The sequence below is a fragment of the Janthinobacterium sp. OK676 genome (assembly GCF_900103595.1).
Taxonomy (GTDB): domain Bacteria; phylum Pseudomonadota; class Gammaproteobacteria; order Burkholderiales; family Burkholderiaceae_D; genus Janthinobacterium.
Map to the genome: position 1 here is coordinate 56,300 of NZ_FNHA01000008.1, position 111,702 is coordinate 168,001.

The following is a 111,702-nucleotide window of genomic DNA, read 5'->3' on the forward strand; positions in this document are numbered from 1 at the left end:
GCGAGCAGCAGCCGTGGCTGGCGACGGTATGGCGCAAAGCGGGCTGATTTCGCGTAATTAGCTGATTTTTGGCATGTGTTAGGGACCGTACATAGTTTTTGCAACCTCAAGCGTAGTATGGACACATCGACACGCAGCAAGCAGTTTGCAACGGCGTGTGAGCCGCAGTACCGGCCCTTCGGGGCAGGACAACAGATGTACCAACTACAGTGAGGATTTATCATGAACAAAGATCAAGTCGAAGGTAAACTGAAGGAAGTCGGCGGTAAAATCCAGGAAGCCGCTGGCAAAGTCGTCGGCAGCGAAGAACAGCAAGCCAAGGGCCTGGCAAACCAGGTCGAAGGCAAAGTGCAAAAGAAAGTGGGCGATGTGAAAGACGCGGTGGAAACCGTCACGCGCAAGCCGTAATCTGACGCACGCATAAAAAAAACCGCCGCCTGTCGCAAGACAGGCGGCGGTTTTCATTTGCGGGCGCGCTTTACTTCGCGACGCCCAGGTTCTGCTTGAAGAACATTTCGATTTTCCTGTACACGTGGCGCTGGCCTGCGCGCGACGAGATGCCGTGCTTGGCGCCCGGGTACGTCATCAGGTCGAATTGCACGCCGCGGTTCACCAGCGCGTCGATCAAGCGCGTGCTGTTGCTGAACAAGACGTTATCGTCTGCCATGCCGTGCACCAGCAGCAGCGGCGACTTCAAGCCGTCCAGGTGGGCGAACACGGTGCTGGCCTTGTAGCCGTCCACGTTTTCCTTCGGCATGCCGAGGAATTGTTCCGTGTAGTGGGTGTCGTACAGCGACCAGTCGGTGACGGGTGCGACCGAGACGCCCATGGCGATCTTGTCGGAGGCTGCCGACAGCAAGCGCAGGGTCATGAAGCCGCCGTAGCTCCAGCCGAACACGCCGATGCGCTTGGCATCGACGAAGCTTTGCTGGCCCAGCCAGGCTATGCCGACCAGCTGGTCGGCCACTTCGGCCGCGCCCAGGTTGTGGTAGATGGCGTCCGTGAACGCGCGCTCGCGGCGCGACGAACCGCGGTTATCGAGGCGGAAGACGACGAAGCCCTGCTGCGCCATGTACTGGTCGAAATTGTTGCCCCAGCGGCGCGCCACGTGCTGCGAGTGCGGGCCGCCATACGTCGACAGGTAGACGGGGTAGCGTTTGCCCGCGTCGAAGTTCGACGGTTTCACCAGCGAGTAGTGCAAGGTCTGGCCATCGTTGGCCTTCAGGGTGCCGTACTCGGTCGGCAGGTGGTCCGCCTTGTACTTGAAATACGGGTGGCTCGCGTTCAGCGCGTTTTCTTCCAGCCAGCCCACCATGGCGCCGTCCGGGCGGCGGATGCTCACTTGCGGCGGCGTGGCCGGGTCGGAATAGGTGTCGACGAAGACTTCGCCATTGCGCGAGAACGTCGTGTCGTGCCAGCCATCGGCTTTCGTCACGCGCTGCGGCTTGTCGGCCGTGCTGCCATCGAGCGCCAGTGCGTAGGTCTGCTTGTCGATGACGGCGTCGCGGTTCGACGCGACGAACACTTTGCCGGTTTTCTGGTTCACGGCCAGCACGCCGTCGATGCCCCACTCGCCGGAAGTGACCGGGTGCAGCAGCTTGCCGCCCATGTCGTACAAATACAGGTGATTGCGGCCCGTGCGCTCGGACGACCACAGGAAGGTGCCGTTGGACAGGAAGCGCAGGTCGTCATGGATGCTGACCCAGGTCTTTGACGTTTCCGTCAGCAAGGTGCGTTGCGCCAGCGTGCTTGCGTCGACGGCGACCAGGTCGAGGGTCTTCTGGTCGCGCGACTGGCGCTGGTACACGAGCGACTTGCTGTCCGCGCTCCAGTCGGCGCGCACCAGGTAGATGTCCGGGTTCGTGCCCAGGTCCACCTGGCGCTGCGCGCCCGTTTCCGGCGAGACGATCAGCAGCTGCACCAGCACGTTCGGGTCGCCGGCGGCAGGGTAGCGCTGCTCGACGACGTCCGTGCGGTCGGCAAAGATTTCGAAGCGGCGCACGACGGGCACGGGCGCTTCGTCATAGCGCTTGTAGGCGATGGCGGAATCGTCCGGGGCCCAGTAGTAGCCGGTGCGCTGGCCCATTTCTTCCTGCGCCACGAATTCGGCTTCGCCATTGTGGATGGCACCTTTGCCATCGGTCGTCAGCTGGCGTTCCTGGCCCGACTTCAAGTCGATCACATAGATGTTCTGATCGCGCACGAAGGACATGTAGCGGCCTTTCGGCGAGATTTTCGGGTCGAGCACATTGCCCTTGGCGACCAGGCGCGCCTTGTCCGGACGGGCCGCGTCGACCAGGTACAGATTGCCGGCCAGCGGTACCAGCAGCTGCTTGCCATCGGGCGACCAGCTGTAGCTGAGAATGCCGTTCAGGCTGGCCGTGCGCTCGCGTTCGCGGCGCGCCTGCTCTTCGGGCGAAATCGTTTCATTCGGCACCAGCGCCTTCGAGTCGACCAGGCGGTGCGTGCTCTTGTCCTTCAGCTTGAATTCCCACAGGTCGAGCTGGAACTGGTTGTCGGCGCGGCCGCGCAGGAACGTGACTCTCTCGCCATCGGGCGAGACCTTCAGGTTGCGCACGCCGGGGCCGGCCAGCGCCGGATCGGCGTGGATGCGTTCCAGGGTCAGCTTTTCAGCCGATGCGGGAACGCTGGCCATCGCGGCCAGAAAACAAAGAATAAAACGCATGGATGTCTCGGTGATTGTAAAAGAATGGCCAAGCTGATGCTTGACGGCAAACGATACCAGAGCACGGCGTTTAATGCGATAGGGCAGGCCACGGAATAAGCCGTCGATTACCTGCTTTACTTCGGTGTAATGGTGAAGACAGCAATGTTTTATATGGTGATGTGGGCAGTCGGCGCGCATTCATTGCGCGCCGACTGCTCCTTCAACGGGCCTCGCGCAGGCGCTGCAGCGACAGTCGGTTCAAATACCAGGTCAGCAGCACGGCGGCCACCGTCAAACCCGTCACCAGGCCGATCCAGAAACCGGCGGCGGCCATCGGCTCGGCCGGCGACCAGATGAAGCCTTGCGGCGCGAGGCCCAGCACATAGCCGATCGGCAGCGAGAAGCCCCAGAAGGCCAGCAGCTGGATCAGCATCGGCTGGCGCGTCACCTTGTAGCCGCGGATGGCGCAGGACGTCGCCACCTGCGTCGCGTCGGACAGCTGGAACAGGGCGGCGAACAGCAGCAGCTGCGCGCACAGCGCCTGCACCTGCGGGTCGGACGTGTAGGCTTGCGCGATCTGGTGGCGGAAGATGGTGATGACGGCGGCCGAGACGATGGCCGCCGTCAGCGACATGGCCACGCCCACCCACGAAATGAAGCGGGCGCGGCGCAAATTGGCTTCGCCCACGGCGTGGCCCACGCGCGTGACGAGCGCGATGCCGAACGTGAGCGGCACCATGAAGACGACGGACGAGAAATTCAGCGCGATCTGGTGCGCCGATACCTGGATCACGCCGAAGCGGGCGACCAGCAGGCTGATGACGCCAAAGGCGCTCACTTCGGCAAAATAGGTGACGCCGATGGGCAGGCCCAGGCGCAGCATGGGGCCGATGGACGACAGCTGCGGCCATTCCCAGTGCGTGAACGGATACGTGGCGTGGTAGGCGGGCGCGATCCTGATCCAGGCCAGCATGGCCAGCAGCATCATCCACACGCAGCAGGTGGTGGCCACGGCGCAGCCCACGCCGCCCAGTTTCGGCATGCCCCAGTGGCCGTAGATCAGCAGGTAATTGACGAAAATGTTCAGCGCCAGCGCGGCCAGCGCGATCACCATCACGGGCTTGGTCTGGTTGATGCTGGTGCTGTAGCCGTACAGCGCGCGGTAGGCGGCGAACGGCGGCAGCGCGCAGCTGATGATGTGCACGAACAGCTTGGCCTTGGCGGCCACCGCCGGTTCCAGCATCAGGTGATCGAACACGAGCGCCGCCATGTTCGTCAGCAGACAGGCCACGAGGCCCACGAGCAGCGCCTTCCACAGCGACTGGCGCACGATGTGCGGTACCTTGTCGTGGCGCGCGGCGCCGATTTCATGCGCCACCAGGGTATTGATCGCCATCATGATGCCGCTCACGGTGACGAGCACGATGGACCAGATGGCCGCGCCCAGCGACACGGCCGCCAGTTCCTCGGGGTTCGTATGGCCCGTCATGGCCACGTCGGCCGCGCCCATGCCGACGGTGGCCAGCTGGCCGATCAGGATGGGCCAGGCCAGCTTCCACAGCGACGCGACTTCAGTGCGGATGGCGGGCAGGGTGAACGAGGTAGTGTGTGGCATGGGCGGCAAGCTTGTCTAAACACAAGATTCTACCGGCATTCGCCGTGCTTGTCCGCCGTGGCGCCCAGGGCGTCCGGACACGGTAATCATTTGTTACAGCTAAGTGGGCCGGTCGCGGATAGACTGCGCGCTCTATTTGGCAAAATGACCAAATAGTCAACCGCAGTACCCTGACTATGGAGTAAGACCATGTTGAAGAAAGCCTTGAACTGCGCCCTGTTGCTGGGCGCCGCCATGACGGCCGAACTGGCCGGCGCCGGCGAACTGACCCTGTATTCGCGCGACGATTATCACGGCCGCTCGCACACCGTGCGCGATACGGTCGCCGACCTCGAAGACGTCAATTTCAACGACACGACGCAAAGCATCCGCGTGCGCTCGGGTCGCTGGGAGGCGTGCGAGGAAGCGGAGTTCCGCGGCGCCTGCTTCCTGCTCTCTGCGGGAGAATATCCGTCGCTCGATGGCCGCGCCAACAAAATCAGCTCGCTGCGCGAAGTGCGCGGCGGCTGGGATGGCAGGCATCCGGGACGCGACCGCGACTGGGAGCGTGACCGCGAACATGAGCATGAGCATGAGCGCGGGCATCTGCCTGGCCGCGCCATGGGCGGCGAGCTGACCCTGTACACGCGCGACGACTTCGCCGGCCGCAGCCTGACCGTGCGCAATGGCGCGGCCGACTTGCGCGAGCGCGATTTCAACGACACGGCGCAAAGCGTGCGCGTGCGCACCGGCTACTGGGAAGTGTGCGAGGACGTGGGCTTTCGCGGTCGCTGCCGCACCCTGCAACCGGGCGAGTACGCAAGCCTCGAGCGCATGAGCAACCGCATCTCGTCGGTGCGCGAAGTGCGCTGATACGGGTCAGCGAGTACCTCAAATGCCAATAACCGGCTCCCGCAGGGCCGGTTATTGCTTTTGGTAACAATTTATTGTGCCTTTCCCATACTTTGTTACACCGTTTTTTCTGTGGATGGCTACACTGACATCCGTTGTCATGTAGATCATGCATACGCTTTGACGAAAGAGTCGACGATCTTCCGCGCGGGCTGGCACTTGTTACAATGGCATCCTGGCGTTTTGGCCAGGCAAATCATCACCAAAGAATGAAGAATGGAGTTAATCATGACGGGCCCTTTCAAACACACGCTGGCATGCGCGGCCACCTTGCTGCTCTCGCTGGGGGCCCATGCGGGCGATATCACCTTGTTCGAAGACGTAGATCTGCGTGGCCGCGCGGTGAACCTGCGCGAGACGACGGATGACCTGTCGCGCTTTGGCTTCAACGACAAGGTGTCGAGCATCCTGGTGCGTTCGGGCACGTGGGACGTGTGTACCGATGCCGGTTTCCGCGGCAATTGCCGCACCCTGGGGCCGGGCGAATACCGCTCGATGCCGGGCATGAACGACGCCATCAGTTCGGTGCGCGAGTCGGGCCGCGGCGATGGCAACAATCCGGGACGTCCCGGACGCGATCCCGACCGGGGCCATGGCGGCGGCTATGGCCGTGGCGGCACCCTGGAAGTGTATTCGGGCGCGGGCCAGAATGGCGGCTCGGCGCGCCTGAACCGCGACACGGACGATTTCGTCAATATCGGTTTCAACGACCGCACCACCAGCATCGTCGTCTATAACGGCTACTGGCAGCTGTGCAGCGATTCGAACTACAACGGCGTGTGCCGCATCTTCGGCCCTGGCCGCCACGACGACCTGGGACGCGGCCTCGATGGACGCGTCTCGTCGGCGCGCATGGTCGACGAGCGCGAAGCGCGCCGCCAGCAGCAGTACGATAACCAGTACCAGCGGCCGCAATACGACCAGCCGCAATATCCGCAATACCAGCAGCCGCAGTACCAGCAGCGCGGCGCCGTGCTGCTGTTCCCCGAGGCGGGCATGCGCGGCGAACCGCTGGCGCTGGACCACAATGCGGAAGACCTGGTGCGCTACAACTTCAACGACCGCGCCTCGTCCATCGTCGTCAACGAGGGCCAGTGGGAAGTGTGCAGCGATTCGAACTTCCACGGCCGCTGCGAAGTGATCGGGCCGGGCGAGTACGGCCGCCTGAACGCGATGGAAAACCAGATTTCCTCGCTGCGCCGCGTGCGCTGATTTTCTCCTGCCGCCATGCGGACAGGCCGCCTGCCGGGTTGATCCCGCCAGGCGGTTTTTACATGCGCTGCCGTGCGCTGACATTTGCTTGCCCTTTGTTACACTCGCCGCCTGCCGCCTGGTCTACACTGGCGAAAATGTCATCAGTATTGGAGTTGTCATGGTTCGATCTTTCCGGCCCGCGCTGTTATGCGCCGCCACCTTCCTCGCCCCCCTTGCCGCATCCGCGGGCGAAATCACCCTGTTCGAGGACGCCGGTTTCCGTGGCCGCCCTGTCACCCTGCGTTCCGACACGGGCGACCTGTCGCGCATGGGCTTTAACGACAAGACCTCGAGCATCATCGTGCGCTCGGGTAGGTGGGAAGTGTGCAAGGACGCCAATTACCGTGGCAACTGCCGTACTTTCGGACCTGGCCGCTACGACAGCATGCCGGGCATGAACGACGCCGTGTCTTCCGTGCGCGAAGTGGGCCGCCCTGGCCATGGCGGCGGCGACCACCGTCCGTATCCGCCGCGCCCGCCGCGTCCGGAGCCGGACCGTCCTCATCCAGGCTATCCCGGTTATCCCGGCCACGGTGGCGGTCACCGTCCCGATGCGAATGGCGCCGTGCTGCTGTTCCCCGATGGCGGCATGCGCGGCCGCCCCGTGCGCCTGGACCGCGAAGTGCGCGACTTGAGCCGCTATGGCTTCAATGACCGCGCCGAATCGATCGTCGTCAATTACGGCCGCTGGGAATTCTGCGTCGACGCCAACTTCCGCGGCCGCTGCGTGGTGATGGGGCCAGGCAGCTACGGCCGCCTGCACGGTGGCCTCGACCGCCGTATTTCCTCGCTGCGCCGCGTGCGCTGATCGCGGCGCGGGGCGGGCGCCGTATTGTGCGCACGCTGTCCTTTGACCAATTCGTGTACTCTTCCCATAGGCACTTCAACCATGGGGAGCAGGTACGGTGGAATACAAGGACTACTACAAGGAACTCGGCGTCGAGAAGACGGCGTCCGAGGCCGATATCAAGAAGGCGTACCGCAAGCTGGTGCGCAAATACCATCCCGACGTGAGCAAGGAGCCGGACGCCGACAAGCGCACCAAGGCCCTCAACGAGGCCTATGGCGTGCTGGGCGACGCGGAAAAGCGCGCGGCCTACGATGAACTGGGCCGCAACCAGGGCGCCCAGGGCCAGCCATTCCGTCCGCCGCCGGACTGGGGCTCGGGCTACGAATCGTCGGGCGTCGACGACAGCGACTTCTTTGCCGACCTGTTCGCCCACGTGGGCGGGCGCCGCCGCGCCGGCGGCAGTTTCCAGATGCAGGGCGAGGACAGCCACGCCGCCATCACCATCGATTTGCAGGACAGCTACCAGGGCGCCAGGCGCCACATCGTCATGCGCGTGCCCGAGGCGGATGCGCAAGGCCGTGTCGTCACGCGCGAGCGCACCCTGGAAGTGACGATCCCGAAAGGCGTCACGGAAGGGCAGCAGCTGCGCATGAAGGGGCAGGGCAATCCCGGCAGCGGCGGCGCGCCCGCCGGCGACCTGTACCTGGAAATCCGCTTCCGGCCCGATGCACGCTACAAGGTGGAAGGGCGCGACGTGTTCGAGACGGTGCCCGTCACGCCATGGGAGGCGGCACTGGGCGGCGACATCGACGTGCCCACGCCATCGGGCACGGTCACCGTCACCGTGCCGCCCAATTCGCAGACGGGCCGCAAGCTGCGTCTGAAAGGACGCGGTATTCCCGCCGCCCAGCCGGGCGATCTGTATCTGCTGCTGGAAGTGGTGCTGCCGCCGGCGAACGACGACAAGGCGCGCGAACTGTATGCAACCATGGCGCGCGAGATGGCTTTCAATCCACGCCAGAAGCTGGGAGGCTAAATCATGACGAACAAGGTAATTGGCGAATTGCTGGAAGACCGTGCCCTGAGCCTGGAAGAGCTGGCGCGCGCCTGCGCCGTGGAACCGGACTGGGTGGTGCAGCACGTGCAGACGGGCGTGCTGCTGCAAAATGGCCCGCCGGCGGGCCAGCTGACGGCTTGGCGCTTCACCAGCCTGGACCTGGTGCGCGCGCGCCGCCTGCATGAAATCGAATCCGTGTTCGACGCGAACGCCGAACTGGCCGCGCTGGTGGTCGATTTGTCGGAAGAAGTGGCGCGCCTGCGCCGCCGCCTGCACGTGCTGGGCGTCGAGTAGCGCTTACTCAGACTCGCCGTGGCGCGCCACGGTGAGCCTGGCAATGTAAAACTGCCCGTTGACGACGACCCGGTGCGGTATGCCGGCCACGTCGAAGCCGGGACCGCCGTCTTCCATCCACTCCTGCGCCAGCGAGTCGAATTGCTGCGGCGTCATGCGCAGCATCTGCGCCGTGATGACGAAACGCGCGCCAGGTTTCTGTTTGTTGACGAAGTCGTCGATGCCGGCCATGTGAATCCTTGTAATTGAAAGTTGACCCAAGTAAGGCCGGGGTCGGACCCTCAGGGTCCGACCCCAGTGTCTGCCGTTGGGGGCTAATCATACCTGTGGCCCACTTTTTCTAAAACCCCTGCACCAGCAACGGCAACTGCTCCGCAAAACGTTCAGTGAGCCATTTGCCCGCCTGGCCCGGCGGCGTGTCGGCGCGCTGGATCAAATAAATCGGGTAATTCTCGCCATTGTCGACGGCCAGCGGCAGGTGCACCAGACGGCCTGCCTCCAGGTCGTCGCGCACCATCGCTTCGGGCATGTTGCCCCAACCCAGGCCCGCGCGCAGCAGCGCGTGCTTGGAGCCGAGGTCGCCCAGGCGCCAGTTGCGCAATCCCAGCACGCCGAAATCCTGGCCCTGCGTCAGCACGCTGCGGTCGCTGAGCACCAGCTGCACGTGTTCGCGCGCCACGTTGGAGGCAATCGGCCCGGCCAGCTGCGCCAGCGCGTGGCTGGGGGCGGCCACGGGAATCAGGCGCACGTGGCCGACGGCCAGGCGCTCGAAGACGCTGGCCGTGGCCGTCATCCAGCCACCGAGGCCGATGTGGCAGCTGCCATCCATCACCAGTTGCGCCACGGCGCCCATGGCTTCGATGCGCAGGCGCAGGGCGACGGTGGGGAACTGCGCCTGGAACGCTTCGAGCACGCGCACCAGCACGCAGGTGGGAAACATCACGTCGACCACCACCGATACTTCCGCTTCCAGCCCGCCGGCCAGCGCCTTGGCCCGCGCGCGCATGCCGTCGACCTTCAGGGCCACGGCGCGCGCGTCGGCCAGCAGGGCCTTGCCCGCGTCCGTCAGGGTGGGCTTGCGCTTGCCGCGGTCGAGCAGCACGACGTTCAGTTGTTCTTCCAGGTTGGCGATGGTGTAGCTGATCACCGATTGCGTGCGGTGCAGCTGGCGCGCCGCGTGGGCGAAGCCGCCCGCGTCGATGACGGCGACGAAGACGCGCAACTGGTCGAGCGAAGGCTGGCCCGGTTCTCTCATGCTGGCTCCATATCTAAAAATTCGATGCTAATCATTTATATTTAAACGGTTTCATCGATAGTAGACCCGAACTATGATGTGTGCAAGTGCAGCAAACGCCGCACCCCATCTATCGATCTTGAAGGAGTGCATCATGGCAAACGTACTACACATCAATAGCAGCGTGCGCAACAGCGGTTCCCTGTCGCGTCAACTGTCGGGCGAATTCGTCGCCAAGCTGGCCGCGCAAGGCGACACCATCGTCGTGCGCGACCTGGCCGCGCAACCGGTGCCGCATCTGACGGAAGAAGTCATGGGCGCGTTCTTCACGCCGGCCGAACAGCGCAGCGCGCAGGCGGCAGCGGCCGTGCAATTGTCCGATACCCTGGTCGATGAATTGCTGGCCGCCGACGTGCTGGTGCTGGCAGCGCCCATGTATAATTTTTCCGTGCCTTCGACCCTGAAGGCGTGGATCGACCACGTGGCGCGCGCTGGCCGCACCTTCCAGTACACGGCCAATGGCCCCGTCGGCCTGGCCACGGGCAAGAAAGCCGTGATTTTCACGGCCAGCGGCGGCGTCTACAGCGAAGGCCCGGGCGCCGCGTATGACTACCTGAGCACCTATCTGCGCACGGCGCTGGGCTTCATCGGCATCACCGACATCGAGTTCGTGCAAGCCGAAGGCGTGGCCATGGGCGAGGATGCCGTCACCAGCGCGATCGCCAAGGGGCGTGCGTCGATCGAGGCGCTGGCTGCCTGATATACGCCTTTCGAGGGATTGCCAAGCTGGCATGCTTGGCATAAGCTTGCCGGCGGCACGCCCCGTGCCAGTCGGCGAGCCGTTCGCCATGAAAGTCCCTCATGCACAAGTTGGCCAGCGCAGTATTGTTCGGATGTTCCTTGTTTTCAGCAGGTATTGCGCCGGCGCAGACTGTGCCCCCGGCGCCGTCCCACGTGGGACGTCATGCCTCCACGCCCGAGGATATCCGCGCCATCGAGAAAGTCGTCGCCGACTTCCAGGCGGCGCTGATCGCCAAGGATGTCAAGCTGCTGTCGTCGCTGCTGCTGCACACGAACATCCTGTTCGCCTCGCCGGCCGATGACGCTTTCATCCAGAAAATGCGCGACACGACGGACGTCCACTTCGACGGCGTCCCGGCGGCCGGCTACGTCGGTTTCGCCAACTACATCAAGCGCGAACCCCTGCGCACGGAAGAAAAATTCTACAACGTCAAGATCACCCAGGACCGCCATGTGGCGTGGGTCAACTTCGACTACGAATTCCTCGTCGGCGACAAACTGTCGAACTATGGCGTCGAAGCGTGGCAGATGGTCAAGCGCGACGGCCTATGGAAAATCCTCAGCGTCGTCTGGTCCATGCATGCCGCAGCCGAGGCGGCGAAATAGGGCAGGCGCCAGGGGCGTTCAGTACAGAGTTGCCTTCTCATAATTTTTTCGCATCGTCTATACTTTCAATGGGCGTGCCGCCATGCCTGGAAATCAGGCAGGCGTTCAAGTTTTTCCCTGTGCCGCGTAATAAAAAGCAGATAAGTGAGTCAGTATCCTGAGCAAGCGCGATTGCATGTATTCCAACCCTACGCCGGGCAGGGCCGTTGAGACAGGCTGCCCGGGGATGTCATTTTTGGAGCAAACATCGTGCCGATAAAGTACGTTGATACGTATGAGATAAATTACACGGCGGAACCCTTGCGCGGTTGCAAACTGTGGGGCGCCTATGTGTCTCTGTACACCCCATCGAGCAATCCCATGCATCGAAACAATATCGTCAAAAAGCACCGCGTGCTGGCCGACCATCCGTTCGCGACGGAAGCCGAAGCCGTCAGCGAGGCGGCCGAGGTGGCGTTGAAGCTGGTCGAGCGGCGCCAGCGCCGTTACGTCTTCCACCCCTGATGCCATTGCGCCGCATCTTCCAGCGCGCGCCAGGGCAGGATCTGCACGCGGCCCGAATGCACGGCTTCCAGTTTCACATGCGTAACCGGCTCACCCGGCGTGGCCGCCGCGCACACCTTGATGACGAGGAAATGCTTTTCCTTGTTGACCGGTGTCACGGCAGTCCATTTGCTGTTGAGTAATTTGTTTGGACGCAAGTTATTGCGATGTGGAAGGTGCATGGCGGGCCCCGGATTGGCGTGATGGCGATCTTGCCATTATCATGCAAGTTCCCGCCACGCACGAGGACCGCCATGAAACGCCAGTTGCACCTGCTCGTCATCGACCCGCAAAACGATTTTTGCGACCTGCCCGCCGAATGGCTGCCTGCCGGCGCCGCGCCTGCCCTGGCCGTGCCCGGCGCCCACGCCGACATGCTGCGCGTGGCCCAGCTGATACGTGAAGGGGGCAACGGCTTGACGCAGATCAGCGTGACCCTTGACGCCCACCACCGCTACGACATCGCCCACCCCGCTTTCTGGCGCACGGGCGACGGCGCCCCGGTCGCGCCATTTACGCAGATCTGCGCCCGGCAAGTGCGCGACCGCTTGTTCCTGCCCGCCGCCAGCGGCGCCTTGCCGCGCGCGCTGGCCTACCTCGATGCGCTGGAGCAAGCGGGGCGCTATCAATTGATGGTGTGGCCCGTGCATTGCGAGATTGGCAGCTGGGGCCAGAATATCCACGCCGCCGTGCGCGCCGCCTACAACGCCTGGGAAGTGGATCATTTGCAAGTGGTGGCCAAGCTGAGCAAGGGTTCCAATCCGTGGACCGAACATTACTCGGCCGTCATGGCGGAAGTGCCCGATGCGCAGGATGCGGCCACCCAGCTCAACCTGGATTTCCTCGCCACCCTGCTGCCGGCGCAGCAGATTTACGTCACCGGCGAAGCGGGCAGCCATTGCGTGAAAGCCAGCACCGAGCACATCGCCGATTACCTGGAAGGGCAGCAAGGCAAGCAGGCCCTGTCGCGCCTGGTCCTGCTGACGGATTGCATGAGCCCCGTCACGGGCTTTGCAACGCAGCAGCGCGACTTCCTTGCCGCCATGCACGAGCGCGGCGCGCGGCTGGCCACGTCGGCCGACGTCTTGCCCGAGTTGCTGGCCAACGCAGGCGATTGAGGCTGTCCTGCAAGCGGACCCTGCCGAAATGCCTGCGGTGGCGTACTATTCTGGCTTCAGGAAGTTGGAGAAAACACACATGACCCCGATAGTGCGCAGTTTGCTGGAAACCGATCTGTATAAATTTACAATGTGGCAAGCCTTGCTGCACGGTCATCCGAATACCCATACCGAATACGAATTTGTCTGCCGCAACGCCACCGCCTTTCCCCTGGCCGAACTGAAGGGCGAGCTGGAAGAACAGCTCGACCACCTGTGCTCGATGTCGTTTGCGGACGATGAGCTGGCTTATCTGCGCACCCTGCGCTTCATGAAGAGCGACTTCGTCGACTTTTTGACGGTGTTCCGCTTCCAGCGCAAGTTCATCGACGTCAGCACGAATGGCGACACCTTGCTCGTGCACGCGGCCGGGCCGCAGGTGCACGTGATGGGTTTCGAGATTTTCGTGCTGTACATCATCAATGAACTGTATTTCCGCCGTTTTGACCTGGACGCGGCCATGCGCGAAGGGCGCCACCGCCTGGGCTTGAAAGTGGAAGCCGTCAAGGAATTCGGCAAGTTGCCGCGGCGCAAGCATCCATTTGAATTTTCCGACTTCGGCGTGCGCCGGCGTTTTTCCGGCGCCTGGCACGACGAAGTAGTGCAGCGCCTGGCGCGCGAAGTGCCCGAGTATTTCAAGGGTACGTCGAATGTCTACCTGGCGAAAAAGCTCGGCATCGTGCCGATCGGCACCATGGCGCATGAATACATGCAGTCGTTCCAGTCGTTCGGCGTGCGTCTGCGCGATTTTCAAAAGGCGGCACTGGAAGACTGGGTGCAGGAATACCGGGGCGACCTGGGCATCGCCCTGACGGACGTGGTCGGCATGGATGCTTTCCTGGCCGACTTCGACCTGTATTTCGCCAAGCTGTTCGACGGCTTGCGCCACGATTCGGGCGACCCCGTCGAGTGGGGCGAGAAGGCGCTGGCCCACTACGCGGCCCTGCGTATCGACGCCAATACCAAGCGCCTCGTGTTTTCCGACGGCCTGGACCTGGACAAGGCCTTCGCCCTGTACCAGCACTTCGCCGACCGCATCATGACGGGCTTTGGCATCGGCACCAATCTCACCAACGATGTCGGCTTGACGCCGCTCAACATCGTCATGAAACTGGTGCGCTGCAATGGCCAGTCCGTGGCGAAGCTGTCCGATTCGCCGGGCAAGACCCTGTGCAAGGATGAGACCTTCCTCGCCTATTTGCGGCAAGTGTTTCACCACCCCGCCGTCCAGGCGCCTGTCTAGTGGGGTAGGTCGGATTAGCGGGGCCGCCGAGGCGGGGCAAAGCCGCGCGTAATCCGACAAAGCTGACAAGCCCGGCGGGCAGCCGGTGCGCCTGGGTGTTTGAAACCTCGCCTTAAAACCCCGTCACCACCGTATTCATATGCTCGACCTGCGGCGGTGCGGCAAAAAATTCACCGACCAGGCCGCGCCATGCCTGGAAGTCCTCGCTGCCGCGGAAATGCACGGTATGGTCTTCCAGGGTTGTCCAGCCCACGACCAGGCGGTAGGCGTCGCCGTTTTCGATCGAGCGCTCCAGGCGCATCGATTCGCAGCCGCGCGCGCGCTGGAACAGGGGGACGGCTTTCGTCACGGCCGCTTCGAAGGCTGCGTGCGTGGCCGATTTGATCTGGATGTGGGCAATTTCAAAAATCATGGCAAGTTCCGGTTTTGAAAGAAAGAATGCAGATCTTGCCACAGATTGTGCCCGCTTGCGGGCGGTAATGGGGCTGTTGCCGTTCAGCTGGCGCCGCTGTCCCTGTCCAGTGCTTGCTGCAAATAGGCTTCCAGCTGGGGCACGTTCATGCTGGCGACCTCCCTGGCCAGGGCATGGCTGAGCCGTTTTTCCACCTGGGCGTCCAGGCTTAGACGCAGCTGTCCCAGGAACTTGGGCGCGGCGACGAGGCACAGCTTGCTGTAGCGCCGTTGCTGCAAGCCCTGCTGCAACACTTGCGCGATCTGCCGGGCAAACTGTTCGTTCGCATGCTCGACTGGCGCCACCCTGGGCTCGGCCGTGTGCGCCTGCGTGCCCGCCTGCGTCCCGGCCCGCATGCCGCTGCCGAAGCGTCCGCTGGCATCGCTGTTCAGGGCGTTCTCCGTTTCGCGGCCCGCCGGATTGACAAAATCCTGCAGCTCGCCCAGCTGGTTTTGCTGTCCCAGCGCAAACAGCCGCGCCCGGCTGCTGTCGGCCACTACCACCCACGTGACGTCCATGCTCATTCTCCTTGCTGTGCGCCCGGCTAGCGCGACAGGGCCGCCACGCCGCCGTGCCTGTTCTGGCCGCAACGGGCCGTACGCTGTTCGATATCGCTGCCGCCGCACGCCTGCACGATGGCGTGTGCGCGCTCGTGTTCATCGGCATGGCGCGTGGCCACCACCAGGCGGACCATGCCGCGAAACGCCGCCTTGCCGTAGTTGCGCCGGTACAGATCGTTGTCGCCGCCGAACAGGGCATGGACGGCCCGTTCCAGCCAGCTGCTGAGGGTGTCGTAATTGCCGACCGTAAAATTGCCCTGCACGGGGCCAGCCTCGTCGTCGCCCGCGTCCAGCTGCACGGCGTGAGGAGGAAAGCCTTCGGCCAGCAGCCGGTTGCGGGCGCGCTCGGCATCGGGCAAGTGGTCGAAGATACGGATGAGGGTAATGTTGCCGCTGCTGCTGTCCATGGTCCGGCCTTTCAAGGAGGTGTACTTGATTTGACCGGCGAGGCTGTAAATAATTCTGTCTCAGCCTGTAAAATCCTCGATCAAGAGGCAAAAGTTTGATAAATATCCAGTATGGCTGCCAAGTCGCGCTAAGATACGCCTTGGGGAATCAATCTTTCATAGGAGAACCAAATGGCAGCGAAAAAAATTCTGTTTTTGACCGGCGATTTTGCAGAAGATTATGAAACGATGGTGCCGTTCCAGGCCCTGCTGATGCTCGGCCATACCGTGCATGCCGTCTGCCCCGGCAAGAAGAGCGGCGAGACGATCAAGACGGCCATCCACGATTTCGAGGGCGACCAGACCTACACGGAAAAGCCGGGCCATCTGTTCACCCTGAACGCCAGCTTCGACGACATCGATCCGGCCCACTATGACGCCGTGATGATCGCCGGCGGACGCGCCCCTGAATACCTGCGCCTGAACGAGAAAGTCATCGCCGCCGTGCGCCATTTCGCCGAAGCGGGCAAGCCCGTCGCGGCCGTCTGCCACGGCGCGCAGTTGCTGGCCGCCGCCGACGTCATCCGCGGCAAACGCATTTCCGCCTATCCCGCTTGCGCGCCGGAAGTGAAACTGGCGGGCGGCACGTATGCCGACATCGCCGTCACGGACGCCGTCACGGATGGCCAGTTCGTCACGGCACCCGCCTGGCCCGCGCATCCGGCCTGGCTGGCGCAATTCGTCAAGCTGCTCGGTACCGAAATTCATTTGTAACCTTCACCAGCCCGGCAGGCCGCAGCGCTTGCCGGGCGCATCACTTTTCAGATTCGAGTTCTTCATGCATGCGCCGCGCAGTCAACCTTCCCGCAAACAACTTCCAGCGTCGCGCTGGCGCCAGCGCCGCCTGGCGCAAGCCGCATCGGGCCTGAGCGCCGCGCAGGAACGCCAGCTGGCCACCCTGCACGAGATTTCCACCTTGCTGGCGGGACAGCACGCCATCGATGCATTGTGCCGCGGCTTCCTGCGCCACGTGATGGAGTTCGCGCAGGCCGAGGGCGGCACCGTGCGCATCCTCGATCCGCAGCAGGACACCGTGCACATCATCGTGCACGAGGGTATTTCCGACGCCATGGTGGAAGAGGAGCACTGCATCCGCAACAACGATTGCCTGTGCGGCGCGGCCGTCGCGCAAGGCGTGATCCAGATCCGCGATTTCCGCCAGGTCGATGCGCTGCAGCGTTATCGTTGCCAGGAAGAAGGGTTCATCGCCATCGCCGTCTTTCCCATCCTCGCGCGCGAGCAGGTGGTCGGCAGTTTTTCGCTGCACTTTGCGCGTCCGCAAGCCGCCCATGCGCAGCAGCAGGGCTGGCTGGAAACCCTGGGCCAGAGCCTGGGCATCGCCATTGAAAACCAGCGCCTGATCGCGCGCGAAAAGGAATTCGCCGTCGCGCGCGAACGCAGCCTGCTGGCCGAAGGCTTGCATGACAGCATCGCGCAAAGCCTGAACTTCATCAGCCTGCAAGTGCAGATGCTCGACGACTCCGTGCGCCGTGGCCAGCTCGACGAAGCGGCCGAAGTGCTGCCGCTGATGCGCATGGGCGTCGAGCAAAGCTACCAGGACGTGCGCGAACTGCTCGTCAATTTCCGTACGCGCTGGCATGGCAGCGACCTGGAAAGCAAGCTGTCGGAAGTGCTGGCCAAGTTCGAGCTGCAGACGGGCGTCGTCGGCTCGCTGGAAATGAGCGGCAACGGCGCGCCACTGGCGCCCGAGCAGCAGCTGCAGATCCTGTTCATCGTGCAGGAAGCGCTGTCGAATATCCGCAAGCACGCGCAGGCGAGCAACGTGGCGCTGCGCGTGGACAACGGGCGCGACTTTGCGCTGCAGGTGCGCGACGATGGCGAAGGCTTCGCCGCCAACCTGCGCGACAAGAAAACGGAATTGCAGATCGGCTTGCGTATCATGCAGGAAAGAGCCGAGCGGCTCGGTGCGCAATTTGCCATCGACAGCACGCCCGGCGGCGGCACGACGATCTCGCTGGCCTTGCCGGCGGCCCGGCGCCAGGCCGCGTAACAAATGAATCATCTTTATCAGGCAACAAACACGTGAACGTACCAATCAAAATCCTGCTGGTCGACGACCACACCTTGCTGCGCAGCGGCGTCAAGCTGCTGTTGCAGCGCAATCCTCAATTCCAGGTGGTGGGCGAGGCATCGAACGGGCTGGACGGCGTGCGCCTGGCGGCCGAGCTGCAGCCCGACGTGGTGCTGATGGACTTGAACATGCCCGGCGTGTCCGGCGTCGAGGCGCTGCAGCTGATCTTGCAGGACCTGCCGCAGATGGTGGTGCTGATGCTGACCGTGTCGGAAAACGCGGCCGACCTCGGTGCCGCCCTGCGCGCGGGCGCGCGCGGCTATTTGCTGAAAAATATCGAGGCCGAACAGCTGGGTCAGGCCATTTGCCGCGCGGCCGCCGGCGAATCCGTGATCGCCGACGCCATGACGGCCAAGCTCGTGTCGCAGTTCCGCGCGGGGCAGAACGCGCCCCAGGAAGACTACGACAAACTGACGCCGCGCGAACGCGAAGCGATGGCCTGCCTGGCGCAAGGACTGAGCAACAAGGAAATCGCGCGCCAGCTGGACGTGGCCGAAAGCACGGTGAAAATCCACGTGCAAAACATCCTGAAAAAGCTTAAGCTCAGCAGCCGCGTGCAGATCGCCGTCTACGCGGTCGAGCGCGAGTTGAGCAAATAAAGATCAAGCAAAGCGCAAATACACAACAAGGAATCCGCGATTGTTTGACCTGCATGGCGTTCCGGCCTAGACAACCCTAGTTCCTTTGACGTATGGCCTTGACCGTGCCGGCCCATTACACTCTTAGTCATTCGCTAATCTAATAAGAGAGTGTCATGCATAAGGTCAACGTCGATGGCTTGCTGTCGAGCCAGGCTCTGTTCCGCCATATTTCCCCTTCGCAATTAGAGCAATTGCGCCAGGATGTCGTGCGCGTCGAAGTGGAAAAAGGCAAAGTGCTGTTCCGCAAGGGCGAAGTGGCGGAAGGCGCCTACGTGGTGGTTTTCGGCCTCGTCAAGCTCAGCGTGTTTTCCATGGAAGGGACCGACAAGGTTCTGGAACTGATCCGCCCGGGCCAGAGCTTCGGCGAAGCCATGATTTTCCTCGATGAACCCTATCCATTCTGCGCCGAAGCGCTCGAACACTGTTTGTTGCTGCGCATCCCGCCACACGCGCTGCTGCGCCTGCTTGACCAGTCGCCCCGCATCGCGCGCCAGATGATGAACAGCCTGTCGCACCACCTGATGGGTTTCATCCGCAATGTGGAGCGCTGCTCCGTGCAGAACGCCACCCAGCGCGTGGTCGAGTATTTGCTGCAGGCGTCGGACCAGCAGCGCTCGAACGAAGTCAAGCTGGACCTGAAGAAAAGTTTATTGGCATCGTTCCTGAACCTGGCGCCCGCCACCCTGTCGCGCGTGCTGCACCAGCTGACGGACTTGCACCTGATTAAAGTCAGCGGTTCGCTGATCCAGATCCAGCCCGATGCCTTGAAAACGTATCGTCACGGTTCCGCCACCGCGGCCATGCTGAATTAAGCTTTTTCAGCAGGCAAGGTCAGCCGCCAGAACAGCAGGGCGAGCAAGCTGACCGCCGCGCCCAGCGCGCACACCCCATGCCAGCCCGCCAGCGCATACACGCTGGTGGCGGCAATCGCTCCGAGTCCGCTTCCCACCGCATAAAACAGCATGTAGCACGCCACCAGGCGGCTGTGTGCGTCGCTGTCATCCTTGAAGATCAGGCTCTGGTTCGTCACGTGGATGGCCTGGCCCGCCAGGTCCAGCGCGATGATGCCGACGATTAACGGCCACAGGGCCGCGCCCGCAAAGCCGAGCGGCAGCCACGCGGCCAGCAGCAGCAGCAGGGCCGCGCCCGTCGTCCATTGCGCGCGTCCCTGGTCCGCCATGGCGCCCGCGCGTGCCGCGCCCAGCGCGCCGATCACGCCCACGAGGCCAAACGCGCCGATGGCCGCATGGCTATAGCCTTGCGCCGTCAGGGGCAGCACGAGGGCGCTCCAGAAAATATTGAAGACGGCAAACATCAGCAGGGCCAGCATGCCCCGCACGCGCAAGACCTTGTTGTGCAGCAGCATGTCCAGCATCGAGGCGAGCAGGGCGCCATACGCGAGCTTTTTGCTGGACAGCGCCGGCGGCGGCAGCATGCGCCACAGCAGCAGCAACAGGGCGCCAGCGATGGCCGCCGAAACAAAATACACGGCGCGCCAGTCGGCCACATCGGCTACCACGCCGGACAGGGTGCGCGCCAGCAGCAAGCCGATCACCACGCCGCCCTGCGCGATGCCGACGACTCTTCCCCGCTCATGGCTGGCCGCCGCGCTGGCCGCGTAAGCGATCAAGCCCTGCGTCATGGCCGTGCCCAGCAAGCCGACCATCAGCATGCCGCCCAGCAAGGCGGCCGTGGAACGGGCGCAGCCCAAGGCCACCAGGGTAATGGCCAGCATGGCCAGCTGGAACAGGGTCAGCCGGCGCCGGTTCAGCATGTCGCCCAAGGGCACGAGCAGCAGCAGGGCCAGCGCGCAGCCGATCTGCGTGGCCGTGATGACCATGCCGCTGGCGGCCTCCGTCATGCCGAACTCGTGCGCCAGGGTGGCGAGCAAGGGCTGGGCGTAATACACATTGGCCACGCTGAGGCCGGCCGCCGTGGCAAACAGCCAGACGAGGGTGGCGGGAAGTGCTGTCGTGATGGGAGTCGTTGTATCGCGCATGGGAGGTCAATTAAGTAGTTTCAAATTAAAACCAGTTGGAGTCTACGCCGAGAAGTTTTAAAATGCAACCACTCAATCCTGGAGAATGCCCGTGGCCAAGCGCAAGAGCCTGAAAACCGACCCCTGTCCCGTGGCGCGCGCGCTCGACGTGATTGGCGAGCGCTGGTCGCTGCTGATCGTGCGCGACGCCTTCGACGGCATGCGCCGGTTCGGCGAATTCCAGAAAAGCCTGGGCGTGGCGAAGAACATCCTGGCCGACCGCCTGCACACCCTGGTGGAAGAGGGCATCTTCACGGTTGCGCCCGCCTCGGACGGCACGGCTTACCAGGAATACGTGCTGACGCCCAAGGGGCTGGCGCTGTTTCCCGTCGTCGTCGGCTTGCGCCAGTGGAGCGAGGCGCAATTGTTCGAAGCGGGCGAGGCGCATTCGACCTTGCTGCAGCGTGGCTCAGGCTTGCCCGTGCGCCGCATGGACGTGCTGGCGCCCGATGGGCGCGTGTTGCAGGCTGGCGACACGGTCGTGCACAAGGTGTCGGCACAATGAAGCGCGTGGCCGTGCTGGGCGGTGGCATCACGGGCGTGACGACGGCGTATGCGCTGGCCAAGCGGGGCGTAAACGTGACCCTGATCGAGCGCCACCGCTACGCCGCCATGGAAACGTCGTATGCGAATGGCGGACAATTGTCGGCCTCGCACGCGGAAGTGTGGAATCACAAGGCAACGATTTTGAACGCCCTGAAATGGATGGCGCGGCGCGATGCGCCCTTGCTGCTTCATCCCTGGCCCAGCTGGCACAAGCTGAGCTGGTTTGCGGAATTCCTCGCCGCCATGCCTGGTTATGAGCGCAACACCATCGCCACGGCGCGCATGGCGATCGCCGCGCGCGCGCATCTGTTTGCGTGGGCCGAAGCGGAAAACATCGACTTCGATCACCGCCGCGCCGGCATCCTGCACGTCTACCGGGAGCGTGCAGGCTTCGAGCGGGCGGCCGGCGTGTCGCGTCTGCTGGCGCAGGGCGGCTTGCAGCGGCGCGCCGTCACGCCGCAGGAAATGCGCGCCATCGAACCGGCCCTGGCAGGCGACTTTTACGGCGGCTACTACACGGACAGCGATTCCACGGGCGACATCCACAAATTCACGAACGGCCTGGCCGACGCCTGCGCCCGCCTGGGCGTGGCCTGCCGCTATGGCGAGGAAGTCACGGCGCTGGCGCGCGAACACGGCAAGGTGCGCGTCGCCATGAGGGAGGACAGCAGCCTGTTCGACGCCGTCGTCATCTGCGCGGGCACGGCCAGCCGCGCCATGGCGGCCAGCCTGGGCGACCATGTGAACGTGTATCCCGTGAAAGGCTATTCGATTACCGTGCAGCTCGATGATGCCGCCAGCCGCGCGGCCGCGCCACAGGTCAGCCTGCTCGACGACGCGACCAAGCTGGTCAGCAGCCGCCTGGGCGAAGACCGGCTCCGGGTGGCGGGCACGGCGGAATTCAACGGCGTCAATTACGACATCCGCGCCGACCGCATCCGCCCGCTGTTGCAGTGGGTGCAGCAGTGCTTTCCCGGCGTGAACACGCGCAAGGTGATCCCGTGGGCGGGCTTGCGCCCCATGCTGCCCGACATGCTGCCCAAAGTGGGGCCGGGCAAGGCGCCGGGCGTGTACTACAACACGGGCCACGGCCACTTGGGCTGGACCCTGGCGGCCGCCACGGCGGAGATGGTGGCGACGATGATTGGTGCTGGCTAGTTCTTCGGCAGCAAATCGCTGAGCGCGGCACGGCCCTTGACGGTGAGGAAGGGGCCGACCTTGTTGTAGGGCAGTAAAAAGTCGTTTTCGCAGCCGCTGCCGTTCGGATCTTCCCAGAACGATACGCCTTCCGGTTTCAATGACAGGTGGAAGCGGCCGCGGCCGTCGTAATCCGTGCCCTTGCATTCGGCGTCGATTTTCACGCCCTTGAACAGGGCCTGGCGCAGGCGGTCCGGCAATGCGGCCTTGTCGTCGCCATCGCTGGCGCTGGCGCCAAACCAGTTCCATACGTCCGTTTCCTGGCCCGTTTTCACGTCCCAGGTGCGGAACTTGATGGAGATGCCGCTGGCGCCATAGCCGGCCGCCCAGCGGTAGAACTTGACCGTCACCCAGCGCGGCGACCAGTAGGTGGGATCCGCATACACTTCGTCTTCCGTCGTGAAACCGTTGCGGCCCAGGTATTCGCGGCGCGTGGCATAGAAGTCTTCCAGGTCCTTCTTGTTTTTCGCCAGCACGGTGCGTAGCTGCGCATTGATTTTCGCCACGCCGTCGCCGGGCGCCATCAGTTCCACGGTGATGGTGTCGCCCACTTGCAGATTGCGGTATTGCTTGCCTTCGAAGGTGACGGGTTTGCTTACCTTGGTGGCGGGAAAATCTTCCAGCGCCAGGTTGTAGGCGTCGCTGGCGCACGATGGATGTTCGCGGTCGCCCGCCGCTTCCAGCAGGGTCAAGGCCAGGGGCAGGGTCTTGCCGCTTTTCGGGGCCGTCCAGGTGCCGACGAGTTTTCCGCCTTGCTGCGCGTTCAGCGACCACGTCCCCGTCGTATTGCCCTTGGCGTCGAGTTCCTGCCACAGGGCCTTGCCGTTCGGCTTGGCCAGCATGATCGGCGTCTTGTAGCGCGCGTAGTAATAGCTGCCGCTGCGGTCAGACCCTTGCGTGGTGCTGGGCTGGTTGAAGCAGGCCACGATATTGGCCTTGCCCACGGTGCCCTGCCACACACCTTGCACGGGCGGCTCGGCGGCCATGGCGGCATTCAGGGCGGGCAGGGTCAGGCAAGCAAACAGAAAGCGGCGCATCGGTTAATCCTCTCGTGGGCGAAGGCCGATTCTACATGGCCGCGCCCACGAGATGCCACACCTGAAGCTATGCGCCGGGACGCTCCTGCGCCACGACAGCCATCGCCGCGCCCAGGTATTGCAGCATGGCCGCGTCGACGAAGCTGCCTTCCATCAGACGCGGTTCCTGCTGGTGCGCCTGGCGGAATTTCAGCTGCGTGGCCGGGTCCGTGCCCGCGTAGGAGCGGAACAGTTCCAGCCACTGCCGCGCCAGTTGCAGCACGGCCGGATCGGTGGGCGGCGTGCGCGCATCGATGGCGGCGCGCACGGCGGCGATCAGGGCCGGCCACTCGCCCGAACGCTTGCCGTAGTTGGCCACCAGATGCGCGTATTCCTGCTCATCGAGGAAAGGTTTGTACAGCGCCATGCGCGAGGCGTTGAAGGCGGCGAGGATGAACTGCATCAGGTCCGCATCGATGCTGGTCGTCGCCTGCATCGATGGTTCCTGCGCATGCATGTCGTTCAGGCGCGCGAACAGGCCAGGGTGGGCCCCCGTGTCGCGCACCAGCTTGACCATCCATTCCGTGGCCAGCGCCTGCGCTGGCGCATCGCCGGGGCCCGCGCCCGCGTCCTTGGCGGCGCGCACTCTCATTACCAGCGCTTTCCATTCCTGTTCCACGGCCGCATCGGACAGCAGCGGCAGTTGTTGCAGTTCTTCGTGACTAAAGTATTTGTCGTACATGGTCATCAACTCCATAGTGGTGAGCCACTCGGCCAGTTCCGGCGCCTGCCCCTGCGTCAGCTGCGTTTGCAGGGTGCGCAGGCGTTCGCGCAAGGTGGACGCCTGCGCGATCTGGCGCTCCAGCATGGCGATCTGCCGCGCCACGATGGAGGAGAGCGGCAGGTCCGGGCCGGCGAGGGCGTTGGCGATATCGGCCAGCGACAGTCCGAACTTGCGCAGCGCCATGATCCGGTGCAGCCGGTCCATGTCGCCGTGCTGGTACAGGCGGTAGCCAGCTTGCGTGCGCGCCGAAGGCGAGAGCAGGCCGATGCTGTCGTAGTGGTGCAGGGTGCGGATGGTCAGGCCCGTAAGCCTGGCCAGTTCCCCGATTTTCAACAGCATCGTCTTCTCCTTGTCTTCAGTGCGTGTCGCCACGATCGCGCCTGACGTAAGGTCAGGGTCAAGCAGGAATGTAGCAGAGGAGCCGAAAAAACCGTAAAAAGAATCCGTTGACCTTCATTTTTTTGTACGGTATATTTATAAAACCGAACGACGACTGCAGCATGAGCGGCGCGTTCGAGCCACATGGAATAACGAAAAAAACGTTGTGCGGCGCAGCAAGACGCGCCGTAGGCAGGGCTGGAAAGATAATCCGCGCAGACGGATTTTTTTCACAGTTGGTTTGTACGTTAAATATAATATGCCACCGGCAAGACCCGGGCGGCGAGAGAGACGACCATGATGAAAAGTATCGTTTGCGATACGCCCGGCAGTTTGCGCATGGAGCAGCGCGCCGTGCCCGTGCCCGCCGAGGGCGAAGTGCTGCTGCGCATACGCCGCGTCGGCATCTGCGGCACCGACATGCATATCTTCCGCGGCACCCAGCCTTTCCTCAGCTATCCGCGCGTGATGGGCCATGAACTGTCCGGCCATATCCACAGCGCGCCAGCCGGCTCGCGCCTGGCCGCGGGCGACCAGGTTTACGTGATGCCCTACCTGTCGTGCGGTACTTGCGTGGCCTGCCGCCAGGGCAAGACCAATTGCTGCACCCGCATCGAAGTGCTGGGCGTGCACCGCGACGGCGGCATGACGGAATACCTGGCGCTGCCCGAGCGCTTCGTCTTCAAGACGGAAGGCATTTCGCTCGACGACGCGGCCATGATTGAATTCCTGGCCATCGGCGCGCATGCCGTCAAGCGCGGCGCGGTCGATGCCGGCAAGCGCGTGCTGGTGGTGGGCGCCGGCCCGATCGGCATGGCCGTGATGCTGTTCGCGTCCTTGAAAGGCGCCGACGTGACGGTGCTCGACGGCCGCGCCGACCGTTTGCAGTTCTGCCGCGACGCGCTCGGTATCACCCGCACGGTGCAGCTGGGCGACGGCGACAAGGAGCAGCTGTCGGACGCCACCGGCGGCGAATTCTTCGACGTGGTGTTTGACGCCACCGGCAATATCGCCGCCATGGAGCGGGGCCTGGACTTTGTCGCCCACGGCGGCTCCTATGTACTGGTGTCCATCGTGCGCGACCGCCTGTCCTTTTCCGACCCTGAATTCCACAAGCGCGAAACGACCCTGCTGGGCAGCCGCAACGCCACCGTCGACGATTTCGAGGAAGTGGTGGCGGCCATGAAGGCGGGCAAAGTCCCCACCGCGCTGCTCAATACCCACCGCACCACGCTCGACGAATTTACGGGCGTGCTCGATCGCTGGATGCAGCCAGAAGCTGGCGTCATCAAGGCCATCGTCGAGGTCTGAGATGAGCGATCTCAACCCCATCCTGCAGTTTGGCACCAGCCGCTTCCTGCAGGCGCACGCCGACCTGTTCGTCAGCGAAGCGGCCAAGACAGGCGAGGCGCTGGGCCATATCACCATCGTGCAGACGACCGGCAGCGCGCAGGGCGCGGCGCGGGTGGCGGCGTTTCGCCAGGCCGGCGGCTACCCCGTGCGCATCCGCGGCTGGCACGACGGCGCCCAAGTCGACGAGGTGCGCCGCGCCGACGCCGTCACGCAGGCGTGGCAGGCCGGCAGCGACTGGCGGCAGGTGCGCGATGCGGCCGTGGCCGCGCGCGTGATCGTCTCGAACACGGGCGACACGGGCTACCAGCTCGATGACGCCGACCACGCCGGCATGCTCGATGGCGCGACCGTTCCCGCCAGCTTTCCCGCCAAGCTGCTGGTGCTGCTGCACGGCCGCTTCCTGGCCGGCGCCGCGCCCATCTCGATTTTTCCGTGCGAACTGGTGGCCGACAACGGTCATGTACTGCGCCAGGTGGCCGTGACCCTGGCGCGGCAGTGGCGCTGCGATGCCGTGTTCATCGCCTACCTGCAAACGGGCTGCCTGTGGATCAATTCCCTCGTCGACCGCATCGTTTCCGAAGCGATCGAACCGATAGGCGCGGTGGCCGAACCCTATGCGCTGTGGGCCATCGAGGCGCAGGAAGGCATGCTGCTGCCGTGCCGCCATCCGCAACTGGTGGTGACGGGCAATCTGCGCGAGTATGAACAGCGCAAGCTGTTCCTGCTTAACCTGGGTCACACCTATCTGGCGCAGCTGTGGATGGAACGGGGCAGCCCGGCCGGCATGACGGTGCGCGAGGCGATGGACGATGGCGCCATGCGCGCCGCGCTGGAAGCCCTGTGGCACGAGGAAGTGCTGCCCGTGTTTGCGGCCATGGGCACGCGGCACGGCGACGCGGCGCTGGCCTATGTGGCGCAGGTCAGGGAACGCTTCGGCAATCCCTTCCTCGCGCACCGCCTGGCCGACATCGCGCAGCACCACGCTGGCAAGATTGAGCGGCGCATGGCGCCCGTGGCGGCGCTGGCGCGGCAGCTGTGTCCCGCCCTGGCGCAGCCTCGCCTGCGCGCCATGCTGGCGCCGGGAGCGCAGCCATGAACGCCCCCGTCACCGCTGTTGTTTCTTTTCTGGCATGCCGATCCAATCCGATATCGACTAAAATGGCCCACTCATCCACTTTCCCTTTCGCTGGCATAGCGCGTTCATTCATCCATGTCCAAACCCGCCACCGTCTTCAAGCGCAGTACCAACCTGCTGTTGCAATTTCTCGCCGAGAATGTCGCAGTGGGCGAGATGCTGCCGACGGAGCAGTTCCTGACCACGATCTGCCAGGGCAGCCGCACGGCCATCCGCAGCGCGATCGCGTATCTGTCGACGCGGCGTCTGATCGCCAGCCCGGCGGACCGGCGTTTGCTGCGCAAACCCATACCGGGCGACTACTTCGATATCTCCGAATTGCAGTCGGGGGCGGAGCGCATCCAGCAGGTGCTGATGGAGCGCGTGTACCAGCGCGACATGCCACCGGGCGCGGAGTTTTCGGAGGCGGAGCTGGCGCGCGAGGCGGGCGCCAGTACCGTCAGCGTGCGCGAATTCCTGATCGGTTTTTCGCGCTTCGGCCTGATCGAAAAGAAGCCGCGCGGCGGCTGGCGCCTGTGCGCGTTCGACCGCTCGTTTGCCACCGAACTGGCGGACATGCGGCGCATGTTCGAGATGGCGGCCGTGGAGCAGTTTGCGCACCTGCCGCATGGCGATCCGGCGTATGCGGAACTGGCGCGGCTGATCAAGCAGCACGAGAAGCTGGCGGCCAGGATAGACACACGCCACAATGCGTTTCCGGCGCTGGACCGCGAGTTCCACACCTTCCTGATCGGCCTCTTGAACAACCGCTTCGCGCAGGGCTTCTACGATATCGTCTCGTTCGTGTTTCACTATCACTACCAGTGGGACAAGGGCGAGGAAAAGGGCCGCAACCAGTACGCGGTGCAGGAGCATCTGGCGATCCTGCGCGCGCTGGCCGAGCACGACGTGCCGAAGGCGCTCGAGGCCATGCGCTCGCACCTCGATTCATCGCGCAGCACCATGCTGTCGTCGATCGGCACGCGGGAAAAACTGAGCCAGCCGGGCGCCTAGCCGTTTTTGCCGGGGAGGGTGCGCCATGAGCCTCGCTTCCCGGCCTAGCAGCCTGCTCCTGATGTCGCCCGAGGATAACTGCCTGATCGCCAGGACAGCCCTGGCCTGCGGCGAGGTCGTCGCCATCGACGGCCTGCCCGTCACCCTGGTGCAAAACATCCACATCGGCCACAAGGTGGCGCGCCGCGCGCTGGCCGTGGGCGACAAGGTGCTGCGCTACGGCGCCCTGATCGGCAGCATCACGGCCCCCGTCGCCATCGGCGAACATATCCATACGCACAACCTGGCAAGCGATTACATCCCCACGTTTACCCTGGGCCAGGACGGCCACCATTTCCTGGACAAGGACGACCAAGCATGAACGCTCCAACGACGACACCCGCCCTGTCGGGCTACCTGCGCGCCGATGGCCGCAAGGGCATCCGCAATATCGTGGTGGTGGCCTATATGGTCGAATGCGCGCACCACGTGGCGCGCCTGATGGTCAACGCCTTTCCCGGCCAGCCCGTGCACCTGATCGGCTTTACGGGCTGCTTCCCCAACGAATACGCGGACCAGGTGATGCGCCGTTTGCTCACGCACCCGAACGTGGGGGCCGTACTGCTGGTGTCCCTGGGCTGCGAAGGCTTCAACAAGTACGGCCTCTCCAGCGCCGTGACCGACAGCGACCGCCCCGTGCACACGATCACGATCCAGGAAAACAGCGGCACGCGCCCCAGCGTGAGCAGCGGCGTCGAGTGGATCGGCTGGGCGCTGGAACACCTGGCGCGGCAGGAGCGCGTGCCGATGGGCATCGATGAGCTGGTCGTCGCCACCATCTGCGGCGGCTCCGACAGCACCAGCGGCATCAGCGCCAACCCGGCCGTCGGCGTGGCGTTCGACACCCTGATCGCGGCCGGCAGCCCCTGCATCTTCGAAGAGACGGGCGAGCTGGTGGGCTGCGAATACCACATGCAGCGGCGCGCCATCAGTCCGGACCTGGGCAATGCCATCGTCGAAACCGTGGCCAAGGCCGCCCGCTACTACACCATCATGGGCCATGGCAGCTTCTCGCCGGGGAACGCCGATGGCGGCCTGACCACGCAGGAAGAAAAGTCGCTGGGCGCCTACGCCAAGAGCGGTTCCTCGCCCATCGTCGGCATTCTGAAACCGGGCGACCAGCCGGCCGGCGGCGGCCTGTACCTGCTCGACGTGGTGCCGGACGGCGAGCCGCGCTTCGGTTTCCCGAACGTGTCGGACAACGCGGAAATCGTCGAACTCATTTCCTGCGGCGCCCACATCACCTTGTTTACCACGGGCCGCGGATCGGTGGTCGGTTCGGCGATCTCGCCCGTCATCAAGGTGTGCGCCAATCCGCAAACCTTCGAGCGCCTGGCCGACGACATGGATATCAACGCGGGCAAGATCCTCACGGGCGAAGCCAGCCTGGAAGAAGTGGGCGCGGAGATCGTCGCCGCCGTGCTGAACGTCGCCAATGGAGAACTGAGCCGCTCGGAAGACCTGGGCCACCAGGAATTCGTGCTCACCTATAAACAATTCGACGCGGTGGGGCCAGGCTGCTTCCCATTGCGCGCCGCGTGAGGGCCGCATTCATGGACGTCACACAATTGCGTACCCTGCCACGCGGCGGCCTGTCGCTGCCCTGCATCGGCATGGGCTGCGCGCCGGTAGGCGGCTTGTACCAGCCCGTCAGCGACGCGCAGGCGCGCGCCACCTTGGATGGCGCCTGGGACGCGGGCGTGCGCTTCTTCGACACGGCGCCATTCTACGGCTATACCCAGTCCGAACGCCGTCTCGGTGCGGCGCTGCGCGAGCGGCCCCGCCATGAATTTGTGATCAGCACCAAGGTGGGACGGCTGATGCGGCCCGACGCCTCCGTGCGTCCCGGCGACGACGGCTTTGCCGCGCCGCTGCCGTTCCGTCCCCATTACGACTACACGTATGACGGCGTGCTGCGGTCGCACGAGGACAGCCTGCAGCGCTTGGGGCTCGACCGCATCGACATTCTGTTCGTGCACGATATCGGCAAGGCCACGCATGGCGAACACGATCAGCACTACTGGCGCCAGCTGACGGCCGGTGGCGGTTTTCGCGCCCTCGATGAACTGCGCGCCAGCGGCCAGGTGAAGGCCGTGGGCCTCGGTGTCAACGAATGCGAGATCGTGCTGCGCGCGATGGTGGAATTCGACCTCGATTGCACCTTGCTGGCCGGCCGCTACACCTTGCTGGAACAGGCCTCGCTGTCGCCATTGCTGGACGCCTGCGTCGAACGCGGCAACGCCATCGTGATCGGCGGCCCGTTCAACTCGGGCGTGCTGGCCGGGAACGGCAAATTCAATTACGCCGATGCGCCGGCCGCCATACTCAAGCGCGTGGCGCGCCTGGACGCCGTCTGCCGTGAATTCGGCGTGCCGCTGCAGGCGGCGGCACTGCAGTTTCCGCTCGCCCATCCGGCCGTCGCTTCCTGCATCCCGGGCGGCCAGGACCTGGCGCAGCTGCGGCAAAACCTGGATTGGTTCGCCACGCCGCTGCCCGACGCCCTGTGGCTGGCGCTGCGGGACGCGGACTTGCTCGATGCGCGCGCGCCGCTGCCTGCGGGAGTGGCCGCATGATGCGCATCGACGCCCACCAGCATTTCTGGCAACTGGCCGCGCGTGCCGGCAGCTGGCCGCCGCCATCCTTGGCCGCCATCCACCGCGATTTTGCGCCCGCCGACCTGGCGCCCTTGCTGGCCGCGCACGGCATCGACGGTACGGTGCTGGTGCAGTCGCTGCCGTCGTCTGCCGATACCGATTACCTGCTGGCGCTCTCCGAACAAAGCAGCTTTATCCGCGCCGTCGTGGGCTGGACGGAGCTGCTGGCTTTCGATGCGCCGGCCACCATCGCCCGTCTGGCGTCGCAGCCCAAGCTCAAGGGCTTGCGGCCCATGCTGCAGGATATCGATGACGATCAGTGGATCGCCAATCCCGCGCTGGCGCCGGCCCTGGCTGCCATGGTGGAACACGGCTTGCGGCTGGACGCACTGGTGCTGCCGCGCCACTTGCCCGCGCTGCTGCATTGCGCGCGCGCTTATCCGCAACTGGCCATCGTGATCGACCATGCGGCCAAGCCGCCGATCGCCGATGCCGGCTTCGGCGCGTGGCGCGAAGACATGGCGCTGCTGGCCGCGCTCCCGAACGTGCACTGCAAGCTGTCCGGGCTGGTGACGGAGGCGCGGCCCGGCTGGACCGTGGACGACCTGCGCCCTTATGCCGCGCATGTGCTGGACGTGTTTGGCCCCCGGCGCGTGATATGGGGCAGCGACTGGCCTGTGGTCGACCTGGCCGGCGGCTATGCGGCGTGGCTGGCCGCCAGCGAGGCGCTGCTGGCGCACCTGGGACAAGAGGACAGGGACGATATTTTCGGACGCAATGCGTGCCGGTTTTATGGTTTTGAATGAGGTGGCGGGCGTGTCGGCTTACGCCGTTCCGGCTAAGCCGACCTACGGTCATCGTCAACGGTATTGGCAGGTTGGCGTTAGCCAGCAAAAAGGAGTCGCAATGCAAAGAATGGGCATGGTCATCGGCATCGCGCCGGAGCGCATCGCTGAATACAAAACCCTGCACGCCGCCGTCTGGCCGCAGGTGCTGGCCAGACTGGCTGCCGCGCACGTCCGCAATTATTCGATCTTCCTGCGCGAGCCGGAAAACCTGCTGTTCGGCTACTGGGAATACCACGGCGAGGATTTTGCAGCCGACATGGCGGCCGTTGCCGCCGATCCGGAAACGCAGCGCTGGTGGACCTTTTGCGCGCCGTGCCAGGAGCCGCTGGCCTCGCGCGCCGAGGGCGAGCACTGGGCGATGATGGAGCAGGTTTTTCATATGACGTAGACCCCAAAAAAGGCCGGGGTCGGACCCTCAGGGTCCGACCCCAGAATTGCCAGGTGTTGGGTTAACAAATAAAAGGAGACAACATGACCGCCAGACTACAAGGCAAAATCGCCCTGCTCACCGCCGCCGGCCAGGGCATCGGCCGGGCCACGGCCGAAGCGTTCGTGCGCGAAGGCGCCACCGTGATCGCCACCGATATCAACCAGGCCCAGCTCGACGCGCTGAAGGAAGCGACGGGCTGCGCCATCCGCCGGCTCGACGTGACCGATGGCGCGGCCATCACCGCGCTGGCCGACGAGATCGGCCCCGTCGATATCCTGTTCAATTGCGCCGGCTTCGTCGACGGCGGCACCATCCTCGACTGCGACGATGCGGCCTGGGACCGTTCCTTCGACATCAACGCGCGCTCCATGTACCGCTTGATGCGCGCCGTGCTGCCCGGCATGCTGGCCAGGGGCGGCGGCTCCATCGTCAACATGTCGTCCGTGGCGTCGAGCGTGAAGGGCGCGCCGAACCGCTTTATCTACGGCACCTCGAAGGCGGCCGTGGTAGGCATGACCAAGTCGGTAGCGGCGGACTTCGTCACGCGCGGCATCCGCTGCAATGCGATCTGTCCCGGCACCATCGAGTCGCCTTCGCTGAAGGAACGCATTGCCGCACAGGCGGCAGCGACGGGTGTGAGCATCGATGAAGTGCAAGCCGCCTTCGTGGCGCGCCAGCCGATGGGCAGAGTGGGCAGGGCAGAGGAAATCGCCGCGCTGGCCGTCTACCTGGCCTCCGATGAATCCGCTTTCACGACCGGCATGACTCACGTCATCGACGGTGGCTGGTCTAACTAAGGACACCCGACCAAACCTACTGCGCGTCGCGATATGCGGCTTGCGATGCTCACTGTGCATTCGTACAGCTGCGCTTCTCGGCCACATCTCCCTTCCGCTCGCTACGGTTTTGTCGGGTGTCGTGAAAGTGCGGGCCTGATTGCTACCGAACTTTTTATGTTGTTTGATATTTACTTGAAAGTTTAATCATGAAACTGATGCGTTATGGCGCCAAGGGCGCTGAAAAACCTGCACTGATCGATGCCGACGGCGCCGTGCGCGACCTGTCCGGCGTGCTGACCGATATCACGGGCGCGACCCTGGGCAAGGATGGTTTGGCGACCCTGGCCGCCCTCGATATCGCCAGCCTGCCGGTGGTGGCCAACCCTGGCCGCATCGCGCCGCCGTGGAAGGGCGTGGGCAAGTTTTTGTGCGTGGGCCTGAACTATGCCGACCATGCGGCCGAATCGGGCATGGCCGTGCCGGCAGAACCGGTGCTGTTCATGAAAGCGACCAGCGCCATCATCGGCGCCAACGATGCCGTGGTGATGCCGCGGGATTCGAAGAAAAGCGACTGGGAAGTGGAACTGGGCGTGGTGATCGGCACCACCGCGCGCTATGTGAGCGAAGCCGATGCGCTGTCGCACGTGGCCGGCTACTGCGTGGTGAACGATTTGTCCGAACGCGAATACCAGCTTGAACGCGGCGGCCAGTGGGACAAGGGCAAGGGCTGCGATACCTTCGGCCCGATCGGCCCCTGGCTGGTCACAAGCGACGAAGTGGCGGACCCGCAAAACCTGGGCCTGTGGCTGGAAGTGAATGGCAAGCGCGTCCAGGATGGCAATACCAGAACCATGGTCTTCGGCGTGGCCAATCTGGTCAGCTACATCAGCCGCTTCATGACCTTGTACCCGGGCGACATCATCAGCACCGGCACGCCGCCGGGCGTGGGCATGGGACAGAAGCCGGCGGCCGTGTACCTGAAGCCGGGCGACACCATGCGCCTGGGGATCAGCGGACTTGGTGAACAGAGCCAGACCGTACATGCGTGGAATCCGGAACTGATCGACGGTTAATACAGTAGCAGACCGGCGCGCCGCCAAGATGCTCAGACATCGGCACGCCGGCCTATGGCAGTGGAGTGGAGGAGACACACCATGAATCAATCCGAAGAGATACTGGCGCTGAACAAGGTCAGCAAGCGCTTTCCCGGCGTGCTGGCGCTGGACAACGTCAGTTTCAGCCTGCGCAAGGGCGAGGCGCATGCGCTGTGCGGCGAAAACGGCGCCGGCAAGTCCACCCTGATGAAGGTGATGAGCGGCGTGTACCAGGCCGATGAGGGAGAACTGGTCTACAAGGGCAAGGTGTGCAGTTTTTCCTGCAGCGTGGATGCGGAGGCGGCCGGCATCGCCATCATCCATCAGGAACTGAACCTGATCCCGCACCTGAGCGTGGCGGAGAATATTTTTCTCGCGCGCGAACCGGTGCGCGGCATTTTCATCGACCGCAAGAAAATGCGCGCCGACGCGCAGGCGCTGCTGGACCGGTTAAAACTGCGCATCGACCCGCGCCAGCTGGTGAAAAACCTGTCCTGCGCGCAGCAGCAGATGGTGGAAATCGCCAAGGCGCTGTCGCTCAATACGGAAGTGCTGATCATGGACGAACCCACGTCGTCGCTGACGGAAAGCGAGACGGGCCAGCTGTTCGACATCATCAATGAACTCAAGCGCAACGGCGTGAGCGTGGTTTACATCTCGCACCGGCTCGAGGAGATGCAGCACATTATTGACAGGGTGACGGTGCTGCGCGACGGTAAATTCGTCTGCACCGACGATTTTGCCGCCACCACCCTGGACGCCATCGTGGCGAAGATGGTGGGCCGCACCCTCGATGAAAAATTTCCCGACCGCGTCTCGATGCCGACGGCTGAAGTGCTGCTGCGCGTGACCGATTTGCACCGCAAGGATGTCTTCGGCCCGCTGAGTTTTGATTTGCGGCGTGGCGAAATCCTCGGCTTTTCCGGCCTGATGGGTGCGGGGCGCACGGAAGTGGCGCGCGCCATCTTCGGCGCCGATCCGCTCACGAGCGGCGCCATCCACCTGGGCGACGTGGCGGTCACTATCGACAGTCCCATCGACGCCATCGGCCACGGCATCGCCTACCTGTCGGAAGACCGCAAGAGCCATGGCCTGGCGATCCGCATGTCGGTGGCGGCCAACCTGACCTTGACGAATGTGTCGGGGCTGGCCAACCGCTTCGGCTTCATCGACTTTGCGAAAGAAGAGGCGGTGGCCAAGCAGTACATCGCGGCGCTGGGCATCAAGACGCCGACCTCGAAACAGATCGCGCGCAATCTCTCGGGCGGCAACCAGCAAAAGATCGTCATCAGCAAATGGCTGTACCGCGAATCGAAAATCATATTCTTCGACGAACCCACGCGCGGCATCGACGTGGGCGCCAAGTTCGCCATCTATCAGCTGCTCGACAAGCTCGCGTCGGAAGGCATCGGCGTGGTGCTGATCACGTCCGAGCTGCCCGAGATCATGGGCATGACGGACCGGGTGGCCGTGTTCCACGAAGGGCGCATCAGCGGCATCGTCAATACGCGCGAGTCGTCGCAGGAAGAGATCATGCATCTCGCATCAGGCCGCCAGGCAGCAATGCATTAACATCAGAAAGCCACAAGAAAATGAATAAAGAACTGATCCAAAAATTCGCCGCGCTGGGCAGCCTGTCGCTGTTGCTGCTCGTGTTTTCCCTGACCAGCAACGCCTTTTTCTCCGTCAGCAACGGCATGAGCGTGGCCTTGCAAGTGACGTCGATCGCCTACCTGGGCATTGCCGCCACCTGCGTCATCATCACGGGCGGCATCGACTTGAGTTCCGGCTCCGTGCTGGCGCTGGCCGGCGTGGCCGCCGCGCTGCTGGTGAAAAGCGGCGTACCCGTGCCGGCCGCCATGCTGGGCGGTGTCGTGGTGGGCGCCATGTGCGGCGCCGTCAACGGTTTCTGCATCACGCAACTGAAGCTGCCCCCGTTCATCGCCACCCTGGGCATGATGCTGATCGCGCGCGGCCTGGCGCTGCAGGTGACGGGCGCGCGCGCCATTTCCGGCCTGGGCGAATCGTTCGGCGAACTCGGTAACGGCGTGCTGTGGCGCATCGAGCGCGACACGGGCGGCACCTTTCCCGAAGTCGTCTTCCCTGGCATTCCGTATCCGGTGGTGCTGATGGTGGTGATCGCCGTGGCCGTCTCCATCATGCTCAGCCGTACCACCTTTGGCCGGCATATCTACGCCGTCGGCTCGAATGCGGAAGCGGCGCGCCTGTCCGGCGTGAAGGTGGGCCGCGTGACCCTGCTCGTGTACACCCTGTCCGGCGCCTTGTCGGGCCTGACTGGCTGCGTGCTGATGTCGCGCCTGGTGACGGCGCAGCCGAACGAGGGCGTGATGTACGAACTCGATGCGATCGCCAGCGCCGTGATCGGCGGCGCCTCGCTGATCGGCGGCATCGGCACCATTTCCGGCACCGTCATCGGTTCCTTCGTCATCGGCATCCTGCGCAATGGCTTGAACATGAACGGGGTATCGAGCTTTATCCAGCAAATCATTATCGGACTGGTCATCTTGCTGACCGTCTGGATCGATCAGAAGCGCAACCGCGCCTGAAGCAGCAGCTGAAAGTAGTCACATCCATAAATCTATAATTAAATGAGGACGACAATGAAAACCATCAAAGCCATGTCTCTCGGTCTGTTGACCGCAGCATTTGCCCTGAGCGCCAGCGCCGCCTTCGCCGCCCCGGGCGAGATCGCCGTGATCGTCAAGACGACCAATTCCAACTACTGGCAAAACGTCAAGAAGGGCGCCACGGCCAGCGCGGCCGATGCCAAGGGCTACAGCCTGACCTTCCAGGGACCGGCTTCGGAATCGGCCATCGCCGACCAGGTCAGCATGGTGGAAAACGCCGTCACGCGCAAGGTGGCCGGCATCGTGCTGGCCGCGTCGGACCCGGACGCGCTGGTGCCGGCCCTGAAGAAGGCGTGGGAAGCGAAGATTCCCGTCGTGCTGATCGATTCGCTGGTGGCCGACAGCGGCAAGCGCTATTACCAGTCCTTCCTGTCGACCGACAATGAAGCGGCCGGCGAGCAAAGCGCCAAGGCCCTTATTTCGCAAGTCGGCAAGACGGGCAAGATCGCCGTGATGTCGTACGTGGCGGGCGCCGGTTCCGAAACGGGCAGGGTGGGCGGCTTCAAGCGCTATATCGAAAAGAACTCGCAGCTGCAGATCGTCGGCACGTATTACTCGCAGTCGCAGATGGCCACGGCGCTGAACCAGACGACCGACGTGCTGGCCTCGAATCCTGACTTGAAGGGCATCTTCGGCGCCAATGAGCCGACGGCCGTGGGCATGGGCCGCGCCATCGCGCAGGCGGGCAAGGCCGGCAAGGTAATCGCCGTGGGCTTCGACGGCAATGAAGACCTGAAAAACTTCGTCAAGGACGGCACCCTGTACGCGACCGCCGTGCAGGGTTCGTACTCGATGGGCGCGCTGGGCGTGAAAACCCTCGTCAGCCTGATCGAAGGCAAGAAGGTCGCACCGTTCGTCAACACGGGCGTGGTGATCGTCACCAAGGCCAATGTCGACCTGCCGGAAGCGAAGAACGTCTTGTATTGAGTTCCATATTGCGTATCAGCTGATCGTCAGGCGCCGCTTCAATTCATTGAGCAGCGTGCCGGTCTTGGTGGTCAGCTGGCGCGCCAGCGGCCACGCGAGGGACAGCGGCAAGCCTGGCGTGGCGCAGGCCGGCAGTACTTCGACGATGGCGCCGCTGGCCAGGTGCTCGTGCACGAGCCAGGTCGCCTGCTGCGCGATGCCCAGGCCCGCCAGCACGGCGGCCGTTTGCGCCTCGGCGTCCCCCACCGTCAGGCGCGGACTGACCGTCCGCCGTTCCGCCCCATCCTCGCCAGCAAACAGCCATGGCGCCGCCGTGCCGTCGCCGCGGCCGTAGGCGATGCAATCGTGGCCATCGAGATCCGCGATGGCGAGCGGCGTGCCGCGTCGCGCCAGATAGGTGGGCGCCGCGCAAAAGATCAAGCGCTCTTCGCCCAAGGGCATCTGCCCCAGCGTTGGCGGCCAGCTGCCCGGTGCGCCGATGCGCACGGCGATATCGATGCGCTCCTCGAACAGGTCGGCAAAGCGGTCGCTGAAGCTGATGGATGGCTGCAACTGCGGATACTTTTCGCACAGATCAATCAGCGCCGGCATCACGCGCATGCGGCCATACGACGCGGGCACGCCGATGCGCACCTTGCCTGCCAGTTCCCCATCCTGCTCGGCCAGCACGTTTTCCGCCTCGACCAGTTCCTGCAGCACGCGCTTGCAGGTGGCGTAATAGGCATGCCCCGCGCTGCTCAACTGCAAACGCCGCGTACTGCGCTCGAACAGGATCACGCCCAGGCGTGCTTCCAGGCGCGCCACGCTCTTGCTCACGGCCGAGCTGCTCAGGTGCAGTCTCTCGGCCGCCCTGGTGAAACTGCCGGCATCGGCGGTGGCAAGAAAAGGGGCGATACCTTTCAAATGTTCGGACATGATTGCAGAATATTTTTCACGAATAAGGTGAAATACTATCGCGGATAAGAATTTCTGTCCGCTATATCATGGCTTTTTACACAGGCATGGGAGTACGCATGAACAAGCACGCATTGATTATCGGCGCCAGCGGCGTTATCGGCAGCAATCTGGCCACGCACTTGCTGGCGCAGGGCTGGCAGGTGACGGGCGTCTCGCGTGGCCGCACGCCGGTTCCCGCCGGTTGCGCATGCCTGCCGCTCGATGCCACGGATGGCGCGGCGGTCAGCGCCGCCCTGGCGGGCCTGGACGCCAGCCACGTCTTTTTCACGGCCTGGGCGCGCCAGGCCAACGAGCAGGAAAACATCCGCGTCAATGGCGCCATGGTCGCCAATGTGCTGGCCGCGCTGGGTCCCACCGGCTACTTGCGCCATGCGGCGCTGGTCACTGGCCTCAAGCACTACCTGGGACCGTTTGACGCCTATGGCAAGGGTAGCGTGCCCGTCACGCCGTTCCGCGAAGAGCAGGGTCGGCAAGCGGTCGAGAATTTTTACTATGAGCAGGAAGACCGGCTGTTCGACGCGGCCGCGCGGTATGGTTTTACGTGGAGCGTGCACCGCCCGCACACCATCATCGGCTACGCGCTGGGCAATGCTATGAACATGGGCCTGACCCTGGCCGTGTATGCGAATCTGTGCAAGGCCGGCGGCCAGCCCTTCGTCTTTCCCGGTTCGCTCGCGCAATGGCATGGCTTGTCCGACATGACGGACGCGGGGCAGATCGCGCGCCATCTGGCGTGGGCGGCCGACAGTCCCGCCGCGCGCAACGAAGACTTCAATATCGTCAATGGCGACGTGTTCCGCTGGAAGTGGCTGTGGCCGCGCCTGGCCGCCTACTTCGGCATCGAGGCGGCCGATCTGCCCGAGGCGATGACACCGCTGGCCGACCGCATGCAGGACGCGCCCGAGCAGTGGCGCGCCATCGCCGAGCAGCACGGCCTGGTGGAGGCGGATGTCAGCCGCCTAGCTTCCTGGTGGCATACGGATGCGGACCTGGGCCGACCGATGGAAGTGATGACCGACATGGGTAAGAGCCGCAAGGCGGGCTTCCTTGATTACCGGGATACGCAGGATGCCTTCGTCAATCTGTTCGACAGGCTGAAGGCGGAGCGCGTCATTCCGCGTTAAACCCAAAAGCAAGGACTGGGGTCGGACCCTGAGGGTCCGACCCCGGCACTTCGCCGTTGGGCTATTGAGGAGGCACCGCCAATCAATGCGCCTTGCGCTCTTGCGCCCGTTCCCATTCCAGGCCCGGGCGGTCGACGCGGAACTGCAGCAGCCGTCCCTGCACGACTTCCGTCACGTAGGCCGTGCGGCCATCGGGGCCGCCGAAGGTGATGTTGCTGGGCTTGGCGCCGGGTACGCTGATCTCGCGCAGGATGCGTCCTTGCGGCGACAATTTGACCACCGTGCCCTTGCCGTAGCGCGTTACGTACAGGTTGCCGTCCACGTCCACGCGCATGCCGTCCATGCCGAAATCGTCGAACTTGATCAGCAATCGCTTGCCGCTCAGGCTGCCGTCCGTGGCGATGTCGTACATCCAGATATTGCGCTGCACGCTTTCATTCACATACAAGATCTTGCCGTCGGGGCTGACCTCGATGCCGTTAGCCGTGCCCATGGTGTCGAGCGCCAGGGTCACCGTGCCGTCGGTCGCGATGCGCCACACGCGGCCCGTGTTTTCCTTCCAGTTCGGGTCGCTCGCATACAGCACGTCGTCGGCCGTGATGGCGATGTCGTTCGGCTGCGTCATGCGCGGCTCGCGCGCGTGGATGGTGAGCGCGCGCGTGGCCGGGTCGACCAGGTAGATCGTGTGTTCCATGTAGTCGGCCAGATACATCTGGCCGCGGCTGCCGAAGCGGATGCCGTTGGCGATGCTGGCGCCGGGCAGGGTCAGGTACACCTCGCCGGCGCCGCCGGGGCTGACCTTGCCGATGGTTTGCTGGCGCGCGAAGTTGACGGCATAGATATTGCCATCCGCATCCACGGCCGGGCCTTCGATGCCCTTGGTGAAGGAGTGCGCGGGCGTGAGCGTGGTGGCGAGGAACAGCGCCTCGTGCGCGGGCTGGCTGGCGCAGGCGGACAGGCTGGCCAGCGCGGTGGCCAGCACGGCCGTGCGCAGCGACGGCAGGGCATATCGGGATTGGTGCATCGGTGTTCTCTGGATGGCAAAGGTGGCGTATGTTACCCGACGCGCGCCAGCCGGTGCGCCTGGCTAGGCCGCCACGACGACGAGGTCGGGAAAGTCGTCCTGCCAGCCGTCCCATTCATCTTGCAGATGGGCGTGCATGCCGGCGCGCTCTTGCGCCTGATCGAAGGTGTCCGCGCTAGCCAGCAGAAAATGGGCGATGGCGCGCAGGGTGGCCGGGTCGGCGTGGATGGTCACGTCGGAGCAGCGTTTGGGACGTTCTGCGGCCTCGTCTTGCAGATAGCAGTGCAGCGATAAATGTGTACTCATGGGTGTCAGTTGTTGATATAGGCGCCCAGCATGGTGTGTGCGTTCAGTGCGGCGCGGGCCGCTTCCAATTCCCCTGGCTGCAGGTACCAGAAGATCCAGTCGGCATGCTCTTCGCAGCGGCCATACGCCTGCATTGCGTCGCGCAGGGCTTGTCGGCGCTCGGGCGGCAGCGCATCCAGTCGGGCTTGCGTAAAACCATTGATGGGATATACATCGCGCAGGTGCGAGTCTTGCAGTCCGCGCCGCTTGATGGCGGCCCAGTTATTTGCGGGGCAAGGAATGCCAAAGGTCATCGGATGGGCCTCGTCGAGCTGCCGGTAGCCGAGTGCGTAGCCGGTGCCATAGCCCTGCGTTTCAGCGTAGCAGTACATATACTCGCAATGCTCGAACAGACCGGGTATGGCCCGCGCAGCGTCGAACAACGGCGCCAGCGCAAGCTTGCTGGCGCGTATGGCCAGCACGAACAACGAGCCCGATGAATACACGACAAGCGCGTCGCAGTTGGTGGTCTCGTCGGCTTCGTCGGGCGGCACGATGCGCGGTGAAAACAGCTCGATGCTGTCGGTCTCTGGCGCAAACAGCATCTTCTCGTAATTTCGCTGTGAGAATTTGACGACCTTGCCGCGCTTGTTGCCATAGCGCTCGACGGGTTCGCCGATGTGTGCGAACCAGGCAAACAGCTGCGCGCTTGCCGCGGCGGCGATGAAGGGGCTATCTTTCTTGAATTCGCCTACCAGGAAGTGATATTGATCCATGTGTCGTCAGAGTAAATGGGCAACGCGCATGATGCCATGCGCGGCCCCCCTGTGCCTAGCGCGCACGCGAGGAATGGTGCTGGCCATGGATGCATGGTGGCGGTGCCGCGCGGGCGAGGTGGAAAAAGATGCGCGACAGGACAGCGCAATGGCCGGGTTGAGGCGTATGATGGAAATACGGATGTGGTTGCCGCAAGGCAGTGCGACCGGCGCCGGCCGTACCTCTTGCAGGTTTTTTTCGTGGTTTTGGCAGTAGTGACAACGAGGAGACATCATGGACAAACCCGAATTCATCCTGGCCGCCAAGGCCATGGAAACGCTGGAGATGTATCAAACGTTTTACGGCCACTCCAGCGAGTACCAGGCGCACCAGCAGGAAGTGCTGAAACTGCTGCGCCACAAGGGCGCCTCCCTGCTCGTGTCCGAGCATGGCCCGGCGAAATTTCTGCTGGCCTTTGCCGATGCGCTGGAAGCGGCCAGCTTGCCGGGGGAATATGTGCCGCTCAACCGCAGGTAGGGCGAGCCTGTCCCGGCAGGGGATCCAGATATCTGCCGGGATAGTCCCTAGCCGCCGTTCCCTCTGTCGTTCAGCGATACCCTGGGCAGGCGCACGGTAAATATCGTGCCGCTTTCCAGGCTGGACTCGGCGCCGATGGTGCCGCCGTGCGCGCTGGCGATCTCACGCGCGATAAACAGACCCAGGCCGATGCTGGTGGCATTGGGCGCCTTGTGATCGTCGGAAATGGCCAGCTGGACCAGCGGATCGAAAATGCTTTTCAGCGACGCTTCCGGGATCTGGCGGCCGAAATTCTTCACTTGCACCACGGTCGTATCGGCATCGCCGAAAGCCGTGATGGTCACCGGCTGGTCGTCGGTGCGGTATTGCGCAGCATTGTTGAGCAAATTGGAAAACAGCTGGGACAGGCGGGCCGCATCGAAGTCGCCAATCATCTCGCCCGTGGTGCTCAGTTCAAACTTGCATTGCGGGTGAGCGGCCGATGCATCCTCGACGGCCGTCTTGCAGATTTCCCCCAGGTCGCCCAAGGCGGGTGAAATGGGCATGTGTCCCCCCAGCTGCGTCCTGGCGAACTCCAGCAAATCGTTCACCATGGTTGTCATGGTGGCCGCGCTGCGGGCGACCCGCGCACCGATCTGCACCGTGGAAGCGGAGGTCGCGCTTGGCCTGCTCAGCAGAGCACCGGCCATCGTCATCGTGCTCAGCGGACTGCGCAGATCGTGGCTGAGGATGGCGAGAAAGGTATTGCGGGTGCGGTCGCTCTGCTGCGAGTAGCGTATGGCTGATTCCTGCAGCGCCTGGTCTATCGCTTCATTGAAGCGCAAGATGTCGTCCGTTGCCGTTTTCGACGTCACCGGCACCTGTGCCATCCACAGGCGCAGCACGCTGGCCCGCATGGCGCGAAATTCCGCCGTCAGCTGCGGTAGCGTGAAGCCGATCTGCTGGCGCAGCGAGCCATGCGTGGCGGCTGCCGTTTCCTTGCCCGTTATTTCCGATACGCCCGTGGTCGATTTCTTTTTTCGCTGCGCCGCGTTCTCGATGACGTCCATGTCGCGCACGATGGTTTGCAGCATCTGCTTGGCATGATCGCGCAATTCCACTTTCGAGATGGCGGCTCCCGGAATGGGCAGCGACCTGGCGAAGAGTTCCCACTCTTCCAGGATTGGCTCCAGATGGCCGGTAATAAAGCGCGATAGTTTCACGGAGGACCAATGCGTTGATGGAAGAGGAGCCAGTGTACGCTGTTGAGGTGGGGATGGGGGATTGCATCCCTGTGCCGGGTGTTATCTACGTGTGACCCGGCGCCATGGCGTCAAACATGTCCTTGCCAACGGCCCCTTGGCCATGAAAGAAATCTTGCGTTCATGCTGTGCAGGTGGCTGGAATTGCGGTATCGCAAACAGTGGCAAGCATGAATCGGATTCATCGATGCCATGGTAGTGACTTTTTTATATCGTGTTTGTGACGATGTGTGAGTATTTTGCCGCCTATTTGGTGCACACTTTGCCGGATATAAATCCGGGAGTGCCGCCATGACCAGGTCACGCAGCTTGCCGCCACGATTGCTGGGAGCACGCTTCCGTGGCTTTTCCCTGCTGCCGCTGGCCATTTCATTTGTCGTGCTGGTATGCCTGTCGCTGCTGGCGCTCCAGCTATGGATGACCTTGCGCGCCCGCGAAGTGCAACTCGATGAAGCGGGGCGCGAAAGCGCCAATCTGGCGCAATCTGTGGCGCAGCATGCCTATGACACCATCAAGGAAGCCGATACGGTGCTGGTTGGACTCGTGGAGCGGGTGCAAACAGACGGTGTTTCCGATCCTGAACTGGCCCGCATGCACAAGTTGCTGGTCACGCGTGTCGCCGAGCTGCGCCAGTTGCACGGCATCTTCATCTATGCCAGGGATGGCAGCTGGCTGGTGAACTCGCAGCAAACGCTGTTGAGCAATTTGAATAATTCCGATCGCGATTACTTCAACTACCATCGAACGCATGCAGATCGAGGCCCCTATGTCGGGCCTCCCGTGCGCAGCAAATCGACGGGACATTGGATCGTCACCGTGTCGCGGCGTATCAATATGCCTGACGGCAGTTTCGGCGGCGTGGCGCTGGCGACCATTGATATGAATTATTTCAGGGTGTTTTATGAACGCTTTTCGATAGGAAAAAAAGGCGCCATTTTCATTGCAAATGGAAACGGTATTCTGTTATTGAGACGGCCGTTCGACGAAAGTTTGCTGGGACGCGATCTTTCGCAGTTTCCCTTATTTCATGATTATTTGCCCAAAAGTCCCGTTGGGACGGCTGTGATCAAGTCGCGAGTCGATGGCGTGACGCGTATCAATAGCTATCGTAGAGTCGAGGAATACCCGCTGGTGGTCTCCGCCGCGTTGTCGCAGGATGAAGTGCTCGCTGCGTGGCGTGTCGATGCGGTGATGCAAAATGCGGTGGGGGGCGTGCTGGTATTGCTGATCGCGTTCATCGGATACCGCGTGGTGCGGCAGATCGATTTGCGGGGCAAGAGCGAGGCGGGACTGGTCGAGGCGCGCAATGAACTGGAAATGATCAATGAAACCCTGGCCCGCCTTGCCAACCAGGATGGGTTGACGGGGCTGGCGAACCGGCGCCACTTCGACCAGTCGCTGCTTGCCGAGTTCAGCCGTGCGCAGCGTGAGGAGAGCTCGCTTGGGTTGGTGTTGATCGATGTCGATTTCTTCAAGCAATACAACGATATCTATGGCCATGTGGCCGGCGACGAGTGCCTGAGAAAAATCGGCAAAGTGGTCGGCTACAGCATGCGCAGGCCGGGCGACCTTGCGGCGCGCTACGGCGGCGAGGAAATGGTCGTTTTATTGCCCGGTACGGATATGCAGGGCGCATTGGCGGTGGCGGAAGGCGTTCGCCAGGCCGTGCAATCGCTGGGAATCGAGCATAGTGGCAATCCTCTCGGCGTGGTGACGGCCAGCGTCGGCGTGGCGGCTTTTATGCCGATGCACCTGGAAAACCTGCCGGTCGAGTTGGTTGAGCTTGCTGACAAGGCACTGTACAAGGCCAAGGCATCGGGGAGAAATCAGGTTTGTTATGAGTCTTCTGGCAAAAGTGCCGAGCAGGCCGCCACTGCTCTTGCGTTTCGATAGCCGTTGTTGACGGTGCATGAGCCGGGGCGGCTTTGTGCTGCGTCCTCGGTGGCGCGTGCGCCAGCCCTGTCCATGTACAATCGGCAACATACGGATCGACGTATCCGCCCCTTCATTGCGGAGTACGTTCAAGCGTGACACAAACATTGCAAACCTGGCTGCTGGCCTGGCGGGAAGCCTTCACATGCGTCGGCCTGGGGCTGCGCGATGCGCGTCATGCGGGCCTGTGGTGGCGTTCCGCGCTGTGGTGCATGGCGGTCGTGGCGCTGTGGCTGGGACTGTATGGTTACTTCGGCCGTTTTTTTGTCGAGCTGAGCGCCATGCTGGCGCTGGTGTCCGTCACCGGCTTGCTGGGCCTGGGCGTGATGGATGGCGTCGGGACACTGGCCAGCGGGCCGGCCACCGTGTCGCAGATGGGCAATATCGCCGGCGGCCTGGGCAGCGCCGCCAAGGCCATGCTGTCGATCGGCCAGATTGCCCTGGCGTTGCTGGCGCTGGCTGCTTTTTTCTATGTGATGGTCTTTATCGTCGGCGCCATCGGCACGGCGCGCCTGCCGCTGCGCTGGCTGCTGCTGGAGCGCGCCAAGGCGGTGGCGGCGCGACGCTATGTAGCGTGGCAGCCTCCGGCCGGCCTGGATGCATCCTCCGCGCGCCCCGCCTGGCGGCGGCGTCTGTTGCTGCTGCTTTCCCTCTTGATTCCGGTGTGGGCCATGTGCGTGCTGATCTCGTACTTGCTGGCCTGGAACATCCAGATGGTCTACGGCGCGGCGGCCGAAGAGGTGCTCGGCGCGGAACAGCAAGCGGCGTTGCGCCGCGAACAGCGCCCGGCGATTTTTGCTCTGGGCCTGCTGCTGTGCTTGCTGATGCTCGTCCCGGTCCTCAATTTACTGTTGCCAGCCGTGCTGTGCACCAGCGTTTGCCATTTGCAGCGCCGCGGCTGGCGCGCAACGCATGCATTAATCAAAGTGGAGTGAACATGAGTGAACACGCAAGACGCGGTACCTTGGAGCGCGCGATTGAAATCGCCGCCGCCACCCATGCCGGCCAGACGGACAAGGGCGGCGCGCCATACATATTGCACCCTTTGCGCGTCATGCTGCGCGTCGCCCCCGGCGCCCAGCAGATTGTCGCCGTGCTGCATGACGTGGTGGAAGACAGCGATGGCAAAGTCACCTTCGACGACCTCGCGAGTGAAGGATTTTCCCAGGAAGTCATCGACGGCGTGCGCGCCGTGAGCAAGATAGAAGGCGAGTCGTATGAAGCGTTTATCGCCCGCGCGGCGTTGAACCCGGTGGGCAAGGCCGTCAAGCTGGCTGATCTGGCTGAGAATAGCGATTTGTCGAGGATAGAGATGCCGACGGAGAAGGATTTGGAGAGGGTGGGGAAGTATGGGCGGGCGATGGGGTATTTGGTGGTGAATTGAGTTGACTACATAATGGCTGGTAACTCTTGCAGGAAAAGGTAGATAGTGACGCGAGTTATTTTATTTATCTAACTCTATTGCAAATCAGTAACTGGAGTAGGATTACTCTCTCCAGTCTAAGAATTAAAGTAAAAAGGCATTAACGTCGACTGGGTGGTTGAGATGAAGGTGAGAAATTGATTTCTATCGAGAAAGACGATTGCTTTTTCAATGAAGCTGATATTGTCTTTGGATGCATCGATGAAAAATATATTGCTCCCCATACTGATAATTGCGATAAGAAATTTAAAAAATTAAATATTGATGAATTCTTTGACTTTATCAGGGTTGTTGTTTGAAACTGAACTATATCTTTTGATAAATTTTTTAAGAAATAAAACTTTTATGTAGTATTATGTTGGTAAATTTATTAATCCAAGGATTTTTATGAGCTTTCCCATACCGGAATTTTCAAGAAAACAAGTGCAACGTGCCGGATACACATTGGTAAATTTCGAGGAGAGTGAAGGTGATTTTGACATGGATGCTTGGCATGATGCATTTCTTGTCCTTACGAACTGGAGAGCTTGTCACGGTTATCCAATAAATACGTTTCAAGCAACTTTAAGGAACAAACTAAAAAAAATTGATCCTGATGCTCTTGTTGCTCAACGGCTTAAAAGAACGCCTTCGATTATAAATAAACTCCAGCGAATAAAAGGAATGAATTTGGCTCGGATGCAAGATATTGGCGGATTGAGGGCCGTTGTAAATTCATTGCCGCAGCTTCAGGTTCTTCATCAAGAATATAAAACTACGATTTTCACACACACATTGGTTTCCGAATATGATTATGTGAAAGAACCAAAAGAATCTGGATATCGCAGCGTTCATCTTATTTATAGGTACAAACTACGCTACGACTCGCCTTATGATGGCCTTCAACTTGAACTTCAAATGCGAACTAAGTTACAGCACGCATGGGCTACGGCAGTTGAAACAATGGGGACATTCCTTCGGCACTCTTTGAAGTCTAGCGAAGGGCCGGATGAATGGTTGAATTTTTTTGCACTTGTATCTTCGGCTTTCGCTCACTCCGAGAAAATGCCACTCGTGCCAGGGTATGAACACCTATCAAAGGCTGAAACGTACAGGAAGACGAAAGAAGACTCTGAGCGTCTAGGAGTGAGAGAAAAGCTTGAACGATTTAGTAGTGCGGTACGTGCAATCCCCACTACCGGAAAGAAAAGAGCGGCGTACTACTTAGTTGAACTTCAACTTACGGGAGATGACTCCAATGTGAAAATCACCTCGTTTGCAAGGGATAAGCTAGAAGAGGCAAATACGCAGTACAGCAGCGCTGAACGCGAGGCCAAATCGACCGGGACACAAGTAGTATTGGTTGCAGCAGGCTCTATTGAATCTCTAAAGCGTGCTTACCCGAACTATTTTCTTGATACCCACGAATTTTTGACACACCTTGAAAAAATTGCACGAAGCAAGTTTTCGATTGTTGAGTAATTTTCACTTCTCAGTAGTTGTGGGCGAGTGCGGGCGAGGGTCATGCGGGCGAGGCTCAGATCCGGCATTTGTACATAGCCTGAGCCGTTTGTGTTGTCGTTAGGAAAAACCGCCTGCGGCGCAAAAGCTAGTCAGAGGAATCGGAGAGGGTTGCGCTTGCAAGCGCAACCCGGTTTTGCGGCGCCGAGCTGCGCTCGCCGAATGCCCCGCAAAACCCCCGCGCCCGTACCGGACGCGGATTCGATGCCCGCGTTCTGCATACATGGAATAAATAAAAAGGGCCTCCCCGCCAAAACGGGGAAGCCCTTTTTATTTATTCGGTGGTGGAGACGGCGGGAATCGAACCCGCGTCCGCAAGCACTCCACAGACAGTTCTACATACTTAGCACTATCATTTAATTTAACTCAGCCAGCACGGATGTGCACGTTATGGGCAAGCGAGTTACCTATTATTTAGTCGGACGCTAAGTAACCCAGCATACGACGAGTCCCTGTAAATGACTCTAGAGCTTTTGACGGCCCACCCCAGGGACGAGGTGTTCTAGAGCTAACAGCGATTAAGCTGCCAGTGCGTACGAGTTATCGTTTGCAGTTAAGTTTTTTCAGGTTGTATTTACGAGGTAGCCCGCCCTCGGTATGCCCTGCGCTGCTTTGCAACCCACGTCGAAACCAGGTCGTCCCCACAGAACCTTCATTGTAGCGCAATCTGCCCACTCTTGCATGCTGCATTCGCGGTAAGGAACGAGGTATCCTCGAATCGCTTGAGCCAGACGAATTGGAGGGGCTTGTGCCGGCAGGCTGCAAGCCGCGCATCCGCAAGCACTCCACAGGCAGTTGTATCACCCTACAGGCAAGTGCTGGGGTCAGACCCGGCGGGTCTGACCCCGGATTTTTGTTGCTGGTCGAAACAGGTGTTTGTAGCGTGCGTGAGTTTTCAGAAGTAAGCCATCAAGCCGCCAACTGCCGCTCCTGCGCCGCCTTCACCACCCCGGTGACCAGCTCGAGCAAGGCCTGCGGCGTATCAAGCAAATGGTCCGCGTTCCAATGTTGCGGCTCGACGGGGCCGCAGTAGCCCCAGGCGCAGGCGACCGTGCGCATGCCGGCGGCGCGGCCGGCCTGGATGTCGCGCAGGTCGTCGCCTACGTACCAGCAGTCTTCCGGCGCCAGGTCCAGGCGGCGGGCCGCTTCCAGCAGGGGGGCGGGGTGCGGTTTCGGGTGGGGCATGGTGTCGCCCGAGATCACGCAGCCGGCGGCGCCCAGGCCAATCTGGCCGACCAGCGGGTCGGTGAAGCGGGCGGCCTTGTTCGTGACCACACCCCAGGCCAGGCCCAGGGCGGTCAAGCCTTCCAGCATGGCGGGGATGCCGTCGAACAAACGGCTTTCCACGGCCAGGGCCGCTTCGTAATTGTTCAGGAAGCCGTCTTTCAGGGCTTCGTAGCCGCTTTCGCCAGGAGCTATCCCATACGACGCGCCTATCATGCCGCGCGCGCCGGCCGAGGCCGTGGGGCGCAGGATGTCATACGGGGTCGGCGCCAGGCCGGCGCGCGCGCGCAGCAGGTTGATGGCCGCCGCCAGGTCGGGCGCGGTGTCGGCCAGGGTGCCGTCGAGGTCGAACAGGATGGCGCGCGGGGCTGGCAGATGGTCGGTGATCATGGCGGGCAAAGTGTGTCAAGTGAGAATGAAAAATGGCGGCCGCAGCCGCCTTGTATTGTGCGTGATGGTTACAGCGGCCGGGTGCAGGCCACCAGGTAATTGACGCTGGTATCGCTATTAAGTGAGTAAATCTTGGTCAGCGGATTGTAGCCCATGCCGCGCATGCTGTTGACGTCCAGGCCGGCGCTGCGCAGGTATTGCGACAGTTCGGCCGGGGTGATGAATTTGTCATAGTCGTGCGTGCCTTTCGGCAACAGACGCAGCAGGTATTCGGCGCCCAGGATGGCGAACAGGTACGCTTTCGGGTTGCGGTTCAGGGTCGACAGGAAGACGTGGCCGCCCGGCTTCACCAAGGTGGCGCAAGCCTTGACGATGGCGGCGGGGTCTGGCACGTGCTCGAGCATTTCCATGCACGTCACGACGTCGTACTGGCCCGGCTCTTCCTCGGCCATGGCTTCGGCGGCGATCAGCTTGTAGCGGACCTTGGCGCCCGATTCCAGGCTGTGCAGGTCGGCCACTTTCAAGGCCTTGTCGGACAGGTCGATGCCCGTCACGTCGGCGCCCTTGCGGGCCATCGATTCGGCCAGGATGCCGCCGCCGCAGCCGATGTCGATCACGCGCTTGCCGGCCAGCGGCACTTTCGCGTTGATCCATTCCAGGCGCAGGGGATTAATTTCGTGCAGGGGACGAAACTCGGAAGTGGGGTCCCACCAGCGGTGGGCCAGCTCACTGAATTTTTGGATTTCGAGAGGGTCGGCGTTCATAGGTCGAATAATAGCGGCAATTTTACAATCGGGCAGCCACGGACGAAAAAAAACCCCGCCGTAGCGGGGTTTTTCATGCTGTTCTTGACCTGCGCGATGACTTGCGCAAGTCGAGAGGGCTCAGCTATTACTTGTTGCGGGTACCAACAACTTCGATTTCCACGCGACGGTTTTTCGCACGGCCTTCGGCAGTTTTGTTGTCAGCAACAGGTTGTTTCTCGCCTTTGCCTTCGGTGTACACGCGGTTGCTTTCAACGCCTTTGTTGACCAGGTAGGCTTTGACAGCATCAGCACGACGTACCGACAGTTTTTGGTTGTAAGCATCGGTGCCGACGGAGTCGGTGTGACCCACAGCGATGATGACTTCCAGGTTGATGCCACCCAGTTGTGCGGCCAGCTCGTCCAGCTTGGCTTTGCCTTCTGGCTTCAGCGTAGCTTTGTCGAAATCGAAGAATGCATCAGCGGCGAAGCTGACTTTTTCCGAGGTAGGAGCAACGACGACTGGCACTGGTACGACAGGTGCTGGTGCTGGAGCAGGTACGACTGGTGCTGGAGGAGCCACGCATTTGCCGTCTTGCAGGGTTTCTGGCTCTACGCACAGTGGCACGTCGCAACCTGGCACCGCGTCAGCAGGTGTCCAGTAGCCGGTACGCCAGCACAGACCGAATGGGTCACGCACGATGACGCCGCGAGCATCTTGCACATAAGCGCTTTTTGGGCTTGGTGCTTTGATGTCAGTGGTAACTGGCGCGAATGGTGGGGAGGTTGGGGTTTGGGCCGAAGCCGAGCCAGCAATCACTGCGGATGCAGCGAAAAACAGCGTTACAAATTTATTCATTCTTTTTTCCTTTCGGGGGGTGATATCCGCAGAACAACACTGCGCTACTGGTGCTACGTGCCAAGATTTTATCATGTAGACCATATGCGCTCGTTTCAGATTGCGAAACTAGCAATTAACTTCTCAGTCATTTTGCCACACGCATCAGGGGCACACGACCGTGGTTAAATCAAAGCTTGCCCGATTTTAGACCGTGCGTTGTTTTTGCGCAACGAAAATGCCCATTTGTAACGCGTCTGTAACATTTGATCGCTTTTTTTGCCTCTTTTAAGGGCAGGTGTCTTGAACTGGTATTGCCATTGTGCATTATCGACAGGTCAACATGCGCGGCCCCGGTGCAAACTGCCAATCTTGTTGGTATGGCCAATTTGTACAGGTAGCTGAGCGCGCATGCTAAAATCGTGCGCTTGACTGTCAAGAGCGTCGAGCAAATGCCCACGGCGGCACTGCATGGCCAGGACGTACCCCCGCGGTACCCGTACTGGCCGTGCCGCCAGCCCGCCGATTTGTTTTGCGCTCTGCGACATGGAAGCCGGGCCCCGCCAGCAGCGCGCGGCGCGGCGTCCACGACGACAGCCACCCAGGATATGCAGTATTGCGTCATACATTGCGTAACAGATAAGTTAACCACAGCCTGAGATCAGTCGAACCGCCAATGGATCAATTCGCAAAAGAAACAATTCCTATTTCCCTCGAAGAAGAGATGCGCAAGAGCTACCTCGATTACGCCATGAGCGTGATCGTCGGTCGCGCCTTGCCCGATGCGCGTGACGGCTTGAAGCCTGTGCACCGCCGCGTCTTGTTCGCGATGCATGAAATGAATAACGTGTGGAACCGCCCTTACGTCAAGTGCGCCCGCGTGGTCGGCGAAACCATGGGTAAGTACCATCCCCACGGCGATGCCTCGATCTATGACACCCTGGTGCGCATGGCGCAGGATTTTTCGTTGCGCTACATGCTCGTCGATGGTCAGGGCAACTTCGGTTCCGTCGACGGCGATGGCGCCGCGGCGATGCGTTACACCGAGTGCCGCCTGGACAAGATCGCCAGCGAGCTGCTGGCCGACATCGACAAGGACACCGTCGACTTCCAGCCCAACTACGATGGCAAGGAAAAGGAACCGACGGTCTTGCCGACGCGTATTCCCAACCTGCTGATCAATGGCTCGTCCGGTATTGCCGTCGGCATGGCGACGAACATTCCGCCACACAACATCACCGAAGTCATCGACGGCGCGCTGCACGTGCTGCGCAACCCCGATTGCACGATCGACGAATTGATCGAGCTGATCCCGGCGCCGGACTTCCCGACGGCCGGCATCATCTATGGCGTATCCGGCGTGCGCGACGGCTACCGCACGGGCCGTGGCCGCGTCGTCATGCGCGCCAAGACCCACTTCGAAGAATACGGCAAGGATGGCGGCCGCATCGCCATCATCGTCGACGAGCTGCCATTCCAGGTCAACAAGAAATCCTTGCTGGAACGCATCGCTGAAAACGTGCGCGACAAGAAGCTCGACGGCATTTCCGACATCCGCGACGAGTCCGACAAGTCGGGCATGCGCGTGGTGATCGAGCTGAAACGGGGCGAAGTGCCGGAAGTGGTGCTGAACAATCTGTACAAGCAGACCCAGTTGCAAGACACTTTCGGCATGAACATGGTGGCCCTGGTCGATGGCCAGCCCAAGCTGCTGAACCTCAAGCAGATGCTGCAATGCTTCCTGTCGCACCGCCGCGAAGTGGTCACGCGCCGCACCGTGTTCGAACTGCGCAAGGCGCGCGAACGCGGCCACGTGCTCGAAGGCCTGGCTGTCGCGCTGGCCAACATCGATGACTTCATCGCCATCATCAAGGCCGCGCCGACGCCGCCGATCGCCAAGGTCGAGCTGATGGCCAAGGCCTGGGATTCGTCCGTCGTGCGCGAAATGCTGGCCCGTACGGGCGACGGCACGACGCCGGGCGGCGTGGACGCCTACCGTCCGGAAAACCTGCCGAAGCACTACGGCATGCAGACCGATGGCCTGTACAAGCTGTCGGACGACCAGGCACAGGAAATTCTGCAGATGCGCCTGCAGCGCCTGACCGGCCTGGAGCAGGACAAGATCGTCAACGAATACAAGGAAGTCATGGCGCACATCGCCGACTTGCTCGACATCCTGGCCAAGCCGGAACGCGTCACCATCATCATCACCGATGAAATGACGGCGGCGAAGAACGAATACGGCGTCGGCAACAAGGACGTGCGCCGCTCGCAGATCGAACTGAACGCGACCGACCTGGAAACGGAAGACCTGATCACGCCGCAGGACATGGTCGTGACCCTGTCGCACACCGGCTACATGAAGGCGCAGCCGATCACCGAATACCGCGCGCAGAAGCGCGGCGGCCGCGGCAAGCAGGCGATGGCGACGAAAGAGGAAGACTGGATCGACCAGCTGTTCATCGCCAACACGCACGACTACATCCTGTGCTTCTCGGACCGTGGCCGCATGTACTGGCTGAAGGTGTGGGAAGTGCCGCAAGGCTCGCGCAATTCGCGCGGCAAGCCGATCGTCAACATGTTCCCGCTGCAGGACAACGAAAAGATCACCGTGATCCTGCCGCTGTCGGGCGAGAACCGCACGTTCCCGGAAGACCATTATGTCTTCATGTCGACCAGCCTGGGCACCGTGAAAAAGACGCCGCTGAAGGACTTCAGCAATCCACGCAAGGCCGGCATCATCGCGGTCGACCTGGACGACGGCGACTTCCTGATCGGCGCGGCGCTGACCGATGGCCAGCACGACGTGATGCTGTTCTCCGATTCGGGCAAGGCAGTGCGCTTCGACGAAAACGACGTGCGTCCTATGGGCCGTACGGCGCGCGGCGTGCGCGGCATGAACCTGGAAGAAGGCCAGCACGTGATCGCCCTGCTGGTGGCCGAGAACGAGCAGCAGTCGGTGCTGACGGCCACGGAAAACGGCTACGGCAAGCGTACGCCGATCACCGAGTACACGCGCCATGGCCGTGGCACGAAAGGCATGATCGCCATCCAGACCAGCGAGCGCAACGGTAAAGTGGTTGCCGCGACCCTGGTCGATACCAGCGATGAAATCATGCTGATCACCACCGGCGGCGTCCTGATCCGCACCCGCGTGTCGGAAATCCGCGAGATGGGCCGCGCGACGCAGGGCGTGACCCTGATCGCCGTGGAAGACGGCACCAAGCTGTCCGGCCTGCAGCGCGTCGTGGAAACGGATATCGACGAAGTCGAGCTGACGACGGAGGCGGGTGCGGAAGCCGCCGCTGCGCCGGCAGCGGCTGAACCGGCCGATCCGGCAGATCCGGCCCAGCCGGAGTAAGATGATTGGGGCTCTTTCGGGAGCCCCAATTGCTATTGGCGTGCCATGTGCGCCGCCAGCAGCGTTTCGTAGGTCGGCTTAGCCCGTCGGGCGTAAGCCGACATGCATCGCCGGCAATGTCTATTTACAAGTCACTCAACATCCCGCATGCCATGAGAAAAATCGTCGCCACCTTCTTCGCCGCGTTTTCGCTGGCCTTTCTTGCGACCTTGCCGGCCCTGGCCCAGAGCACGCAAGCCACGCCCGCCCGCCAGGCGGCGCCCAGCCCCGCCATGAAGGTCGCCGTGCGGCGCATGCTCGATGCGATGCAGTTCCCTCAGCTCACGCGCAATATCTTCGACCAGATGCTGCAATCGGTGCCCGCCATGATCCGCCAGTCGGCGCAGCAGCAAATCAGCGGCAACCCGAACCTGGACGAGCAGCGCAAGGCACGCGCGCTGGCCAGCGCCGAGGAAGAAATCCCCCTGGCCATCGGCACCCTGACGCAGGTACTGGCCGACCCGACCCTGATCGACGAGCTGGCCGCCGAAATGGTGCCCCTGTATGCGCGCTTTTACACGGTGCAGGAAGTCGAGCAGCTGACGGCCTTCTACAAGACGCCGCTGGGCCGCAAGATGCTGTCCACCATGCCGCAGCTGTCCGCCGAATCGCTGGCCATCAGCCAGCGCGTGCTGATACCCCGCGTGAATGCCGTGCTTGACCAGGTCATGCGGGCGGCCACGCAGTCGCCCCAATAACTCCACTTTTCCAAGGACCGTATCGTGACTCACATCTATAATTTTTCCGCCGGCCCGGCCGTCCTGCCCAAGGAAGTGCTGGCGCAAGCGGCTGCCGAGATGCAGGACTGGCATGGCAGCGGCATGTCGGTGATGGAAATGAGCCACCGTGGTCCCGAATTCATCTCCATCTACAAGCAGGCCGTGACCGACCTGCGCGAGCTGCTGGCCGTGCCCGAGAATTACAAGATCCTGTTCCTGCAGGGCGGCGGCCTGGGCGAGAACGCCATCATCCCCATGAACCTGGCGGGCCTGGCGGCGCAGCAGCCGGCCACCGTCGACTTCGTGCACACGGGTTCGTGGTCCGGCAAGTCGATCCAGGAAGCGGCCAAGTATGCCAACGTCAACGTGGCCGCCTCGTCCAAGGCCGCACGTTTCACTGGCGTGCCGCCCGTCTCCGAATGGAAGCTGACGCCGGGCGCCGCCTACCTGCACATCTGCACCAATGAAACCATCGACGGCGTGGAATTCCAGCAGGCGCCGAACGTGCCGGCAGGCACCACCATCGTGGCCGACATGTCCTCGCACATCCTGTCGCGCGTGATCGACGTGTCGCAATACGGCGTGATCTTCGGCGGCGCACAGAAAAATATCGGCCCGGCCGGCCTGACCCTCGTCATCGTGCGCGAAGACTTGCTGGGCAAGGCGCTGCCGATCTGCCCGTCGGCTTTCGACTGGACCATCGTGGCCGAACATGAGTCGATGTACAACACGCCGCCCACCTACGGCATCTATATCGCCGGCCTGGTTTTCCAGTGGCTCAAACGCCAGGGTGGCGTGGCAGCCATGGAACAGCGTAATATTGAGAAAGCGGCGCTGCTGTACGCGGCGCTCGATGCGGACGACTTCTACCAGAACCGGGTCGAGCCCGCATACCGCTCGCGCATGACCATCCCGTTCTACCTGCGCGATGAAAGTCTGAACGACGCATTCCTGGCCGGCGCCAAGCAGCGCGGCCTGCTGCAGCTGAAGGGCCACAAGTCCGTCGGCGGCATGCGTGCATCGATCTATAACGCGATGCCGATCGAGGGCGTGCAAGCCTTAGTGAATTATCTGAACGAGTTTGCCGGACGCTGAGTCGCCTAGACGACCGCGCCGGCCCGCCGCCGGCGCAGGCCGTGCGGCCATGATTGAAGTACAGCTGACGAAACAAACCACCATGACCGATAAATTGAAACCGCTGCGCGAACAGATCGATGCCATCGACGCGCAAATCCTCGAACTGCTGAACCGCCGCGCGCAAATCGCCCAGCAGGTGGGCCACGTGAAGGCCGAGACGCAGGCGCCCGTGTTCCGTCCCGAGCGCGAAGCGCAGGTGCTGCGCGGCGTGGCCGAGCGCAATCCCGGCCCCATGGGCGACCGCGAAGTGCAGACGATCTTCCGCGAAATCATGTCGTCCTGCCGCTCGCTGGAAAAAAGGGTGACCGTGGCGTATCTGGGCCCGGCCGGCACCTTCAGCGAGCAGGCCGTGTACCAGCAGTTCGGCAGCGCCGTCGAAGGCTTGCCGTGTGCGTCCATCGATGAAGTGTTCCGTGCCGCCGAAGCGGGCACGGCGGACTTCGGCGTCGTGCCGATCGAAAATTCCTCGGAAGGCGCCGTCAACCGCACTCTGGACATGATGCTGCAGACCAGCCTCATCATCAGCGGCGAGGTGGCCATTGCCGTGCACCACAGCCTGATGACGAAGAGCGGCAACATGGATGGCGTCACGTCCATCTGCGCCCATTCGCAGGCGCTGGCGCAGTGCCAGGTGTGGCTGAACCAGCATTATCCGAACGTCGCCCGCCACGCCGTGGCCTCGAACGCCGAGGCGGCCCGCATGGCCGGCGAAGATGGCACGGTGGCGGCGATTGCCAGCGAACTGGCCGGCGCGCAGTACAAGCTGGGCGTGGTCAAGGGCCATATCCAGGACGACCCGCACAACCGCACGCGCTTTGCCGTCGTGGGTACCTTGCAGACGGCGCCGTCGGGCAAGGACCAGACCTCGCTGGTGCTGGCCGTGCCGAACAAGGCGGGCGCCGTGTACCAGTTGCTGGCGCCCCTGGCCAAGCACGGCGTGTCGATGACGCGCTTCGAGTCGCGCCCGGCGCGCATGGGCAGCTGGGAGTATTATTTCTACGTCGACGTGGAGGGCCACGTGCACGACGCCGCCGTCGCCCAGGCGCTGGCCGAGCTGCAGAGCAATGCGGCGTTTTTCAAGGTGCTGGGGTCGTATCCGGTCAGTTTGTAACCCGGTAAAGGCCGGGGTCGGACCCTCAGGGTCCGACCCCAGTCATTGCTTTGGGGGTTCACCAATCATTCACCAACTTTTAAAGAACACCATGTCTAAAAATATCGGTCCAGAATACGTCCGCGCCATCGCCCCTTACCAGAGCGGCAAGCCGATCGCGGAAGTCGCGCGCGAATTCGGCCTCGACGAGGCAGCCATCGTCAAGCTGGCGTCGAATGAAAATCCGTACGGCATGCCGGAATCGGCGAAGCAGGCGATGATCGCCGCCATCGATGACCTGGGCCGCTATCCGGACGCCAATGGCTTCGACCTGAAAGCCGTGCTGTCGAAGCGCTACGACGTGCCGGCCGACTGGATCACCCTGGGCAACGGCAGCAACGACATCCTGGAAATCGCCGCGCACGCGTTCGTGCAGCATGGCCAATCCGTCGTCTACTCGCAGTATTCGTTCGCCGTGTACGCGCTGGCCACGCAAGGCCTGGGCGCGCGCCACATCGTCGTGCCGGCGCAAGCCTACGGCCATGACCTCGATGCCATGGCGGCGGCGATCGCCGACGACACGCGTCTGGTCTTCATCGCCAATCCGAACAACCCGACCGGCACCTTCCTGACGGCCGCGCAGCTGGAAGCGTTCCTGCAAAAAGTGCCGGCGCACGTCGTCGTCGTGCTGGACGAGGCCTACAACGAATTCCTGTCGGCCGACGACCAGTACGAGTCGACGGCGTGGGTGCGCCAGTATCCGAACCTGGTGGTGTCGCGCACCCTGTCGAAGGCCTACGGCCTGGCCGGCCTGCGCATCGGTTTCGCCATCGCCCAGCCGGCGCTGACGGACTTGATGAACCGCATCCGCCAGCCATTCAACGTCAACTCGCTGGCGCAGGCCGCCGCAATTGCCGCCTTGAACGACAAGGCCTTCCTCGAGCAAAGCGCGCGCAACAACGCGGCCGGCTACCAGCAGTTCACGCAAGCGTTTGCGCAGCTGGGCCTGGAATACGTGCCATCGCACGGCAATTTCGTGCTGGTCAAGGTGGGCGATGACGATGAAGCTGGCGCGCGCGTGAACCTGGCGCTGCTGAAACAGGGCGTCATCGTGCGTCCCGTGGGCAGCTATGGCTTGCCGCAATGGCTGCGCATTTCCATCGGCCTGCCGCAGGAAAACGCCATCTTCATCGCCGCGCTGACGAAAGCGCTGGCCTGACGCTATGACGACGCCTGCACTGAAAAAAATCGTCATCTTCGGCGTGGGCCTGATCGGGGGCTCGTTCGCGCGCGCCCTGAAACACGCGGGCGCGGTGACCAAGGTGGTCGGCATGGGCCGTTCGCCGGCGTCGATGGCGCGCGCGCTCGAACTGGGCATCATCGACGAGATCGGCGGCGACATGGCCGATGCCTTGCATGGCGCCGACCTGGTGCTGCTGGCCGCGCCCGTGGCGCAAACGGGCGCCATCCTGGCATCCATCGCGCCGCACCTGCAGCCTGCTACTGTCGTCACCGATGCGGGCAGCACGAAAAGCGACGTGGTGGCGGCCGCGCGCGCGGCGCTCGGCGGAAAAGTCGGACAATTCGTGCCGGGCCACCCGATCGCGGGGCGCGAGACGAACGGTCCCGACGCCGCCATCATCGACCTGTATCAGGGCAAGAAAGTGGTGCTCACGCCGCTGGCGGAAAACGCCGCGGCGGATGTGGAGCGGGTGGCGGCCGCCTGGCGCGCCTGCGGCGCCATCCTGCACACTTTGAGCCCCGAAGAGCATGACAAGGTGTTTGCCGCCGTCAGCCATCTGCCGCATCTGCTGGCCTTTGCGCTGGTCGACGACATCGCCAACAAAGCGCACGCGGGTCTGCTGTTCCAATACGCGGCCAGCGGCTTTCGCGACTTTACGCGCATCGCCGGCTCATCGCCGGAAATGTGGCGCGACATCAGCCTGGCCAACCAGCCGGCGCTGCTGCACGAACTGGACGCCTACCTGGCGCAGTTGACGACCTTGCGCGCCCACCTGGCCGCACACGACGGCGCCGCCATCGAGGGCGTGTATGCGAACGCCCAGCACGCGCGGCAGCAATGGATAGAGGCGATCGAAACGGCGGAAACGCCGGCCGCGCCCACACGATAAATACTCAAGGATTCCAGCATGACCCAGACCAAGCACTACCCCCACCACATCGATCTGAAGCCGGTGATGCACGCCCAGGGCACGGTGCGCCTGCCCGGCTCGAAAAGCATTTCCAACCGCGTGCTGCTGCTGGCCGCGCTGGCCAAGGGCACGACGAAGATCATCGACCTGCTCGCCTCCGACGACACCTTCGTCATGCTGACGGCCTTGACGTCGCTGGGCGTCAAGTGGACGCAGGATGAATTGACGGGCGATCCGGCCACGGCCCACCAGGTGCACCACGTGGAAGGCTGCGGCGGCGTGTTCCCGCACCACGAAGCGGACCTGTTCATGGGCAATGCCGGCACGGCCATCCGTCCGCTGACGGCGGCCCTGGCCGTGATCGGCGGCGACTACACCCTGCATGGCGTGTCGCGCATGCACGAGCGCCCCATCGGCGACCTGGTCGACGCGCTGAACGCCGTCGGCACGCAGATCGAATACACGGGCGAGCACGGCTTCCCGCCGCTGCGCATCCGCCGCGGCCACATCCACGCGCAGCGCATCGCCGTGCGCGGCAACGTGTCGAGCCAGTTCCTGACGGCCTTGCTGATGGTCGCGCCGCTGATGGCGCGCGACCATGCGGTCACCATCGACGTCACGGGCGAGCTGATTTCGAAGCCGTACATCGAGATCACCCTGAACCTGATGCGCCGTTTCGGCGTGACGGTCGAGCATGACGGCTGGCAGTCGTTCACCGTGCAGCCGGGCCAGCAATATCAAAGCCCGGGCACGATCCACGTGGAAGGCGATGCGTCGTCGGCTTCGTACTTCCTGGCGGCCGGCGCCATCGGCGGCGGTCCCGTGCGCGTGGAAGGCGTGGGACGCGACAGCATCCAGGGCGACGTGCGCTTCGTCGAAGCCTTGCAGCAGATGGGCGCGACCATCACCATGGGCGAGAACTGGATCGAGGCACGCTCGAACGGCGTCTTGACGGCCGTCGACATGGATTTCAACCACATTCCCGACGCGGCCATGACGATCGCCGTCGCCGCCCTGTACGCGGATGGCACCAGCACTTTGCGCAATATCGCCAGCTGGAGGGTGAAGGAAACGGACCGCCTGACGGCCATGGCGACGGAATTGCGCAAACTCGGTGCCGAAGTGGAAGAGGGCGCCGACTACCTGCGCGTGACGCCGCCGGCGGAAATCGCCGCCGCCACCATCGACACGTACGACGACCACCGCATGGCCATGTGCTTCTCGCTGGCCTCGCTGGACGGCGCCGCGCGCCGCGGCAACGAGATGCGCATCAACGATCCGAAATGCGTGGCCAAGACTTTCCCCGAGTATTTCGCCGCGTTCGCGGGGATTGCCAAAGACAGTCTTATTTAACCGAAGGCAAATTTGGGGTCAGACCCGCAGGGGGAATGCCTTCCAATGGAAGGCATTCCGATCCGCCAGGACTGACCCCAGCTCTTGTCTTGGGGTTTAGTTTTTTAAAAAGTGACAAAATAATGCCGACCTCCCACATCCCAGTCATCGCCATCGACGGCCCCACCGCTTCCGGCAAGGGCACGGTGGCGCACCGCGTGGCCGACAAGCTGGGCTTTCATTACCTGGACTCGGGCGCGCTGTACCGCCTGACGGCCTTGAGCGCGCTGCGCCGCGGCACGGATCTGCGCGACGAGCACGCGCTGGCCAAGCTGGCCGAACACTTGCCTTGCCACTTTGCCAATGGCGAGATCCTGCTGGCGCAGGAAAACGTCACCGAGCAGATCCGTGCCGAAGAGGTGGGCAATACGGCGTCGAAGATTGCCGTGTTGCCAACGGTACGCCAGGCGCTGATCAGCTTGCAGCTGGGCTTTCGCAAGACGCCGGGCCTGGTGGCCGACGGGCGCGACATGGGCACGGTGATCTTCCCGCACGCCCAGTTGAAGGTGTTCCTGACGGCCAGCGTCGAGGCGCGCGCGCAACGGCGCTACAAGCAATTGATAGACAAGGGTTTTTCTGCTAATATGGAAGACCTTCTGATGGATTTGCAGGCGCGGGACGAACGTGATACTCACCGTGCGATTGCGCCGCTGGTCCCCGCGGAAGGGGCGCATGTCCTCGATACGTCGGAAATGACGGCAGATGTTGCCGTTGAAACCGTGTTGAAATGGTATGCAGCTGCAGCAAAATAGCGTGTTGTTGTGCTATGTGGTGCCCGTTGACGGCTCCTGGCCTGTCCGGGTGTGTCAAAAACCTAACCCAGTTTAAGTCGCATCGTGCGATCTCTGCTGGATAACCTGTGTGAACCCTATGTCTACTGTTACAACTAACGAATCTACCGGTATGGAAAGTTTTGCTGCGCTCTTCGAGGAATCGTTGTCGCGTCAAGATATGCGCTCCGGCGAAGTTATTTCCGCTGAAGTCGTGCGCCTCGACCACAATTTCGTGATCGTGAACGCTGGCCTCAAATCCGAAGCATTCATCCCTGTCGAAGAATTCAAGAACGACCACGGCGAACTGGAAGTCAAAGTTGGTGACTTCGTTTCCGTGGCGATCGAATCGCTGGAAAACGGTTTCGGCGATACCATCCTGTCGCGCGATAAAGCCAAGCGTCTGGCTTCGTGGCTGGCTCTGGAAAAAGCGATGGAATCGGGCGAAATCGTCGTCGGTACCGTCAATGGTAAAGTCAAAGGCGGTCTGACCGTGTTGACCAACGGCATCCGCGCATTCCTGCCGGGCTCGCTGGTTGATACCCGTCCTGTCAAAGACACGACCCCATTCGAAGGCAAAACCCTCGAATTCAAAGTGATCAAGCTGGATCGCAAGCGTAACAACGTGGTTCTGTCCCGCCGCGCCGTCATCGAAGCTTCGATGGGCGAAGAGCGTCAGAAACTGATGGAAACGCTGAAAGAAGGCACGGTCGTGACCGGCGTCGTCAAAAATATCACCGACTACGGCGCGTTCGTGGATCTGGGCGGTATCGATGGCCTGCTGCACATCACCGACCTGGCATGGCGCCGTGTACGTCACCCGTCGGAAGTGTTGACGGTTGGCCAGGAAATCACCGCCAAAGTCCTGAAATACGATCAAGAGAAAAACCGTGTTTCGCTGGGCGTGAAACAACTGGGCGACGATCCTTGGACCGGTCTGTCCCGTCGTTACCCACAAAGCACCCGTCTGTTCGGTAAAGTAACGAACCTGACCGACTACGGCGCGTTCGTTGAAGTGGAACAGGGTATCGAAGGTCTGGTACACGTTTCCGAAATGGACTGGACGAACAAAAACGTTGCTCCTAACAAAGTTGTCCAACTGGGCGACGAAGTAGAAGTGATGGTTCTGGAAATCGACGAAGAGCGTCGTCGTATCTCGCTGGGTATGAAACAGTGCAAAGCCAACCCATGGGATGACTTTGGCGTGACCCACAAGAAGGGCGATAAAGTCCGCGGCGCGATCAAATCGATCACCGACTTCGGCGTGTTCATCGGCCTGGCCGGCAACATCGACGGTCTGGTGCACCTGTCCGACCTGTCCTGGACCGAAACCGGCGAAGAAGCCGTGCGTCGCTTCAAGAAAGGTGACGAACTGGAAGCCATCGTTCTGGCCATCGACGTTGAGCGCGAGCGCGTTTCCCTGGGCGTCAAGCAACTGGAAGGTGACCCATTCAACAACTTCGCAGCCATGAACGACAAAGGCTCGCTGGTAACCGGTACCGTTAAATCGGTTGAGCCTAAAGGCGCCGTGATCCAACTGTCCGAAGAAGTTGAAGGCTACCTGCGCGCTTCCGAAATCTCGCGCGACCGCGTTGAAGATGCTGGTACGCACCTGAAAGTCGGCGACACCGTTGAAGCAATGGTGCTGAACATCGACCGCAAAGCCCGTGGTATCCAACTGTCGATCAAAGCGAAAGACAACGTTGAAACCCAGGAAGCCATGCAGAAGATGGCAGCTACCGACAACAACGCAGCTTCGGGCACCACCAGCCTGGGCGCCTTGTTGAAAGCTAAGTTCGATAACAAGAACTAAGACTGCGGATACGGCAGATGACAAAGTCCGAGCTGATCAACCGCCTCGCTGAGCGTTATTCTCAGCTGGTGGCGAAAGATGCGGAGTATGCCGTCAAGACCATTCTCGATGCGATGACCAACGCCCTGGCGACCGGTCAGCGTATCGAGATCCGCGGTTTTGGCAGTTTTGCCCTGAACAGCAGGCCCCCGCGCATCGGCCGCAACCCGAAATCCGGCGACAAGGTGATGGTTCCCGAAAAACGGGTGCCCCACTTCAAACCGGGCAAACAGTTGCGCGAGCGCGTGGACGCGATGGTCGGGCAACCGATTATCGAGGATTAATCGTCTGCTGGAAGGCGGAAATAAAGAGCGGCGTCCTTGGATGCCGCTTTTTTTTGTTAATATGCCGTAGAGCACTAATCAAACCTGCTGCGCGTCGCGCTTTGCACTGCCGCTCGCTACGGTTTGATCAGCACTCTACGTTTGTGCCATGTGGCACGGGCATTTTTTTGTTCTTTCTGGACCTATCGATGAAAATCATCTCCACCATCGTTGGCTGTGTTCTTTTCGTCCTGTTCTTCAGTTTTGCGCTGAAGAATGCGCAGGTTGTCGACCTGCATGTTTTCCTCAATTATGAAATTCGCGGTCCCCTGGTCCTGATGCTGCTGGGCTTTTTTGTCGCCGGCGCCAGCCTGGGCGTACTGGCCCTGACGCCGACCGTGTTCCGTCACCGCCGCGAAGCGACCAAGCAAAAAACCACCATTGCCGCGCTGCAGACCGTTGGCGTGGCCAGCAATGTCCAGCCGCAACCGGACAGCGTGAGCGCGCAGTAAGCGGCGCCGTCGCTCCTATCTCTCTTACTCGAATAAAAACAATCGCATGGAATTTGAACTCTGGTGGCTCTTGGGTATCCCGGTGTTTTTCGCGCTGGGCTGGATCGCCGCGCGTGTGGACATTCATCAACTGGTGTCCGAATCGCGCAGCCTGCCGCGCAATTATTTCAAGGGCTTGAATTTCCTCCTCAACGAGCAGCACGACAAGGCCATCGACGCCTTCATCGAAGTCGTCAAGCTGGACCCGGAATCGGCCGATATGCACTTTGCGCTGGGCAACCTGTTCCGCCGCCGCGGCGAGACGGAGCGCGCCATCCGCGTGCACCAGAACTTGCTGGCGCGCCCGGACTTGCCGCTGGAACAGCAGGGCCATGCCGCCTACGAGCTGGGCATGGATTACCTGAAGGCGGGCTTGCTGGACCGCGCCGAAGAAACCTTCAACAGCCTGGTCGATACGCAATATGCGGCCCAGTCGCGTCGCGCGCTGCTGGAAATCTACCAGCGCGAAAAGGAGTGGCCACGCGCCATCGAAGCGGCAGTGGGCTTGCAGGAGTCGGGCGCCGGCGCGCGCCAGAAGGAAATCGCCCAGTTCTATTGCGAGCTGGCGCATGACGCCCTCGTGCACATGAAGCCGGACGACGCCATGCCGCTGCTGGAAAAAGCCCTGCAGACGGACCGCAAGAGCGTGCGCGCCACCATCCTGACGGGCGACGTGCTGCTGGCGCGTGGCGACGTGGAAGGCGCGCTGACCACCTGGCGCCGCGTGGAGCAGCAAAGCGTGCCGCACGTGGCCCTGGTGGCGCAGCGCCTGATGGATGGCTACACCAAGCTGGGCCGTCCACAGGAAGGCGTCAACCTCCTGCGCTCCTACCTGGAAGAAGCGTCGTCGATCGACCTGATCGAAGTCGTCTTCAAGGCCGTCATCGAACTCGACGGCGTGGAAGCGGCCAAGCAGCTGGTCAGCGCCGAGCTGCGCCGCACGCCGACCCTGCTGGGCCTCGACAAACTGCTGGAGGCGCGCATGATGGATGCGCCGGCCGCCATCTGGTCGGAGCTGTCGATGGTGAAAAACCTCGTGCACGGCTACACGCAGAAGCTGGCCCGCTACCAGTGCAGCCACTGCGGCTTCAAGGCGCGCCAGTTCTACTGGCACTGCCCTGGCTGCAACAAGTGGGAGACATATCCTCCACGTCGCACCGAAGAACTCAACGTCATGAATTAACCGTACACGCCACCTTGCCCCGCGCAACGTGGCGTGTACTTGTATGTACCATCCATATCTAAGAAACACGGCACAACCATGAAAATCACCATTATCGGCACGGGCTATGTCGGCCTCGTGACCGGCGCCTGCCTGGCGGAGCTGGGCAACGACGTTTTTTGCCTCGACCTGGACGCACAGAAGGTAGCACTGCTCAACAGCGGCGGCATTCCCATCCATGAGCCGGGCCTGGAAGAAGTCGTGGCGCGCAACCGCGCCGCCGGCCGCATGACCTTTTCCACCGACGTCGAGGCAGCCGCCGCGCACGGCGTGATGCAATTCATCGCCGTCGGCACGCCGCCCGACGAAGACGGTTCGGCCGACCTGCAATACGTGCTGGCCGCCGCGCGCGGCATCGGCAAGTACATGACGGACTTCAAGGTCATCGTCGACAAGTCGACCGTGCCCGTCGGCACGGCCGAAAAAGTGCGCGCCGCCATCCAGGGCGAACTGGACGCGCGCGGCGTGACCGCCACGTTCTCGGTGGCGTCGAACCCGGAATTCCTCAAGGAAGGCGCGGCCGTCGAAGACTTCATGCGCCCGGACCGCATCGTCATCGGCGTCGACGCCACGCCAGAAGGCGAACGCGCGCGCGAGTTGCTGAAAAGCCTGTACGCGCCGTTCAACCGCAATCACGAGCGCACTTACTGGATGGACGTGCGTTCGGCCGAATTCACGAAATATGCGGCCAACGCCATGCTGGCCACGCGCATCTCGTTCATGAATGAACTGGCGAACCTGGCCGACAAGGTGGGCGTCGACATCGAAGCCGTGCGCCACGGCATCGGTTCCGACCCGCGCATCGGCCACAGCTTCCTGTACGCCGGCTGCGGCTATGGCGGTTCCTGCTTCCCGAAAGACGTGCAGGCGCTCGAGCGCACGGCGCGCGGCTACGGCCAGGAATTGCTGATCCTGCGCGCCGTCGAAGCCGTCAACGACCAGCAGAAGCAGGTGCTGGGCCGCAAAGTGGTCACTCGCTTCGGCGAAGACCTGACGGGCCGGCATTTCGCCGTATGGGGCCTGGCCTTCAAGCCGAATACGGACGACATGCGCGAAGCGTCGGCCCGCGTGCTGCTGGCCGACTTGCTGGCGCGCGGCGCCACCGTGGCCGTGTACGACCCCGTCGCCATGACCGAAGCGCGCCGCGTGTTGCAACTGGACTTGACGCCGGAGCAATTGGCCAAGGTGCGCTTTGCCGACAGCTCGAAGGATGCGCTGCAGGACGCCGACGCACTCGTCATCGTGACCGAATGGAAAGCCTTCCGCAGTCCCGACTTCGAGCAGGTCAAGGCGCGCCTGAAGCAGGCCGTGATCTTTGACGGGCGCAACCTCTTCGAGCCGGCCGTCATGGCCGAGAACGGCATTGAATACCACGGGATCGGTCGCTCGATCCTGACGCGCGCATGAGCGCCCAGGAGGTGGTCGCCTTGACGGCGCCGGCCGCGTTGGCCCAGGTACGCCTGCTGGTGGTGGGCGATGTGATGCTGGACCGCTACTGGTTCGGCGACGTCAGCCGTATTTCGCCGGAGGCGCCCGTGCCCATCGTGCGCATCGAGAAGCGCGAAGAGCGCCTGGGCGGCGCGGCCAACGTGGCGCGTAATGCGGCCGCGCTGGGAGCGAAGACGAGCTTGCTGGGCGTGGTCGGCGACGACGAGGCCGGCAGCCAGGTCGAGCGGCTGCTCGAGGGCGGCGGCATCCACAGCTATCTGCAGCGCGATGCGGCCATTTCCACCATCATCAAGCTGCGCGTGATCGGTCGCCAGCAGCAGATGCTGCGCATCGACTTCGAAGATGCGCCCAGCGATACGGTCTTGCGCGACAAGCTGGCACAATTCAATGCGCTGCTGCCGCACTACGATGTGGTGATCCTGTCGGACTACGCCAAGGGCAGCCTGGTGAACGTGGCCGAGATGATCAAGGCGGCCCGCGCCGCCGGCAAGATCGTCATGGTCGACCCGAAAGGCGATGATTTCAGCCGCTATACGGGAGCGTCAGTGCTCACTCCGAATAAATCGGAACTGCGTCGCGTGATCGGCAACTGGAGCACGGAAGAGCAATTGACGGAACGCGCGCAGCAGATGCGCGCGCAACTGGGCCTGGACGCCTTGCTGCTGACGCGCTCGGAAGAGGGCATGAGCTTGTACACGGCCGATGAGGTGGTGCACATGCCGACCGATGCGCGCGAAGTGTTCGACGTCTCGGGCGCCGGCGACACGGTGATCGCCACCATGGCGGCCATGCTGGGCGCCGGCATGGGCCTGGGCGACGCCGTGCGCACGGCCAACCGCGCCGGTGGCATCGTCGTCGGCAAGCTGGGCACGGCCACCGTCACCCGCGACGAGCTGTTCCCGCAGTAACTACGCGCTACTACCTGCGCCGGTCCGTTTGATCTGGCGCAGGTCTTCCCCTCCTTCCGCTATCCCGTCTTGTCAACCGTATCACGCCACAGCCGTTAAAGCCGTTAAGGCGCTGCTCTTCCCTTGCGTTCGAGTCATCTTGAAACCACATCACGGAGAGATATCCATGTTCAAAAAAATACTGCTGGCCATCGCCACCCTGATCGCGACGATGGGCTTTGCCTTTGCCCAGGTCGACGTCAACAAGGCGGACCAGGCGGCACTCGACAGCGTCAAGGGCATCGGCCCCGTCACATCGAAAGCCATCATCGATGAACGCGCCAAGGGCGGCGCCTTCAAGGATTGGGCCGATTTCGAAACCCGCGTGAAGGGCATCGGTCCGAAAAGCTCCGTGAAACTGTCGGAAGCGGGCTTGCAAGTGAATGGCCAGGCCAAGTCCGGCGCGCCAGCGGCGCCCGCTCCGGCAGCGAAAGCCGCCCCGGCAAAAAAGGAAGCTGCTGTGAAGGAAGTTGCAGCGAAAGAAGCCGCACCGAAGCCAGCTGCTGCGACCGACACCGCTGCGGCGCCAGCCAAGACAGCCGCTGAAACGAAGAAAGAAGCTGCTGCTGCGAAGAAAGAAGCCAAGGCCGCTGCTGCTGCAGCCAAGAAAGAGGCCGCCGCCGCCAAGGCTGCCGCTCCTGCGGCTCCAGCCGCCGCCGATGGCGCCGCGCCTGTGAAGTCAGTCGCTGAAGCGAAGAAGGAAGCTGCCGCCGCCAAGAAAGAAGCGAAGGCTGCCGCCGCTGCTGCGAAGAAGGAAGCAAAACTGGCTGCCGCCGATGCGAAGAAGGCGGAAGCCGAGAAAAAATAAGCGTGTTGCTGTAAGGCGTGTTGCGTGGTGGTGCCGCGCAGCACGAAAAGAAAACCCCGCGTGGTACCGGCCGCGCGGGGTTTTTTTGGCTCTGTCATCGGCAAATAGGGGAAATGCCGGAATCTTCCTGTGGCCGTGCTGTCTGACTCTGCATACTCACTCTGCGGGAGCCAATCATGCGGCCAGCCGAATGGATCACCTTGATTGCGCAGTTTGCCCGGTTGAGTCGACGTCAGCGGCAAGCAGGCATTGCCCTGCTGCATGGCAACTCGCCACACGACGCGACCATCGCGCTGCTGGAAAGTGTGGCCCAGCCGCGATTGGCCTGTCCCGCCTGCCATTCAGACCACTTACACCGGCACGGCCATGCGCACGGACTGCAACGCTACCGCTGCGTGCCCTGCGGGCACACCTTCAATGCGCTCACCGGCACGCCGCTGGCCCGCTTGCGCCACAAGGCGCTGTGGCTCGACTACGCCGATTGCCTGCTGGCATCGGATTCCGTGCGCAAGGCGGCATTGCAGCTGGGCGTGCACCGCAACACCACCTTTCGCTGGCGCCACCGGTTTTTATCGCTGGCAAGGACGGACCGGCCGCACGGCCTGCACGGCATCGCCGAAGCGGACGAGCTGTATCTGCTGGAATCGGAAAAGGGCGCCAGAACAATGACGCGTCCGGCCCGTCGCCGGGGCGGCCATGCCCACAAGCGCGGCATTTCCAATGAACAGGTCTGCATCCTGGTGGCGCGCGACCGCACGGGGCAGACGCTCGATTTCGTCACGGGCAAAGGGGCGCTGACGCAGGCGCAGTTGCATCACTGTTTGTTGCCTGTCATCGACAAGGACGTGCTGCTGGTGACCGATGGCCATGCCGCCTACCGGGCTTTTGCGAGGGAAGCGGGCATCAGTCATCAGGCCGTCAACTTGCGCGCCGGCATCCGCGTGCAGGGCGCCGCCCACGTGCAGAACGTCAATGCGTATCACAGCCGATTACGACAATGGCTGGGGCCGTTTCACGGCGTGGCGACGCGCTATCTGCCGAACTATCTGGGATGGCGCTGGATCCTCGATGCCAGGCGCATCCGTTCGCCGGAAACGTTATTGAAGGCAACACTGGGGGCATTCCCACATCTGACGGTGACATAGCCTTTTTTTAGGCGCTTACAGCTGCGACTCGATCGGCAGCCAGCGCATCACCGATACCAGCGCGCGGCGCCAGAAGCCCGTTTCCGGGTCTTGCGTCCACACTTTGGCGGGCACTTCGGTGGCGTCGGACCAGCGCAAGGCGCCGTTGTCGAGAAATAGTCGGTAACTGGTGTCGCTCGAGACCGAGTGCTGGAACAGCGTGCGCATGTCCGCCGCCAGCGCCGCGTCGTCGAACAGCACGCCCATTTCCGTGTTCAGCTGGGCTGAGCGGGGATCGAGGTTGAAGGAGCCGACGAAGCCCCGTTCCCCGTCCACCACCACGGCCTTGGTATGCAGGCTGGCGCGGCTCGAGCCCATCAGGCTGATGCGTTTGCGGTGCTGGGTCTTCAATTCAAACAGCCCGACGCCGCCGCCCAGCAGCGCCTCGCGGTAGCGCGCATAGCCCGCGTGCACGAGGGCCACGTCGGTGGCGGCCAGCGAGTTGGTCAGCACCTGGACCTCGACGCCGGCGGCTACCTTGTCGGCCAGGGTGTGTGTCAGCGCCGTGCCGGGAACAAAATAGGGGGAGGTCAGCAGCGCTTCCTTGCGCGCTTCCGTCAGCAGGGGCAGCAAGCTGTGCATGAGCCAGTGTTCGCTGCGCTGCAAACTGGCCACGGGCGCGGCTTTTTCCGGCGGGTCTGACAGCACTTGCACTCGCTCGCTCCAGTGCAGGCGCAAGCGGCCATCGAGGTGGGCCTGCAACTGGCCCGCATCGGTCAGCTGCCGCAGGTAGGGCGAGGCACCCAGTTCGCCCGTGAGCGCGTCGAGGCGGGCGCGCACAGCCTGCAGTTCAGCCGCGCCCGCGTCCTTGCCCTCATGCAAGGCAACGATGGGGATGACGGCGCGGCTGTTCCAGAAGCGGTCGAAGATGTCGCTCGTCTGCCGCACGGCGGGCCCCACCAGCAGCAGGTCGGCATCCTGGAAATTGACCTGTTCGGCAGCATCAAAATATTCATCGCCGATATTGCGCCCGCCGACGAGGGCCACCCGGCCGTCGACGATCCAGGCCTTGTTGTGCATGCGCCGGTTCAGGCTGACGGCGCGCAAGGCCATTTCCACGGCGCGCATCCAGATGCCGTCGCGGTTGCGGCCCGGATTGAAGATGCGCACGTCGATCAGCGGGTGGCTGTCGAGGGCGAGGATGGCGGCGTCCTGGCCGCGCGCGTTGATATCGTCGAGCAGCACGCGCACGCGCACGCCGCGGTCGGCCGCGCGCAGCAGTTCGCGCACCAGCAGGCGTCCCGTCACGTCGTTGTGCCAGATGTAGTATTGCAGGTCGAGGCTGCGGCCCGCTTCGCGCGCGCTCAGGGCGCGCAGGGCGAACGCTTCCAGATTGTCGTCGATCAGGGCCGTGCCGCTGTGGCCGGGGCGCTGCGCCAGTTGCGGCGCCAGCACGCGGTCGAGCAGGGTGGCATTGATTGCCACGGGCAAGGCCGTGCCGGGCGCGCCCAGCGAACGTTCGGCGAAACGCCCGTAGCTGTACAGGGCGGCAATGCTGAGCACGGCAAACAAGGTGGCCAGCAGCAGCAATTTGACGAGCATGCGGCGCACCGTCAGCGAGCCGCGCGCGTGCTGCGGCGTGCGGAGAGGAGGGGAGGCTGGCGCATGCGGTGTCTTTCAGCTGGATGGCAACGGCCGATTGTAGCAGTTTCTATAGTGCACGATTTTCATCCGGGAACATCCTTGCCTGGGGTCAAAAAATGCGAGAATGGCCAGTTCAATCAGGCATAGGGAGACGCAGGCATGCGACGGATTTTGACGGCAATGACGGCAGCCATGCTGTCGGCGGGTGTGGTGGCTGCGCCGGGCGCCGACCCGGCGCAGCAGCAGATAAGGCAAGTGGTGGCCGACATCTCGCCGCAGCGCATCGAGGCGCATGTCCGCAAGCTCGTGGGCTTCCAGACGCGCCACACGATGTCCGATACCGTGTCCGACACGCGCGGCATCGGCGCGGCGCGGCGCTGGATCAAGGCCGAGCTGGAGCGCTGCGGCGCGCAGGCGGGCGGACGGTTGCAGGTGGCGTTCGACAGCCATGTCGCGCCCGTGTCGAAACGCATTGCGCGGCCGACGGACATCGTCAACGTGGTGGCGACCTTGCCGGGCAGCCAGCCGCAGTCGGCCGGGCGTATCTATGTCGTCAGCGGTCATTATGATTCGCGCGCCACCGACGTGATGGATGCGCAGGGCGACGCGCCCGGCGCCAATGACGACGCGTCCGGTACGGCGGCCGTGATCGAGATGGCTTGCGCGATGGCGCGCCACCGCTTCGACGCCACCATCGTCTTCATGGCCGTGGCGGCCGAGGAGCAGGGGCTATTGGGTTCCGGCCATTGGGCACAGCAGGCTAAGTTGAACAAGCTCAACATCGCCGGCATGCTCAACAACGACATCATCGGCAGTTCGCGCGCGGAAGATGGCACGGTCGATGGCGGCCAGGTGCGCCTGTTTGCGGAAGGCATCCCCGCCGTGAAGGAAATGAGCGACGGCGTGCGCGCCCTGGTGGCGACGGGCGGCGAAAACGATTCGATTTCACGCCAGCTGGCGCGCCACGTCAAGCAGGTGGGCGAGCGCTATGTGCCCGGCTTTACGGTCAACGTCATCCAGCGCGCCGACCGCTACCTGCGCGGCGGCGACCATATGCCTTTCCTTGCGCAAGGCTATGCGGCCCTGCGCTTTACGGAACCGCACGAGGATTTTGCCCATCAGCACCAGGACGTGCGCGTGGAAAACGGCGTGCAGTATGGAGATTTGCCGCAATTCGTCGATTATGACTACGTGGCGAAAGTGGCGCGCGTGAATGCGGCGGCGCTCGCGTCGCTGGCCCTGGCGCCGGCCGCGCCCGCCGGTGTGCAGGTGCGCACGGCCCAGCTGGAAAACGCCACCTCGCTGGTCTGGCAGCCGAATACGGAACCGGACCTGGCCGGCTACCGCATCGTCTGGCGCGCCACGACGGCGGACCAGTGGCAGGGCGCGCAAGACGTGGGCAATGTTACCGAAGCCAGGGTCAAGCTGTCGAAAGACAACTATTTCTTTGGCGTCCAGGCCATCGACCGCGACGGCAATGCCAGCGTGGCCACGTATCCCATGCCCTTGCGTTAGGCACTGTTGACGGGCTGGCGCGCAAGAAAGCCGTGAATCTGGGAAACGACGGCAGCCCCTTCGCCGACGGCGGCGGCCACGCGCTTGGTGGAGCCGGCCCGCACGTCGCCGATGGCGAATACGCCCGGCACGCTCGTTTCCAGCGCGGCACGGTCCGGCAAGTCCGGTGGATAGATTGTGTGGCCGTGGCCATGGGCGCGGCATTCGGCGCGCGTGACGTCGAAGCCCGTGCGGATGAAGCCCTGTTCGTCGACGGCCACGGCGCAGTCGTGCAGCCAGTCCGTGTTCGGATCGGCGCCAACAAACAGGAAGACGCGGCGCACTGCGCAATCGCACTCCTTGCCCGTCTGGTTGTTGCGCCAGCGCACCTCCGTCAAGCCATCGTCGTCGCCTTCGAGGGCGATGATTTCCGTGTGCGTGTGCAAGGTGATGTTGGGCGTGGCGGCGATGCGCTCGATCAGGTAGCTCGACATGCTGGCCGCCAGTCCCTCGCCACGTATCACCATGTGGACCTTGGCGGCGTGTCCGGATAGAAACACGGCCGCCTGGCCGGCCGAATTGCCGCCGCCAACGAGGATGATTTCTTCCTGCCGGCACAGCTTGGCTTCAATGGGCGAGGCCCAGTAATACACGCCGCGTCCCTCATACGTTTTCAGGTTGGCCAGCGAGGGCCGGCGGTAGCGTGCGCCGCACGATAGCACCACGGTGCGGGCGCGCACTTGCGTGCCGTCGCACAGATTGACGCGCAGGGGCCACGTGTCGCACAGCAAGTTGGCGGCGCTGGCCGGGGTGGCGATTTCCACGCCAAACTTTTGCGCCTGCACGTAGGCGCGTCCCGCCAGGGCGCGGCCGGAGATGCCTGTCGGAAAGCCCAGGTAATTCTCGATGCGCGCGCTGGCGCCCGCCTGGCCGCCGTACGCGCGCTGCTCGAGCGCCAGGACCGATAGCCCTTCGGAGGCCGCATACACGGCCGTGGCCAGGCCGGCAGGTCCGGCGCCCACCACCAGCACGTCGAAAATCTTGTCGCCGGACAAATCGGGCAGCATGCCCAGGCAGCGCCCCAGTTCCGCATTGCCGGGATTTTTCATGATCTTGCCGTCAGGGCAGACGACCAGCGGCCATTCCTGCGGCGTGGGCTGATAGCGTTCGGCCAGCGCGGCGGCGGCCGCATCGGTGGCCGGATCGAGCACCGTGTGCGGGTGGCCATTGCTCGATAAAAAACTTTGCAGGTGGAACAGGTTGCCATTGCCGCGCGGCCCTACCAGCACGGGGCCGCCCGAATTCGATTCGATCAGCGCCACGCGGCGCAGGATCAGGGCGCGCACGATGCGTTCACCCATTTCCGCCTCGGCCACGATCAGCGCGCGCAGGGATTCCGAACTGATGTCGAGCAATTCCACGTCACCGACGGCGCTGCCGTTGACGAGGGTGGGGCGGCCCGACAATTGCGCCACCTCGGCAATGAAGTGGCCGACGCCCACTTCGCGCAGCACGGACGCCTGTCCCATGACTTCGTGGCGCTTGATGCTGACCCGTCCGGACAGTATCACCAGCATGCCGAAGCTGCTGCTGCCCGCCTCGAACAGCGTTTCGCCATCGGCAAAGTGATGGCGCGTGCCATAGCGCTGCAAGCGCTGCAGTTCGAGCCCGTTGAAGACGGGCGAGATCTGGTGGCTGCGGCCGTGCAAGTCGAGCGTGGCGAACTGGACGGGATCGTCCTGCGTTGTTTCGGGAATGAATTCGGGTGTGCTGCTGGCCATGGCGAGTCCGTTCGGAGGCTGAATAAGCAAATAACAAAAATAACTAACAGTGACGAGTCTAGCGCATGCGGCGTGTGCCTGCCGCAATACCCCTTGTGCACGCCCGGAAATGGCGGCGCGGCAGGCGCCATGCGGCATGGGGCGGCGTAGCCGGACGCGCACGCAAGCCCGGATGCCGCCGCCGATCAGCGATACGCCGTCCAGCATCTCATATTAGAATGGGTCTTTGTTGAATCTACTCAAACAGACACGATGGCTTACAAGACACTTGAAGATACGATAGGCAATACCCCGCTGGTGCAGCTGACGCGCTTGCCGGGCGCCGATGCGCTTGCGCGCAACAACGTCATCCTGGGCAAGCTGGAAGGCAATAATCCGGCCGGCTCCGTGAAGGACCGCGCGGCCATGTCCATGCTCAAGCGCGCTGAAGAGCGCGGCGTCATCAAGCCGGGCGATACCCTGATCGAGGCGACCAGCGGCAATACGGGCATCGCGCTGGCCATGGCCGCCGCCTTGCGCGGCTACAAGATGCTGCTGCTGATGCCGGACAACCTCAGCGTGGAGCGCCGCCAGAGCATGGCCGCCTACGGCGCCGACATTTTATTGACGCCGAAGACGGGCGGCATGGAATATGCGCGCGACCTGGCCGAGCAGATGCAGAAGGATGGCCGCGGCGTGATCCTCGACCAGTTCGCCAACGAAGACAATTCGCGCGCCCACTATGAAAGCACGGGACCGGAAATCTGGCGCGACACGGAAGGGCGCGTTACGCATTTCGTCAGCGCCATGGGCACGACGGGCACCATCATGGGCGTGTCGCGTTATTTGAAGGAACAGAATCCCGCCATCCAGATCATCGGCGCCCAGCCCGAGGAAGGTTCGCAGATTCCCGGCATCCGCAAGTGGCCGGAAGCATACTTGCCGAAAATCTACGACAAGTCGCGCGTCGACCAGGTGGAATACGTGAGCCAGGGCGTGGCCGAGCGCATGGCGCGCAGCCTGGCGGCGGAAGAGGGCTTGTTCTGCGGCATCTCGGCAGCCGGCGCGTGCGAAATCGCGCTGCGCATTTCACAGACGGTGGAAAACGCAACGATCGTGTTCGTCGTGTGCGACCGCGGTGACCGCTATCTCTCGACCGGCGTGTTTCCTGCTTGATTGTTTTAATGTCGGCCAGAACGGCCTGAGAACTGCTGGAAATACCCCCTCCCCATGGCGGGGAGGGAAAACCTGCGAAACTGGCAGGATCAGCCTTGTGGCGTTTCGCCTTCTTTTGGCTTGAATTGCTTGTCGCTGATACGGAATTTGTTACGACGGTCACCCATCAGGTAACGCAGGTCGCGGATGCTCAGATCGCTGACTTCGTGCATGCGGATCAGCAGCGATGCGCCGACCGGCAGGCGGTGGTGGCGGATTTTGCTGATGACCGGTGGCGCTACTTCCAGCGCGCGGGACAAGGCTGCGTCGTTTTTCAGGCGCAGGTTTTCGATCAGGGTATCGAGCAGTCTGTTTGGGTTGTACTGGAGCAGATCGTCGGAGTCCGAATCGCTGTTCATATCAATGCCGACTTGGTTTGTCATGATGTTATTGTTCCTTCTGTAGTTGCACTGCAAAGTAAAAAACACTCGGAGCTCGCTCTTGCTGCGTTCATGTTCATTCTTTACTAAAAGGAACGAATTCACACACGGTACGATCCGGGATACAGTTTTTCATGATATATACACAATTGTACAACAGGATTCAGTTTCAGGCGGGAAAGCCCGATAATCTTGCTTTGTACAGAATCGGTGTTGTCTAGTTGCAACACCTATTTATTCTTTATTATGCTCTATGATAGAACAAAAATTGTACTTTGACAAAAGTTAAGTATAAAACCATTACTGCATTCCGTGCCGCACAAAGGCTGGCGAGCGAGGCTGGCACATGTTATCGGCTCTACCATAGACGTGTTTACTGGTAGCTTCAACATCCCTTACGCTTTCTTACAAGTAATATTATAACTTTACACCGACTTTCGGTTAGCGTGCGCGCACTTGACTAATCGCCTTGCCCAAGTCGATCACCGACATGGCATAAAAATAACTTCTGTTGTACTGAGTTATAGCAAAGAAGTTATTGGTTGCCAAGTGATACTCAGTTGCTTCTGAACCATTTTGCAAGTCGATCAGGCCGAACAACATGTTCTGGGGCGTCGACGGGCCGGCATTCACGCCGGCTTCCTGCAATTCCCCCAGCCGGTACCTGGCTTGCAAGCCCTGGCCGATGAATTTTTCCCACGTGCGGCTGGCCGAGACGGTGACGGGATAGGTGCTGATGGCCGGGTCATCGCGCCGCCAGCCGTGCTCGACGAGGAAATGCGCGACGCTGCCGATGGCGTCGGCCGTGGAATTGCGCAGGTCGATGTGGCTATCGCCATCGAAGTCCACCGCATATTTCATGATGCTGCTGGGCATGAACTGGGGCAGGCCGATGGCACCCGCATACGAGCCGAGCAGGGTCAATGGATCGATGCCATCCTTGCGTGCAAACAGCAGCGCATTTTCCAGTTCGCCCTTGAAAAATTCCATGCGCGCGGCACGGGTGGGGCTTTCCGGGTAGGAAAACGCCAGGGTCGTCAGCGCGTCGAGCACGCGGAAGCGGCCCGTGTTGCGTCCATACACGGTTTCCACGCCGATGATGCCGACGATGATCTCGGCCGGCACGCCATATTCGCGTTCGGCGCGCGCCAGCGCTTCCGCATTCTCTTCCCAGAATTTCACGCCTGCATTGATGCGCACCGGCTCGATGAAGCGGGCGCTGTACGCTTGCCAGTTCTTCGGCTTGCCGGGCGGCGCCGGCTTCATCAGTTGCACCGTCGTGTCCACATAGCGCACCTTGCCGATCAGGGTATCGAGTTCGGCGCGGTTAAAGCCATGCTTGGCGGACATCTCGTCGAGGAAGGCGCGTACTTCTTTCCAGTTGGCATAGTCGACAAACTCGCCTTCGAAGTCGAATTTCGCCGCTGCTTTCTTGATTGTTGCCTTGGTGGCCGGGGCCTTGGCCGCGCGTACGGCACGGGCGCGGTCGGCAGCGGAAATATTGCTGTTTTCGCCAGCGTGCGCGGTGGGCAGGCACAGGGGCAGGGAGAGGAGCAGGGACAGGGCGGAGGTTTTGATCGGTAACAAGGAGCGTCTCATCGGCATTGGGTTAACAGGCGGCGCAAGTGGCGCCGCGCGCGGAGTTGTTCGTCTGGGCTGGCATTACCATACTTCATCGCGGCATAGATTGCCAGAAACTGTGCGATGGCGGCATGCATCTCGGGCGTAGTCTTGCCCGATGCCAACCGGGCAGCATAACCGTGCGGGCCTTCGTGCGGCGCACGGCTGTAACCGCGCCGCGCCTGCTGCTGGCAAAACCGCGCGTACAGGGCGTCGAACGGATCGCCTTGCCGCGCCTGCCGCCACCAGACCAGTGCGCCCGCCATGGCGGACAGCAGGGCCAGCACGGCGCAAGCGACTGCCAGCTTTGTCGCCGGTACGTTTTTCAAGCCGTCGAGCATGGCGCGCTGGCGCTGCGGCGTGGTGTCGAGCACCCAGCTGCTCCAGGCGTGCTCGGCCTGTTGCCATTGCTGGCGCCACGCGGCAACCGCCCCGGGCGCGCCGCCGTCGAGGCCGGCCAGGGCGCGCCAGGCCGTCAGCGGCGACGTGGCCGGCGGCAGGGCGGCGTCGAGGTTGCGCTGCGTGCGCAGGGGCGCGACGGCGCCGGTGGGATCGACGCGCACCCAGCCCCGGCCCGCCAGCCACACTTCGCTCCAGGCATGGGCGTCGGACTGGCGCACGGCCAGGCTGTTGTCCATAGCGTTGCGCAGACCGCCCTGGTAGCCCGTGATGACGCGCGCGGGTATGCCCATGGCGCGCATCAGCACGACAAAGCTGCCCGCGTAATGTTCGCAAAAACCCGCCTGCGTGCCAAACAGGAAGTCGTCGACGCCATGCTTGCCCAGCAGCGGCGGCTGCAGGGTGTAGCGGAACGGCGCGCGGCGGAAGTGGCCAAGCACGGCGGCGATGGCGTCGGCGGGCGCCAGCGCCTGCGCGCCATGGCCGCGCAATGCGCGGGCCCAGGCCACGCTGCGCGGGTTGCTGCCAGCGGGCAAGGCCAGCCATGGCCGCTGCTGTGCTGGCGACAGGTTTGCCTGCAGCCGGTAGCGGGACTGGGAACTGACGCGGTAACGCACGGTCGAAGTAATGGGCTGTATGGTCAGCACTTCCAGCGCGGACGACACGACGTACGGGTTACCGGCCAAGCGTTCGATGCTGCGCGGCACGTCGAGCGCGAAGATGCGCCGCTGGCCGCTCGCTTGCAAGGTCACTTCGTAGTGACTGGGCTGGCCTTCCAGCGCGATGTCTATGCGGCTGTCGCCGGCAGGCGCGCGCCCGTTCGCGCCCCGGCGCGTCCAGGTGGCGCCGTCGAAGTCGCCCAGCACGACGCCGCGCCAGTACAGCTGGTCTTGCGGCGGGATCGCCGTGCTGAAACGGGCCGTGAAGACGGGGTCGCCTGACAGGGCCAGCGAGGCGATGGCGCCCGGCTGCATGCTGTCGGACAAGCCCGTGCGCGCCTGCGCGCCTTCCGGTGCCGTGCCCCACAGGGGGCCGTCGACGCGCGGCACGGCAAGAAACATCAGGGCCGACAGGGGGATGGCCAGCGCCAGCATGCGTCCCAGCAAACCCAGCCTTTGCGCCAGGCGGGGCTGGAAGGTGCCGTATTGGGCCGACAGCAGGCCGGCCAGCAGGACGATGACGGTGGCCAGCATCCAGGCGGCGCTGAGGATGCCTTGCGCATGGAAGAAATTTGCCAGCAGGAGGAAAAAACTGAGGAACACAACGACGAAGATGTCGCGCCGGCCATGCATTTCCAGCGATTTCAAGGCCAGCAGCAGGGCCAGCATGGCCACGCCGGGATCGCGTCCCAGCACGGTGCCGTAGCTGGCGCAGACGGCGGCGATGCCCAGCAAGGCCAGCGGCGCGAGCACGGCCAGCTGCGGCTGGCGCTTGCCCCGCACGGTGATGACGGCGCGCCACAGCAGGAGGGCGGCAGCGGCGGCCGACAGCCACGGGGGCAGGTGCAGCGCGTGCGGCGCCAGCACCATGGCGGCGGCCAGCAACAGCAGCAGAATGTCGGCCTTGTCGCGTGGCAAGTTGGCCAGCCATTGCCTCATGCCATGGCCTCATCCTGTGGCAAATCGTGCAGGGCCAGCGCGCGCAGGCAGGCGTCGCGGTGGCTGGCACCCAAGGCTGGCGCCACGGTCAGCGCGCCCAGGCGCAAGCCATATGGCAAGCCCGCGCGTTCCGCCTGCAGCACCCATGCGGCCAGGCGCGACAGACGCGCTTCCGGGGCCAGCGCGTGCAGGGCCGCATGCTCGAGCATGATGCTGCCACGGGCTGCGCCCTGCGGTGCCTCGGCGGCAGGCTGGAATTGCTTGCTGAATACATGCTCGCCATCATGGCGGGCGATCTGGCGCCAGGCCAGGCGGTGCAATGGGTCGCCTGGCTGGTAGGCGCGCACGCCGGCCAGTTCCAGGGCGCCGTCTTGCGTAGGTGGCTGCCGTACTTGGGACGCCCGCTGCACCGTGCCGACAGGCAAGGGCAGCGGCGGGGCCGTGTGTTCGGGTTGCGGATACACGAGTACGCGGGTGTCGGGCTGCCAGTGGCACCAGGCAAGGAACAGACCGAGCGGAAAACTGCCGGACAGGCGCACGGCCGGGGCAATCAGCCATCCCCGCTGCGGCGCCGCCACGACGATATCGATGGCCGTTTCCCCGTGGGCGGCGATGTCGGCCAGGCCGGGCGCTGCCGCCGAACCGCTGATGGCCACGTGGATCGCATGGCGCGGGCGCGCGCTGCGGTTGATCAGGCGCAAGGTGAACGTGGCGTGACTACCCGCGAACACGGGCTTGCCCGGCGTGGCGGCCAGCGCCAGGCCCGCCAGGTTGCGGCTGGCAAACAGCATGTCCGCGATGGCGCAGGCGGTCGCGAAATACGTGAGCGCATAGCCCAGGCCCAGGCGGTAATTGACGGCGGCGATCCACAGCGCCAGCAGCAGCGCGGCAAACGCCAGGCCCGCGCCCGAGGGACGGATGTGCACGCGCTGCGCGCCCAGCCAGGGGCGCGCCGGCAGCCATGGGATGTTGCGCCAGCGCATGCCGCTCAGACGGGGATACTCAACAGCATGTGCTGCAGCAGGCTGCGGCTATCCGTCGCCCCTTGCGCGGCATGCAGGCGGTGGGCGCAGACGGGCAACAGCACGGCTTGCACATCGTCGGGCGTGACGTGGTCGCGGCCTTCCAGGGCGGCCCAGGCGCGCGCCGCCTGCAGCAGGGCCAGCGCGGCGCGCGGGCTCAGGCCATCGGCAAACACGCCCGGCGCGCGGGTTGCATGCACGAGGGCCAGCACGTAGTCGACGACGGCGGCCGAGGCGTGGATGGCGCGCAGGTCCGCTTGTGCCTGCAGCAATTCTTCCCCATTCATGACGGCCGGCAAGGTGTGCAGCATGGCGCGGCGGTCGGCGCCCAGCAGCAGCGCCCGTTCGGCGGCCGCATCGGGGTAGCCCAAGGTCACGCACATGAGAAAACGGTCGAGCTGCGATTCGGGCAGGGGGAAGGTGCCCAGCTGGTGCGCGCAGTTCTGCGTGGCGATGACGAAAAACGGCTGCGGCAGCGCGTGCGTGACGCCGTCGAGCGTCACTTGCCGCTCTTCCATCGCTTCGAGCAAGCCCGATTGCGTCTTCGGCGTGGCCCGGTTGATCTCGTCGGCCAGCAGCACCTGCGTGAACAGGGGGCCGGGATGAAACACGAAGCTGGCGCTGCCCCGGTCATACACGCTCATGCCGGCCACGTCGGCGGGCAGCAGGTCGCTGGTGAATTGCTGGCGCTTCCATTGCAGGCCCAGCGAGATGGCCAGCGCATGGGCCAGGGTGGTCTTGCCCACGCCGGGCACGTCTTCGATCAGCAGGTGGCCGCCGGCCAGCACGCAGGCGAGGGTCTGGCGGATCTGCAAGTGTTTGCCGACGAGAACTTCGCCGATCTGCTGTGCGGCCTGGTGTATTTTCGAAAACATGCTATTTCTATCACAGTAAGTCGGATTATTTAATTTACAATCGCTTTGGCCAGGTCAAGCCGCGCCGCCCGCCCGTGCCGTGCACGTGGTAGATTAGCGTGGCAACGACGGCGGCACAGACCGGCCAGTGATTTTATGCGAGAACGCGCAGGGCGAACAGGAATGCCATGCAGTGTTCCCGGAGAATGGACAGAGACAGAGGTAACCAGTACAGCGCATGAGCACAGCCATTTATACCCATCCCGATTGCCAGCGCCATGAAATGGGCGACTGGCACCCAGAATCGCCGGCCCGCTTGCAGGCCATCAATGATCAACTGATCCTCGCGCACATCAGCGACCTGGTCGAGCACCGCGACGGCGCGCGCGCGCAATTATCCGATATCGAGCGCAACCACAGCGCCACGGCCATCGGCCTCGTGCGCGACAATGTGCCGCAGGAGGGCGACTACTATCCGCTCGACGGCGATACCCTGCTCAACGCGCACAGCTACGACGCGGCGCTGGCGGCCGCCGGCTCGGCCGTGGCGGCCACGGACGCCGTCATCGATGGCGAGATCAGCAACGCCTTTTGCGCGATCCGCCCGCCTGGCCACCATGCGCGGCCCAGCGAGCCCATGGGTTTTTGCCTGTTCAATAATGTCGCCATCGCCGCCAAGCATGCGCTCGACGTGCGCGGGCTCGAACGGGTCGCCATCGTCGACTTCGACGTGCACCATGGCAATGGAACGGCCGAGTCCGTTGCGCACGATCCGCGCATCCTGATGGTGAGTTTCTTCCAGCACCCGTTTTATCCGTACAGCGACGTGGAATCGTATACGGACACGCGCGTCAACGTGCCCGTGCCGGCCCGCTCGAAGGGCGACGCCGTGCGCCAGCTGGTGCTCGACCACTGGCTGCCCGCGCTGCACCGCCAGCAGCCGCAGATGATTTTTATTTCCGCCGGTTTCGACGCCCACCGCGAAGACGACGTGGGCGGCATGGGCCTGGTGGAGGCCGACTACACGTGGATGACGCAGCAGATGATGGCTGTGGCCAGGCAGTATGGCAAGGGCCGCATCGTCAGCTGCCTCGAAGGGGGCTATAACCTGTCGTCGCTGGGCCGCAGCGTGGCCGCGCACGTGAAGGCGCTGGCGGAACTCTGACTACAGCAAGGTGGGGCGGCTGCCGGAATGCGTGTGGCGGTGGGTCTGGTAGTCGAGCGCGTCGCCAGCCATGAAGCGGTGCCAGGCTTGCGTGTAGACGAGCGATGACTTATCCGCATCAAAACTGTCGAGTTGCAACATGTCGCGGTGGTGCTTGATTTCATTGACCAATTGGTCATACAGCATTTGCAAGCCATAGCTGTCGGCGCTCTGGCGTTTCAGGCGCTCTTCCAGCTGCGCCACTTGCCCCTGCCATTGCCGGCATTCCTTCTTCCAGTCATTGCGCGGCAAGCGCCTGGGCGCCTTGCCCGTGTGTTCCATCGTCATATCGTGCTATCCCCATCACCTATCTCCCTGCACCTGGCGGGAGCCAGCCTGGAAAATAATTGCTTTTCATTTAAGAGGCGATATTAGAGCATACTTTTTTATTACTCTCAGTAAATAAAAAAATCCTTGTGGAAATATTTGACCTGGCTTCCAGCGCGCGTATCACTGGCGCAGTGCCGCCGCCGGGGCGGCTTGCGCCATGTTGCCGTCGTCGTAGGTGATGGTCAGCAAGGTATTGTCGTCCCAGCTCGCGTCGTGCAGCGGCGGCACGTAGCGCTGGCGGTCTTCCGTGATGCGGATGTCCAGCGTGCGCTCGCCCGAGCGCGCCTGCACGGCAAGCAGCTTGCGGAACACGGGATACGGCACGTGGATCAGCGACGAGTGGCACGGCCCGCCCGCCAGGCGGAACAGGTTGCGCCGTACGAACGGCAAGTCATCCTGCTCGACGGCCCAGCGGATTTCGCATTCGAGGCGCAAGTCGCCCAGGCGGCGCACATTCGGGGGCAGGCCCGGCGTATGGATGTCGGCGCGCCAGCGCAGGGTGGCGCGCTTCTTGTTGCTGACCAGGTCGGCATTCGCATCATAGGCGGTCTTGTCGCGCGTCAAGATGAAGCCGCCGTCCGCCGCCAGCGGTATGGGAATCGACAGGTTGTCGGCCGACAGGTGCAAGGTCACGCCATCGAGCCTGGCCTTCGGCGTGGCGGGGATCAGCATGAAGCGCAGCGGCGCGTCCGGCGCCAGGTGCTGATGGTCGGCATACGCGTCGAGTCCCTTGAGCATGGTGCGGTAGGGGCGCAGGTCGGGATCGCGCGTGCCTTGCACGTCGACAATCTGCTGCATATCCTGGTTCGCCGCATCGCCTGGCGCCGCCGCTTGTTCCTGGGCCATGGCGGGCAAGAGGCAGGTGGAAAGGGCGGCGAGGAGACAAAGACGGGGAAGATGCATGGAGTGCGTGCCAGGTTGAGCGTGCAATAGGGAAACCGGTCCAGACTGGACGGCCTGCGAATATTATCATTCGAGTAACTGCCAAATTATCACCAATTGTCTCGTTCGCGTCGCACGGCTGGCGCTGGCGGCGGAAAATGGGACGTCGCGGCGGCAACCACGTAAAATAGCGGATTGACCGAACGATTTTGAAAGCAAGAGCATGGCGATACAATGGTACCCAGGACACATGAACGCGGCCCGCAAGAAAGCGGCCGAAACCATGGAGAACACCGATCTGGTGATTGAAGTGGTGGACGCGCGCCTGCCGGCAGCCAGCTGCAATCCCATGGTGGACGAGCTGCGCCTGTTCCGCCAGCGCCCTTGCCTGAAAATCCTCAACAAGACCGATCTGGCCGATCCTGCCGCCACGGCCGCCTGGGTGGCGTACTTCAATGCCCAGGAAGGCGTGACCGCGTATGCGATGACGACCAAGAAGCCGGGCGACGTGGCGCGCATCCCGGAGCTGGCCAAGTCGCTGGCGCCGCACCGCGGCGTGCCGACGAAGCCGCTGCGCATCATGATCATGGGCATCCCCAACGTGGGCAAGTCGACCCTGATGAACGCACTGCTGAAAAAGCGCGTGGCCAAGGTGGGCGACGAGCCGGCCGTGACGAAAATGCAGCAAAAGCTGTACCTGGACAAGAACACCATCCTCGTCGACACGCCCGGCATGCTGTGGCCGAAGATCGCCATCCCCAGCGACGGCCTGATGCTGGCCGCCAGCCACGCCATCGGCTCGAATGCGCTGATCGAAGAGGAAGTGGCCGTGTTCCTGGCCGAGGAATTGCTCAAGCGCTACCCTGACTTGCTGGCAACCCGCTACGGTACCAAGGTCGGCGAAGTCGATGCCATCGGCGTGGTCGAAGGCATCGCCGCCAAGCGCGGCTTCCGCATCAAGGGCGGCGACTACGATTTCGAGAAAGCGTCGCACACCCTGCTGCTCGACTACCGCAGCGGCATCCTCGGACGCATCTCGCTGGAAACGCCGGACACGCGCGCCGCCCTGCTGGCCCAGCACGCGGCCGAGATGGCGGAAAAAGCGGCCAAGGCGGCGGAGATCGCTGCCGAGAAGGCGAAGAACGCGGCGCGCGGCAAGCGCGGGACGTAATGAACTAAAAGCCGCTTGTTAGCGGCTTTTTAAAATTCTGGGGTCAGACCCCCGGTGACGTTGGCGCTGAACCAGCCGTTAGCGGTGTTGAGGGACTCGGCGTCCCCGTCTGACCCCGGCTCGTTGCTAATTTCCACCAGTCGCTCCAAACCTAAAACTCGTCACCGCCAGCGCTCCAAAAAAATCCTCCTCGTGATACGCCACGTGCGCCGCTTCCTGCTCGGCCGCACCGAGCGCCACCATCAGGGGCAGCAAATGGTCTTCCTGCGGATGGGCCTGGCGCGCGCCCGGTGCCCGGTCCCAGGCCAGCAGCTGCTCCAACCTTTGTTTCGGCGGCAAGGCCATCGTTGCGCGCAGCCAGGCGTCGAACTGGTGCGAGGCGACGGCGCCCGCCTGGCCGAACTGGCGCAGGTTATGGTAACTGAGGCCGCTGCCCAGTATCTGCACGCCTTGCCGGCGCAGGCCGGCCAGCGCGCGGCCCACCTCGACGTGGGTGAGCGGGTCGTAGCCGTGTTTCAGCGACAGCTGCACCAGCGGCATGTCCGCCTGCGGGTAAATGGGGAACAGGGCGCTGAAGGTGCCGTGGTCGAAACCGCGTTCGTGGTCGAGGCGCGCGGGATGGCCGGCAGCGTCGAGCAACTGTTTTACCTGTGCCGCCAGGTCCGGCGCGCCCGGTGCCGGGTACTGGATTTGATACGTGTGCGGCGGAAAGCCCGAGTAATCGTAGATCATGCCCGGCCGGGGGCTGGCCGAGACGAGAAATTGCGGCCCTTCCCAGTGCGCCGTGACGACCAGCACGGCTTTCGGACGCGCGCCGATCTGGCGCGGGATATCCTGCAGCGACGCTTCGAGCACGTCGTAGCGGCCGCCGAACTGGTCTTTCATGAACGGCCAAGGGCCGCCGCCGTGCGACAGGAAGTAAGTAGGGAAGGTGTGCTCTTGCATGGCGGCTCCTGGTGGGAATGGCTGATGATGACACCATGATAGTCATGCGCAATGAGTTGATCAAGATCGCTATTATTGATATATCATTTCCATTTTGTTGATGATTGGGCCGTCATGGATACCTTGCGCAGCATGCGCGTATTTCGCGCCGTGGTGGAACTGGACAGCTTCGTGCGCGCCAGCGAGCGCCTCGACCTGTCGCCGGCCATGGTCAGCAAGCATGTGATGCACCTCGAGCGCCATCTGGGCGCGCGCCTGCTGAACCGCAGCAGCCGCCACCTGAGCCTGACGGAAATCGGCAAGGTGTATTTCGAACAGTGCCGCGACATGCTCGACAACCTCGACGAGGTGGAAGCGACCGTGGGCCGCACGACGGTGGTGCCGCGCGGCATGCTGCGCCTGAGCGCCCCCGTCTGGTTCGCCAACGCCATTTTTACGCGCACCCTGGTCGCCTACCGCGAGCGCTTTCCGGAAGTGACGTTCGACATCGACTTGAGCGGCAGGGTCGTCAACCTGGTGGAAGAGGGCTTCGACCTGGCCCTGCGCGTGAGCCAGGCGCCGTCGCCGGCCCTGATCGCGCGGCCCATCGGCAACATCGCCTTTCACCTGGTGGCCGCGCCCGCCTACCTGGCGCGCGCGGGCCAGCCGCAGACGCCGCAAGACCTGGTCCGGCACGCCATGATCAGCTATTCCTTGCTGTCGAACGGCAACGAATTGACCTTCGACGGGCCGCAGGGACGCGAGACGGTGAAGTTCTCGCCCGTCCTGCAATGCAATAACGAAAGCCTGCTGCACGCGGCCGCGCTCGACGGCATGGGCATCGCCTTGCTGCCGTCGTGGCAAACGGATGCGGACCTGGCGGCGGGGCGGCTGGTGCGCCTGTTCGACGATTTCACGCTGGCGGGCGGCAGCGTCTACGCCGTCTACACGAGCCGCCGCTACCTGTCCTCGAAAGTGCGCACCTTCATCGACTTCCTGGCCGATGAAGGGCGCCTGGGAGCCTGACTAGGCGATTGAGCGCTTCACGTCGATCAGCGCGAACAGGCGCGCGCTGCGCATCCACGCCAGCACCAGCACCGCCAGCTGCGTGGCCAGGAAGCCGGCCACGATGGCCAGCGGGCCCGGGGCGGCCAGGTTCAGGCGCGCCACGCCCAGCAGCGCATACAGGGCCAGCCCCAGCAAGGTGATGGCCAGATAGATGGCCAGGCAGGCCAGCGGACGCCGGCGCAGCATGCCCAGGCCCCGCCACCACGCCTTGACGGCCGACGTGCGGCGACGGTCGACGGCCAGCGCCGCGCGGCCCGCGTCCAGCGTGGCGCAGGCCAGCAGGAACAGCAATCCCGTGAACAGCAGGGCCAGGTGGCGCGCCAGGTCGGCGTCGGCTTCCAGGACTGCTGCCGCCGCGTGCTTGTCGGCCAGTTTCAGCGCACCGGCGCCGATCGCCAGCGCCAGGCCCAGCGGGACGATGCTCCACAGCAGCATGCGCAACATGCGCCCGTATTCGCTGAAGGCGCCCGTCAGCAGGGCACCGAAGCGCGGTGGCGCAGGCGCGCGCGCGGCCGTCACCACCAGGCCGCTCAGCAGCGGCGACAGCAGCAGGGTCAGGACGATGCCGGCGATGGCGGCCTGGCTGATGGCGGCGCCATTGCGGCCGGCATTGGCGGCCAGGTCGGCCACGGTCATCAGGTCGAGCTGCTGCGCCAGCGCCGCCGCATGCACGGCGTGATCGAGGCTGGCGCTCAAGGTGTGCCAGACGGGAATGACGGCGACGATGGCGGGAATCAGCAGCAATCCGAGCCACAGCAGCAGCAGGCGCCATTGCAGGGCGGCGCGGCCGGCGCGCGTGAGGAAAGTCAGGCCGCTGGCCCGTGTCGTGGAAGTGGCGCTCATACGATGGCGATCAGGGAAAGGAGGTATTGGAAGACGGCGGCAATATCAAGGCTCCAGCGCCGCGCGGCGGACTTGTCGGCTTTCAGGGTGCGGCTGTCATCGAGCTTGTTGACGTCGAGGTAGTGCACGCGGTCGGGATCGAGTTCGGCCGAGACGGCCTTCACGGGCTTGCTCCAGGTGTAGCGCTGCCACAGCTGGTCGTTGTCCCACACCACGCGTTCGGAGGTGCCGTCGGCAAATTTCACGAGCAGCACCTGCGGCACGGGCGCGCCGCGGCGGCGCAGCACCACGCTGGTCAGATAGGGGTAGGGGCCCGTGCCGGGCTTGGCATCCGGGTGCGTCTTGTCCCATGCTTCGCGCACCTTGTCCTCTTCCTTTTTCAGCGCGTCGGGCGTGCGCTCCACGCGCTTGCCGTTCACCAGCGCCATGCCGGCCAGCGGCGTCTGCTCTTCGCTGGCGAAGCTGCCGATGCGGTCGTCGATATTCGCGCTGGCATGGACTTGCTGCGCGAAGACCTGTTCCACGATGCGCCGCTGGCCCGTCGCTTCAGCCAGCGTTTCGCGCAAGTCGGCCACGCTGGGGTGGCGGAATTTCCACTGTTCATAGTAGGCCTTGAAGCCCCGCTCCATGGCCTCGCTGCCGATGCGCGCTTCCAGGTCGCGCAGGGTGACGGCCGTGCGGCTGTAGACGGGGCTCACGCCCTGCAGGCGGTCCCACGCATTCTGGCCCAGCGGGTCGGCCGCATCCTGGCGCGGCGCGGCCATGCGCTCGGCCTCGAAGACCTTGAAGGCGGGAGCGAAGCCCAGGCGCTTGAGCAGGGGCGTCGTGGCGTGGATGTCCTGGCCGCGTGCGCGCAGCATGCGCTGGTCCCAGTACTCGTTCAAGCCTTCGTCGAGGATCGGTTCCTCGAACTCGTTCGAGGCCAGGATGCCATAGAAATAGCCATGGCCGAATTCGTGGATGGTGACGAAATCGAGGCCGAATTCGGCGGCGGTCTTCGGCTGCAGGCTGGCGAAGGCCGAGGCCGTGATGAAGGTCGGGTATTCCATGCCGCCCGCTTCGGCCGCATTAAATGGCGGAATCACCACCGTCAGGGTCTTGTACGGATACGGGCCCAGGGTGCGCGAAAAATACGTGAGCGCATCCTTGGCCGCCTGCAGCGCGGGCGCCGCGTTCGACGCGTACTCGGGCGGGTACAGCACCTTGATGGCCACGGGCGGGCTGCCAGGGCCGTTCCAGCTGCCGATCAATGGCTGCGCGCTGCGCTTGTCGGCCGTCCAGGCGAAATCATGCACGTCGCCCTGCACATAATGGTGCGTGAGCATGCCGTCCTTTTCCTGCGGCGCACCCTGCAGCTCGCCCGTGGCGCCTACCGTATATTCCTTGGGCACGGTCAGCTTCACGTCGTAGTGGCCGAAGTCGGCGTAGAACTCCGAATTGAGGTGGAATTCATGGGCGTTCCAGCGCGGCGCGGTGGCGCCCCGTTCGCCGGGCAGTTCGAGAACGGCGATCTTGGGGAACCACTGGCCCACCAGGTGGAAGCTGCCGAAATAGCCGGTGCGCGCGATGACGCGCGGCAGCTGGTCGAAGAAGCGGATGTCGAGCGTCGTCTCGGCGCCCGGCGCGACCGCTTGCGGCAAGTCGACGCGCACGACGGTGCGGTCGGTGGCCGGGCCGTTGTCGGGCTGGACGACATGCCAGGGCGCCGTGGCGCCGTTCTGCGTCATGCTGTGCAGTTCGATGTAGCCCCATTCGCCGTCGCGCGTGCCGACGCCCGAACGAAAGCTCGTATCGAGCTTGCGCTTCTCGGTAAAGAAAGTCGAATGCTCGCCCTCGAACGCATTCAGGTACAGGTGCAGGTACACGCTGCCGACGGCTTGCGCGCTGCGGTTGCGCCAGCGCAGTTTCTGCCGGCCGTCTATCGTGTGCCTGACGGGATCGAGCGTCGCTTCGATCTGGTAGTCGACCACGCGGTCCGACAGGGTCGCTTGCGCGCCCGTGCGTGCGCCGCCCCAGGCGTTGCTGGCGCTGGGCGTGGTGACGGCGGAGGCATGCGGCGACGCCAGGGCGATGCCGTCGGAGGACGGTGCCGGCGGCATCGCCGCGCCGGCAGGCTTGCCCTTGTCGGGCTGGGCGAACAGGTCGGCTTGCAGGGCGAGGCCGGCCAGCAGCAGGGCGGCGATGGAGAGGGCCTTGAGCTTGCCCGGGATGGAGGAAATACCGCGGCGCGGTGTGCTACGACTATCCATGCGTGACTCCCACTGTGACTTCTTATTGATGATTTTCAAATGCAGTCGGCCGCGTCCAGGATCGCCGGGCGCTCCGTTAATATACCTGTAAAAATTACAAATTAGCAATGAATTCCGCAAGCGGTCCCGCTGGCTGTTGCGGCGCCGTGCGCCGTGCGTATAATGATTCGCTTTTGCGATCCTCCCTACTACCGTGCGTGCGCGCCCCGGTAGCGCACCCAGCTTTCCGCCATGATGCCTGCCCCTTCCGCCCTGACCATTGCCACGCGCACCTTGCTGTTGTGCGCCCTGGCCATGCCGGCGTGTGCGCAGGAAGGCGCCGATGCCGGCGCGCCCGGCGTCACGCATGGCGCCTGGTCCGCCGAACTGGGACAGGGTGGCCAGCACAGCGTGCGCGGCGCCCTGTCGCGCGACCAGGGCGGCATGTCGCTCGACGCGGCCATCGACGGGCTGCGCAATGGCAATTACCGCGATGGCAGCGTGTTTCACCAGCATGGCTTCAATGGCGGCGCGGAATGGAAGGCGCGCGAGGGGCGCTTCGGTTTCAGCGCCGACCAGCTGAAGCAGGACACGCGCTACCCCGCGCCCGAGGCGCCGTTCCTGGCCTTGCTGGCGGCCCGTCCGGAAGACCTGTACCGCTATGAGGTGCGGCGCGGCAGCGCCTTCGTGCAGCGCTATGTGGGCAAGTTCGAGCTGGGCGTGGAACTGTCGCAGCGGGAAAAACGCGCCACGGCCCACTATGCGGGCGAGGACGGCAGCAGCGTATCGACGTACAGCAGCCGGCGCCGGCAACTCGCGCCCCGCCTGCGCCACTACGGCAAGGTGGGCGGCGTGGGCACGGATACGGAAGTGGGCCTGGACCTGATGCAGTGGCAGCGGCGCTCGGGCCGCGATGGCGATGCGCAGCGCCGCCAGTACTCGCGCGCGCTGCTGCTGCGCGAAGAGCTGGCCTTCGGCGGCCCGTACGCGCCGCGCGTGCTGCTGGGACTGCGGCATGAACAGTTCCAGCTCGATCCGGCCGACATGCCCGCCGGCGGCAGCGACTGGGAAAACCAGAATGCCTGGGACGTGCAGGGCAGCCTGCAGCTGCGCCCGCAGCTGAGCGTGTACGCCAAGGCCGCGCGCAGCTACCGCATCGACGACGACGGCTATACCCGCGCCGGCTACCGCCCCCTGGCGGGACAGCTGCGGCGCGAAATGGAAGTGGGCGCGACCTTTGGCGACGCGGCGCGCAGCGCTTCCGTGCGCGTGTTCAGCGAGCGCCTGAGCAACCAGATCGTCTTCGACCAGAGCCTGGGCCAGCTGGGCTTTGCGGGCAACCTCGATCCCTCGCGCCGCGACGGTATCGCCATCGAGGCCAGCATGGCGCTGGCGCGCGGCTGGCGCCTCGACGGACAATTGCGGCAAGTGCATGCGCGCTATGACGATTACGCCTACGACGGCCCGGACATCGCCCTCGTGCCCAAGACCCTGGCCAGCCTGCGCCTGTACTGGACGGGGCAGGGCGGCGCCAGTGCCGACGTCGGCGTGCAATGGCTGCGCGCCCTGCGCTATGGCCCCGATTTCGCCAGCAGCTGCCTGGCGCAAGTGCCTGCGTTTGCCACCGTGGACGGACGCTATGCGCGCAAGCTGGGCGCCTGGGAGCTGGAACTGGCTGGCAGCAACCTGACGGACCGCCGCCATTACGGCGATGCGCCGGGCTGCCGCTCCAGCATCTACCTCAACGATGCGCGCCAGCTGCGCGTGTCGGCGCGCTACCATTTCTGAGGCAGGGTCGCGCCAGGGCTTAAATGCGGCTTAAGCGGGCGCAAACGGAGCGGATAAAAGCGCTTTTTTTCCGGCCGGGCCTCATCGCCCGGCGCAAAAAGTGGTAATCTCGCCCCGTTCACGACCACTTATGATGAAGGATTTATATGCGTTTTCTGCGTTTCTTGCGTCCCCTGCTTGCCGCCGTCACCCTGGTGGCGGCCACCGGCGGCGCCATGGCGGCCGATACCGGCTTTACCACGCTCACGACGCCAGTGCGTACGGACACGGGCAAGAAGGTGGAAGTGGTCGAGTACTTCATGTATTCGTGCCCGCATTGCTACGCGCTCGATCCGCTGATGCACGACTGGGTCAAGAAGCAGGGCGACAAGATCGCCTTCCGCCGCGTCCACCTGGCTGCCACCGGCCCGAAAGACCCGCAGGCGCACGCCTATGCCACCCTGGAAGCGATGGGCCAGCTGGACCAGTTCCACGACAAGATCTTCCGCGCCATCCACGTCGAGCGCAACCGCCTGAACCGCGATGACGCCATCCTCGACCTGCTGGTCAAGAATGGCATCGACAAGGCCAAATACCTGGACATGTTCAATTCCTTCGGCGTGCAGACCAAGCTGAAACGCAACGAGCAGCTGATCGCCGCCAGCAAGATCGACAGCGCCCCGACCATCGTCATCGATGGCCGCTTCGTCACGTCGCCGGCGCAGTTGTCGCGTCCTGGCCAGTCCGAGCCGCAGACCCAGGCGGCGACCCTGCGCGTGATGGATGAACTGGTGGCGCGCGTGCTGAAAGAGCGCGCTCCCGCGCCGGCGAAGAAGTAACACTGGAGATCACCATGAAACAGCTGCCCTGGACTTTGTGCGTACTGGCCGTGGCCCTCGTGGCCTGGCTGGCGATTGCCATCGTCAACGTGGAAAATCAGCGCAATGCGCTGGTGACCAAGGCGTGCGTGGACCCCGCGTTCAAGAACGAGGTCGATGCGAAATGCCTGGCGTCCGTGCGGACGCGCGAACACTGGTGGCAGCACCTCACTTACGCCATGACGCATTTCCGAAATTGAATGTGTTAGTAGGAAAAACCCGCCGCGCGCGGGTTTTTTTTCGTCCGCGTATGATGAAGCCACCACTATTCAGGAGGGACAATGAAAGAAGTGATCTTGATTACGGGCAGCAGCCGCGGCATCGGCGCGGCGACGGCGCTGCTGGCGGCGCGCCAGGGCTATGCCGTGTGCATCAACTATGTGCGCGACGCGCAGGCGGCCGACGCGCTGTGCGCGCGCATCGTGGCCGACGGGGGCGAGGCCATCGCCGTGCAGGCCGACGCCAGCGATGAAGCGGACGTGGCGCGCCTGTTTGCGGAAGTCGACGCGCGCCTGGGAAACTTGACGGCGCTGGTCAACAATGTGGGCGTGCTGGAGCAGAAATGCCGGCTCGCCGACATGTCCGTGCAGCGCTTGGAGCGCGTGCTGCGCACCAACGTGATCAGTTATTTCCTGTGCTGCCAGCAAGCCGTGCGGCGCATGTCGACGGCCCATGGCGGGCAGGGCGGGCGCATCGTGAACGTGTCGTCGGCGGCGGCGCGCCTCGGCTCTCCGGACGAATACATCGATTACGCGGCTTCGAAAGGCGCCGTCGATACCCTGACCCTGGGCCTGGCGAAGGAAGTGGCGGCCGAGGGCATCCGCGTCAATGGCGTGCGGCCCGGCATCATCTATACGGAGATCCACGCGTCGGGCGGCGAACCGGGCAGGGTGACGCGTCTGGCGCCCGGCGTGCCGATGCAGCGGGGCGGCCAGCCCGAAGAAATCGCCGATGCGATTTTGTACCTGCTGGGACCGGGTGCCAGCTATGTCACGGGCGGCATCCTCGACGTGGCGGGCGGGCGCTGATCTTCAACTGCTACAAGTAATTGATTCAAGCGCGGGACCAATTATCAAGCAGGACAAGCGAGTCCAGAATGGCGGGGTGTCATGTGCACGCCGATCAACCAACCTGGATTCATCATGCCCGTATCTGCTTCCGCCTCCGTTGTTGCCCCCGCCATCCTGGCCCTGTCGCTGCTGGCCGCCGTGCCAGCCCATGCGGCCATGGATTTGCCCATGCCGGCCCAGCTGTCCGGCGCCACCGCCACGGATGAAACGGCGCTGGCCGCGCGCCGCTACGCCGCGTTCTGGCAAAGCGGCGACCCGGCCCTGGCGCGGCTGGCGCTGGCCGACGATTTCATCGACCGCAGTTTGCCCGCCGGCCGGCCGCAGGGACTGGCCGGCCCGCTGCAGGCGTCGCAAGTGTTCCATGCGGCCGTGCCGGATTTGAAGGTCGCCATCGAGCAGATGCTGGTGGCCGGCGACCGGGTCAGCCTGCGCCTGCATTTCACGGGCCGCTTCACTGGCGTCTTCCCCACGCCGCAGGGCGAGCTGCGCGGCCAGGGGCAAGCCATCGATTTCCATGCGTTCGACCTGTACCGCGTGAATGGGCAGGGGCGCATCAGCGACAACTGGCACCTGGAAGACAATCTGACCCTGCTGCGCCAGCTGGGCGTGCTGGCGCCGTGATGGCGTCCCGCTAGGGCTGCGCCGGCAGCGCGGCGAACTGTCGCAGCAGGAAGTCGGCCAGCAGCGTGACGCGCGGCGGCTGGAAGCGGCTGCGCCGGTACAGCAGGTTCAGGGGCACGCTGTCGGCAAAATATTCGTCGAGCACCGTCTGCAAGCGCCCCGCGCGCAGGTCGTCGCCGATGTCGAGCAGCGATTTGTAGGCATAGCCATGGCCGGCCACGGCCCAGCGGCGGATGATTTCGCCGTCGTTGCTGTGCCAGTCCCCCTGCGGGCGCAAGCCGTGGCGCTTGCCGTTTTCGCGGTAGCGCCATTCCTGCGGCGCGCCGTCGCCGGCCGTGAGCACGAGGGTGGGCAGCGACGCCAGGTCGCGCGGCGCGGCCGGCACGCCGAGCCTGGCGGCCAGCGCGGGCGCCACGCACACGACGCGCCGGCCCGGGTGCAGCAGGCGCGCCACCATGTCGCTGTCGGGCAGCTCGCCGTAGCGGATGGCCAGGTCGACGTCGTCCTGCACCAGGTTGGCCGTGGCGTCCGTCAGGGTCAGCGCATGGCGCACCTGCGGGTGCAGCGCGGCAAAGCGGTCGAGCATGGGCAGCAGCAGCTGGCGGCCGATGTCGGACGGCGCCGAGATGCGCACCATGCCGCGCACGGCGTCGCCGCCCGCGTGCAAGCCGTCTTCGGCCTGCGCCAGCAAGTCGAGCGCCTGTTCGCTGTAGCGGCGGTAGTGCAGGCCTTCTTGCGTCAGGCGCAGCTGGCGCGTGGTGCGTTCGAACAGGGTGGCGCCCAGCGCCGTTTCCAGGCGCGCGATGGCGGCGCTGGCGGCGGCCGGCGACAGGCCGTGCTTGCGGCCGGCCGCGGAAAAACTGCCCAGCGCCGCGGCGTCGAGGAACAGCGCGATTTCCGCCAGGCGCCCGGCGCCGCCGCGGCTCATGCCGGGTGCGCGGCCGCTGGTTTCGGCGCCGGCGCCGAATGCGGCGTGATCACCACGGTGCAGGTGGTGCCGGCCACCAGCAATTGTCCCTTCGGCTGCTCGTCGATGTGGATGCGCACGGGCACGCGCTGCGCCAGGCGCACCCAGTTGAAGGTGGGGTTGACGTCGGCCAGCAGTTCGCGGCCCGTGGCGGCGTCGCGGTCGGTGATGCCGCGCGCGATGCTTTCGATGTGGCCGTGCAGGGTGCCGCCGCTCATCAGATTCATTTCCGCCTTGTCGTCCTGCGCCAGCATGCCCAGCTTGGTCTCTTCGAAATAGCCGACGACGTAGTACGAGGCGCTGTCGATGACGGCCAGCTTGGCCGCGCCGACGGCCGCGAAGTCGCCCTTGTGCACGTTCAGGTTCGTCACGTAGCCGCTGACGGGCGCGCGCACGGTGGTGCGCTCCAGGTTCAATTGGGCCAGCGCGCGGGCGGCCACGGCGGCCTGCACTTGCGAGGTGGCCGAGGTGGCGGCAAACGCCGCGCTTTCGCGGCTTTCCGTCGAGATGATGCTGGCGTCCAGGCCTGCGCGGCGCTGGGCTTCCTTGCCGCGGCGGCCTTGCTCCGTCCTTTGCGCGGCCAGCACGGCGTCGGCCTGCGCCAGCGCGCTCGCGTAGCGTTCCTTGTCGACGACGAACAGCACGTCGCCCTTTTGCACGACCTGGTTGTCGCGTACCAGCACGTCCGTGACGGTGCCGGCCACGTCGGCGCTGATGTTGACGATGTCGGCCTTGATGCGGCCGTCGCGCGTCCACGGCGACTCCATGTAGCGGTCCCAGACGGTCTTGCCTATCCACAGGGCGGCTGCCAATAGCAGCACGGTGATTGCATAGCGGGTCAGTTTGCTTACCATGTCGGCAGCCTTTCCTTGATCGGGTTGAACGGTTTTTTTTATTTGTAAAGCGATAGCGCCAGCGCGCCGAAAATGGCGATGAAGATGCACAGCCGCGCCAGCGACGGATGCCACACCATGCGGTACACGCCCAGCCAGCCCAGCACGCGGTCGAGCAGGGTTTGCAGGGCTATGCTGAGGAGGAACAGGGGCAGCAGGGTAGGAATCAGAATTCCGAACAGGGCGAATTCACGCGGCATGGTGGTCTCCGGCGCCAGGCGCCATATGGTCGAGTAATGAGGTGTAGATCGAGTGCAGGTCGGCCAGCGCCGTGTGCAGGCGCATGCCCCGTTCCGGCGCCGTACCGGCTTCGGCCTGCGCCGCGCGCACGACGGCGCCCGCCTGCAGGGTGGCCGCCAGCGCCGCCTGCAGTTGCGCGTCGCCGCGCGTGCGCAGCCAGGCGGCGATGTGGTCCACGCACTGCTGCAGCGCGTGGCGCGTGGCGCCTGGCCTGGCGGTCGCGATCAGTTCGCGCAGTTCGATCACGGAATGGCCGATTTCCAGCAGGGTCAAGGCCTGGCGCACGACGGCGCGCGTCGCTTCGCCCGGCGCCGGGCCGGCCGCCGCGTTGAGCTGGCTGAGCAGGTCGCGCACGCGGTTGTCGAAGCGGTGTTTGACACGGCGCGCCGGGGCCGTGCACGCATGCAGCGCTTCGCGCCACAGGGCCCGGCCGATATGGTCCTTGTGGCCCATCGTGTGCTCGGGCAGCAGCACGGCAAACACGAGGGCGGCCAGCATCAGGCCCACGATCAGGGCCATGCCCGTGTTCAAAAAGGCTGCACCGTCGACGTGCATCACATTCGTCGGCGCCATCTGCGTGATGAAGGTCGACACGCCCAGGCCCACGCCCAGCTTGGCGGGATTCGTCATCAGGTACAGGCCGACGGCGAGGAACGGCGCAAAACTGAGCACCAGCATGGGGAAGCCGTCGCCGTGCACCAGCACGAAATACACGCAGACGAGCGACAGCGGCATGGCGATGAGGAAGCCCGCCAGCACCTGGCGGATCATCATGATGGGACGCGGCGAGGACGAGGCCAGCGCGCAGAACACGGCCGCCATCAGCATCGCCGTGCTGGCGTAGGGCCAGGCGAGGAAGTAGGCGCCCAGCGCCAGCAAGGCCAGGCTGATGCCGGCGCGCGCGCCGCTGGCGAGCACCAGCGCGGGCGGCGTCTTCGGCGCATACGCCTGCGGCGTGCTCACTTCCAGCGGCGTGTCGTGCACGAGGCTGAAATACACTTCGTGAAAGCGGCTCATGTCGCGCGCGAAGCGTTCGAGCAGTTCGCACACGGTGTCGAAATCGATGCGCTGCGCATGCGCGACGTGGGTGCTGTCGATGTCCGCGCGGGCCTGGCCCAGCGCCGTTTGCAAATGCCGCTGCATGGTGTCGAGCGAGTCTTGCGAGGGCGTCGTTTGCAGCGCTTCGGCGACGATGGCGTACAACGGCGCGCAGGCCTGCATGACCTGGGTTTCGCCATCGCGCTGCAGGCGGTCGAACAGGCGGTGGAAGGTATAGAAGGTGGTCAGGGCCGTCATGAAGGTGGCGTTGAAGGCGTGCAGCTTGCGGTTTTGCGCGCGCACGTGGCCCACTTTGCTCGTCACTTCGAACAGGGCGGCCGAGCGGCCCAGTTCCAGCGCCGCCACGTCGGCGGCAAACTGCAAATGCGTCAGTTCCACCTGGGCCGGCGTGAGCTTTTGCTGCAGCACGTCCTGGCAAAAAGTAAGGAATTTGCCGTAGCGGGCCTGCACTGTGCGCATCACCTGCGTGCCCTGGTGGCGCGGCAGCAGCACGCTGGAGACGGCCGCCGAGCAGATGATGCCCAGGCTCACTTCAGCCACGCGCGTGACGGCCAGCGAGAAGACCTGCATCGGCTGCTCGATGGCGGGCAGCACGATCATGCAAGCCGTGTAGCCGGCCAGCACGTACACATACGACTGGGCGTTGCGGTGCAGGGCCGAGCCGCTCGTGCACAAGCCCACCCACAGGGCCAGGCCGGCGAACAGCAGCACGGGCTGCTGCGGGAACAGGCCGATCAGGGTCAGTGCGGCCGTGCAGCCGAGCAGGGTGCCGCACAGGCGGTAAAAGCTTTTTTCCAGCACCATGCCGCTGCTGGGCAGGGCCAGGATGATGGTGGTGGTCATCGCCGTGCTGGGCGAATCGAGGCCCAGGCGGTAGGCCAGCCACAGGGCGCAGAATGCGGCGATGAGGGTCTTGCCGACGTAGATCCAGCGTTCGCCTTCCGTCGCGCGCCAGTCCTGCAGCGCCAGCGCCAGCCAGCGGGCCGCCCGGGTCAGGGGGCCGTCTATAGGTGTTGTTGCTGTGGCTGGCGTCATCGATAGGCTATCAGTTCTGGTTGTTGAGATTGTTCAGGTTGCGCAGCTGGCGCATGTACAGCTTGTCGAGCACTTGCAGCTCTTCTTCCGTGAACCCTTCGTACAGGGCCGACGTTTCCTGGTACACGTCGGGCAGCGCCGTCTCGATCAGCGCGCGGCCCTTGTCGGTCAGCGAGATCATCACGGAGCGGCGGTCGCCGGGACGCGTGCCCCGATGGATCAGGCCGCGCGTTTCCAGGTCGTTGCACACGCGCGTCAGGTTGGCCGGCTTTTCATGGCAGGCCATGCCCAGGGTGCAGGCGTTCGAGGTTTCATCTTCCGTGCCGTACAGCACGGCCAGCACCATGTAGCTGGCATCGACCAGATCGTGCTTTTTCAGCGCGGCATTGGTCAGGTCCTTCATGCCTTTTTGAATGTGGTACGTCATGCGCAGCAAACGCATCAGTTCCATGGGGAAGCCTGGCATGCGCGTGCGGATGTTTTGCAGCCGCTTGGAGGTGGCGTCAAAAGCGGTCATGTCATATTCCTTCATGTGTGAATAAAGTGCCGATTGTATCTTGTTGGGCTAGGGCAATGCCAGGATTGCAAGCTCAGATGCCGCCTCCTAGCGCATTCATCAAGGAAACGTACAGATCGAGCTCGCGCGCCCCATTTTGCGCCTGCTGCTGTTCTTCCGCCAGCAGCGCCACTTGCGTGTTGAGCATGGCGATGGCGTCGCTCATGCCCGCCTTGTAGGCCTTCTCCGCCAGGTCGCGCGCGCGCTGCGCCGTGGCCAGCGCCTGCGCGGTCAGCTGGTGCTGCTTGGCCAGCGATTGCGCGCGGGTGACGGCGTTGGCCACGTCCGACATGGCGTTGATGACGGTGGCGTTGTACTGCTCCACGGCGCCGTCGTACACGGCCGTCTGGCTGCCCAGCTGGGCGCGCAGACGGGCGCCGGCAAAGATGGGCAGGCTCAGCGCGGGCGAAGCGCCGCGGATTTGCGAGTTGGCGTCGAGGAAATGGCTGAAGCCGAAGGCCTGGAAGCCGGCGAACGCCGCCAGGTTCACGTTCGGATAGAACTCGGCCTTGGCCGCGTCGATGCGCTGCGCCGCCGCTTCCACTCGCCAGCGCTGGGCGGCGATGTCGGGACGGCGGCCGATCAGGTCGGCCGGCAGGGCGGCGGGAATGGCCAGCGGCTGGTCTAGGCGCAGCACGGGACGCGTGAACGCCGCGCCCGCTGCCGGCCCCTTGCCCGCCAGGGCCGCCAGCTGGTTGCGCAGCAGGGCCAGCGATTCGGCCGACTGTTCCAGCTGGCGGCGTCCGGCCGGCAAGGTGGTTTCGATCTGCGCCACGTCGACGTCCGTGCCGATGCCGGCCGCCTTGCGCTGGCGCGTGATGTCGAGGATGCGGGCGCGCTGCGCCAGGCTGCGTTCGATCACGTCCTGCAGCTGGAATTCGTAGGACAGCTGGATGTAGGTGCGCACCAGCGCCGTTTCCAGCGCCAGGCGGGCCATCTGCGACTCGGCCGACGCCATCTGCACGTCGCCCAGCGCGGCGGACAGGGCGGCGCGGTTGCGGCCCCACAGGTCCAGGTCGTACGAGGCCGTGACAGTGGCCTGGTTGCGCCACGCGTAATTGCCGGCCAGCGGCGCCGGCGTGCTGCCGTGCTGCGAATACAGTTCGCGGTTGATGGAAACGGCCGCGTCGGCCTGCGGACGGGTCTTGTCCTCGGCAGCGCCGGCCAGCGCCTCGGCCTGGCGCACGCGCGCCTGGGCGCCGCGCAGGGTGGGGCTGTCGGCCAGGGCCTGGTCCATCAAACGGTTCAATTGGGGGTCGTGCAAGTCTTGCCACCATTGCGTGCGCGGCCATTGGATGGCGGCGCTGGCGGCGGCATCCATGGCCTGGCTCGCCTGCAGCTTGTTGGCGTCGAGCATGGCCGATTGCGGCGCGATATGGCCCATGTCGGCGCACGCGCTCAAGGCAAGGATCAGGCTGGCGGCAAGCAAGCGGCGGTGCAGGGACATGCAGGACTCCGGAAGGTGGTGTTGGGGCGATGCTGACAGCTCGCCGCGGTGAGCGCCGGGAGTGGCCCGGGGTGCTGCGCCGCAACTGAGTTGTTACTGAGTGAAACCGGCTGACGGGTTTCTTATTGCACGACGTGTTTTGCCGTTTGCGCGACGTCAAAGTCCGCTTCCGTTTGCGGGATCAGACCAGCCTTGCGGGCAGCGTAGAACTCGGCCATGACTTGTTCGCGCGTCACCTGGCTGGCGGCGGTGGCCGGCGTTTTCGGGTAGTCGACTTCGCTGGTGGCGATTTCGCCGGCGTTGCGGGCACGGATGTATTCGGCCGTGACTTGCTCGCGCGACAATTGCTGGCCCGTGGTGGCGGGCGCGGCGCTTTGGGCGAAAGCCGAGGTGGCGGTGGTGATGGCAAACAATGCTGCGATGAGTGATTTGGCTTGCATGATAAGACTCCAAAATGTGCATGATGGCTGGGTGGATGGGCCGGATCGCCACGTACCGGTCGGTTCGGCGGCGCGGTGCTGGTGGGCGCCGCGCCGCCGATGAAGCAGTTTCTGGATGAGAAGATGCTTACTTGAATTAACTATAGCAATGAATAGTACATTTGTGAAGTAATTTATGAAAATAGTTGTGCGCCGCCGCATTTCTGCTTGGAAAATGCCGTGCAGGCGTGCGCCGCTGGCCAGGCCAGGGGAGTAAGCTGGTTTTTTTATCAACGGAGGCAGTCATGAGCGGCAGTTCACTCGATCCGGACAATTTGCCCGTCATCCCCGACCGCGTCCTGGGCAGCGGCCATGGCAAGGGCGCGCTGGGCCCCAGCGACAGTTCCGACAGCGGCAGCGACATGCAGGGCGTGCCGGGCCAGGACCCGGAAGAGCTCGATAACGACAGCGATGCGGCCGGCACGGGCGAGCGGGCCGGCGTGGAGCCGCGCAATACGGCGCCCGATGGCGGCGACATCGACGTCGACCACGTGGAAAGCATGACGCCCGTGCAGCCGGCGGAGGGGGGCGATGGCGAGCCCGGCGCTTCCGGGACGCCGGCGCCACGGCCCTGATGCCGGCGGCTGGCCGCAAATTGCCGCCGCTGTGGCGCCATCAGCGTAAAATGGCGGCAAGGCGGCGTGCGCGCCGCCATGGCCAGCCGGCCTGCACAGGATAGGATGTCAGAGGATGCAAACGCAGATGTCGGAAGAGAAAGAAAAAGACTTGATGTCGATGTACCGCGAGACGCGGCCGCGCGAGTTTTTTGGCGAAAAAAGTAACACCAATCACCTGGCCTGGAGTTTGCTGGTGATATTGCTGGCGCTGGCGTTCTGGCTGATCGTGGCCCTGGCGGCGGCGGAAAACCAGCGCCATGCCCTGGAAACGAAGGCGTGCCAGGATCACGTGTTTCCCACGGAAATCGACACGTCTTGTTTGAAACAGGTCAGGTCGCGCGATCACTGGTGGCAGCACGTGGGCCATGCGCTGGTGCGCATGGGCGCCTGACCGGGGCGCTAGCCGGCTGAACGATCTGGCGGAACCTGGCGGCCGCGAGGGCCGCCGCAGTGATGGAGTGCGGGAGGCGCCATGCCACGCGATCACTCGCGCGAGCAGCCGCAATGGCTGCTGGCGCGCCACAGTGCCTTGACGGCGCGCCAGCTGCTGCGCGCCTATGGCTTGCTATGCCTGTTTTCCCTCGTCATTGCCGCCGCCTTTGCGCTGCGCGGCCTCTGGTACATTCCCGTGTTTTCGCTTGCCGAACTGTGCCTGGTGGCCATCGCCCTGCTGCATTACCTGCGCCATGCGCGCGACTATGAGCACATCGCCTTGCGCGACGGCGAGCTGATCGTCGAACAGGTCAGCGCCGGGCGTTGCCGCCGCCACCGCTTTGCACCGTGGCGCATGCGTATCGTCGTGCCGCAAGGGCCAGGTCAATTGATACATATCAACGATACCGGCCATGGCGGCGCGCACGTGGACGTGGGCGTGTTTGCCACGCCGGAACGGCGACAGCAGGTGGCGCAGGAGCTATGCGCGCTGCTGCCGCCCTATTTGGGCCCGTAAAACTGGAAAGTCTGGACCACCAGCAAGGTGGTGGGGAAGCCCGTGATGGTCTTGAACTGCTTGACGCCGGTAATCTTGTAGGCGCCGGCCTGGAATTCTTCCCCTTCGGCCCAGCTGTGATCCTTCATGGCAAACTGCAGCAACTGCTTGTCGTTATAGCGGTAGCTGAAGATGGTGTAGGCGCCGACGCGGCTGGTGACGACGAAGTTTTCATCCTGCTGGTCGGCGATGAGCAGGATGCCCGGATAGCGCTCGATGCCCGCCTCTTCGTTCTGGATTCTCAGGATCACGTCGGTAAAGCTGCATTCGGCGTCGCGGATCTTGTCGCGCTTCGTGGCGATCTTCATCACCTCGTCGTAGCTCTTGTTGTGCACGATAGACCATTGCGGCGAATCGCAATAGTTGGCGGCATGGGCATGGGTCGCGCCGAGCAGCAGACATAGGGTAATGGCGGAGAAAGCTTTCATGGGACCTTGTGGCAAGTTGCAGTCTTGTGGAGGCGGCAGTGTAACGTCTGGCTGCCGGCCCCACAAGCGCAGGGCAAGGCGCAAGATCAGGTGGCCCGCGACGGACCTTCCCACAGATTGATATGGCCTTCGCGCGCCTGCACGTCGATGGCGGCCAGCTCGTCGGCCGTGAACGACAATTGCTGCAGCGCGGCCACGTTTTCGCGGATTTGCGCGCTGCTGCTCGCGCCGATCAGGGTCGAGGTGACGCGGGGATCGCGCAGCACCCAGGCCAGCGCCATCTGCGCCAGGGTTTGTCCCCGCTGCGCGGCGATCTGGTTCAGCGCGCGCACGCGGGCCAGGTTTTCCGCGCTCAAATGCTGTTGCAGCAGCGAGCCGCCGCCGGGACGGTTGACGCGCGCATCCTGCGGCACGCCGTCTAGGTACTTGTCGCTGAGCAGCCCCTGCGCCAGCGCCGTGAACGTGATGCAGCCCATGCCTTCCTGCTGCAGGGTGTCGAGCAAGCCGTCTTCCTCGATCCAGCGGTTGAGCATGTTGTAGGCCGGCTGGTGGATCAGACACGGCACTTTCCATTCCTTCAGCAGGGCGGCCGCCTCGGCCGTCTTTTGCGGCGAATACGACGACAGGCCCACGTACAGCGCCTTGCCCTGCTGCACGGCGGTGGCCAGCGCGCCCATGGTTTCTTCCAGCGGCGTGTCGGCGTCGTAGCGGTGCGAGTAAAAGATGTCGACATAGTCGAGGCCCAGGCGCTTCAGACTTTGGTCCAGGCTGGCCAGCACGTATTTGCGCGAACCGCCGCCCTGGCCGTACGGACCCGGCCACATGTCCCAGCCCGCCTTGGTGGAAATGATCAGCTCATCGCGATAGGGCAGAAAATCGTCGCGCAGCAGCTTGCCGAAATTGCTTTCCGCGCTGCCATACGGCGGGCCGTAGTTATTGGCCAGGTCGAAATGCGTGATGCCCAGGTCAAACGCCGTCCGCAGCATGTCGCGCTGCGATGCCAGATTATTGCTGTCGCCAAAGTTATGCCACAGTCCCAGCGACAGCAGCGGCAGTTTCAGCCCGCTGCGCCCGCAGGTGCGGTATTGCATGCTGTCGTAGCGGTTCTCGGCGGCGTGGTAAGTCATGACATCTCCTGGTTGAGTGAAGCGCTCATTTTCGCGCAAAATCAAGGTCCGTGTGCGTGCGCCGTGCGCGTGGCCGGACGCGCCTTACAATAAGCGTTGAGAAGTCTCGCAAGGAGCGGTCATGGAAATCGAATTGAAATTGTTGCTGGCGCCGCAAGACGCCCCCCGTCTGCGTGCGCATCCGCTGCTGGCGCAGTCCGTGCAAGGTGCGCCGCAACTGCTGCGGATGCACGATATCTATGTCGACACGCCCGATCTGCAGCTGTGCCGCCACCAGGCGGGCCTGCGCGTGCGCCAGGTGGACGGGCGCTGGGTGCAAACGCTGAAGGCCGGCGGCACGGTCAGCGGCGGCTTGCACAGCCGCCACGAATGGGAGGGCGAGGTGCCGGGGCCGCAACCGGACCTGGCCGCGCTCGATGCGGCCATCGGCCGCAAGCAGCCCATCCGCGCGCTGCTGCGCCAGGACGCCATCCGCGACGCCTTGCGGCCCGTGTTCAGTACGCGCATGGAGCGCACCGTATGGCAGTTGCGCACGCCGCAGGGCGACGAGATCGAATGCGTGCTGGACCAGGGTGTCATCGAAAGCGGCGCGGATGGAGCCGATGGTGGCGCGCGCAGCGTGCCCGTCAGCGAGATCGAACTGGAATTGAAGCAGGGGCAGGCATCCAGCCTGTTCGACGTGGCGCTGGCCCTGCTGCGGGAGGTGCCGCTGCAGCTGGGCCACATGAGCAAGGCGGAGCGCGGTTACCGCTTGGCTGCATCGCATCCCTTGCAAGCCGTCAAGGCGCAGCCTTTGCGGCTCGATGACGGCATGACGGTGCAGCAAGCCTTCGTCGCCATCTGCGGCAATTGCCTCGAGCAAGTGAGCGGCAACCAGGATGGCGTGGCGGCGGGCGAGGACGTGGAAAGCGTGCACCAGATGCGCGTGGGCCTGCGCCGCTTGCGCTCGGCGCTGGGCATGTTCAAGTCCCTGCTGGCGCTGCCCGATGCGTTGACGGGCGAACTGGCTTGGCTGGGCGGTGCGCTGGGCGAGGCGCGCGACTGGGATGTGTTGGCAGGCAATACCCTGGCGCAGCTCGACGGCGAGGCGGCCACGGATGCGGCGGCGCTGGCAGGGGCGGCGCACGCGCAGGCGCGCCTCAAGCACGTGCAAGCGGCGCAGGCCGTCACCTCGGCGCGCTACACGGCTTGCATGCTGGGCTTGCAGCGCTGGCTGCAGGCGCGCGCCTGGCGCGACAATTGTTCCGAGCGCCAGTTGCGGCGCCTGGACGCGCGCGTTTCGCCATTTGCCCGTGCCACCCTGCGCAAGGACCAGCGCCGGCTGATGCAGCGCGGCAAGCGGCTGCCGCATGCGACGCCGCAGCAGCGCCACCGGGTGCGCATCGCGGCCAAGAAGACGCGCTATGCGACGGAATTTTTCGCCTCGCTGTTTGCGGGCCGGGCCGTGAAACCATATGTGGGGCGGCTGTCGGCCTTGCAGGATGAACTGGGCTGGCTGAACGACGTGCAGGTGGCCGACCGGCTGCTGCGGCAATTGCCCGAAGTTCAGGCTGACCAGGCCGACCAGGCCGTCCAGGACGGGTTGCGCCTGCACGCGGCCTTCGTGCGCGGCTATCTGGCGGCGCGCGCGCAGGCGCAGGGCAGCGATGGCCGCATGCACAAGGCCTGGCGGCGCTTCAAGGCGGCCCGCTTGCCGGCCTGAACCCGGCTAGGCCAGCGGGCGTTGCAACTGGCGCTCGAGGATGGCCAGCGGCGACTTGTGCGGCGCGGCCATGGCGCGCACGGGCAGCAGCCAGGTTTGCTCCAGTGCATGCTGTCCCCGCAGGGCCGCGTGCGATACGACGTCACTGAAGACGATCCACGTCTGGCCCGGCGCGAACGCATGCGTGTGCTGTTCCACCTGAGCCTGGTAGCCGAGGTCGGCCTTCATGGCGTCGTGCAGCTGCAGCATGTAGTGGTCGTAGGCCGTGCGCCGCGACTTGGTGACGCGCAGCCATTGCAGCAGGGCCGCCAGCACCGGTTGCGGACGTTTCGCGGCGGGCAGGAAATGCTGCGCCACCTGCTCGAATGGCGCGCCCAGTTTCCACACGCGCGGTGCGTCGCGCGGATGGATGTTGGTGAAGACGCGCAGGATGCGCCGGCCCTGCGTGGGCGAGGAGGGAAAGCTGTCGACGTGCAGGCGCGTATCGTCCTTGCGCCACGAGGTCACCCTGCCGGCAATTTCCACGGGGCGAAAGCTGCCCTTGCCTTGCTGCAGGTGGGCCGAATAGCCAGGCAGCAAGCCGGCCAGCAAGCGCTGCGTGTGCCGCGCATAGCGCTGCATCAGCGCGGCCAGCAGCGTCGCATCGCAGGCGTCGCCATGGCCGCGCACGCCGCGCGCCGGCTCCCAGCTGATGTTCTTGGCGCTGCCGGCGCTATCCATGGCGCCGTTCAGCAGCGCTTGTTCTTCCTGTCGCAGGGGAAAGCCCAGCGCGGGCAACAGCAGCACCTGCCCATCTTCAAGCGCCTGCAGCGCCGCCGCCTGCTGCGCGGCGCTGCCGCTGGCGTCCCACCGGTCCAGGGAAATATCGATGAGTTTGCTCATGGCACAAACGGGGAAGACATCGGAGCGGCCAGTATGGGCGCTTGCCGCCCGCTCCCGTTTGCGCTGGCGCAGCTTCAGCGCACGGTGCGGATACATCGCGGTTCATTGAAAGCGCGGCGAGCGGCGCGGCTCAGTAGGCCAGGCGGCCCGGCACGCTCACTTCGATCTGCGTGCCGGCGCCGGACCGGCTGTCGATGCGCAGGCTGGCCTTGATGGCGGCGGCGCGCTCGCGCATGCCGACGAGACCCCAGTGGCCGGGCCGCTGGCCCGTTTGCGCGACGGCGTCATCGAGGCCGCAGCCGTCGTCGCGCACGCGCAGGGTGAAGGCATGGTCCGCATAGTCGAGTTCCAGCACGATGTTGGCCGCCTCGGCATAGCGCGAGGCGTTGAACAGCGCTTCGCGCGCGATCGCATAGATTTCGTCATGCACGCGCGGCTGCAGGCGCCGGCAGATGCCGCTCACATGCACGGCGAAGGCATGCGCGCGGTGTTCTGCCAGGCCCTTGCCGAATTGCTGCAGCGCCAGGCGCAGTTCGTCGGGTTCGGCCGAGGCGCGCAAGTCCATGATCTGGTCGCGTCCTTCGATCAGCAACTGGTCGGCCAGATTGAGGGTGCCGTCGAGGCGCGCCCGTTCGCGCGTGCCCTTGGGCAGCATGTCGGCATGCGCATGGAACGAGAGGATCAGGCCCTGCACGCTTTGCAGCAGGGTGTCGTGCAGCGAACGGGCGATGCGCGAGCGTTCGGCCAGGCGCTCCTGTAAGCGTTCCTGCAGCCGTTCCTGCATGTCGCGCGTCAGGTGGCGGATGCGCAGCACATAGCCGCCATACAGCAGCAGCGCGGCGCCCAGCGCCAGCAGCACGACGAACCACGGCGTTTGCACGAAGGTCGGTGCGATGACGATGCCTAGCCCTGTCCCCTGCGTGTTCCACACGCCGTCTTCGTTGGCGGCCGTGACCTCGAAGCGGTAGCTGCCAGGCGCAAGGTTGGTGTAGTAGGCTTCGCGGCGTCCCACGGCCTCCTGCCAGCCCGTGTCCACGCCCGTCAGCTTGTAGCGCAGGCGCACGCGCTCCGGCATCGACAGGCTCAGGGCCGTGAAGCCGATCTGCAGGGTCTTGCTGCCCTGCGGCAGGTGCAGCGGCTTGCTGTCGTCCAGCGCGTAGCGCGCGCCATCGGCCAGCAGGCTGTGGATCTGCACGGGCGGCGGCAGGGCGTTGCGGCGGATGTGCAGCGGGTCGAGCATGCCGATGGTGGCCGAGGTGGAAAACCACAGCTGGCCATCGGGCGCATGGATCAGCGACGGCACGGGGCGCAGCTGCGAGGCATGGCCCTGCAAGCCGTCGAGCGCGTCGAAGCGTTCCGAGGCAACAGCGCTGCCGTCGCGCATCCACGCGGCCAGGCTGGCGGCGCCGATATGGGCTATGCCGTCCGCGCCATGCAGCCACAGGTCGCCGTCCGGCAGGCGCACGATGCCCGACACGCCGCGAAACGCCGCGCCGCGCGCGCCGCGCAAGGTGTGGAAGCGGCCGGCGCGGTACAGGGCCACGCCATTTTCGCCGCCAGCCCACATCGCGTCGCCATCGCGGTACAGCTGCAGCACGGTGCCCACTTGCAGTCCCTCGGGCGCGCCGAGCCGCCTGACGGCGCCCGCGCGCTGGCCATCGGCCACCAGGCTGACGGTATTGTCGGCATGGCCCAGCCAGACGGTGCCTGCCCCATCCATCGCCATGGCCGTCGTCAGCACCGTCGGCAAGCCCGAGAGGCCACCGTTCGCGCTCCATTTTCCGTCGTTCAGGCGAAACAGGCCGCCGCCGGAAAACGAGGCCCACAGGGCGCCCGAGCGGTCTTGCTGCAGGGCCTGCGGATCGAGTCCCTGCACGGGCGCCACCACGCGCGTCATGGCGCCGTTGCGCGCGCGATGGTGCAGTTCCTGCTCGTTGCCCAGCCATAGCGTGCCGTCGGGCGCCCAGTGGCTGGCCGCCAAGGCCCCTTTCAAGATCACTTTTTTCATGCCGTCGGCCGTAAAGCTGCGCACGTCGCTGACATAGTCGCCGATCCATACGTCGCCGTCGGGCCCCGGCAGCATGCCAGGATGGTCGAAGGGTACGGCCACGGCCAGGGTCTTCAGGCGGTTCGGCCGCAGCCGGTCCAGGCCCGTCGAGGTGCCGAACCACAGATTGCCTTCGCGGTCCTGGAACGAGGTTTGCGGCAACGGGCCGCTGATGCCGTTCTGGCGCGTCAGGCGCTGGGCCGGCAGGCTGGGACCGGAAGGGTCGAACTTGCGTTCGATGCCGTCGGGCTGCATCAGCCACATGGTACCGGCGCGGTCGAAACGGATGCTGTTGCCCCTGGCGTCGGGCCGGATGGGCGCACCGCCGCGCGGCGCGCTGGTGCGCACGCGATAGTAATTGCTTTGCGCATCGACGGCCCAGATGGCGCCATCGGGCGCTTCATCCATGCCGGTGAGGATGGTGCGCGGCCAGGCATGGGAAAAATGCGGCTCGCCCGGCCTGCGGAAATAGGCGCCATGCATTGTGCCCATCCACTGCGTGCCATCGCGCGCGAACAGGATCTGGTAGACGCGCTTGTCGGGCAGGCCCACGTTGGCCGCTTGCGCAACGAAGCGGTCCGCGCCCGGCGCCAGGCGCGCCGCGCCATCGCGCGTGCCGACCCAGATGGCGCCGTCGGGCGCTACCTCGATATGGAACACGGCGCCCGGCGGCAAGCCGTCCGCCTCGCGGTAGGTGCGCACGCCATCCTTGCGAAAGACGCTGACGCCGCCGAGGCGGTAGCCGACCCACACGGCGCCGTCCGCCGGCGTGGCCAGGCCCAGCACATTGCTCGACGGCAGGCGGTGGCCGTACACGCTGTCGACCCTGTCGAAGCGCACGCCGTCGTAGCGGTACAAGCCGGTGGCCGTGGCGATCCACAGCCAGCCATCCTTGCCCTGGGCGAATTTCAGCACGTCGACGGGCGCGCCTTGCAGGGCGCCCCAGGCGTTGTGGGTGTAGTCGGACAGCAGGGGAGACGGGGCGGCAGCGCACGCGTGCAGGTGGCACGCCAGCAGGGGCAGGATCAACAGGCGGCGCAGCAGGCGAGCGGACATCGGGGCAGGGGAAGATAGCGGTGGCGGGGCAGTGATTGTAGCGCAGCGCCGTGCCTTTCAGCAGGCAAAAAAAAAGCCTGCGCGGGTGGCGCAGGCTTCTTTTCGCCCTACGTTGACAGGAACTGGCGCTTACGCGAAGTTCTTGGCAACGAAGTCCCAGTTGACCAGGCCCCAGAACGTTTCCACGTACTTGGCGCGCAGGTTGCGGTAGTCGATGTAGTAGGCGTGTTCCCAGACGTCGCAGGTCAGCAGCGGCTTGTCGCCGGTGGTCAGCGGGCAGCCGGCGTTCGAGGTGTTGACGATGTCGACGGAGCCGTCGGCTTTTTGCACCAGCCAGGTCCAGCCCGAACCGAAGTTGCCCACGCACGACTTGGTGAATTCTTCCTTGAACTTGTCGAACGACGACCATTTGGCGTTGATCGCGTCAGCCACGGCACCCGCAGGCGCGCCGCCGCCGGCCGGCTTCATGCCGTTCCAGTAGAAGGTGTGGTTCCATACCTGGGCTGCATTGTTGAAGATGCCGCCCGACGATTTCTTGATGATCTCTTCCAGCGACAGGTTCTCGAACTCGGTACCCTTGATCAGGTTGTTCAAGTTGGTGACATACGCCTGGTGATGCTTGGCATAGTGGTATTCCAGGGTTTCTTTCGAAATATGCGGCGCCAGAGCGTCCATTTCATACGGCAGTGGTGGCAGAGTATGTTCCATGTGATGTCCCTTTGTGGTGAGTATTCGGAGTCTACCGGCCTGTGGCCGGAGGGTTGAGCCAAGCTTGCTTGAAGCAGGCATTCTTGCTGAACGAGCCACTATTGTAAAGCGGATGCGCCATTGCTGCAGATTCCGGCACGCGTCGCGGATGCCTTTGGCGTAGTGATTCTCGTTCAGCCTGAATCGGGCGGAAAAGTTCCCAGCCGCAAGCCTCAACGGATGCGCCGGGTGGTTTCCCTGACGATCAGTTCCAGCGGTGGAATGGCCGCCTGCACGGCCTCGCCATTGATCAGGCCCAGCAGCGCTTCCGTGGCGATGCGGCCGATGTCGTACAGGGGCTGGTGGATGGTCGTCAGCGGCGGCGTCGTGTAGGACGAGCCGGGCAAGTCATCGAAACCGACGAGCGAGATATCGTCGGGCACGCGGATGCCCTTGCGGTACAGGCACAGGCGCACGCCGTAGGCGGACAGGTCATTGGCGGCGAAGACGGCGCTGAATTGCTGCTG

Annotated in this window: 111 protein-coding genes and 1 other RNA gene (2 of these 112 only partly in view); 67 read left to right on the forward strand and 45 right to left on the reverse strand. The window is 63.9% G+C overall.

Annotated features, from left to right (window positions below):
• Both BLU39_RS16605 and BLU39_RS16610 read left to right on the forward strand, forming a co-directional pair.
• Positions 1–47, forward strand: the final stretch of a protein-coding gene (locus BLU39_RS16605) for a class I SAM-dependent methyltransferase (RefSeq protein ID WP_092715286.1). It extends 598 nt beyond the left edge of the window; the window shows 47 of its 645 coding nt (coding positions 599–645); the start codon falls outside the window, past its left edge; its stop codon occupies positions 45–47.
• A 175-nt stretch (positions 48–222) separates the two neighbouring features.
• Positions 223–408, forward strand: a complete 186-nt coding sequence (locus BLU39_RS16610) for a CsbD family protein (RefSeq protein ID WP_034759763.1) — start codon at positions 223–225, stop codon at positions 406–408.
• Between the two features lie 70 nt (positions 409–478).
• Here BLU39_RS16610 and BLU39_RS16615 read toward each other — a convergent pair whose 3' ends face one another.
• Together BLU39_RS16615 and BLU39_RS16620 are read right to left on the reverse strand one after the other, a co-directional pair.
• On the reverse strand, positions 479–2,686 hold the full coding sequence (locus tag BLU39_RS16615; protein WP_092714851.1) for a S9 family peptidase: 2,208 nt from the start codon (positions 2,684–2,686) through the stop codon (positions 479–481).
• 202 nt (positions 2,687–2,888) lie between these two features.
• Positions 2,889–4,283: an MATE family efflux transporter gene (locus BLU39_RS16620; protein ID WP_092714853.1), complete on the reverse strand. Its 1,395-nt coding sequence runs from the start codon at positions 4,281–4,283 to the stop codon at positions 2,889–2,891.
• 189 nt (positions 4,284–4,472) lie between these two features.
• Between BLU39_RS16620 and BLU39_RS16625 the strand changes: the two genes are divergently transcribed.
• The 5 genes from BLU39_RS16625 to BLU39_RS16645 all read left to right on the forward strand — a co-directional run bounded on the left by BLU39_RS16625 (position 4,473) and on the right by BLU39_RS16645 (position 8,569).
• Positions 4,473–5,135: a beta/gamma crystallin-related protein gene (locus BLU39_RS16625; protein ID WP_092714855.1), complete on the forward strand. Its 663-nt coding sequence runs from the start codon at positions 4,473–4,475 to the stop codon at positions 5,133–5,135.
• A 267-nt stretch (positions 5,136–5,402) separates the two neighbouring features.
• The gene (locus tag BLU39_RS16630) at positions 5,403–6,386 is read left to right on the forward strand and encodes a beta/gamma crystallin-related protein (protein ID WP_175539341.1); all 984 of its coding nucleotides are present in this window, start codon (positions 5,403–5,405) and stop codon (positions 6,384–6,386) included.
• A gap of 160 nt (positions 6,387–6,546) precedes the next feature.
• A complete protein-coding gene (locus tag BLU39_RS16635) occupies positions 6,547–7,236 on the forward strand; it encodes a beta/gamma crystallin-related protein (RefSeq protein WP_092714859.1) in 690 nt (229 codons plus the stop codon).
• A 97-nt stretch (positions 7,237–7,333) separates the two neighbouring features.
• Positions 7,334–8,254 (forward strand): DnaJ C-terminal domain-containing protein, encoded by a 921-nt coding sequence (locus BLU39_RS16640; RefSeq protein WP_092714861.1) that lies wholly within the window; start codon positions 7,334–7,336, stop codon positions 8,252–8,254.
• Positions 8,255–8,257: 3 nt separating this feature from the next.
• On the forward strand, positions 8,258–8,569 hold the full coding sequence (locus BLU39_RS16645; protein ID WP_046685292.1) for a chaperone modulator CbpM: 312 nt from the start codon (positions 8,258–8,260) through the stop codon (positions 8,567–8,569).
• A gap of 3 nt (positions 8,570–8,572) precedes the next feature.
• Here BLU39_RS16645 and BLU39_RS16650 read toward each other — a convergent pair whose 3' ends face one another.
• A complete protein-coding gene (locus BLU39_RS16650; protein WP_092714863.1) occupies positions 8,573–8,800 on the reverse strand; it encodes a hypothetical protein in 228 nt (75 codons plus the stop codon).
• A gap of 109 nt (positions 8,801–8,909) precedes the next feature.
• Positions 8,910–9,824, reverse strand: coding sequence for a LysR family transcriptional regulator (locus BLU39_RS16655; RefSeq protein WP_092714865.1), 915 nt, complete (start codon positions 9,822–9,824; stop codon positions 8,910–8,912).
• 133 nt (positions 9,825–9,957) lie between these two features.
• Here BLU39_RS16655 and BLU39_RS16660 point away from each other — a divergent pair, with 133 nt between their 5' ends.
• The 3 genes from BLU39_RS16660 (at position 9,958) to BLU39_RS28985 (ending at position 11,714) form a co-directional block, all read left to right on the forward strand.
• Positions 9,958–10,563 carry an FMN-dependent NADH-azoreductase gene (locus tag BLU39_RS16660; RefSeq protein ID WP_058051372.1) on the forward strand — a complete coding sequence of 202 codons (606 nt, stop codon included), beginning with the start codon at positions 9,958–9,960 and terminating at the stop codon, positions 10,561–10,563.
• 194 nt (positions 10,564–10,757) lie between these two features.
• Positions 10,758–11,210, forward strand: coding sequence for a hypothetical protein (locus BLU39_RS16665; protein WP_139178317.1), 453 nt, complete (start codon positions 10,758–10,760; stop codon positions 11,208–11,210).
• A 360-nt stretch (positions 11,211–11,570) separates the two neighbouring features.
• Positions 11,571–11,714, forward strand: a complete 144-nt coding sequence (locus tag BLU39_RS28985) for a hypothetical protein (protein ID WP_232731324.1) — start codon at positions 11,571–11,573, stop codon at positions 11,712–11,714.
• On the opposite strand, the gene BLU39_RS16675 is transcribed toward BLU39_RS28985, so the two are convergent.
• Positions 11,696–11,935, reverse strand: a complete 240-nt coding sequence (locus tag BLU39_RS16675; RefSeq protein ID WP_092714869.1) for a TIGR02450 family Trp-rich protein — start codon at positions 11,933–11,935, stop codon at positions 11,696–11,698. The two genes, BLU39_RS28985 and BLU39_RS16675, sit on opposite strands and share 19 nt — an antisense overlap.
• Positions 11,936–12,007: 72 nt before the next feature.
• On the opposite strand from BLU39_RS16675, the gene BLU39_RS16680 reads away from it, so the two are divergent.
• A complete protein-coding gene (locus BLU39_RS16680) occupies positions 12,008–12,871 on the forward strand; it encodes a cysteine hydrolase family protein (protein WP_092714871.1) in 864 nt (287 codons plus the stop codon).
• Between the two features lie 79 nt (positions 12,872–12,950).
• Positions 12,951–14,153, forward strand: a complete 1,203-nt coding sequence (gene pncB / locus BLU39_RS16685) for a nicotinate phosphoribosyltransferase (protein ID WP_092714873.1) — start codon at positions 12,951–12,953, stop codon at positions 14,151–14,153.
• A gap of 112 nt (positions 14,154–14,265) precedes the next feature.
• Here pncB and BLU39_RS16690 read toward each other — a convergent pair whose 3' ends face one another.
• The 3 genes from BLU39_RS16690 to BLU39_RS16700 form a co-directional block, all read right to left on the reverse strand.
• Positions 14,266–14,565: an antibiotic biosynthesis monooxygenase family protein gene (locus BLU39_RS16690; RefSeq protein WP_092714875.1), complete on the reverse strand. Its 300-nt coding sequence runs from the start codon at positions 14,563–14,565 to the stop codon at positions 14,266–14,268.
• An 83-nt stretch (positions 14,566–14,648) separates the two neighbouring features.
• Positions 14,649–15,122 (reverse strand): host attachment protein, encoded by a 474-nt coding sequence (locus tag BLU39_RS16695; RefSeq protein WP_157808892.1) that lies wholly within the window; start codon positions 15,120–15,122, stop codon positions 14,649–14,651.
• 26 nt (positions 15,123–15,148) lie between these two features.
• A complete protein-coding gene (locus BLU39_RS16700; RefSeq protein WP_092714880.1) occupies positions 15,149–15,571 on the reverse strand; it encodes a hypothetical protein in 423 nt (140 codons plus the stop codon).
• Between the two features lie 171 nt (positions 15,572–15,742).
• Between BLU39_RS16700 and BLU39_RS16705 the strand changes: the two genes are divergently transcribed.
• The 4 genes from BLU39_RS16705 to BLU39_RS16720 all read left to right on the forward strand — a co-directional run bounded on the left by BLU39_RS16705 (position 15,743) and on the right by BLU39_RS16720 (position 19,155).
• Positions 15,743–16,324, forward strand: coding sequence for a DJ-1/PfpI family protein (locus BLU39_RS16705; protein ID WP_092714882.1), 582 nt, complete (start codon positions 15,743–15,745; stop codon positions 16,322–16,324).
• 64 nt (positions 16,325–16,388) lie between these two features.
• Entirely contained in the window at positions 16,389–17,621 is a 1,233-nt protein-coding gene (locus BLU39_RS16710) for a GAF domain-containing sensor histidine kinase (RefSeq protein ID WP_092714884.1), read from the forward strand.
• Between the two features lie 32 nt (positions 17,622–17,653).
• A complete protein-coding gene (locus BLU39_RS16715) occupies positions 17,654–18,301 on the forward strand; it encodes a response regulator (protein ID WP_092714886.1) in 648 nt (215 codons plus the stop codon).
• Between the two features lie 155 nt (positions 18,302–18,456).
• On the forward strand, positions 18,457–19,155 hold the full coding sequence (locus BLU39_RS16720; RefSeq protein ID WP_046685278.1) for a Crp/Fnr family transcriptional regulator: 699 nt from the start codon (positions 18,457–18,459) through the stop codon (positions 19,153–19,155).
• On the opposite strand, the gene BLU39_RS16725 is transcribed toward BLU39_RS16720, so the two are convergent.
• The gene (locus BLU39_RS16725; RefSeq protein WP_092714888.1) at positions 19,152–20,342 is read right to left on the reverse strand and encodes an MFS transporter; all 1,191 of its coding nucleotides are present in this window, start codon (positions 20,340–20,342) and stop codon (positions 19,152–19,154) included. The genes BLU39_RS16720 and BLU39_RS16725 overlap by 4 nt on opposite strands.
• A gap of 91 nt (positions 20,343–20,433) precedes the next feature.
• On the opposite strand from BLU39_RS16725, the gene BLU39_RS16730 reads away from it, so the two are divergent.
• Positions 20,434–20,886 carry a winged helix-turn-helix transcriptional regulator gene (locus BLU39_RS16730; protein WP_092715288.1) on the forward strand — a complete coding sequence of 151 codons (453 nt, stop codon included), beginning with the start codon at positions 20,434–20,436 and terminating at the stop codon, positions 20,884–20,886.
• The gene (locus tag BLU39_RS16735) at positions 20,883–22,085 is read left to right on the forward strand and encodes a D-amino acid dehydrogenase (RefSeq protein ID WP_092714890.1); all 1,203 of its coding nucleotides are present in this window, start codon (positions 20,883–20,885) and stop codon (positions 22,083–22,085) included. The genes BLU39_RS16730 and BLU39_RS16735 overlap by 4 nt, the downstream gene beginning before the upstream one ends.
• Here BLU39_RS16735 and BLU39_RS16740 read toward each other — a convergent pair.
• Positions 22,082–23,161 carry a hypothetical protein gene (locus BLU39_RS16740; RefSeq protein ID WP_092714892.1) on the reverse strand — a complete coding sequence of 360 codons (1,080 nt, stop codon included), beginning with the start codon at positions 23,159–23,161 and terminating at the stop codon, positions 22,082–22,084. The two genes, BLU39_RS16735 and BLU39_RS16740, sit on opposite strands and share 4 nt — an antisense overlap.
• 67 nt (positions 23,162–23,228) lie before the next feature.
• Positions 23,229–24,263: a MerR family transcriptional regulator gene (locus BLU39_RS16745; protein ID WP_092714894.1), complete on the reverse strand. Its 1,035-nt coding sequence runs from the start codon at positions 24,261–24,263 to the stop codon at positions 23,229–23,231.
• A gap of 339 nt (positions 24,264–24,602) precedes the next feature.
• On the opposite strand from BLU39_RS16745, the gene BLU39_RS16750 reads away from it, so the two are divergent.
• From BLU39_RS16750 to BLU39_RS16810, 13 genes are all read left to right on the forward strand, one after another.
• On the forward strand, positions 24,603–25,613 hold the full coding sequence (locus BLU39_RS16750; RefSeq protein ID WP_092715291.1) for a zinc-binding alcohol dehydrogenase family protein: 1,011 nt from the start codon (positions 24,603–24,605) through the stop codon (positions 25,611–25,613).
• A 1-nt stretch (position 25,614) separates the two neighbouring features.
• Positions 25,615–26,751, forward strand: coding sequence for a mannitol dehydrogenase family protein (locus BLU39_RS16755; protein WP_092714897.1), 1,137 nt, complete (start codon positions 25,615–25,617; stop codon positions 26,749–26,751).
• 114 nt (positions 26,752–26,865) lie between these two features.
• Positions 26,866–27,783 (forward strand): GntR family transcriptional regulator, encoded by a 918-nt coding sequence (locus BLU39_RS16760; RefSeq protein WP_092714899.1) that lies wholly within the window; start codon positions 26,866–26,868, stop codon positions 27,781–27,783.
• Positions 27,784–27,808: 25 nt separating this feature from the next.
• Positions 27,809–28,144, forward strand: a complete 336-nt coding sequence (locus tag BLU39_RS16765) for a UxaA family hydrolase (protein WP_092714901.1) — start codon at positions 27,809–27,811, stop codon at positions 28,142–28,144.
• Positions 28,141–29,364: a UxaA family hydrolase gene (locus BLU39_RS16770; protein ID WP_092714903.1), complete on the forward strand. Its 1,224-nt coding sequence runs from the start codon at positions 28,141–28,143 to the stop codon at positions 29,362–29,364. The genes BLU39_RS16765 and BLU39_RS16770 overlap by 4 nt, the downstream gene beginning before the upstream one ends.
• Before the next feature lie 11 nt (positions 29,365–29,375).
• Positions 29,376–30,395 (forward strand): aldo/keto reductase, encoded by a 1,020-nt coding sequence (locus BLU39_RS16775; protein ID WP_092714905.1) that lies wholly within the window; start codon positions 29,376–29,378, stop codon positions 30,393–30,395.
• Positions 30,392–31,222, forward strand: coding sequence for an amidohydrolase family protein (locus tag BLU39_RS16780; protein ID WP_217635085.1), 831 nt, complete (start codon positions 30,392–30,394; stop codon positions 31,220–31,222). The genes BLU39_RS16775 and BLU39_RS16780 overlap by 4 nt, the downstream gene beginning before the upstream one ends.
• Before the next feature lie 100 nt (positions 31,223–31,322).
• The gene (locus BLU39_RS16785) at positions 31,323–31,652 is read left to right on the forward strand and encodes an L-rhamnose mutarotase (RefSeq protein WP_092714908.1); all 330 of its coding nucleotides are present in this window, start codon (positions 31,323–31,325) and stop codon (positions 31,650–31,652) included.
• A gap of 83 nt (positions 31,653–31,735) precedes the next feature.
• Positions 31,736–32,491 (forward strand): SDR family oxidoreductase, encoded by a 756-nt coding sequence (locus BLU39_RS16790; protein WP_092714910.1) that lies wholly within the window; start codon positions 31,736–31,738, stop codon positions 32,489–32,491.
• 188 nt (positions 32,492–32,679) lie between these two features.
• Positions 32,680–33,546 carry a fumarylacetoacetate hydrolase family protein gene (locus BLU39_RS16795; protein WP_092714912.1) on the forward strand — a complete coding sequence of 289 codons (867 nt, stop codon included), beginning with the start codon at positions 32,680–32,682 and terminating at the stop codon, positions 33,544–33,546.
• Between the two features lie 81 nt (positions 33,547–33,627).
• Positions 33,628–35,139, forward strand: a complete 1,512-nt coding sequence (locus BLU39_RS16800) for a sugar ABC transporter ATP-binding protein (RefSeq protein ID WP_232731325.1) — start codon at positions 33,628–33,630, stop codon at positions 35,137–35,139.
• A gap of 20 nt (positions 35,140–35,159) precedes the next feature.
• Positions 35,160–36,134, forward strand: a complete 975-nt coding sequence (locus BLU39_RS16805) for an ABC transporter permease (RefSeq protein ID WP_092714916.1) — start codon at positions 35,160–35,162, stop codon at positions 36,132–36,134.
• Positions 36,135–36,206: 72 nt separating this feature from the next.
• Positions 36,207–37,142, forward strand: coding sequence for an ABC transporter substrate-binding protein (locus tag BLU39_RS16810; protein WP_198511351.1), 936 nt, complete (start codon positions 36,207–36,209; stop codon positions 37,140–37,142).
• Positions 37,143–37,157: 15 nt separating this feature from the next.
• On the opposite strand, the gene BLU39_RS16815 is transcribed toward BLU39_RS16810, so the two are convergent.
• Entirely contained in the window at positions 37,158–38,057 is a 900-nt protein-coding gene (locus tag BLU39_RS16815) for a LysR family transcriptional regulator (protein ID WP_092714920.1), read from the reverse strand.
• A gap of 98 nt (positions 38,058–38,155) precedes the next feature.
• On the opposite strand from BLU39_RS16815, the gene BLU39_RS16820 reads away from it, so the two are divergent.
• Positions 38,156–39,223, forward strand: coding sequence for an SDR family oxidoreductase (locus tag BLU39_RS16820; protein WP_092714923.1), 1,068 nt, complete (start codon positions 38,156–38,158; stop codon positions 39,221–39,223).
• Positions 39,224–39,305: 82 nt separating this feature from the next.
• Here the strand turns inward: BLU39_RS16820 and BLU39_RS16825 are convergent, their stop codons facing one another.
• The 3 genes from BLU39_RS16825 to BLU39_RS16835 form a co-directional block, all read right to left on the reverse strand.
• Positions 39,306–40,247, reverse strand: coding sequence for an SMP-30/gluconolactonase/LRE family protein (locus BLU39_RS16825; protein WP_175539342.1), 942 nt, complete (start codon positions 40,245–40,247; stop codon positions 39,306–39,308).
• Between the two features lie 63 nt (positions 40,248–40,310).
• Positions 40,311–40,553 (reverse strand): Imm32 family immunity protein, encoded by a 243-nt coding sequence (locus BLU39_RS16830; RefSeq protein WP_072454415.1) that lies wholly within the window; start codon positions 40,551–40,553, stop codon positions 40,311–40,313.
• Positions 40,554–40,558: 5 nt separating this feature from the next.
• Positions 40,559–41,308, reverse strand: coding sequence for a hypothetical protein (locus BLU39_RS16835; protein ID WP_034759643.1), 750 nt, complete (start codon positions 41,306–41,308; stop codon positions 40,559–40,561).
• A gap of 274 nt (positions 41,309–41,582) precedes the next feature.
• On the opposite strand from BLU39_RS16835, the gene BLU39_RS16845 reads away from it, so the two are divergent.
• Entirely contained in the window at positions 41,583–41,825 is a 243-nt protein-coding gene (locus BLU39_RS16845; RefSeq protein WP_034759639.1) for a hypothetical protein, read from the forward strand.
• Between the two features lie 47 nt (positions 41,826–41,872).
• Here BLU39_RS16845 and BLU39_RS16850 read toward each other — a convergent pair whose 3' ends face one another.
• Positions 41,873–43,027, reverse strand: coding sequence for a sensor histidine kinase (locus tag BLU39_RS16850; protein ID WP_092714925.1), 1,155 nt, complete (start codon positions 43,025–43,027; stop codon positions 41,873–41,875).
• 330 nt (positions 43,028–43,357) lie between these two features.
• On the opposite strand from BLU39_RS16850, the gene BLU39_RS16855 reads away from it, so the two are divergent.
• The 4 genes from BLU39_RS16855 to BLU39_RS16870 all read left to right on the forward strand — a co-directional run bounded on the left by BLU39_RS16855 (position 43,358) and on the right by BLU39_RS16870 (position 47,882).
• Positions 43,358–44,959 carry a sensor domain-containing diguanylate cyclase gene (locus BLU39_RS16855; RefSeq protein ID WP_092714927.1) on the forward strand — a complete coding sequence of 534 codons (1,602 nt, stop codon included), beginning with the start codon at positions 43,358–43,360 and terminating at the stop codon, positions 44,957–44,959.
• 134 nt (positions 44,960–45,093) lie between these two features.
• The gene (locus BLU39_RS16860; protein WP_139178318.1) at positions 45,094–45,933 is read left to right on the forward strand and encodes a hypothetical protein; all 840 of its coding nucleotides are present in this window, start codon (positions 45,094–45,096) and stop codon (positions 45,931–45,933) included.
• A gap of 2 nt (positions 45,934–45,935) precedes the next feature.
• The gene (locus BLU39_RS29195; RefSeq protein ID WP_092714932.1) at positions 45,936–46,382 is read left to right on the forward strand and encodes an HD domain-containing protein; all 447 of its coding nucleotides are present in this window, start codon (positions 45,936–45,938) and stop codon (positions 46,380–46,382) included.
• Positions 46,383–46,808: 426 nt separating this feature from the next.
• Positions 46,809–47,882, forward strand: a complete 1,074-nt coding sequence (locus tag BLU39_RS16870; protein ID WP_092714934.1) for a RelA/SpoT domain-containing protein — start codon at positions 46,809–46,811, stop codon at positions 47,880–47,882.
• 321 nt (positions 47,883–48,203) lie between these two features.
• Here the strand turns inward: BLU39_RS16870 and ssrA are convergent.
• From ssrA to ompA, 4 genes are all read right to left on the reverse strand, one after another.
• Positions 48,204–48,564: a transfer-messenger RNA gene (ssrA, locus tag BLU39_RS16875) on the reverse strand.
• A gap of 266 nt (positions 48,565–48,830) precedes the next feature.
• The gene (locus tag BLU39_RS16880) at positions 48,831–49,535 is read right to left on the reverse strand and encodes an HAD family hydrolase (protein ID WP_092715295.1); all 705 of its coding nucleotides are present in this window, start codon (positions 49,533–49,535) and stop codon (positions 48,831–48,833) included.
• Positions 49,536–49,603: 68 nt separating this feature from the next.
• Positions 49,604–50,299 (reverse strand): bifunctional 2-polyprenyl-6-hydroxyphenol methylase/3-demethylubiquinol 3-O-methyltransferase UbiG, encoded by a 696-nt coding sequence (ubiG, locus tag BLU39_RS16885; protein ID WP_092714937.1) that lies wholly within the window; start codon positions 50,297–50,299, stop codon positions 49,604–49,606.
• 127 nt (positions 50,300–50,426) lie between these two features.
• A complete protein-coding gene (ompA, locus tag BLU39_RS16890) occupies positions 50,427–51,137 on the reverse strand; it encodes an outer membrane protein OmpA (protein ID WP_046682685.1) in 711 nt (236 codons plus the stop codon).
• A gap of 655 nt (positions 51,138–51,792) precedes the next feature.
• Between ompA and gyrA the strand changes: the two genes are divergently transcribed.
• From gyrA to BLU39_RS16970, 16 genes are all read left to right on the forward strand, one after another.
• Positions 51,793–54,477: a DNA gyrase subunit A gene (gyrA, locus tag BLU39_RS16895; protein WP_092714939.1), complete on the forward strand. Its 2,685-nt coding sequence runs from the start codon at positions 51,793–51,795 to the stop codon at positions 54,475–54,477.
• A 152-nt stretch (positions 54,478–54,629) separates the two neighbouring features.
• The gene (locus BLU39_RS16900; protein WP_157808899.1) at positions 54,630–55,214 is read left to right on the forward strand and encodes a DUF2059 domain-containing protein; all 585 of its coding nucleotides are present in this window, start codon (positions 54,630–54,632) and stop codon (positions 55,212–55,214) included.
• A gap of 24 nt (positions 55,215–55,238) precedes the next feature.
• Positions 55,239–56,330, forward strand: coding sequence for a 3-phosphoserine/phosphohydroxythreonine transaminase (gene serC, locus BLU39_RS16905; RefSeq protein ID WP_092714943.1), 1,092 nt, complete (start codon positions 55,239–55,241; stop codon positions 56,328–56,330).
• Positions 56,331–56,412: 82 nt separating this feature from the next.
• Positions 56,413–57,483 (forward strand): prephenate dehydratase, encoded by a 1,071-nt coding sequence (gene pheA / locus BLU39_RS16910; RefSeq protein ID WP_092715296.1) that lies wholly within the window; start codon positions 56,413–56,415, stop codon positions 57,481–57,483.
• 91 nt (positions 57,484–57,574) lie between these two features.
• Positions 57,575–58,681 carry a histidinol-phosphate transaminase gene (hisC, locus tag BLU39_RS16915; protein WP_092714945.1) on the forward strand — a complete coding sequence of 369 codons (1,107 nt, stop codon included), beginning with the start codon at positions 57,575–57,577 and terminating at the stop codon, positions 58,679–58,681.
• A 4-nt stretch (positions 58,682–58,685) separates the two neighbouring features.
• A complete protein-coding gene (locus tag BLU39_RS16920) occupies positions 58,686–59,594 on the forward strand; it encodes a prephenate dehydrogenase (protein ID WP_175539343.1) in 909 nt (302 codons plus the stop codon).
• Between the two features lie 18 nt (positions 59,595–59,612).
• Positions 59,613–60,968: a 3-phosphoshikimate 1-carboxyvinyltransferase gene (gene aroA / locus BLU39_RS16925; protein ID WP_092714947.1), complete on the forward strand. Its 1,356-nt coding sequence runs from the start codon at positions 59,613–59,615 to the stop codon at positions 60,966–60,968.
• 122 nt (positions 60,969–61,090) lie between these two features.
• Positions 61,091–61,759 carry a (d)CMP kinase gene (gene cmk / locus BLU39_RS16930; protein ID WP_092714950.1) on the forward strand — a complete coding sequence of 223 codons (669 nt, stop codon included), beginning with the start codon at positions 61,091–61,093 and terminating at the stop codon, positions 61,757–61,759.
• Positions 61,760–61,877: 118 nt separating this feature from the next.
• Positions 61,878–63,590, forward strand: coding sequence for a 30S ribosomal protein S1 (rpsA, locus tag BLU39_RS16935; protein ID WP_071650172.1), 1,713 nt, complete (start codon positions 61,878–61,880; stop codon positions 63,588–63,590).
• Positions 63,591–63,607: 17 nt separating this feature from the next.
• Positions 63,608–63,913: an integration host factor subunit beta gene (locus tag BLU39_RS16940; RefSeq protein WP_008446215.1), complete on the forward strand. Its 306-nt coding sequence runs from the start codon at positions 63,608–63,610 to the stop codon at positions 63,911–63,913.
• Between the two features lie 188 nt (positions 63,914–64,101).
• Complete coding sequence (locus tag BLU39_RS16945) at positions 64,102–64,404, forward strand: LapA family protein (protein ID WP_034751796.1); 303 nt, start codon at positions 64,102–64,104, stop codon at positions 64,402–64,404.
• A gap of 46 nt (positions 64,405–64,450) precedes the next feature.
• Positions 64,451–65,626 (forward strand): lipopolysaccharide assembly protein LapB, encoded by a 1,176-nt coding sequence (lapB, locus tag BLU39_RS16950; protein ID WP_092714952.1) that lies wholly within the window; start codon positions 64,451–64,453, stop codon positions 65,624–65,626.
• A gap of 78 nt (positions 65,627–65,704) precedes the next feature.
• Complete coding sequence (locus tag BLU39_RS16955) at positions 65,705–67,072, forward strand: UDP-glucose dehydrogenase family protein (protein ID WP_092714954.1); 1,368 nt, start codon at positions 65,705–65,707, stop codon at positions 67,070–67,072.
• Positions 67,069–68,022: a D-glycero-beta-D-manno-heptose-7-phosphate kinase gene (rfaE1, locus tag BLU39_RS16960; RefSeq protein ID WP_092714956.1), complete on the forward strand. Its 954-nt coding sequence runs from the start codon at positions 67,069–67,071 to the stop codon at positions 68,020–68,022. Before BLU39_RS16955 ends, rfaE1 begins: the two co-directional genes overlap by 4 nt.
• 166 nt (positions 68,023–68,188) lie before the next feature.
• Positions 68,189–68,869, forward strand: a complete 681-nt coding sequence (locus BLU39_RS16965) for a ComEA family DNA-binding protein (RefSeq protein WP_092714958.1) — start codon at positions 68,189–68,191, stop codon at positions 68,867–68,869.
• A gap of 176 nt (positions 68,870–69,045) precedes the next feature.
• A complete protein-coding gene (locus BLU39_RS16970) occupies positions 69,046–70,014 on the forward strand; it encodes an IS1595 family transposase (protein ID WP_092714960.1) in 969 nt (322 codons plus the stop codon).
• Between the two features lie 15 nt (positions 70,015–70,029).
• Here BLU39_RS16970 and BLU39_RS16975 read toward each other — a convergent pair whose 3' ends face one another.
• Entirely contained in the window at positions 70,030–71,595 is a 1,566-nt protein-coding gene (locus tag BLU39_RS16975) for a phospholipase D family protein (RefSeq protein WP_092714962.1), read from the reverse strand.
• 201 nt (positions 71,596–71,796) lie between these two features.
• On the opposite strand from BLU39_RS16975, the gene BLU39_RS16980 reads away from it, so the two are divergent.
• On the forward strand, positions 71,797–73,152 hold the full coding sequence (locus BLU39_RS16980; protein ID WP_092714964.1) for a M20/M25/M40 family metallo-hydrolase: 1,356 nt from the start codon (positions 71,797–71,799) through the stop codon (positions 73,150–73,152).
• Here BLU39_RS16980 and BLU39_RS16985 read toward each other — a convergent pair.
• Positions 73,149–74,912 carry an FAD-dependent oxidoreductase gene (locus BLU39_RS16985; protein ID WP_092714966.1) on the reverse strand — a complete coding sequence of 588 codons (1,764 nt, stop codon included), beginning with the start codon at positions 74,910–74,912 and terminating at the stop codon, positions 73,149–73,151. The genes BLU39_RS16980 and BLU39_RS16985 overlap by 4 nt on opposite strands.
• Before the next feature lie 252 nt (positions 74,913–75,164).
• On the opposite strand from BLU39_RS16985, the gene cysM reads away from it, so the two are divergent.
• Positions 75,165–76,067, forward strand: coding sequence for a cysteine synthase CysM (gene cysM / locus BLU39_RS16990; RefSeq protein ID WP_034751785.1), 903 nt, complete (start codon positions 75,165–75,167; stop codon positions 76,065–76,067).
• A gap of 89 nt (positions 76,068–76,156) precedes the next feature.
• Here the strand turns inward: cysM and BLU39_RS16995 are convergent, their stop codons facing one another.
• From BLU39_RS16995 to BLU39_RS17015, 5 genes are all read right to left on the reverse strand, one after another.
• Positions 76,157–76,489, reverse strand: a complete 333-nt coding sequence (locus BLU39_RS16995; RefSeq protein ID WP_034751784.1) for a hypothetical protein — start codon at positions 76,487–76,489, stop codon at positions 76,157–76,159.
• Between the two features lie 438 nt (positions 76,490–76,927).
• On the reverse strand, positions 76,928–78,073 hold the full coding sequence (gene mltB / locus BLU39_RS17000) for a lytic murein transglycosylase B (RefSeq protein WP_232731329.1): 1,146 nt from the start codon (positions 78,071–78,073) through the stop codon (positions 76,928–76,930).
• 8 nt (positions 78,074–78,081) lie between these two features.
• Positions 78,082–80,103, reverse strand: coding sequence for a transglutaminase TgpA family protein (locus BLU39_RS17005; RefSeq protein WP_092714970.1), 2,022 nt, complete (start codon positions 80,101–80,103; stop codon positions 78,082–78,084).
• Positions 80,100–81,086 (reverse strand): DUF58 domain-containing protein, encoded by a 987-nt coding sequence (locus BLU39_RS17010; RefSeq protein WP_092714972.1) that lies wholly within the window; start codon positions 81,084–81,086, stop codon positions 80,100–80,102. The genes BLU39_RS17005 and BLU39_RS17010 overlap by 4 nt, the downstream gene beginning before the upstream one ends.
• A 5-nt stretch (positions 81,087–81,091) precedes the next feature.
• Positions 81,092–82,000, reverse strand: coding sequence for an AAA family ATPase (locus BLU39_RS17015; RefSeq protein ID WP_092714975.1), 909 nt, complete (start codon positions 81,998–82,000; stop codon positions 81,092–81,094).
• Positions 82,001–82,217: 217 nt separating this feature from the next.
• Here BLU39_RS17015 and BLU39_RS17020 point away from each other — a divergent pair, with 217 nt between their 5' ends.
• The gene (locus BLU39_RS17020) at positions 82,218–83,144 is read left to right on the forward strand and encodes a histone deacetylase family protein (protein ID WP_092714977.1); all 927 of its coding nucleotides are present in this window, start codon (positions 82,218–82,220) and stop codon (positions 83,142–83,144) included.
• Here the strand turns inward: BLU39_RS17020 and BLU39_RS17025 are convergent, their stop codons facing one another.
• Both BLU39_RS17025 and BLU39_RS17030 read right to left on the reverse strand, forming a co-directional pair.
• Positions 83,145–83,471: a hypothetical protein gene (locus BLU39_RS17025; RefSeq protein ID WP_092714979.1), complete on the reverse strand. Its 327-nt coding sequence runs from the start codon at positions 83,469–83,471 to the stop codon at positions 83,145–83,147.
• Between the two features lie 162 nt (positions 83,472–83,633).
• On the reverse strand, positions 83,634–84,416 hold the full coding sequence (locus BLU39_RS17030; protein WP_139178319.1) for a hypothetical protein: 783 nt from the start codon (positions 84,414–84,416) through the stop codon (positions 83,634–83,636).
• Positions 84,417–84,618: 202 nt separating this feature from the next.
• On the opposite strand from BLU39_RS17030, the gene ylqF reads away from it, so the two are divergent.
• The gene (gene ylqF, locus BLU39_RS17035; protein WP_092714983.1) at positions 84,619–85,566 is read left to right on the forward strand and encodes a ribosome biogenesis GTPase YlqF; all 948 of its coding nucleotides are present in this window, start codon (positions 84,619–84,621) and stop codon (positions 85,564–85,566) included.
• A 126-nt stretch (positions 85,567–85,692) separates the two neighbouring features.
• Here ylqF and BLU39_RS17040 read toward each other — a convergent pair whose 3' ends face one another.
• A complete protein-coding gene (locus BLU39_RS17040) occupies positions 85,693–86,511 on the reverse strand; it encodes a DODA-type extradiol aromatic ring-opening family dioxygenase (protein ID WP_092714985.1) in 819 nt (272 codons plus the stop codon).
• 114 nt (positions 86,512–86,625) lie between these two features.
• Between BLU39_RS17040 and BLU39_RS17045 the strand changes: the two genes are divergently transcribed.
• Positions 86,626–87,516 carry a LysR family transcriptional regulator gene (locus BLU39_RS17045; RefSeq protein WP_092714987.1) on the forward strand — a complete coding sequence of 297 codons (891 nt, stop codon included), beginning with the start codon at positions 86,626–86,628 and terminating at the stop codon, positions 87,514–87,516.
• Here the strand turns inward: BLU39_RS17045 and BLU39_RS17050 are convergent, their stop codons facing one another.
• Together BLU39_RS17050 and BLU39_RS17055 are read right to left on the reverse strand one after the other, a co-directional pair.
• On the reverse strand, positions 87,517–88,401 hold the full coding sequence (locus BLU39_RS17050; protein ID WP_092714989.1) for a hypothetical protein: 885 nt from the start codon (positions 88,399–88,401) through the stop codon (positions 87,517–87,519).
• A complete protein-coding gene (locus BLU39_RS17055; protein ID WP_175539344.1) occupies positions 88,398–90,650 on the reverse strand; it encodes a M1 family metallopeptidase in 2,253 nt (750 codons plus the stop codon). Before BLU39_RS17055 ends, BLU39_RS17050 begins: the two co-directional genes overlap by 4 nt.
• Positions 90,651–90,881: 231 nt before the next feature.
• Between BLU39_RS17055 and BLU39_RS17060 the strand changes: the two genes are divergently transcribed.
• The 5 genes from BLU39_RS17060 to BLU39_RS17080 all read left to right on the forward strand — a co-directional run bounded on the left by BLU39_RS17060 (position 90,882) and on the right by BLU39_RS17080 (position 94,965).
• Positions 90,882–92,417 (forward strand): TonB-dependent receptor domain-containing protein, encoded by a 1,536-nt coding sequence (locus BLU39_RS17060; protein ID WP_092714991.1) that lies wholly within the window; start codon positions 90,882–90,884, stop codon positions 92,415–92,417.
• Positions 92,418–92,563: 146 nt separating this feature from the next.
• Complete coding sequence (locus BLU39_RS17065) at positions 92,564–93,235, forward strand: thiol:disulfide interchange protein DsbA/DsbL (protein ID WP_092714993.1); 672 nt, start codon at positions 92,564–92,566, stop codon at positions 93,233–93,235.
• A 14-nt stretch (positions 93,236–93,249) separates the two neighbouring features.
• Positions 93,250–93,474 carry a hypothetical protein gene (locus BLU39_RS17070; RefSeq protein WP_092714995.1) on the forward strand — a complete coding sequence of 75 codons (225 nt, stop codon included), beginning with the start codon at positions 93,250–93,252 and terminating at the stop codon, positions 93,472–93,474.
• Between the two features lie 81 nt (positions 93,475–93,555).
• Positions 93,556–94,302: an SDR family oxidoreductase gene (locus BLU39_RS17075; protein WP_092714997.1), complete on the forward strand. Its 747-nt coding sequence runs from the start codon at positions 93,556–93,558 to the stop codon at positions 94,300–94,302.
• Between the two features lie 114 nt (positions 94,303–94,416).
• On the forward strand, positions 94,417–94,965 hold the full coding sequence (locus tag BLU39_RS17080) for an ester cyclase (protein WP_092715300.1): 549 nt from the start codon (positions 94,417–94,419) through the stop codon (positions 94,963–94,965).
• Between the two features lie 10 nt (positions 94,966–94,975).
• On the opposite strand, the gene BLU39_RS17085 is transcribed toward BLU39_RS17080, so the two are convergent.
• The 7 genes from BLU39_RS17085 to BLU39_RS28670 form a co-directional block, all read right to left on the reverse strand.
• Positions 94,976–95,893, reverse strand: coding sequence for a LysR family transcriptional regulator (locus tag BLU39_RS17085; RefSeq protein ID WP_092714999.1), 918 nt, complete (start codon positions 95,891–95,893; stop codon positions 94,976–94,978).
• Entirely contained in the window at positions 95,890–96,786 is an 897-nt protein-coding gene (locus BLU39_RS17090; protein WP_092715001.1) for an efflux RND transporter periplasmic adaptor subunit, read from the reverse strand. Before BLU39_RS17090 ends, BLU39_RS17085 begins: the two co-directional genes overlap by 4 nt.
• A gap of 38 nt (positions 96,787–96,824) precedes the next feature.
• Positions 96,825–97,025, reverse strand: a complete 201-nt coding sequence (locus BLU39_RS17095) for a DUF1656 domain-containing protein (protein WP_034751763.1) — start codon at positions 97,023–97,025, stop codon at positions 96,825–96,827.
• On the reverse strand, positions 97,015–99,159 hold the full coding sequence (locus tag BLU39_RS17100; RefSeq protein WP_254788995.1) for an FUSC family protein: 2,145 nt from the start codon (positions 99,157–99,159) through the stop codon (positions 97,015–97,017). The genes BLU39_RS17095 and BLU39_RS17100 overlap by 11 nt, the downstream gene beginning before the upstream one ends.
• Positions 99,160–99,169: 10 nt before the next feature.
• On the reverse strand, positions 99,170–99,676 hold the full coding sequence (locus tag BLU39_RS17105) for a MarR family winged helix-turn-helix transcriptional regulator (protein WP_092715003.1): 507 nt from the start codon (positions 99,674–99,676) through the stop codon (positions 99,170–99,172).
• A 73-nt stretch (positions 99,677–99,749) separates the two neighbouring features.
• Entirely contained in the window at positions 99,750–101,162 is a 1,413-nt protein-coding gene (locus BLU39_RS17110; protein WP_092715005.1) for an efflux transporter outer membrane subunit, read from the reverse strand.
• 122 nt (positions 101,163–101,284) lie between these two features.
• Positions 101,285–101,602: a DUF4148 domain-containing protein gene (locus BLU39_RS28670; protein WP_046682653.1), complete on the reverse strand. Its 318-nt coding sequence runs from the start codon at positions 101,600–101,602 to the stop codon at positions 101,285–101,287.
• 284 nt (positions 101,603–101,886) lie between these two features.
• Between BLU39_RS28670 and BLU39_RS17120 the strand changes: the two genes are divergently transcribed.
• The 3 genes from BLU39_RS17120 (at position 101,887) to BLU39_RS17130 (ending at position 103,207) form a co-directional block, all read left to right on the forward strand.
• On the forward strand, positions 101,887–102,216 hold the full coding sequence (locus tag BLU39_RS17120; RefSeq protein WP_092715009.1) for a hypothetical protein: 330 nt from the start codon (positions 101,887–101,889) through the stop codon (positions 102,214–102,216).
• A gap of 115 nt (positions 102,217–102,331) precedes the next feature.
• Entirely contained in the window at positions 102,332–102,649 is a 318-nt protein-coding gene (locus BLU39_RS17125) for a hypothetical protein (RefSeq protein ID WP_092715011.1), read from the forward strand.
• Positions 102,650–102,730: 81 nt separating this feature from the next.
• Complete coding sequence (locus BLU39_RS17130; RefSeq protein ID WP_092715014.1) at positions 102,731–103,207, forward strand: DUF2244 domain-containing protein; 477 nt, start codon at positions 102,731–102,733, stop codon at positions 103,205–103,207.
• Here BLU39_RS17130 and BLU39_RS17135 read toward each other — a convergent pair.
• Both BLU39_RS17135 and mgrA read right to left on the reverse strand, forming a co-directional pair.
• Positions 103,192–103,674, reverse strand: coding sequence for a hypothetical protein (locus BLU39_RS17135; protein ID WP_092715016.1), 483 nt, complete (start codon positions 103,672–103,674; stop codon positions 103,192–103,194). The genes BLU39_RS17130 and BLU39_RS17135 overlap by 16 nt on opposite strands.
• A gap of 86 nt (positions 103,675–103,760) precedes the next feature.
• Positions 103,761–104,801: an L-glyceraldehyde 3-phosphate reductase gene (gene mgrA / locus BLU39_RS17140; RefSeq protein ID WP_092715018.1), complete on the reverse strand. Its 1,041-nt coding sequence runs from the start codon at positions 104,799–104,801 to the stop codon at positions 103,761–103,763.
• A gap of 121 nt (positions 104,802–104,922) precedes the next feature.
• Between mgrA and BLU39_RS17145 the strand changes: the two genes are divergently transcribed.
• A complete protein-coding gene (locus BLU39_RS17145) occupies positions 104,923–106,503 on the forward strand; it encodes a CYTH and CHAD domain-containing protein (RefSeq protein WP_092715020.1) in 1,581 nt (526 codons plus the stop codon).
• A gap of 6 nt (positions 106,504–106,509) precedes the next feature.
• Here the strand turns inward: BLU39_RS17145 and BLU39_RS17150 are convergent, their stop codons facing one another.
• The 4 genes from BLU39_RS17150 to BLU39_RS17165 form a co-directional block, all read right to left on the reverse strand.
• The gene (locus tag BLU39_RS17150; protein ID WP_092715305.1) at positions 106,510–107,385 is read right to left on the reverse strand and encodes a Kdo hydroxylase KdoO; all 876 of its coding nucleotides are present in this window, start codon (positions 107,383–107,385) and stop codon (positions 106,510–106,512) included.
• A 130-nt stretch (positions 107,386–107,515) separates the two neighbouring features.
• Positions 107,516–110,488: a sensor histidine kinase gene (locus BLU39_RS17155; RefSeq protein ID WP_092715022.1), complete on the reverse strand. Its 2,973-nt coding sequence runs from the start codon at positions 110,486–110,488 to the stop codon at positions 107,516–107,518.
• 129 nt (positions 110,489–110,617) lie between these two features.
• On the reverse strand, positions 110,618–111,196 hold the full coding sequence (locus BLU39_RS17160) for a superoxide dismutase (RefSeq protein ID WP_034751750.1): 579 nt from the start codon (positions 111,194–111,196) through the stop codon (positions 110,618–110,620).
• Between the two features lie 212 nt (positions 111,197–111,408).
• Positions 111,409–111,702, reverse strand: the 3' portion of a protein-coding gene (locus tag BLU39_RS17165; RefSeq protein ID WP_034751748.1) for a LacI family DNA-binding transcriptional regulator. 726 nt of this gene lie beyond the right edge of the window; the window shows 294 of its 1,020 coding nt (coding positions 727–1,020); its start codon lies beyond the right edge, outside the window; its stop codon occupies positions 111,409–111,411.

Excerpts from the sequence above, each read along its gene's own strand:
- BLU39_RS16645 (WP_046685292.1), top strand. The coding sequence starts at position 8,258 with ATGACGAACAAGGTAATTGGCGAATTGCTGGAAGACCGTGCCCTGAGC.
- BLU39_RS17030 (WP_139178319.1), bottom strand. The coding sequence starts at position 84,416 with ATGCATCTTCCCCGTCTTTGTCTCCTCGCCGCCCTTTCCACCTGCCTC.
- pheA (WP_092715296.1), top strand. The coding sequence starts at position 56,413 with ATGACCGATAAATTGAAACCGCTGCGCGAACAGATCGATGCCATCGAC.
- BLU39_RS16970 (WP_092714960.1), top strand. The coding sequence starts at position 69,046 with ATGCGGCCAGCCGAATGGATCACCTTGATTGCGCAGTTTGCCCGGTTG.
- BLU39_RS16790 (WP_092714910.1), top strand. The coding sequence starts at position 31,736 with ATGACCGCCAGACTACAAGGCAAAATCGCCCTGCTCACCGCCGCCGGC.
- BLU39_RS16845 (WP_034759639.1), top strand. The coding sequence starts at position 41,583 with ATGGACAAACCCGAATTCATCCTGGCCGCCAAGGCCATGGAAACGCTG.
- BLU39_RS16955 (WP_092714954.1), top strand. The coding sequence starts at position 65,705 with ATGAAAATCACCATTATCGGCACGGGCTATGTCGGCCTCGTGACCGGC.
- BLU39_RS17065 (WP_092714993.1), top strand. The coding sequence starts at position 92,564 with ATGCGTTTTCTGCGTTTCTTGCGTCCCCTGCTTGCCGCCGTCACCCTG.
- BLU39_RS17015 (WP_092714975.1), bottom strand. The coding sequence starts at position 82,000 with ATGTTTTCGAAAATACACCAGGCCGCACAGCAGATCGGCGAAGTTCTC.
- BLU39_RS16800 (WP_232731325.1), top strand. The coding sequence starts at position 33,628 with ATGAATCAATCCGAAGAGATACTGGCGCTGAACAAGGTCAGCAAGCGC.
- BLU39_RS17130 (WP_092715014.1), top strand. The coding sequence starts at position 102,731 with ATGCCACGCGATCACTCGCGCGAGCAGCCGCAATGGCTGCTGGCGCGC.
- BLU39_RS17135 (WP_092715016.1), bottom strand. The coding sequence starts at position 103,674 with ATGAAAGCTTTCTCCGCCATTACCCTATGTCTGCTGCTCGGCGCGACC.
- BLU39_RS16785 (WP_092714908.1), top strand. The coding sequence starts at position 31,323 with ATGCAAAGAATGGGCATGGTCATCGGCATCGCGCCGGAGCGCATCGCT.
- BLU39_RS16625 (WP_092714855.1), top strand. The coding sequence starts at position 4,473 with ATGTTGAAGAAAGCCTTGAACTGCGCCCTGTTGCTGGGCGCCGCCATG.
- BLU39_RS17055 (WP_175539344.1), bottom strand. The coding sequence starts at position 90,650 with ATGGATAGTCGTAGCACACCGCGCCGCGGTATTTCCTCCATCCCGGGC.
- BLU39_RS16900 (WP_157808899.1), top strand. The coding sequence starts at position 54,630 with ATGAGAAAAATCGTCGCCACCTTCTTCGCCGCGTTTTCGCTGGCCTTT.
- BLU39_RS17050 (WP_092714989.1), bottom strand. The coding sequence starts at position 88,401 with ATGAGCGCCACTTCCACGACACGGGCCAGCGGCCTGACTTTCCTCACG.
- BLU39_RS16920 (WP_175539343.1), top strand. The coding sequence starts at position 58,686 with ATGACGACGCCTGCACTGAAAAAAATCGTCATCTTCGGCGTGGGCCTG.
- BLU39_RS16760 (WP_092714899.1), top strand. The coding sequence starts at position 26,866 with ATGTCCAAACCCGCCACCGTCTTCAAGCGCAGTACCAACCTGCTGTTG.
- BLU39_RS16780 (WP_217635085.1), top strand. The coding sequence starts at position 30,392 with ATGATGCGCATCGACGCCCACCAGCATTTCTGGCAACTGGCCGCGCGT.
- BLU39_RS16755 (WP_092714897.1), top strand. The coding sequence starts at position 25,615 with ATGAGCGATCTCAACCCCATCCTGCAGTTTGGCACCAGCCGCTTCCTG.
- BLU39_RS16735 (WP_092714890.1), top strand. The coding sequence starts at position 20,883 with ATGAAGCGCGTGGCCGTGCTGGGCGGTGGCATCACGGGCGTGACGACG.
- BLU39_RS16855 (WP_092714927.1), top strand. The coding sequence starts at position 43,358 with ATGACCAGGTCACGCAGCTTGCCGCCACGATTGCTGGGAGCACGCTTC.
- lapB (WP_092714952.1), top strand. The coding sequence starts at position 64,451 with ATGGAATTTGAACTCTGGTGGCTCTTGGGTATCCCGGTGTTTTTCGCG.
- BLU39_RS16795 (WP_092714912.1), top strand. The coding sequence starts at position 32,680 with ATGAAACTGATGCGTTATGGCGCCAAGGGCGCTGAAAAACCTGCACTG.
- BLU39_RS17070 (WP_092714995.1), top strand. The coding sequence starts at position 93,250 with ATGAAACAGCTGCCCTGGACTTTGTGCGTACTGGCCGTGGCCCTCGTG.
- BLU39_RS16720 (WP_046685278.1), top strand. The coding sequence starts at position 18,457 with ATGCATAAGGTCAACGTCGATGGCTTGCTGTCGAGCCAGGCTCTGTTC.
- BLU39_RS28985 (WP_232731324.1), top strand. The coding sequence starts at position 11,571 with ATGCATCGAAACAATATCGTCAAAAAGCACCGCGTGCTGGCCGACCAT.
- BLU39_RS17150 (WP_092715305.1), bottom strand. The coding sequence starts at position 107,385 with ATGAGCAAACTCATCGATATTTCCCTGGACCGGTGGGACGCCAGCGGC.
- BLU39_RS16810 (WP_198511351.1), top strand. The coding sequence starts at position 36,207 with ATGTCTCTCGGTCTGTTGACCGCAGCATTTGCCCTGAGCGCCAGCGCC.
- gyrA (WP_092714939.1), top strand. The coding sequence starts at position 51,793 with ATGGATCAATTCGCAAAAGAAACAATTCCTATTTCCCTCGAAGAAGAG.
- BLU39_RS17010 (WP_092714972.1), bottom strand. The coding sequence starts at position 81,086 with ATGCGCTGGCGCAACATCCCATGGCTGCCGGCGCGCCCCTGGCTGGGC.
- BLU39_RS16630 (WP_175539341.1), top strand. The coding sequence starts at position 5,403 with ATGACGGGCCCTTTCAAACACACGCTGGCATGCGCGGCCACCTTGCTG.
- BLU39_RS16695 (WP_157808892.1), bottom strand. The coding sequence starts at position 15,122 with ATGGACGTCACGTGGGTGGTAGTGGCCGACAGCAGCCGGGCGCGGCTG.
- BLU39_RS16770 (WP_092714903.1), top strand. The coding sequence starts at position 28,141 with ATGAACGCTCCAACGACGACACCCGCCCTGTCGGGCTACCTGCGCGCC.
- BLU39_RS16815 (WP_092714920.1), bottom strand. The coding sequence starts at position 38,057 with ATGTCCGAACATTTGAAAGGTATCGCCCCTTTTCTTGCCACCGCCGAT.
- BLU39_RS17045 (WP_092714987.1), top strand. The coding sequence starts at position 86,626 with ATGGATACCTTGCGCAGCATGCGCGTATTTCGCGCCGTGGTGGAACTG.
- BLU39_RS16650 (WP_092714863.1), bottom strand. The coding sequence starts at position 8,800 with ATGGCCGGCATCGACGACTTCGTCAACAAACAGAAACCTGGCGCGCGT.
- BLU39_RS16775 (WP_092714905.1), top strand. The coding sequence starts at position 29,376 with ATGGACGTCACACAATTGCGTACCCTGCCACGCGGCGGCCTGTCGCTG.
- BLU39_RS17060 (WP_092714991.1), top strand. The coding sequence starts at position 90,882 with ATGATGCCTGCCCCTTCCGCCCTGACCATTGCCACGCGCACCTTGCTG.
- BLU39_RS17160 (WP_034751750.1), bottom strand. The coding sequence starts at position 111,196 with ATGGAACATACTCTGCCACCACTGCCGTATGAAATGGACGCTCTGGCG.
- BLU39_RS16830 (WP_072454415.1), bottom strand. The coding sequence starts at position 40,553 with ATGAGTACACATTTATCGCTGCACTGCTATCTGCAAGACGAGGCCGCA.
- BLU39_RS29195 (WP_092714932.1), top strand. The coding sequence starts at position 45,936 with ATGAGTGAACACGCAAGACGCGGTACCTTGGAGCGCGCGATTGAAATC.
- BLU39_RS17005 (WP_092714970.1), bottom strand. The coding sequence starts at position 80,103 with ATGAGGCAATGGCTGGCCAACTTGCCACGCGACAAGGCCGACATTCTG.
- pncB (WP_092714873.1), top strand. The coding sequence starts at position 12,951 with ATGACCCCGATAGTGCGCAGTTTGCTGGAAACCGATCTGTATAAATTT.
- BLU39_RS16660 (WP_058051372.1), top strand. The coding sequence starts at position 9,958 with ATGGCAAACGTACTACACATCAATAGCAGCGTGCGCAACAGCGGTTCC.
- BLU39_RS17095 (WP_034751763.1), bottom strand. The coding sequence starts at position 97,025 with ATGCCGCGTGAATTCGCCCTGTTCGGAATTCTGATTCCTACCCTGCTG.
- BLU39_RS16870 (WP_092714934.1), top strand. The coding sequence starts at position 46,809 with ATGAGCTTTCCCATACCGGAATTTTCAAGAAAACAAGTGCAACGTGCC.
- BLU39_RS17110 (WP_092715005.1), bottom strand. The coding sequence starts at position 101,162 with ATGTCCCTGCACCGCCGCTTGCTTGCCGCCAGCCTGATCCTTGCCTTG.
- BLU39_RS17145 (WP_092715020.1), top strand. The coding sequence starts at position 104,923 with ATGGAAATCGAATTGAAATTGTTGCTGGCGCCGCAAGACGCCCCCCGT.
- BLU39_RS16615 (WP_092714851.1), bottom strand. The coding sequence starts at position 2,686 with ATGCGTTTTATTCTTTGTTTTCTGGCCGCGATGGCCAGCGTTCCCGCA.
- BLU39_RS16655 (WP_092714865.1), bottom strand. The coding sequence starts at position 9,824 with ATGAGAGAACCGGGCCAGCCTTCGCTCGACCAGTTGCGCGTCTTCGTC.
- cmk (WP_092714950.1), top strand. The coding sequence starts at position 61,091 with ATGCCGACCTCCCACATCCCAGTCATCGCCATCGACGGCCCCACCGCT.
- BLU39_RS17125 (WP_092715011.1), top strand. The coding sequence starts at position 102,332 with ATGCAAACGCAGATGTCGGAAGAGAAAGAAAAAGACTTGATGTCGATG.
- BLU39_RS17025 (WP_092714979.1), bottom strand. The coding sequence starts at position 83,471 with ATGACGATGGAACACACGGGCAAGGCGCCCAGGCGCTTGCCGCGCAAT.
- BLU39_RS16675 (WP_092714869.1), bottom strand. The coding sequence starts at position 11,935 with ATGCACCTTCCACATCGCAATAACTTGCGTCCAAACAAATTACTCAAC.
- BLU39_RS16805 (WP_092714916.1), top strand. The coding sequence starts at position 35,160 with ATGAATAAAGAACTGATCCAAAAATTCGCCGCGCTGGGCAGCCTGTCG.
- BLU39_RS17040 (WP_092714985.1), bottom strand. The coding sequence starts at position 86,511 with ATGCAAGAGCACACCTTCCCTACTTACTTCCTGTCGCACGGCGGCGGC.
- BLU39_RS16635 (WP_092714859.1), top strand. The coding sequence starts at position 6,547 with ATGGTTCGATCTTTCCGGCCCGCGCTGTTATGCGCCGCCACCTTCCTC.
- BLU39_RS16620 (WP_092714853.1), bottom strand. The coding sequence starts at position 4,283 with ATGCCACACACTACCTCGTTCACCCTGCCCGCCATCCGCACTGAAGTC.
- BLU39_RS16725 (WP_092714888.1), bottom strand. The coding sequence starts at position 20,342 with ATGCGCGATACAACGACTCCCATCACGACAGCACTTCCCGCCACCCTC.
- cysM (WP_034751785.1), top strand. The coding sequence starts at position 75,165 with ATGGCTTACAAGACACTTGAAGATACGATAGGCAATACCCCGCTGGTG.
- aroA (WP_092714947.1), top strand. The coding sequence starts at position 59,613 with ATGACCCAGACCAAGCACTACCCCCACCACATCGATCTGAAGCCGGTG.
- BLU39_RS16985 (WP_092714966.1), bottom strand. The coding sequence starts at position 74,912 with ATGGCCAGCAGCACACCCGAATTCATTCCCGAAACAACGCAGGACGAT.
- BLU39_RS16825 (WP_175539342.1), bottom strand. The coding sequence starts at position 40,247 with ATGCACCAATCCCGATATGCCCTGCCGTCGCTGCGCACGGCCGTGCTG.
- BLU39_RS17085 (WP_092714999.1), bottom strand. The coding sequence starts at position 95,893 with ATGAGCCGCGGCGGCGCCGGGCGCCTGGCGGAAATCGCGCTGTTCCTC.
- BLU39_RS16750 (WP_092715291.1), top strand. The coding sequence starts at position 24,603 with ATGAAAAGTATCGTTTGCGATACGCCCGGCAGTTTGCGCATGGAGCAG.
- BLU39_RS16940 (WP_008446215.1), top strand. The coding sequence starts at position 63,608 with ATGACAAAGTCCGAGCTGATCAACCGCCTCGCTGAGCGTTATTCTCAG.
- BLU39_RS16700 (WP_092714880.1), bottom strand. The coding sequence starts at position 15,571 with ATGGACAGCAGCAGCGGCAACATTACCCTCATCCGTATCTTCGACCAC.
- BLU39_RS16975 (WP_092714962.1), bottom strand. The coding sequence starts at position 71,595 with ATGCTCGTCAAATTGCTGCTGCTGGCCACCTTGTTTGCCGTGCTCAGC.
- BLU39_RS17080 (WP_092715300.1), top strand. The coding sequence starts at position 94,417 with ATGCCCGTATCTGCTTCCGCCTCCGTTGTTGCCCCCGCCATCCTGGCC.
- ompA (WP_046682685.1), bottom strand. The coding sequence starts at position 51,137 with ATGAATAAATTTGTAACGCTGTTTTTCGCTGCATCCGCAGTGATTGCT.
- BLU39_RS17100 (WP_254788995.1), bottom strand. The coding sequence starts at position 99,159 with ATGACGCCAGCCACAGCAACAACACCTATAGACGGCCCCCTGACCCGG.
- BLU39_RS16880 (WP_092715295.1), bottom strand. The coding sequence starts at position 49,535 with ATGATCACCGACCATCTGCCAGCCCCGCGCGCCATCCTGTTCGACCTC.
- mgrA (WP_092715018.1), bottom strand. The coding sequence starts at position 104,801 with ATGACTTACCACGCCGCCGAGAACCGCTACGACAGCATGCAATACCGC.
- BLU39_RS16995 (WP_034751784.1), bottom strand. The coding sequence starts at position 76,489 with ATGACAAACCAAGTCGGCATTGATATGAACAGCGATTCGGACTCCGAC.
- BLU39_RS17090 (WP_092715001.1), bottom strand. The coding sequence starts at position 96,786 with ATGGTAAGCAAACTGACCCGCTATGCAATCACCGTGCTGCTATTGGCA.
- BLU39_RS17020 (WP_092714977.1), top strand. The coding sequence starts at position 82,218 with ATGAGCACAGCCATTTATACCCATCCCGATTGCCAGCGCCATGAAATG.
- BLU39_RS17120 (WP_092715009.1), top strand. The coding sequence starts at position 101,887 with ATGAGCGGCAGTTCACTCGATCCGGACAATTTGCCCGTCATCCCCGAC.
- BLU39_RS17105 (WP_092715003.1), bottom strand. The coding sequence starts at position 99,676 with ATGACCGCTTTTGACGCCACCTCCAAGCGGCTGCAAAACATCCGCACG.
- BLU39_RS16610 (WP_034759763.1), top strand. The coding sequence starts at position 223 with ATGAACAAAGATCAAGTCGAAGGTAAACTGAAGGAAGTCGGCGGTAAA.
- BLU39_RS16980 (WP_092714964.1), top strand. The coding sequence starts at position 71,797 with ATGCGACGGATTTTGACGGCAATGACGGCAGCCATGCTGTCGGCGGGT.
- BLU39_RS17075 (WP_092714997.1), top strand. The coding sequence starts at position 93,556 with ATGAAAGAAGTGATCTTGATTACGGGCAGCAGCCGCGGCATCGGCGCG.
- ubiG (WP_092714937.1), bottom strand. The coding sequence starts at position 50,299 with ATGAACGCCGACCCTCTCGAAATCCAAAAATTCAGTGAGCTGGCCCAC.
- BLU39_RS28670 (WP_046682653.1), bottom strand. The coding sequence starts at position 101,602 with ATGCAAGCCAAATCACTCATCGCAGCATTGTTTGCCATCACCACCGCC.
- BLU39_RS17155 (WP_092715022.1), bottom strand. The coding sequence starts at position 110,488 with ATGTCCGCTCGCCTGCTGCGCCGCCTGTTGATCCTGCCCCTGCTGGCG.
- BLU39_RS16705 (WP_092714882.1), top strand. The coding sequence starts at position 15,743 with ATGGCAGCGAAAAAAATTCTGTTTTTGACCGGCGATTTTGCAGAAGAT.
- BLU39_RS16690 (WP_092714875.1), bottom strand. The coding sequence starts at position 14,565 with ATGATTTTTGAAATTGCCCACATCCAGATCAAATCGGCCACGCACGCA.
- hisC (WP_092714945.1), top strand. The coding sequence starts at position 57,575 with ATGTCTAAAAATATCGGTCCAGAATACGTCCGCGCCATCGCCCCTTAC.
- BLU39_RS16710 (WP_092714884.1), top strand. The coding sequence starts at position 16,389 with ATGCATGCGCCGCGCAGTCAACCTTCCCGCAAACAACTTCCAGCGTCG.
- BLU39_RS16680 (WP_092714871.1), top strand. The coding sequence starts at position 12,008 with ATGAAACGCCAGTTGCACCTGCTCGTCATCGACCCGCAAAACGATTTT.
- BLU39_RS16765 (WP_092714901.1), top strand. The coding sequence starts at position 27,809 with ATGAGCCTCGCTTCCCGGCCTAGCAGCCTGCTCCTGATGTCGCCCGAG.
- BLU39_RS16945 (WP_034751796.1), top strand. The coding sequence starts at position 64,102 with ATGAAAATCATCTCCACCATCGTTGGCTGTGTTCTTTTCGTCCTGTTC.
- BLU39_RS16835 (WP_034759643.1), bottom strand. The coding sequence starts at position 41,308 with ATGGATCAATATCACTTCCTGGTAGGCGAATTCAAGAAAGATAGCCCC.
- BLU39_RS16820 (WP_092714923.1), top strand. The coding sequence starts at position 38,156 with ATGAACAAGCACGCATTGATTATCGGCGCCAGCGGCGTTATCGGCAGC.
- BLU39_RS16740 (WP_092714892.1), bottom strand. The coding sequence starts at position 23,161 with ATGCGCCGCTTTCTGTTTGCTTGCCTGACCCTGCCCGCCCTGAATGCC.
- rpsA (WP_071650172.1), top strand. The coding sequence starts at position 61,878 with ATGTCTACTGTTACAACTAACGAATCTACCGGTATGGAAAGTTTTGCT.
- BLU39_RS16965 (WP_092714958.1), top strand. The coding sequence starts at position 68,189 with ATGTTCAAAAAAATACTGCTGGCCATCGCCACCCTGATCGCGACGATG.
- rfaE1 (WP_092714956.1), top strand. The coding sequence starts at position 67,069 with ATGAGCGCCCAGGAGGTGGTCGCCTTGACGGCGCCGGCCGCGTTGGCC.
- ylqF (WP_092714983.1), top strand. The coding sequence starts at position 84,619 with ATGGCGATACAATGGTACCCAGGACACATGAACGCGGCCCGCAAGAAA.
- BLU39_RS16745 (WP_092714894.1), bottom strand. The coding sequence starts at position 24,263 with ATGCTGTTGAAAATCGGGGAACTGGCCAGGCTTACGGGCCTGACCATC.